Raw genomic sequence first — 110,311 nt, forward strand, 5'->3', positions numbered from 1 at the left:
CTGTCGCAAAGGTGGCGCGGGTGCCAGCGGATAGGGCCGCGAATTGGCCAGAACTCAGGCCAGAAATTAGGAGAGCCAGCCATGTTCAAGGAGTTCAAGAAATTCATCGCGCGCGGCAACGTGATCGATCTTGCCGTCGGCGTGGTGATCGGCGCGGCGTTTGGCGCTATCGTCACGCAATTGACGGACAGCGTGCTGATGCCGCTGATCGGATGGATTTTCGGAGAGATCGATTTCTCCAACTGGTTCCTGCTGCTGGGGCCGGTGCCCGAAGGCTACACTGGATCGCTCACCAATTACGCCCAGTTGAAAGAGGCCGGCGTTTCCATGATCGGCTATGGCGCATTGCTGACGGCGGTGATCAATTTCCTGATCGTGGCCTTTGCCTTGTTCATTCTCGTGCGCAGCGTAAACCGCGTGACAGAAGAGATGCAGAAAAAGCAGGCCGAAACGGAAGACAGCTCCCAAAGTGATGACGTGCCGACGAACCCGGAACTGGACGTGCTGAAGAAAATTCTGGCCGAATTGCGGGACAAGCCATCGGCAAAACCTGACTATGCACCGGAAAACGGCCCGATGGGTTAGGGTCTGGCACCCTCGGGACGCTGCTGTCCTTTCCCTGTCCCATGCTGTGCACTTCACATTCAGGATGGACGCGCTATATGGGCAGGGCCGGTTTCGACCGGATATGGCGATAAATTGCGCCGTGCAATAGGTACAGCGGACCCGGGGGCAGTACCCGGCGGCTCCACCAAAATTCGCAGTTTTCTGCGGATCCTGATGGGGCCGAACCAGGATCGACGTGTGCTGAAAGACGGTGTTTTTGCTCGGGCTGAGTAACCCGTAAAACTGTTCACAACACACAAGTGCCAACGATAACGAAGCACTCGCAATCGCTGCGTAATTTGATGTCCTAACGGACTGAATTTACAAAGCTAAAGCGCGGTTGGACCGACCGGGCAACAGAACGGATTCCGGGGCTCCGGGGGTAGCTAGCAACAGAAACCCCCACCTTCCTTAGTCGCTATGGTCATCAACGAATTTGAAGAACGCAATCGTGGTCGGAACCATGATTATGGCGGCGAAAATCCCGGCTGTCAGTTCGCCCGCGACGTTGCTGAATAAGGGCGAAGATCACGCCAAGCCAAAACGCGACAAATAGGAATATGATTGCGCAACCTGCAAGTGAGGAGGGCATGTAGCTCCATCCCCACACGCGATCGAACAGCTTGTGCCTAGGTTTGCTCAAAATTTCTCGGGGATCGCCTTGCGGGCTTCCTTCTCTGCCTTTTCATATTTCAGGCAGTCGAGGATCTTCGCGCCCGCCAGGAATACAGCGCCGCTGCATGCTGCCATCAGCAGATAGCCGCCCCAGCCGGGGTACTGTTCCAGATAGTGGGTGCCACGCTCCATTGCGCCCAGCGCAAGGGCATAGATGATAAGAAAGGCTTCCCACCGGGTCTTGATTACAAACAGTCGGGAGATTTTCTTAAGCATCAGTAACCTTTCTTAACGCCTACTACGCAAACACCGTGCCAATGGCTCAGTTCCGCGATTCTTGATGGTTAAGGCAGGTGAGAGTGTAAGGAAAACCGACAGCTTTGGCGACAATCACGCCAGTTCGGTGATGCCCAACGTTTCCAGCAACTTGCCGCGCGCGGTGGTTACCTGCTCCGCCAGGACGTCACTCCCCACTTGGATAGGAGCAATGCTTTCGGGCCAATATTGCGCCACCACGGCTTCCATCGCGGCGGACTTGGCATCGTCCAGCATGAAACGCGGGTCCACCGTGGCAGGGTCCGCCACCACGCGCAGGCGCAGGCAGGCAGGCCCGCCGCCATTGGCCATGGACTGGCGCACATCCACCACGTTGACGTGACGGATCGGGCCGTTGCCCGCCAGCATATCCTGCAGCCAGTTCCACACATTCGCATTGTCCCGGCATTCTTCGGGCACCACCAGCGTCATCTCGCCAGAGGGCGGGGTGAGCAATTGGGCGTTGAACAGGTAGCTGCCGATGGCATCGTCCAGGCCGACGCGATCTGCGGGCACTTCCACCACCTGCACGCCTTCGCAGCGCGAACGAATGGCGTCATAAGTGGCCGTGGGATCGGCAAAGGCAAGCTGGTGAGTGAACAGCACGCCCTCGTTTGCAACGGCCACCACATCATTGTGAAACGCGCCTGCTGCAATGGCTTCCGGCGCCTGCTCTACGAACAGGACGCGCTGCGGATCGAGCCCGTGCTTTCGTGCAACGATGGCGCTGGCTTCCTGATGCTGACGTGCCGGGAAGCGGCCGCCGGGCTTGCCATAGACGAACACCTCCAGCCCCGGCTCCCCATGGCTGCCCGCAAAGCGCATGTGATTGGCCGCGCCCTCATCCCCAAAGCAGGGCGGCACGGGTTCATGCACTACGAAATGATCGGTGTCGGCAAAGGCCAGCCGCAGCTGGGCTATCGTATCGGGCCATTCATGGCTGCGATGCGGCATGGTGACCAGATTGGCGACCGTCAGGTGGCATTTCCCATCCTCGGTATCGGGCGCGGGTGACACCGTGGCGGCATTGGCCGTCCACATGGAACTGGCAGACCATGCGCCGGCTTTCAGGGCGGGATCGGTGTGCTCGTCCACCGTCAGAGCATCCAGCCACCCGGTATTGGGGCGCGGCAGAGGCAGCAAAAAGCCTTGCGCCAGACCCATCGCCATATTCGCCTTCATCTTGGCAATACCCTGCAATGCAGCGGCGCGGGGATAGGCGGTGGCGCCTGCGTTTTTCGTTGCGGCAAGATTGCCCAGGCTAAGGCCAGCGTAATTGTGGCTGGGGCCGACGATACCGTCGAAATTGATTTCCTGCAGGCTCATCGCGCAATGCTCCAGACAGTGTCACCCTTGGCAACACGCAGCAATTCCGCCGCCTGCGCATCGATGGCGACATCATCTCCGCGCAGCTCTCGCGCGCCATAGCAGCAGCGAAAATCGGCGAACTGACCCGCGGCGATCAGGGCCTTTTCCCCCTTCTCCAAAGTCGCATCCACAACCGTGCCACGATGCGCATTGGCGATGGATTTTACCTTGTCGGTATCGGCCAGCATCGTGGGGCCGCCATCGAAAATATCGACATATCCCTGATAGGAATATCCCTCGTCCTGCAACATGCGCATCGCGGCGCGGCCGCTGGGATGGGGCAGGCCAATTACCTTGCGCGCTTCTTCATCCAGCATGGCGATATAGACGGGGTGTTTCGGCATCAGGTCGGCGATGAACTGGTTGCCGTGGACGGCGTTGAATTCGTCCGCTTCCTGAAAGCTCATGCCGAAGAACTTGCCGCCGATGGCATCCCAGAAGGGCGATCCGCCGCGCTCGTCTATGATGCCCCGCAATTCGGCCAGAATCCGTTCGCCAAAACGGTGGCGATGGGCGGCGATGAACAGGTATCGGCTGCGTGCCAACAGCAGGCCGAGCCCGCCCGCCCGCTCTCCTGGATGCAGGAACAATCCGCCCACTTCGCTGGTGCCGCCAAGATCGTTGGAAAGGCTCAGCAGTTCGGCCTCCACCGTCAGGTCCAGTTCCTTGGAATACTGCGTCAACTTGCCGATGCGATAGGAATAGAAGGGGTATTGATGGCCCACCGCCGTGAACAATTGGCAGGTGCCACGCACATCGCCGGTTTCCGTGTTTTCCAGCACCAGCACGAAGGTTTCGCCCACGATATCGTCGCCCTCACGGGTGAACGCGGCTTCGGACCCTTCCAGCTTGCTGATGAGCGAATTGCGATCGGGCGGCAGGTTTGTGAAGCCGCCACCGGTCAGTTTCGCCATCTCGTACAGATACTGCAGATCGTCGCTCGCGGCAGGACGGATTACAAAGCTCATAATGCGTCTCCGGTAGCGAGGCGATGCAGGACAATTGCGGAAAGCTGGGCACGCTCTGTCAAAGAGGGGGCGATCATGAATTCATCCGGCGAATGGATCTTGCCGCCGCGCACGCCCATCGTATCCACCACGGGCACGTGATTGGCCGCGATATTGTTGCCATCGCAAACGCCGCCCGTGCTCTGCCAGCCGATGGTCTGGCCCAGTGCCGCGCCCGTATCGCGCACAAGATCGAACAGTTTTTGCGCTGTATCGTCCACCGGCTTTGGCGGGCGCGAGATGCCGCCGTGCTTGGTGATTTCAAGATCGTGCTGCTTGGCAAGCTCTGCAATCAGGTGATCGAGGCTGGCAGCAAATTCCTCTGCTGCCTGCGTCGTCTTGGGGCGGGTATTGAAGCGCAGGATCGCATGATCGGGCACCACATTATTGGCCGCGCCGCCTTCTATCTTCGCCGGGTTTATTGGCAGATTGGCGTGCTGCATCGCCTTCAGGCGAACGGCGCAATCGGCTGCGGCGACAACGGCATTGCGGCCATCCTGCGGATTGCGGCCTGCATGTGCGCTTTGGCCAGTGAAGGTGAGCGTGTAATTCCCGCTACCCCCGCGTGCATGGGCCAACGTGCCATCGGGCAGGGCGCTGGGTTCATAGGTGAGGGCGGCAAACTTGCCCTGCGCCAGCCTGTCAATCAGCGGGGCGGAGGATAGCGAGCCTGTTTCCTCGTCCGAATTGATCATCACGTCATAGCCGATATTGGCCGCCGCATCGCTGCGTTCCAGCGCCATCAGCGCCTCTGCAATAACAGCGATGCCGCCCTTCATATCCGCCGTGCCGGGGCCGTTCAGAATGTCGTCGTCCAGCCAGGTGAGCGATTGAAACGGATGGCTGGCGGGGAACACGGTATCCATGTGGCCGGTCAGCAAGAAGCGGCGCTCAGCCTCTGACCGGATGGAGCAGACCAGGTGCCTGCCATGCGATTTTTCAACCTCGTTGCCATCTGCATCCACCACGCTGACAGGTGCGGGATCATGCAGGGTGACTTCGCCGGGCAGCGCCGAGAACGCTTGCGACAAGGCATCCGCCATGCGGGCAAGGCCACCCAGATTATCGGTGCCGGAATTGATCGCCGCCCATTCCTGAGTGCGGGAAAGCATGCGCTGCTGGTCGATATTGGCGACGAGGTCGCGCTCGATCTGGGAAAGTGGTTGCATATCAAACCGCATTACGCCTCAGGCCGCGCAATGCAACACAGTGGCCATTCTTGTCGCCCTGTCTTTCGTGCCTGCCAGGGCGCGCTGGCATGCTTAACGAAGTGCTAGGTCCTTTGCCGTAAACGCGCAGGCTGACGTCAAACCAGGACAAGCAATGCCGGCAGCGGATACGAAATCGAGGGCCAGTGTGCGCGAAACAGTGATGTTGCGCGCCAAGGTCGTCGATTCGCGCGGCACGCATGAAGCACAGATTTCCGACATCAGCTCGCATGGAATGCTCGGCACGATGGCCAACCCGCCAGAGCGCGGGGAATTCATCAGCGTGCATTTTCCGGGTCAGGAACTGGGCGGGCAGGTGCGCTGGGTCAACGGGCGGAAATTCGGCGTTTACCTGCGCGAACGCGTTGACGCCAAATCCCTCACCAGCGGCAGACGGCAGGCGCGGAAGGCCGTCACTCCGGCTGTGCCGCAACCTGCGGAGGAGATGTCGCTAAAGTCGATGATCATCACTTACAGCGTGCTATGCCTTACGGCGCTTTCCGCCGCCTATCTGATCGTGACCTACATTATTCTCTAGGGCGTCAGCACGCGGGCAAGAGCCACGAATTCCTCGATCGACAATGTTTCCGCACGGCGCGTAGGGTCAATCTCGCAGGCGTTCAGGGCGTCCAGCGCGCCGGGCAGGGCTTTCAGGCTCTGGCGCAGCATCTTACGGCGCTGACCGAAAGCGGCCTCCGTCAGCCGTTCCAGCACCTTGGCAGAAACGCCTTCCGGCGCCGCGCGAGGCTCCACATGCACGATGGCGCTCATCACCTTGGGTGGCGGGGTGAAGGCACTGCGATGCACCTTCATCGCCAGTTTTGGGGTGGCGCGCCATTGAGCCAGCACGGACAGACGGCCATAGGCACTGCTGCCGGGCTTTGCGACGATACGCTGGGCAACCTCTTGCTGGAACATCAGCGTCAGGCTGGTCCACGCAGGTGGCCATGTTTCGCCGCCCATCCAACGGGTGAACAGCAGGGTGCCGATATTATAAGGCAGGTTGGCGGCCACGGCGAAGGGTTCGCCCATCAGATCGGTGTGATCCAGTTTCAGGGCATCATCTTCCAGCACGCGCAGCTTGCCGGGAAAGGCTTCCTCCACCTGTGCAAGGGCAGGGATGCAGCGCGAATCGCGCTCTATCGCGGTGACGCGGGCACCCGCGCGCAGCAGGGCGCGGGTCAGGCCGCCGGGGCCGGGGCCGATTTCCAGCACGGCCTTGTCTGCCAGATCATCGGGGATAGCGGCGATGCGATTCAGCAATTGCTCGTCAAACAGGAAGTTCTGGCCCAGCGCCTTGCTGGCAGACAGGCCATGCGTCGCGATCACTTCGCGTAAGGGAGGAAGGCTCACGCCAGCGCCGCCCTTCGCGCGGCGATTTCGCCGGCCATGCGGATCGCGGCAATCATCGCATTCGGGCGAGCGATGCCCTTTCCGGCGATATCAAAAGCCGTGCCGTGATCGGGCGAGGTGCGCACCACCGGCAGGCCCAGCGTGACATTCACGCCTTCATCGAAATCCAGCGTTTTCAAGGGCACCAGCGCCTGATCGTGATACATCGCGATCGCCACGTCATAGCTGTCGCGCTTGTGCGGGGCAAACAGCGTATCGGCAGGATGGGGGCCGGTGGCGTCGATGCCTTCGCCGCGCAATTGCGCAATGGCTGGCGCGATGATGTCTATCTCCTCCCGGCCCATTCGCCCGTCCTCACCCGCATGGGGGTTCAGCCCGGCAATGGCGATGCGCGGCTGCGCGATGCCGAAATCTGTGTGCATGGCCCGCGCGACAATGCGCGTGCGCTCAACAATAAGATCGATGCTCAACCGGGTTGGCACTTCTGCCAGCGCGCAATGCACCGTCATGGGGACGGTGCGCAGCGATGGCCCGGCCAGCATCATCACGGCATCGTCTCGCGGCGCATCGCAGGCATCGGCGCAAAATTCGGTCTGGCCGACGAAGGTATCGTCCACTGCGAAAATCGCCGACTTGGCCACGGGGGCCGTCACCACGCCTGCCGCTTGCCCCTCGCGAACCATGTCGAGCGCCTGCACCAGCGCGGCACGGGCCTGCAGGGCACCTTCTCTGGTCGGTGTGCCGGGCGTGTAGGCGCCAGCGCCCTCGACGTTGACGACCAGATTATCGGGTATGGCGATGCCCAGCTTGCGCGCCGCCTGCGGCAGAACATCGCCGCCGCTGCACACCACGAACGGGGGAAGATCAAGCTCGTCCCGGCGAGACCATGCTTCCAGAACAAGTTCCGGACCGACCCCCGCCGGGTCGCCGATGGTGACGGCAAGCGGCAGGGGCTGCGTCATCCGGATCAGTCGTATTCGATCACCGCATCGCGGCGAAGGTCACGCAAGTAACGCTGTGCACGGCGGTTAACGCGCTCGTCCTCCAGCTGGGCCATGATCTGGTCAGAACTGGGGCCAGCGGTTTCCTGCGGATCGTCGCGTCCACACAGCATCAGCACGCGGATGCCTTCGCTCATGTCGCCAAAGGGCGGCGTGGTTTCACCGATGTTGAGGTTCAGCAGAATGCTTTGCAGGGCTTCAGGCAACTGTCGCACGCTGATTTCATCATTGTCGACCGTGGATGCACCGATGGCGGCTGCGCGCATGTTGGCATCGCCGCAACCGTTCATGGTGCTGACCGCCTGGATGAAGGAAGAGCCGCGCTCCTCCGCCTCTGCAGGTGAAATGCCTTCGGGGAAGGCGATGCTGATCTGTTTCAGGCTGAGGAGGGCATCGCGCGGGTCGGCCATGCCGATCTGGCGCTGATCAATCATCAGCAGGATGGAATAGCCGCCGGGAATCTCCAGCGGGCCAACCAGCTGGCCGGGCGTCATCTGCTTTGCCGCGGCTTCCAGCGTGGGCTGCTGCAACTGCTCCAGCCGGATCCAGCCCAGATCACCGCCAACGATGGCGCTGGATGCCTGCGAATACTGGCGCGCATAGGCCACGAAGCTGCCGCCAGCGCGCAATTGTTCGATGATCTGGCCGGCATTGGCCACCACCTGATCGCGGTTGGCGCTGTTGGCTGCCAGGAAGATTTCGCCCAGCCTGTATTCCGTGGTGCCGCGCGATGCCTGCAACCGTTCAAAAAGCTCGTTCACTTCGCCTTCGGAAACATTCACGAAAGGCTGCACGTTGCGGCGCAGCAGCCGATCCCAGGCAAGCTCTCCCTGGATCTGGCGCTTGATGGAGCGCGCGGAGGAGCCGATGGATGTAAGGTAGGCGTTCAACTGTTCCGCAGTCATGCCCCGGCCTTCTTGCGCAAACCGTTCGTAGGCGGCTTCCACCTCTTCGTTGGTGACGGCCATGTCCTGCGCGGCGGCTTCCTGCACCTGCAGTGTCTCATCGATCAGGTTGCGCAGTACCTGCAGGCGCAGACGCTGAATTTCCTCAGGCGGAAGCTGGCCTTCCTGCGCGGAAAGGATCAGGCCGACGCGGTGATCCACATCGGTGCCGGTGATGACGGCGCCGTTCACGCGCGCGGTGGCGCGGCGGATGTTGGGATCGGCAGGCTCCACGATGAAAGAAATGTCATCGGGCAGGTTGAAGGCATCAGAACCTGCGACCTGCACCCCTTGGGCCTGCGCAGTTCCGGCAAGCATGACAGCACCTATTGCGGTGGCGGAATATTTCAGCATTTTGGTCGCAAACACGATCACTTGGGTTACCTTGTGTTGTCTGTGGCGCACGGAAATGCACCCTTGAGCAGGGCCGGGTATTTGCAATGTGTGGCTTAACCCCACCTGAGCCGGCCCCCTCCTAGCCAAATGTCTCCCCGCTGCCAATCCGGCGAAGGAGAGACTGGTTGAAAGACTAGTTGAAGCCCAGATTGCGCAGGTTGAAATAGATGCGGAAGCTGCTGCCGGACTGCGCATCGGCCAGCTGGATATAGTCGCGCCGCCAGGTGAAACCGAATTCCAGGCAATCATCGGCATAGGCGATACCAAGGCGGGTACGCAGCGGCTCAAACCCGTCTGCCAGCAGTGTGGGGTCTTCGTTGCGATCGGTGAGGTTCACCACCGCCGATCCGAAAACGGACCAGTGGCGGGCAAAGGCCACGCGCCCCGCCAGGCGGATTTCCTCACGATCCTGCAAATCCTCCAGCCGGAAATCGATATCACGGTTCAGCTGCAGATAGCCGACTTCCACATAGGTGCGATCACTGCCCACGGTGGCGTCGATCTCGTTCCGGCGGACGGTGAAATTGTCCTTGTCGAGACGGTAGCGGTGGGTGAATTTCAGATAATCGCGATAGCGCACTTCGGTGCGGCCCACGAAATCGGAGAATTGCTCCGTCAGGCCGGTGCCATCGGGAAACAGATCGAAAGCATCGTTCAGGCGATAGGATTGGCCGATCGTGGTGTGCAACCGCCAGCCGGGGAAATTGGCCTGCCAGTCAATGCCATAGGTAACGCGCACCCCGTCTTCCACACGGTCATAACCGGGAAAACGGTTGAGCGCGAAAAGGTTGGAATCCTCCAGGTCGATGGCGCGGGCATCTTCGTTGGGGATATCCAGATTGCGGATGCTGGGCGTTGCCACCAGTTGCACGCGCGGGGTCAGGATCTGCGATCCGCCCAGGAATTCTCCAATAAAGGGCCATTTCACATCGATGGCTGCGGTGGCCACGCCGCGTGCCTGCCAGCCATCCTCACCGCGATAGGATGCGATCCGCGTCAGTGAATTGTCATCGGAGTGATAAACGTCGCCGCGCACGAGGCCGGTCAGCGTAACTTCCTGGCCCCAGGCGGTGATGCGCCGCATGTCCCAGCGGGCACGGGCGAAGGCGCGCTGCGTATCCTGCCCCTCCAGCCTTGTGATCGCCAGCGTATTGGCCTGCAGTTCCACATTGCCGCCGAACACCGGCTCTTCCAGCCGATAGCGCGCATCGATCAATGGCAGCGCGAGCGGCACCTGGCCCTGATCCGTGCTGACCAGCAGCGCTTGCGTTCCCCACCCGGCGATGGAGACGTAGGAATTCTCATCCTGCCGCGCCAGTTCTACGACAGAGCGCAGGCGATCCTCGCGGCTGATATCGTAACGGCGCAGAAAAGTGCGGTCGCTGGCCAACCGGATGGAGCCTTGCGCGGTCCAGTTTTCGTCCAGCTGGAAACGGCCATTGGTGAACAGGTAGCCGCGAAAGTCATTCTCGGACGTTCGCATCGTGGAGTTCAATGGAATGCGCGATCCATAGGTGGCGTAGCCGGTAACCTGAAAAGCGCCCTTTTCCGTCAGCTGGCGATATTGCGCGGACACCATCGGCGCAGCTTCGGTGTAGACATAGCCCGACAGCGTCAGGTCGCGGTTGTTGGCCAGCCGCCAGTAATAGCTGTCGGAAATCTCTATGCCGTTGGACGCGGTCAGCCCAATATCGGGAATGAAGAAGCCCGAACTCGCCCTGCCATCAGCGCTTATGGTCAGGCCGGGAAGGGGCAGAATGCGCGCGCCGAACAGTTCCAGATAGGCACCGCGAAAGCGGATTTCGGACGTGTCCTCGTCATAATAGACGCGCTCTGCCGTCACCCGCCAGCTGGGGCTCTTGTCGCAGCCATCGGCATCCACCACCGCGCAGGAGGAATAGGCGGCGCGGGTCAGCTCTATATCGCCGTTGGCGTCTCTCGTCGCCTGCTGCGCCGCCAGCCTGCCGCCCTGGCGGAATGCCAGCAGCAGGTTCTGCATCGCGCCTGCCTCCAGCTCATCTGTCAGCACAATGCGATCGGTAAATAGCTGGTTGCCGTTTTCATCCAACAGGCGGATGGTGCCGGTGGCGACGATTTCACCCGTCATGCGGTTCCATGTAACGGCATCGGCCCGCACCGACTGATCGCCGGAGCGAAGGAGGACATTGCCCGCCGCGGTTACCGTATCGGTAGCCTGATCATAGCGCAGCTCATTCGCCTCAAACGCGATCTCCCGCGGACCATCGCTTTGATCGACCGGCAGAATGTCCTCAGCCACGACGGGAAAGCCATCATCCTCGCCATCGCGAGGTTCGGGCGTTTCCACCGGGTCTATGGCCGTTCTTACGCCCGGCGCTGCGCCTTCCTGGGCGAAGACAGCGGCTGGATTGCCGAGGGCAAGCAGGACGGCTGCGCCTGCAACGGACACACGGAGCGGATTCGCTGGCAGTGCGGGGAGCAGGCCGGGGAGCATGGCTTGCCTATTGCACCACGCGCACGTAATCGCAACGCCAGCTTTGCTGCATAGCGAAAAGCTGTGTCGCCATTCCTACATTCTTGCTGGAGCCCCCCACTCATGGAAATCGAATTTCGCAACTCATCGGACGCCGATTCGCCGCGCATTGTTGCGCGCATCCTCGATCTGGACAGCCTTCCGGGCGATCTGCCCGCCGCCATCAGCCAAGGGGCCGAAGCTTCGCGCTTTACCGGCAAGCCGGGCCAGGTGTTCGATGGCTTTGCCGAGGTGGATGGTAAGGTGGTGCGACTCGCGCTGGCCGGTGCCGGGAAAAAGGACAAGGAAGGCCGCCACGCCGCGCTGGAACGCGCTGGCGCTGCGCTGACCGCGAAATATCTGACCAGCGGCGAGACGGAGATGGCCATCGATGCCGGTGCCAGCGACCTTGATGCGACCGAAACGGCCGCAGTGCTGCTCGGCGCGCGACTGCGGGCATGGCGGTGGGACGAATACCGCACGAAGATGCGCGACGAACAGAAGCGCACCTTGAAAAAGGTCGTCGTGATCGGCGCCCCCGATGGCGCTCAGGATGAATGGACCGACGCGCAGGCCGTGGCTACCGGCGTTGAATTCACCCGCGAACTGGTGGCTGAACCTGCCAACATCATTTACCCCGAGAGCTTCGTTGAACGCTGCAACAAGCGGTTTGCCGGCACCGGCGCCGAACTGGTGGTGCTGGACGATGCCGAGATGGAAAAGCTGGGCATGGGCGCGCTGCTGGGCGTGGGCCTTGGTTCGGAACGCGCCTCTCGCGTGCTGGCGATCAAGTGGATGGGCGGCACCAAGGGTGAAGCGCCCGTGGCATTCGTGGGCAAGGGCGTCACCTTCGATACAGGTGGCATCTCGCTGAAGCCCGGACCCGGCATGGAAGACATGAAGTTTGACATGGGCGGCGCTGGCGCCGTTGCAGGCGCGATGCTGGCGCTGACGCTGCGCAAGGCGAAGGCCAATATCGTCGGCGTTTGCGGGCTGGTGGAAAACATGCCCGATGGCCGCGCCATGCGCCCCGGCGACGTGGTGACATCCATGTCCGGCCAGACGGTCGAGGTTCTCAACACCGATGCCGAGGGACGGCTGGTGCTGTGCGACGTGCTGACCTGGGTGCAAAAGGAATTCAAACCGGCGCGGATCGTGGATCTCGCCACCCTGACCGGCGCGATCCTGGTGTCGCTGGGCAGCGAGCATGCTGGCATCTTCTCCAACGATGACGATCTGGCGGACGACCTGCTGCACGCGGGCAAGCAGGCGGGTGACAAGCTGTGGCGTTTCCCGCTGGCGCCGGAATATGACAAGCTGCTCGACAGCCCGATTGCCGATATGAAGAACATCGGCGGCCGCTATGCCGGATCGATCACCGCCGCGCAGTTCCTGCAGCGCTTTATCGAGGATGATACCCCCTGGGCGCATCTGGATATCGCGGGCATGGTGTGGGCAGACAAACCCGGCGCCACCTGGGACAAGGGCGCCACCGGATATGGCGTTCGCCTGCTCGATCGCTTCATCCGTAACACGGTGAAGGGTTAAGGGCAGCGGCCGATGCCAAAAATGCGGCGCAAATCCGATTTACCGTCAAAGATTTGCGCCGCATGCGGCCTGCCTTTCAACTGGCGCAAGAAATGGGAGCGGGACTGGGATCATGTCCGCTATTGCTCCGAACGGTGCAAAAGGTCGAAAGGAAAGCCGGATGGCCAGAAATAGCATGGCAACTGGCGGGAAGGGCTGATGCGCGTCGATTTCTATCTGCTGTCTTCCGATACCGCGCCTGCCGCAATCGCGCTGCTGGCCGGAAAGGTGCGCAAGGCGGGTGAGCGCTTGCTGGTGGTGGCCGATGATCTCGCGCTGCTGGAAGACACCAGCCAGACCCTGTGGGAAGCCGCGCCGGAGGCTTTCCTCGCAAACGGTATCGCTGGTGACGAGCATGATGCTGCGCAACCTATCCTGCTGTCCAACGAGGTGGATCCCACAAACGGCGCCACCTTCCTGCTGATAGCCGATGGCTTATGGAGAGAGCCGGGCGAGGGGATTGCGCGTGTGCTGTACCTGTTCGATCAAAGCACGATTGCAGGCGCGCGGCAGACCTGGAAGGCGCTGGAAGATCGGGAAGGGCTGGAGCGCAAGTTCTGGAAACAGCAGGACGGCCGCTGGGTAGAGGGGCCATGACGCATAGTGCCGAGGGGCGCAAACTTTTAACGATTGAACTGGAAAAACCGATGCGCAAGATCACCCTGTTATCCGCCTTTGCACTCAGCCTTTCCGCCTGTGGCGGAAGCGATGAAAGCAGCGTTCAAACAGACGATGGCGAAACCATAGATTACAAGGTCGATACCGCAGGCGATGACAGCGAAATCCGCATCACCGGTGACGATGGTGAGGAGATGGTCATCAATTCCAGCGTCGGCGCTGATGTCAGCCTGCCCGATGGCTTCACCGTCTATCCCGGCGCTACAATCGTCAATTCCACCGTCATGAACCAGTCCGACGGGCAGGGCACGCTGGTGATCATGCAGAGCGATGATTCGCCCGAAGAGATGGCGGATTTCTACCGATCCCAGGCGGAAAAATCCGGTATCGCTATCGGAATGGAAGCGAGCTCCAACGGCGCGAAAATGGTAGCGGGGGAAAGCGATGACGGCGCCACCTTCAGCTTCAACGCAACATCATCGGGCGAGGGCACTACGGGACAGCTGGTGGTCGGCAAGGGACTGAACTAGGCAGCGGCAGGCCCAGTCGGCGCCGGTTGCACGATACGCAAGCCCGCTTGCCCTGCGCCTGCGGGGGCGCTAGGGGCCGCGCGAACTCACACCATATCGAATTCTCGCAAAGGAACTTCTCATGGCGGCTACCCGCACTTTCTCGATCATCAAGCCCGATGCCACCCGCCGCAACCTGACCGGCGCTGTTACCAAGATGCTGGAAGACGCCGGCCTGCGCATCGTCGCATCCAAGCGCATCCAGATGACCAAGGAACAGGCCGAAGGTTTCTACGCCGTTCACAAGGAACGCCCGTTCTTTGGCGAACTGGTTGAATTCATGATCAGCGGCCCGGTTGTGGTGCAGGTGCTGGAAGGCGAAGATGCCGTGGCTCGCAACCGCAAGGTAATGGGCGCCACCAACCCTGCCGATGCCGATGAAGGCACGATCCGCAAGGCTTATGCCGAAAGCATCGAGGCAAACTCGGTCCACGGTTCGGACAGCGAAGAAAACGCCAAGATCGAAATCGACTATTTCTTCAAGGAAGACGAAATCGTCGGCTGATCCCCGACATCCGATTTTCGAAGGTTAAAGCCAAACGGCGGCGGTGATTCGGTCACCGCCGCCGTTTTGTTATGCGAAATCAATTCGCCAAATAGCTCGCGCAGAACTGTATAACCGCGAATTTTTTTTGGATAACTTTTGTTACGCGGATGGCGCATGATTTCGCACTTTTGCATTACGTGCCAAATTCCGTATTCTTGAACGGCGCGCCGTCTTCTAGCGTTCAAATCAAACCGTCATATAACTGATAAATGTTAGTTTTTCGCCGTCCATTGCGGGCCGGGTCTTTGGAGGGGTGCGATGTTCTGGTCCAAGAAAACTCCCAAAAATACCGTCAAGCGCTTCATCGATGCGCTGAACAAGCGGGACTTCGCGCGGGTGGAAGAATTGCTGGCAGATGACTTTCGCCTGATCGATAATACCGGCCGCAGCCTGCAGGGCCGGGATCAGTGTCTTGAGCTGTTGGTTCGGCTTGCCGAATTGATCCCGGATTACGAGCTAACTGCGACCTCGATCGTTCAACGGGGTGAAGACATCCTGATTTCGGGGAGCTCTCAAACCACGGATCGCTTGATGGGAAGTGCCAGCCAGTGGCGCGCGCGTGCCAGCAAGGAAAAGATGCTGGAATGGCAGTCTTACGCCCGCGGCAGTGGGGCTTCCCTGATCGCGCAAGTCGCAAAATCCCTGCAATAGCTGCGCGGCGTCACGCTTGCGCAAATGCCTCATACGTCTTGGCATGCGCCTGATGACTGCCATTGGCTGCGCGGGCCTGCTCTTCGCGCATGTTCTTCTCCGCCTCTGGAGAAAGCGGCAGGCCAAGATCGTTATACACGCGGGCGATTTCCGCTTCCCAGTCATCGTTCAGGGCTTCGAATTCCACCACTGATAGCGGCCCGGTAAAGCTTTCCAGCGCGGCGGCCATCCGATCTTCACGCAAGGCAATCTTGCGCTGCATCTCGGTCTGGATCCAGTCGAAGTCCACATCATCGGACTGGATCGCCATCTGGTTTGCCACAAGGGACGCTGCGCTGCGGGCAAGATCCTTCTCGCAGCGGCGCGTCAGTACCACGCGCGCATCGGGAAACTGGGAGAGTAGGGCGGGAAGGTCTTCAGCAAATTGCGGCACTTTCAACACGCGGGGCCGATCCGCATTCTCGTGCCAGTTGGCATCGGTGCGCAGCATCCGGGCAAATTCACGGTACACCGGAGCGGGATCGCGCGCTTCGCTGAATGCGGTGAAGGTGGGGATGCGCCACTGCGCCTCGTAAGCGCAATGATCCAGCGCTGCTGCCAGCCATCCCAGTTCCTCATCAGCGCGCGTCACGCCAAATGGGTGGATGGAATCGAGCCATGGATCCAGCGCGCGGGCAAACATCAGCGTCAATGCAGACCATGCCGGGCGCGTATCGGGGGATCGCGGCACAGGCTGCCAGCTATCGCAGAAACGCGTGGCGGCCAGCGCCGGGTCCGCCGCCAACAGGCGATGCACGCGTGTCGTCCCGCTACGCATGTGGCCCACCACGATAACGGGCGGGGCCAGCGGGGTTTGCAGTATTTCGGGTTCCACCTGCCACAATGCGCCAAGCTCCAGCCGTTGCCGGATTGCCCGCACCAGCTGCCCGTGGGCCATGGTCAGACCCAGTGAATTGAGCTTGGCCGTGTCTTCCAGCGCCGCGCACAGCGCTTCCAGCCGGAGGCGGAAATCTGCGACATCGGCATCGGAGCGCGGGCCCTGTTCACCCGATGCGGGCGCATCGCGGGTGGCCTTGGCCCATAGGTCTTCGGGATTAAGCGTAGGCTTGTCACACAATCCGCGCCGCCAGGCCGTTTCCAGCCATCCGTTCACCCGGTCCACCCGTGGTGATCGAACGCAGGGGTGTGGACGCGGGGGCACGCTCATGGGTTAAAAATCGTCAGCGGCATCGTGCAGCCGGGTAAGCCGTTTGGGCGCGCAGCTGCGCCAACTTCTTTCAAGCCAATCAGAGACATGGTCCCAATCAACGCTCGCCTGGTTCAATATGATCCCGACCCAGCCACTGGCCCCGTAATATGCGGGTTTGAAATAGGTGCCGGGCGCCGTTTCCACCAGGCCCGCCAGTTCATCCGCGCCGCCGGTTTTCACTAGCACAGCGATGTGATCGGTCCCGTGAAACTGATCCTGGAAATAGGCGAAGTACTTGCCGCTTTTGCCGCCGGTGCGCCAGCCGGGGCTGCCGTGGCTGTCGCGCTCCTCCGTCTCCGGCAAGGAAAGGGCGAGGCTCCGCACTTTTTCCAGCAGCCAGTCTGCACGTTGTGTGCGGCTGACATATTGCGCCACCATGCGGGGATACAGCTGGTATTCGGCCAGGATGACGCGGCTTGCCAGGCTATCCGCCGTATCATGCGGCAGGATGGCCACGGGCACTTGACCCAGCAATGGCCCGCCATCCAGTTCCGGCGTCACCACGTGAACCGAGCAGCCGCCGAATTCCTCGCCCGCGTCAATCGCGCGCTGGTGCGTATCCAGCCCCTTGTACTTCGGCAGCAGGGAAGGGTGGGTGTTGACCATCCGTTCCTCCCAACCGCTGACGAAATCGGCGGTGAGGATGCGCATGTATCCGCACAGGGCCAGGTACTCCGCGCCGCTATCGCGCAGGGCGGCGTCCATGATCTTTTCATGCTCGCGCCGATCCATGCCGTGGTGATCGTGGGCGAAGGTGGCAATGCCCTCCGCCGCAGCGATTTTCAGGCCCGGCGCATCGGGATTGTTGCTGGCGACCAGCACGATCTCATAGGGGCAATCGGGCAGGCGCGACTGGAACAGCAGGGCAGACATCGTGGTGCCATTGCCGGAAAGCAGGCACGCGATTCGCGCCTTCGCCGGTTTCTTGGCGGGCACGCCGTCAGGCCCGTTCTCAGGTCCGGTTTCAGGCCCCTCCTTAGGCATCGTGCTCGGCAACCCAGTCTTCACGCGCAGACCAGGTGCCGGCGGAACCCTTCACCGTGCAGCCGCGCTGGCCATCCACGATCTCGCCGATTCGGATGATTTCCTCACCTGCTTCGGTAAGGGCTTGGGTGACGGTTTCCACCTTGTCCGGCGTCACCGCCAGCACCATGCCCACGCCGCAGTTGAAGGTGCGAGCCATTTCGCCCGGCTCGATATTCCCCTGTGCCTGCAGGAAGGCCATCAGCCGCGACTGTTCCCAGCTATCGGCATCCACCACGGCGCGCGCGCCTTCGGGCAGAACGCGCGGCAGGTTTTCCAGCAAGCCGCCGCCGGTAATATGCGCAAGCGCGTCAATATGGCCCGCGCGCACGGTGGGCAGCAGGCTTTTGACATAAATGCGAGTCGGCGCGATCAGCGCGTCGATCAAAAGCTGGTCCGCATCGAAAAGGGCGGGACGCTCCAGCTTCCAGCCCTTGTCTGCAGCAAGGCGGCGCACCAGGGAAAAGCCGTTGGAATGCACGCCCGAACTGGCGAGACCCAGCAAAACATGGCCCGGCGCAACGCGTTCGCCGGTCAATTGCTCGCCGCGCTCCACCGCGCCGACGCAGAAGCCGGCCAGATCGTAATCACCCTGGGCATACATGCCGGGCATTTCCGCCGTTTCGCCGCCGATCAGCGCGCAGCCTGCATCCTTGCAGCCTTGCGCAATGCCCGCGATCACCCGCTCCGCAATGCCGTTCTCCAGCTTGCCGGTGGCGAAATAGTCCAGGAAGAACAGCGGCTCTGCGCCCTGAACGATCAGGTCATTCACGCACATGGCCACAAGATCGATGCCCACCGTATCGTGCCGGTCGGTATCGATGGCCAGTTTCAGCTTTGTGCCAACGCCATCGTTGCCGGCCACCAGCAACGGATCTTTATAACCCGCTGCCCGTGGATCGAAGAAGCCGCCAAAGCCGCCGATTTCACCGTCCGCGCCGGGGCGCATCGTGGCCTTCACAAGCGGGCCGATTGCCTTCACAAGACGGTTGCCCGCATCGATGGAGACGCCGGCCTGCTCATAGGTGTAGGATTGTTTGTCCGAATTCATACCACCGCCATAGTCATTCAGGCTTGGAATTCCACTCGCCTTTCGGCAAAAGGCCCTCGAATTCCCCGATGAACATAGTTTTCCCCCTTTTCCGGCACCATCACAGCCGCATGCCCGCCCTGATCGCGGCGGTGTGCCTGATTGCGCTTGCCGCTTTCGCAGCCGTGTCGCTCACCGCGCAGGTTTCCGGCAATCGCGGTATCGCGCCCGTCGCCAGCAGCAGCGATATCGACGTTGGCGGTATCGAGGTGAATGTGACCGGCGAAAGCGCGGAAGAAGCGCGCGCCAACGGCTGGCGAGAGGCGCAGCGCCTGGCCTGGGCCAAGATAGACGGGCCGGAAATTCCCGATTCGCGACTCGATTCGCTGGTGGCTGCCATCGTTGTGGAGGAAGAAAGCATCGGCCCGCGCCGTTATGTGGCGCGGCTTGGCGTGATTTTCGATCGGCAGAGAGCCGGCGCCCTGCTGGGCGCAGGTGGGGAGCGTGCGCGATCCGCCCCAATGCTGACGCTGCCGGTGCTGATGACCGGTGGAACGCAGACCATGTTCGAGGTGCGCAATCCGTGGCAGCGCGCCTGGGCGGAATATCAGTTCGGCTCCAGCACCATCGATTATGTTCGCCCGTCCGGTTCCGGCGGCGAATCGCTGCTGCTGACCTATGGGCAGAGCGGCAGGCGCAGCCGTGCGTGGTGGAACAACATTCTCGACCAATTCGGCGCGGCAGATGTGCTGGTGCCCATCGCCAGCCTGCGCTGGGAATGGCCCGGCGGCCCGGTGGAAGGGCATTTCACCGCGCGGCACGGTCCGGACAATCGCTATCTCGCTGATTTCACCATGAAGGCAGACAGTGCCGCGGAACTTCCCGCCATGCTGCGCCGCGCAGTCGCGCGCTTCAACGAGATTTTCGCTGCCGCGCTGGCGGAGGGGACGTTGCAGCCCGATCCCACGCTGACGCTGGATAATATCGAGATCAGCCCGGAGATTCGCGCTATCCTGGAACAGGCGCGCGATGCCGAATTGGCGGCCGCCAATGCCGCGGCGAACGCCCGCGATACAAACGCAGACGCCGCGCCCAGCACGCCAACGCCAACGGCAGAGCCCGCGGTCACCACGGCCAGCTACGGCATTCAGGCGGCAACGCCTGCAGCATCCGATTTCGACGGTACACTGTCGGCCCTGCGCGCGCTTCCCGGTGTTTCGCGGGTAACGGTGCGGTCCACCGCCATCGGCGGCGCGTCGGTGTTCGATGTGACCTATGCGGGTGAACTGCCTGCGCTTGCCGCCTTGCTGCGCCAGCGGGGCTGGGCGGTTAACGAAGGGCAGAACGCTCTCGGCATCTCTCGCTAGGGCCCTTGGCTGATGAGCCAGTTTGCCCTGCCACTTGCCGCCAGCGGCCGGGGACCGGCGCGGATCGTGATCGGTAATGCCAACCGCGATGTTGCAGAGGCGCTGGTGGCGACGGAAAACTGGCCATTTCGCACCGCCGTCCTCACCGGGCCGCCCCGCTCGGGTAAATCGCTGCTGGCGCGCTGGTTCGTCAATAATGCGCCTGCGGGCACCCGGCGCGATGCCATCGACGATGCGCAGCACATGCCGGAGGACGAGGTTTTCCATCGCTGGAACCGGGCGCAGGAAAGCGGCACCGATCTGCTGATCGTGGGCGTAGAGCCGCCGTGGAATATCACGCTGCCCGATCTGCGGTCCCGCCTTGGCGGATCGCTGCAACTGGATATCGGCCAGCCTGACGATGACATGGCGCGCGACCTGCTGCTTTCGCTGGCGCAGGAGCGGGGCCTGCCCCTGCGGGATGATGCGGCCGATTACCTGGTTCCGCGCGCGTCCCGTTCGCAGGTGGAGCTGGAAAAACTGGTGGCCACGATCGACCGCTTGTCTCTTGAACGAAAGGCCCCACCTAACATGGGAATCTGGCGCGCCGCGCTGGAAGCCGTGCACGGGCCAGAGGAACCCCGCTTGATCTGATCGGATTTTGGTGGGACATTGGAGCAACGATGTTCGAGAGACTTATCGCCTATCTGGACTCGATCCACGCACGCGATCCGGCGCCACGATCGCGCTGGGAAATCCTGCTTTATCCGGGGGTTCTGGCCGTCGGCATGCACAAGATCGCGCATTGGCTGTTCGAGGCGAATATGTTTTTCGTGGCGCGTCTGGTGAACCATCTCTCCCGCTGGATGACCGCCATCGATATTCATCCCGGCGCCAAGATCGGGAAGAATTTCTTTATCGATCATGGTTTTACTGTGATCGGTGAAACCGCCGAAATTGGCGACAACGTGACGATCTACCAATGCGTGACGCTGGGCGGCACGAACCCCACCAATGGCGAGGGCGGCAAACGCCATCCCACCTTGGCCGACAATGTGATCATCGGGTCCGGCGCGCAGGTGATCGGCCCGATCACCGTGGGAGAGCGCGCCCGCGTGGGTGCCAATGCCGTGGTAACGGACGATGTGCCAGAAGGGGCAACGATGATCGGCTTGAAGGCGCGGTCCACCCTGGTGCCTGCCGAAACATGGCTGCGCGAATTTATCCCCTATGGCACGCCCTGTGATGAACCGTGCGAGCCTGCGCCAACCGAAAGAGTGCAGGCGCTGGAAGCGGAAATCGCGCAATTGCGACTGGAAATGTCGGAAATGCGCAAGCATCTGCCTGCCACGGGCGATGAGAGCCAGAACCGCCAGAGCGGGGCACAGCACTGATGGCGGCCCATGGCGGTGCCAACAATATCGTTGCCTTTCCGGGTCAGCGCCCGCCCGAACAGGTTGGGTTTGACCGGCGCGAGCTGAACCATATCCTCAACCTCTACGGTCGCATGGTCGCCGCCGGCGAGTGGCGCGATTACGCGATGGAATTCACGAAGGATTGCGCCACTTTCGCAGCCTTCCGCCGCACAGCCGAAGTGCCGCAGATGCGGCTGGAGAAGCGCCCGGCCTTGCACACGAAGCAGGGCATGTGGGCGCTGTTCGGTGAACACGGCCAGATCCTGAAGCGCGGGCATGAACTAGCTAACGTGCTCGCCCCGATAGAGCGCCGCCTGCTGAAACTGGTGGACTAGGACGCGCTCCGTAGAGAGCGTCCGTCCGGAACGTCAGGCGGGGCTCAGGCCTTCCAGCGTGCCCACCAGTTCATCGAAATGGTCGATCATGGCATCGCCGCCAAGTTCGCCAACCGGCACATCATTATAGCCATATCGATAGGTGACCACCGGACAGCCGGCATTGCGGGCCGCACGCACGTCAAAGGTGGAATCGCCTACCATCGCCGCTGCTCCACCGCCGCAATCCTTTATGGCGGCCAGCAGCATATCCGGCGCGGGCTTGGCCTTCTCTCGCCCGAAGGTATCGCCGCCGTGGATGGCGCAGAACCTGTCTGTCATGCCCAGCGCCTCGATCAACTGGCGGGCGGGTTTTTCTGCCTTGTTGGTGCACACGGCCAGCTTGCAGCCCCTGTCTGCCAGCACGTCCAGCGCATTCAGCACGCCGGGGAAGGGCACGGTATTGTCAGCAATATGGGCCCAGTAATGTTCCAGCAGGGCATTGCTCAGTTCTTCAAAGCGTTCTTTGGAAACGGCCCCACCGGTCTGCTCTAGCCCGCGTTCCAGCATGGGCACGGCGCCGCCGCCGATCAGCTGGCGCACTTGGGACAGGGGCAATTGCTCTCTACCCTCCAGCGCCAGTGCGTGATTGATCGCGGGGCCAAGGTCGAGATTGGAATCGACCAGCGTGCCGTCGAGGTCGAAAAGGACGATATCGAAAGGAAATTTTGCCATCGTGCCGCCATGTGGTGCTCACATATGGAAACTGCAATGAAATGGTGGCATGGGCCGCGATATGAGTGAAAGACCGATAGCCGCCATCATCCTTGCCGCCGGCAAGGGAACCCGCATGAACAGCAGCCGCCACAAGGTGCTGCACGAAGTTGCGGGCCGCCCCATGATCGAACACCTGCTTGCCAGTGTAGACCGGCTGGAGCCTCATACGCTGGTCACCATCGTGGGCGAATATCGGGAGCAGCTGGAAGAACGCCTTGCGCAGCGATGCGTTTTTGGCGTGCAGGATCCGCAACTGGGCACCGGCCACGCCGTGCAGCAGGCAGAGGATGCGCTGGCCGATTTTGATGGCGATGTGCTGGTGCTGTATGGCGATGTGCCCTTCGTGAAAACGCAGACGATGCGCGCCATGATCGATCGCCTGCGCGCCGATGATGCGCCCGCTGCCGTGGTGCTGGGCTTTGAACCCGATGATCCGCTGCGCTATGGCCGCGTGGTTTCCCAGCAGGGCCAGATCATCAAGATGGTGGAATATAAGGACGCGTCCGAGGACGAGCGAGCCTGCACCATGTGCAATTCCGGCCTGCTGGCGGCGCGTTCAGAAGACCTTTTCGCCCTGCTGTCACGCGTGAAGAATGAAAATGCGCAGGCCGAATATTACCTGCCCGATATCGTGAACATTGCCATTGCCGATGGCCGCAATTGCGCCGTTGTCTCTTGTGACAGCGCGGAAGAGGTGGCCGGCATCAACAGCCGCGCCGAACTCGCCGCGGCAGAGGCGCAGTGGCAGGAAACCGCTCGGGAGGACGCCATGGCCAACGGCGTTACCCTGCGCGCGCCCGAAACCGTGTTCTTCAGCTATGATACGCAGCTTGCGCCCGATGTGGTGGTGGAACCCAATGTGGTGTTCGGCCCCGGTGTCACGGTGGCCAGCGGCGCATTGATTCGCGCGTTCAGCCATCTTGAGGGCGCGCGTGTTGATGAAGGGGTGGAAGTCGGGCCCTACGCACGGTTGCGGCCCGGTGCCGTGCTGGAAGCCAACAGCAAGGTCGGCAATTTTGTCGAGATCAAGAAAACCACGCTTGGCGAAGGGGCGAAGGCCAATCACCTCTCCTATCTGGGCGATGCCACGGTGGGCGCGGGCGCCAATATCGGCGCAGGCACCATCACCTGCAATTACGATGGCTATTTCAAGCATCAGACCAAGATCGGGCCGCGCGCCTTTATCGGCTCCAACTCTGCCCTGATCGCGCCGGTGAACATCGGTGCCGATGCCATCGTTGCGGCAGGCAGCGCAGTCAGCCGCGATGTGAATGATGGCGATCTGCGCATGGTGCGGGCGGATCAGCTGGTGAAGCCGGGCTGGGCGGATCGCTTCCACGACGCGATGAAGAAGAAAAAGGCCGCGGCAAAGAAGAATGGCTGAGCGCACATTCACCGATGAACAGCTTGCGCTGGTGTTGCAGGCCTCTCGTGATTTCGCCTTTGAGCAGATCGCGCAAGGCATGCCGGTATTGCCCTTCGCCTGCGTGGTGAAGCCGGATGGCGAAATGGGCTTTACCCGCTTTGCCGAACCCGGAACGGACAAGACCCCGGACGAGGTGCTGGCACTGACGCACAGCGAAGTGGCGAAGGAGGCTGCCAGCGGCGGACTGATCGCCGCGGCCATCATCTCTGCGGTAAAGCTGGATCAGCCGGATGACGGGATGGACGATGCCATCCGTATCCAGGTGGAAGCACCGGGTTTCGCCCGGCATTTCCTCGCCTATTATTCCGTGGGCGATGCAGAGGGCGGCTCTATCCCGCTGCAAGCGGGCAGACTGGTGCCTTTCGATGCCGATCCTGCCATTTTCGATGGCTGACGCGGCCATTTTCCATTCAGCATCGCGCAGGCAGGGCGCCTATCGCAATATTTTCACGTTTTATATGAACCTCGTCGTCTAAAAGGCGACAAAGGCAAATTTAGGGGACCATCGCCAGATGTGCGGAATTATCGGAATTGTGGGCCAGCGCGATGTTGCTGCGCGATTGGTGGATGGCCTGCGCCGGATGGAATATCGCGGTTATGACAGTGCGGGCATCTGCACCGCGCATGATGGCCAGCTGCTGCGCCGCCGTGCGGAGGGCAAGCTGGTAGGCCTGGTGAACGAACTGGCGCAAAATCCCGCTTCTGGCAGCACCGGCATCGCCCACACGCGCTGGGCCACCCACGGCGCCCCGGTTGAAAAAAACGCGCATCCCCATGCGACCGAGCACGTGGCGCTGGTGCACAATGGCATTATCGAGAACTTCAAGGAATTGCGGGACGAATTGCGCGCCGATGGCCGCACTTTCGAAAGCGAGACCGATACCGAAGTCGTCGTCCACTTGATCTCCCGCCGGATCGAGCAGGGCCTGGCCCCTGAAGATGCCGTTGCCGAAGTGCTGCCGCGCCTGCGCGGTGCCTTTGCGCTGGCCATCGTCTTTCGCGATCATCCCGATATGCTGATAGGTGCGCGGCTCGGCTCTCCGCTGGTGGTGGGTTATGGCGAGGGAGAGATGTATCTCGGCTCCGACGCGCTGGCTCTTGCCCCGCTGACGCAGCAGATCGCCTATCTGGAAGAAGGTGACTGGGTCACCATCACCAGGGACAGCGCCACGATCCGCGATCTGGACGGCAACACCGTTGAACGCGCCGTGCAGGAATCCGGCGCAACCGCCGCGATGATCGAGAAGGGCAATTACAACCACTTCATGCAGAAGGAAATTTTTGAGCAGCCTACCGTGGTTGCCCAGACGCTGCGTTCCTATCTGCGCCCCGGCGAACAGCGCGTCGCCCTGCCGCAGATCGATTTCGACATTTCCAGCATTGATCGCGTGACGATCGTGGCTTGCGGCACATCCTATTACGCCGCGATGGTGGCGAAATACTGGTTCGAGCAATTTGCCCGCGTGCCGGTGGATATCGATTTCGCCAGCGAGTTTCGATATCGCGAACCCGTGCTGACCAAGGGCGGTCTGGCGCTGTTCATTTCCCAAAGCGGTGAGACGGCGGATACGCTGGCAGCCCTGCGCCATTGCCGGGAGCAGGGCCAGGTCATCGCTGCCGTGGTGAACGTGCCCACCAGTTCCATGGCGCGGGAGGCGGATCTGCTGCTGCCAACCCATGCAGGCCCAGAAATCGGCGTGGCGTCCACCAAGGCATTCACCTGTCAGCTGGCCGTGCTTGCCGCCCTTTCCGCGCATTTCGCGGTGAAGAAGGGCCTGATGGATCGCGAGGAAGAGGCAGAGGTGGTGAAGCACCTGCTGGAAGCACCGGCTTGCCTCAACGCCGCGCTGGACCATGATGAAGATATCGCCGCGATGGCGCACCTGATCGCCCCGGCACGCGATGTGCTGTATCTGGGGCGCGGGGCGGATTTCCCGCTGGCGCTGGAAGGTGCGCTGAAGCTGAAGGAAATCAGCTACATCCATGCAGAGGGCTATGCCAGCGGAGAGATGAAGCACGGCCCCATCGCGCTGATCGACGATTCGGTTCCGGTCATCGTGCTGGCACCGTCCGGCCCGCTGTTCGACAAGACCGTTTCCAACATGCAGGAGGTGCAGGCGCGCGGCGGCAAGGTCGTGTTGATTTCCGATGCCAAGGGCATTGCCCAGGCAGGCGAGGATTGCATGGCCGTGATCGAGATGCCGAAGGTGCATCCGCTGATCGCACCGCTGGTTTATGCCGTTCCCGTGCAGTTGCTGGCCTATCACGTGGCCGTGGCCAAGGGCACCGATGTAGATCAGCCGCGCAATCTGGCGAAATCCGTAACCGTGGAATAATATTCGCTTTTTCAGAGATTCAGACCCGGCGCTTTACCACCCACTAACCTTTGAGCAGGTAGTGCGAGTGGGTGAGCGATAAACACTCTGGATTACCGACACTTCCGCTGCAGATGAGTTTTCTGCAGGTGATCGGCTTGCGTGACCCGGGTGAGGGCGATTGGACCCGGCTGCGCACGCTCCAGTATTCAGAGCTGCACAAGGTTTCCATGATCCGCTTTACCGCCCATGGGCTGGCGGCGATGCTGACCGTGGCGCTGTACATGAACAGTATCGCGCACTGGGTGCTGGGCATCTGGCTGCTGAGTGTGGTTGCCGCCGTGTGGAACGTGGGCCGCATCGATCGCAAGTTCATCGATATCGAGGCGCGCGGCGTCCAGTGGAACGAGTTCACCCGGCAGGCGCTGGGCGTGGCGGGGTGTACCGTGCCATGGGCCGCAGCGCTGATGTTCTTCGTGCCGGAGGGGACTTCGGCAGACCATTTCGCGCTGTGGGCGGTGGTGGCCATGCTGGTTGCGGGAAGCGCGGCGACGATGGCCAGCGCGCCTGTCGCCATCGTGGTTTTCGATCTGGTCGTGGGCGCGACCGGCGTTGCTTCCTTTATCCTGGCGGGCGACATCATGTTCGCAATCGCCGCTGCTGTTTACACCGTGACCATCGTGGCGGGCGCCTTGCGATCCGCCCGTACATATCTCAGCGCCAAGATTGCCGAGGCCGGCGTTGCGGAAAAGGACGAGGTGGTTTCCCTGCTGTTGCGCGAGTTCGAGGAAAAGGAATCGGACTGGCTGTGGCAGGTCGATACCAATCGCCGCATCCGCTCTGCATCGCCTCGCTTCGCCTTTGCCTTTGGCGCAGCGCCAGAGAACCTGGAGGGCGAGAGCTTTATCAAGCTGATTGCCGGATCGTCGTGGGAAAGCGGTGAATTTCCGCGCAGTCTGCACGAACTGGCCGAGAAGCTGAAGCGGCGCGAACATTTCTCCAACCTCCTGGTGCAGGTCTATCTTGAGACCGGCCGCCGCTGGTGGGAGCTTTCCGGCACGCCGATGTATGACGATAACGGCAGCTATGTCGGCTTTCGAGGTGTTGGCTCCGACGTGACGGAGCAGCGGGACCGGGATGAGAAGATTGCCTATCTCGCCCGCTACGACACGCTCACCGGCCTGCCAAACCGCCTGATGCTGACAGAGGCGCTGGGCGATGCCATGCGCTATGCCGATCAGTGGAAATCGCGCTGCGCCTTCCTCATGATCGATCTCGACCGCTTCAAGGCAGTGAACGATTCGCTGGGGCACCAGTTGGGTGACAGGCTGCTGGCCAGCGTGTCCAAACGCCTCGCCGGTGTGATCACCGATAACGAGCAGTGCGGCAGACTGGGCGGAGACGAATTTGCCGTGGTCATCCGCGATGCCAGTGACAAGGGCCGCGTGGACAAGCTGGCCAATGCCATCATCAGCGCCCTTTCGCAGCCCTATACGATCGACAATCACACCCTGTTTATCGGGGCCAGCGTTGGCTCTGCCATCGGGCCGCGCGATGGATCCTCTGTGGAAACCCTGATGCGCAACGCCGATCTTGCCCTCTATCGGGCGAAGGATGAAGGCGGGAACACGCATTATCAATACGTGCCGTCGCTGCACGCCAATGCGGAAGAGCGCCGCAAGCTGGAGCTTTCGCTGCGCCGGGCAATCAGCCACAACGAGCTGGAGCTAAATTTCCAGCCGGTGGTCAACGCCCGCAGCGAAACCGTGGTGAGTTTCGAGGCGCTGCTGCGCTGGAACAGCGCGGAGCACGGTTTCGTAAGCCCTGTTAAATTCATCCCGCTGGCAGAAGATACCCGCCTGATTGTGCCCATCGGCGAATGGGTGCTGCACGAGGCATGCCGCGAAGCCGCACGCTGGCCGGACGATATCAAGGTGGCGGTGAACGTATCGGGAGAGCAATTGCTCGAACCCAATTTCGCCGGCACCGTGGTGCGCGCGCTGGCCGAGACTGGCCTACCTGCTCACCGGCTGGAGGTAGAGGTTACCGAGAGCGTTTTCCTGCGTGACGGACGCATCGCGCGCCAGGCGCTGGAAGAGATCATGGCGCTGGGCTGTTCCATCGCACTGGATGATTTCGGCACCGGTTATTCCTCGCTCGGCTATTTGCGGACCCTGCGGTTCTCCACCATCAAGGTGGACAAGAGCTTCGTTCAGGGCGCAACGCATGACAGCCAGGAAAGCCTGGCAATCATCCGCGCCGTTGTGGCCATGGCCCGCAGCCTTGAAATGACCACCACCGCAGAAGGTGTGGAGGATGCAGAGCAGGCTGCGCTGATCCGCGAACTGGGCTGCACCAAGATCCAGGGTTATTATTTTGGCCGCCCGATGAAGGCGGTGGAAGCCCGATCTCTGGTGGTAAAAAGCAACAACACAATTCGCGCGGCGTAGATTGTTTTCCGCTAGATGCGCAACAAGCTGCGCCCGCTGCGGGAGGCCGGTCGGCCTTTGCGGTCCGCTAGGTGCGGACCGTTCTTGTAGGCAAGTTTAGGAACGCGCGCGGCGAACAGTCGCGAGATCAGGCCCCTACCAGGCTCCCGATCACGCTTTCGAACAGGCGCCTGCCATCGCTGCCGCCATGGTCGGCCTCGATAGCGCGTTCGGGGTGCGGCATCATGCCCAGCACGTTGCCACGCTCGTTCAGGATACCGGCGATATCGCGGCGCGATCCGTTGCAGTTCTCGGCATAGCGGAAGGCCACGCGGCCTTCGCCTTCAATGCGGTCCAGCACGTCATCCGCAGCGAAGTAGTTGCCATCGTGGTGGGCAACCGGGATCTGGATCGTCTCACCCTTGGCATATGCGCTGGTGAAGATGCTGCCCGCGTTTTCCACCACCAGCGGCACGGTGCGGCAGATGAAGTGCTGCGCTGCGTTGCGCATCAGCGCGCCGGGCAGCAATCGCGCCTCCGTCAGCACCTGGAAGCCGTTGCACACGCCCAGCACGGGCACGCCGCGCTCTGCCGCCGCCACGACGGAGCGCATGATCGGGCTGTTGGCCGCCATCGCGCCGCTGCGCAGGTAATCGCCATAGGAAAAACCGCCGGGCAGGGCGATGAAATCAAGGCCGTCGGGCAGTTCGGCATCACCATGCCAAACCTTTACCGGCTCCCTGCCCGATACGTCTCGCAGCGCGACCCACATGTCGCGGTCGCAATTCGATCCGGGGAATGTGACGACTGCGGTCTTCATGCAGCAACCTTCTCGATGCGGTAATTCTCGATCACCATGTTGGCGAGCAGCTTCTGGCACATCTCGTCCAGCGCCTCGTCGCTGGTGTCATCGGCCACTTCCATCTCCACCAGGCGACCGATGCGAACATCGTCGACGCCCTTGAACCCCAGCCCATCCAGCGCGTGGTGGACGGCACGGCCCTGCGGATCGAGCACGCCGGGCTTCAGGCTTACATGGATGCGGACTTTCATGGGGCGGGCCTTTCGCGGCGGGTTGGATAAAGGAGCGTGAATTTGCCGCTGCCTATGGCGATTGGGGGCGATTCCCGCAAGAGGCGCGCCATGATTGCGCCGGGGAAGCATGCCCGTTTTCCAGCTAATGTGGAACACATGGAACACTGTCCTGATGACAAAAATGTCGATGGCCCCGCGAGGCTGATCGAAGGCGGGCTGGCAGGAAGAAGGAAACGGTTGCATCGCATGGCGCGTTAGTGTGCGACTGGCGCGTAGGACAGGCGCGCGGCAAAGGGGCCAGACGAACATGATTTCGACCGAGAAGTTCACCTTCACCGGCAAGCAGGGCCAATCGCTGGACGGGCGGCTGGAACTGCCGCTGTATATCAAGCCGCGTGCCGCCGCGCTGTTCGCCCATTGCTTCACCTGTACCAAGCAGAGCCATGCCGCCACGCGCGTTGCCTCCGCCCTGGCGGCGAGGGGTATTGCCGTGCTGCGCTTTGATTTCACCGGTCTGGGCGGCAGCGACGGCGATTTTGCCAATGCGGGCTTTGCCACCAATGTGGAGGACCTGGCCTGCGCGGCGCGGGCTCTGGCAGATCGGGGCCTGCCGCCTGTCCTCCTGATCGGGCATTCGCTGGGCGGCGCGGCTGCGCTGGCGGCAGCGGCGCATATCCCGCAATTGCGCGCCGTGGCCACGCTGAACGCGCCCTATGATGCGGCCCATGTGTTCGAACATTTCGGCGATGCCATCGACGATATCGAGCAAAGCGGCGAAGGCGAAGTGACCTTGGCAGGCCGCAAGTTCCGCATCGCGCGCGAATTCCTGGAGCAGGGGCGGGACCAGCCGCAGGCCCAGCGGATCGCCGATCTTGGCCTGCCCCTGATGGTGCTGCATTGCCCGCAGGACGAGGTGGTGAGCATCGACAATGCACGCCTGATCTTCGAGGCGGCGATGCACCCCAAGAGCTTCGTCGCGCTGGATGATGCCGATCACCTGCTGACGAAACCGGGCGCTGCGGAATATGCGGCCAACATGATTGCCTCTTGGGCCACTCCCTATCTGGCAGACCTGCCGATGGAGCCGCGCGAGGATTTTGCCGGCACGGTGGAAGTTTCAACCGCTGGCGGCAAATTCGCCCAGTGGGTGCGCACGCCCCGCCACGAATTCATCGCGGACGAGCCGGAAAGCTATGGCGGCAGCGACCATGGGCCCACGCCTTACGACCTGCTGCTGGCAGCCCTTGGCACATGCACCAGCATGACGATCAAGATGTATGCCGATCGCACGAAGATTCCGCTGGAAAAGGTGCGGATCGAGATGGAGCACAGCCGCGATCACGTGGCTGATTGCACCGATTGCGAGGACAAGGGCCTGCCAATCCAGGTGATCGACCGGGCGATAGAGCTTTCAGGCGATCTTACCGAGGAACAGCGCAAGCGGCTGATGGAAATTGCCGACAAATGCCCGGTTCACAAGACGCTGGAGGGTGAACTCCATATCCACTCGACCCTGATCGACGACGGATAGGGTTAGGCGTGAATAGCACCGGGGGAGGGGGCACGCGGCCCATCCTCCCCCGCCTATTGGCTTACTTGCTATCTGCCGCTTCAGGAGCGACGAGGATACGCGTGTCGGCGCGGCGATCTGGCGTGATGTATTTGCGTGCCAGTTCCTGCAGCTGGGCTGGCGTGAAGCTTTCGATCACCTCTGCCTGCTGGCGGACCCTGTCCAGCCGCTTCGCCTCGCTCTGCGCGTCCGATGCTATGCTGATCCAGAAGCCGTTGTTCTCGCGCGCCTGGCGGATGCGTTCCAGAATGGGCTGACGCGCGCGGAGCAGGAAATCGTCCGTTACCGCTTCATCCCGTAGCTCGCTGGCCAGGCGCACGATGATATCGCGCACCTCGTCCGCCTGCGCGGGATCGACCACGGCTGCCACGCTGAACGTGCCGTAATCGGTAAAATCCTCACTGGTGGAATTGGAAACGGATGGGCTGTAGGTCGCCGCCAGCTCTTCCCGCAGGGTTTCAAGGGCTTTCAGGTTCATCAGGCCGGAAAGCAGGGCCAGGCCCATATCCTCTTGAAAGTCCGTATCGTCGCGCGTGCGCCAGATGCTGCCGACCAGCGCCTGATCCGCCTGGCCCGTGTGGGTGTAATCGGTGATCTCATCGCCCGACAGGTCCAGGAAATCCAGCTGGCGCTTGTCTGCATAATCGGCAAATTCGGCGTTGCGTTCCGGCAGCGCGCCAAAGCTGTTGGCAACGGCATCGATTGCAGCGGCAGGATCGATATCGCCGACGATGGCGATCTCGATCGCGCCGTTCGCGGCAGCGGAAAGCACCGCGTCGCGCAGGGCTTCTCTGTCGACGGAGCCTAGCTCTTCTCGCGTGGGGAAGGCGGTGTAGGGGCTGTCGGCAATCTGCTCTCCCGTGCGCAGGTTGAACACCTGCGACGGCTGCGATTGCAGCTGACCCCATATGGCATCGATAACCGCGGCAAAGCGGGCATCCGCCTCTGGCCGGAGTCCCAGATCGGTGAGGTAGGCGGCGCTGACCTTCATCTGCATGGCCAGATCTTCCGGCGTGGTTACGCCGCCGGAATTGAAGACATCGGTATCTGCACCGATACCGGCGGAAACCTGCTGTCCGGCAAGGATCTCCGTAATCTCGTCAAAGCTGTGCTTGCCAAGGCCGCCCACTTGCGAGGCGATTTGCAGGTAGATGCCGGCAGAGGTGGAGTTCATCCCGTCCAGCGCGAAATTGCCGCCATCCATGTTCACGTTGAAGCGAACGCGGCCCGGCTCAAAATCGGTCTGCTTGATATTCAGGCGCACATTATTGGCAAAGGTGACGGTGCGAATGCCCAGATCATCGATCATGCTATCGGAAATCACCGTGCCGGGCTCACCCCAATCGGCATAGGCGAAATCGGTGGCGACGACGTCCTCCGGCTCTGCCACGGCGACCTGCGCGCTTTCATTGTAAATCGCGGCAACCGTTTCTTCGCCGCCGGTCATTTCCTTTGCCGCCACGCGCACCAGCGGTTCGCCCTCGCTCCACAGATCGCGGAACAGCTCGTTCACCGCCTCCAGCGTCAGCTGCGGGCGCATCTGGTTGAACAGGTCATAACGCCACTGCGGATCGGTGACGAAGTCGTTCTCCGCCGCCGCATTCACCAATGCGCTGGCCAGCTGGGAATTGGTGCGCGCGCCTGCCTGTGCGGCGCTGCGGCGAAGGCCGCTTTCGGTGTTGGTCAGCGCATAGTCCAGCTCTGCCTGGGTGAAGCCATATTCCAGCGCACGGCGCAGTTCCTGCTCTGCAATGCGCAGGCCTTCGTCCCATGCGCCATCGCGGGTGCTGATGCTGACGACGGAATAATCGGCCACGTCCTCATCATCGCTGACGCCGAAGCCGCCGCCCAGGATCGGGCTGTCTTCCCGATTGGCGATGCGGGTGATGCGGCGATCGAACATGGCCTCCGCCAGTCCGCGAAGCTGAGAACGGGTGCGTTCTTCCACGGTATCGACAGGATCGGTGTAAGGCCGATGCTGATAGATGGCCACGCTTTCGCTGATGGTGGGATCGACGAAGGTATCGAAGGCGATTTCACGGTTGAAATCCACCGTGCCCGCTGCCGGGATTGCGCCGGGTTCGCCAACGCCCTGCCAATCGGCAAAGCGTTCACGTATGGCGGCTTCCATCTCTGCCACATCGAAATCGCCCACGGCCACGAAGGTGGCATTTTCCGGGCGGTAGAAGCGATTGTACAGCGCCTTCAAACGCTCTGCCGGGGCTTCACGCAGCACCGAATCGAGCCCGATGGGAAAGCGCGTGGTGTAGCGCGTGCCGGGGATGCGGAAATCGAACAGATCGCGGAAATTGCGTAATGGTGCCGTGTCGCGCAGGCGGCGCTCGCTCACCAGGATTTCCCGCTCCCGATCGACAGCCTCCGGATCGAAGGTCAGCTCGCTGGCGGTTTCGCGCATCAGGAACAGGGCTGTGTCCAGACCTTCCTCATTCGCATTGGGCACATCCAGCATATACACCGTTTCATCGAAGCTGGTGTAGGCGTTGGTGTCGGGGCCGAAGGCCAGGCCCAGCCGCTCCAGCAGAGGGATCATCTCGCCTTCGGGCACATTGGTGGAGCCGTTGAAGGCCATGTGCTCGATAAAATGGGCAAGGCCGCGTTCGTCGTCCGCTTCACCCAGCGATCCGAAATCGAAATGCATGCGAAACGATGCCGCGCCATCGGGCGTGTCGTTCTGGCGGATGGCATAGCGCATGCCATTCTCCAGCACGCCATAGGTGACAGCAGGATCCTGCACCACGTCGGTTGCCTGCGTTCCCCATTCTTGCTGCGCGGCGGCGGGAGCCGATAGTGCCAGGGTGATGGCCAGGGCGGCGCAGGAAATACCGGTGTTGAACGCGCGGCGGATCGTCATGAAGATTGTCCCCTAAGCAAATGAATATCTTGATGTTGCGGGGCAGAAACGCCCGTTACAAGTGAAACATCATATGCACACGGGATTAACAGGGCGCAACAGGCCCAGAGGGCACAAAGCCCTAAGCTGCACAGCTTCGTTGGAACGCTTTCAAAAAATCGTGGGGAGGGGGGGGATGCCAGCGCCCCCATGCCCATTTATTTCTTCGGCTTGGAAGGTGGCGGCGTGCGCAGGCGAGAGCGATGCGCATCCATATCCAGCACTTCGCCGGGACCGTTGTCTTCGCCGGAAAGCACGCCAAGCCGGCGCGCGACTTCCTGATAAGCCTCTTCTTCCCCGCCAAGATCGCGGCGGAAGCGGTCCTTGTCCAGCTTCTCTCCGCTGGTCATGTCCCACAGGCGGCAATTGTCCGGGCTGAATTCATCGGCCAGGATCACGCGGCTGAAATCGCCATCGAAGATGCGACCGAATTCCAGCTTGAAATCCACCAGGCGGATGTCGACGGCGGCGAACATGCCGCTCAGGAAATCATTCACGCGGATAGCCATCGCGGCGATATCCTGCATCTCTTCATGGCTGGCCCAGTTGAAGCAGGCAATGTGCTCTTCCGCCACCAGCGGATCGCCCAGCGCATCGTCCTTCAGATAATATTCCAGCAGCGTGTGGGGCAGCATTTCGCCCTCTTCGATGCCGAGACGCTTTGAAATGGAGCCTGCGGCCACATTGCGCACCACCACTTCCAGCGGGATGATTTCCACCTGCCGCACCAATTGTTCGCGCATGTTCAGGCGGCGGATGAAGTGGGTGGGGATGCCGATGTGCGCCAGCCGGGTGAACACATATTCGCTGATGCGATTGTTGATCACGCCCTTGCCGTTGATCGTACCCTTTTTCTCGGCGTTGAAGGCGGTGGCATCATCCTTGAAATACTGGATGATCGTGCCCGGCTCAGGACCTTCGTAAAGGATCTTGGCCTTGCCTTCGTAGATCTGGCGGCGGCGGGACATTGGCGGCACCTTTCAGCAGCGAAAAAACGAGCGCCCCGGCGTCGCGAACTGGGTTCGCGGAGTACCGGGGCGCGTAGAAAGCAGGCCTATACACCGAAGTTGGCAGCGGGGCAATCGGGCGCAGGCAACAGGTGATTCGCATTGTAGCGCTGGCCCGGCAGTACAGATTTGCCCGGCATTATCCGGCGAAACCAATCATCTGCGAATTGTTGCAATCCATCCCCGAATTTCATGATAGCTTTTGTAAACCATTAATGGGGGGACTACCGAAATGAAGAAGTTTGCATTCCTTGCCGTGTTTGCCTTGGCCGCCTGCGGTGAAGCCGAAACCGAGGAGCCGATGATGGAAGAAGAAGTGGTTGTCGCAGAGCCTGCGGCAGAAGTCGCCATGGCTGCCGATGGCATGCCGATGGCCGGCACTTTCGAAGTGACCAATGCCGAAGGCGAAACCTATACGCAGGTCGTATCCGACGACGGCACCTACACCAGCACGCGGGCCGACGGTACGGTAACGAATGGCACATGGACTTCCGAACGTCCGGACCAGTGGTGCGGCGCCGATGAAGGCGAGGAAGTTGAATGCGCGACCGAGACAATCGATGCCGATGGTGTCTGGACGTCTGTTTCCGACAATGATCCGGAAGATGTTTCGACAGTCGTCCGCGTCGATTCCTGACATTTATCAAGACGAGAAAGGGCGCGTCACGAAGGTGGCGCGCCCTTTTCTGTACCGGCGAACGGGAATGCGTAGTGGCTAACCCAGCCCCTTTGGCACGCCGCCTTCTGTTTCGGGCTTATCTTCGCATGGCACTTTCGTGCGTTCGATCACGCGGCCCAGCGTGGCACGCTGCACCAGCACGCTGAACAATACCGCGCCGAAGGTTGCAGCCAGCAACAGATCGCGCACCGGGCCTGCGGGCAGGGATAGCGCCAGCGCGATGGAAATGCCGCCGCGAAGGCCGCCCCACCACAAGACGCCCCACGCGCCTTCCGCCTTTGGCTTGGCCGCGGGCACCACCCTGGTGGACACTGTAACCGCCACGGCGCGGGCAAGCAGGGTGATGGGAATCGCGGTCAGCATCAGCAGGCTTTCATTCAGCCCGGGAACCAGCACGATCATCTCCAGCCCGATCAGCAGGAAGAGGACGGAATTCAGCAATTCGTCCACCACTTCCCAGAAGCGGATCACGTAATCGCGGGTAATATCGCTCATGGCGTAGGTGACGCCGTGATTGCCGATTAACAGGCCTGCCACGGCCATCGCCAGCGGGCCGGAAATGTGCAGCGCGGTGCACAGGGCATAGCCGCCCATCACCACCGCCAGCGTGATCGTCACCTCCAGCGCATATTCATCCATCGAACGCATGGCGCGAAAGCCGAGATAGCCGAAGATCGCGCCCACCAGCAGGCCGCCGCCAGCTTCTATCAGGAACAGCCGTGCACCTTCGGCGATGCTGAATTCGGTGCCCGTTACCGCCGCGCCCAGCAGGATGGCGAACACCACGATGCCCACGCCATCGTTGAACAGGCTTTCGCCCGCAACGCTGGCCTGCAGGCTTTCGTCCACCTTCTCCTCCTTCAGCACGCCCAGCACGGCCACGGGATCGGTGGGCGCAATCAGCGCGCCGAATACGAAATACCAGATGGGCGCCAGTTCCAAGCCCAGCAGCAGGCCCAGCCCCCAAGTGAGCAGGCCCACAATCACCGTGGAAAGGATAACGCCCACGGTAGAAAGCAGCAGCACCGGCAGCCAGTCCGCCTTCAGCCTGTCCAGATCCACATGCAGCGCGCCTGCAAACAGCAGGAAGCTCAGCATTCCCTGCAGCAGCGTGTCTGTAAAGTTCATCTGCTGCAGCAGCTGCGCTACGGTGTTATCCAGCGTGATGCCGGGAAAAACCGCATTGGCCACCAGCAGGCCAATGGCGGCAAGCGCGCCCATCGCCGTTAACCCGACGACATGCGGCAGTTTTATGAAGTGGTGGTTGAACCAGCCCAGAAAGGCACTGGCCACCACCAGCATGGCAGCAAGATCGAAGGGTGAGAGGCCGGCGCTAGCATGTTCCATCGCGGGGGTTTAGCCGCGCCCGCCGGTAAATCCTACCCCGCCATCTTCGCCGCGGTGTTGGCCACGCGCCGGCCAAGATATTTCGCGCCGTCGATCTCCACCTGGCTTGGCTGGCGGCTGCCATCCGGCCCGGCGATGGTGGTGGCGCCATAGGGTGCGCCGCCCTTCACCTCGTCAATACCGTTCTGGCCTTCAAAGCCGTAGTCGAGGCCAATGATGCTCATGCCGAAATGCATGAGGTTGGTGATCATGGAAAACAGCGTTGTTTCCTGCCCGCCATGCTGTGAATTGCTGCTGGTGAAGACAGCGCCCGGCTTTCCGATCAGCGCGCCCGATGCCCACACACCGCCGCAGGTATCGAGGAAGGCGGCCATCTGGCTGGGCAGGCGGCCAAAGCGCGTGGGCGCGCCCAGCACCAGGCCATCATATTCACCCAGCACATCCGGTCCTTCGATCAGATCGTGGCTTTCATCATGCTGGAAGCCGAAATTCTTCACCACATCTTCCGGCGCGGTTTCGGCAACGCGGCGAATATCCGCCTCATGCCCGGCATCGCGAATGCCCGCGGCCACGGCCTCTGCCATGGTGGAGACGTGTCCGTAGGAAGAGTAATAAAGCACGAGAATGCGAGCCATGGTGATCCTTTCGCTTGCCGGGGAGGCTGTTGCCGCAAAAATCGCGGCGAGAGGGGAGGGCAGATTGATCCTGTCCGTATTGCAATGTTGGATGCGCATGCCGGTTCCGCAACCATGCAGAAGCGATGATGCGATGCTTTCCGCTTCAATCTGGCTGACAATGGTGCCATTCGCCGCAAGGAGGGCCAAATGTCGTGGCGCGCTGCATGGCACGGGTGCGTAAGGCGGTTTGCAACCTCATCGGGTTTGATTCGTTATCCAGCCTTCGGGCCATCGGGAAGAAAAGTGCATGGAAGCGATTGGCGATGATCTGGACACGATGAAGCGGGTGCCGCTGGCAGACGATCACGTGGAGATGATCTGCGAGATCGGGACGGAACGCTGCTACTCCGCCGGGGACAGCGTGGCCGAAGTCGGCGATGCGATGACAGAATTTCTCTATGTGCTGGAGGGGGAGATCGAGATCGTCGATCCCTATACCGGCGGCCGCCTGATGAAGAGCGCGATCGGCCCCACGCAGTTCATGGGCGAGATCGGTTTCCTGAATGCCGGAAGCTGGACCCTGCCGATGCGCGCGGCGAAGGACACCCGCGTAATTGCCGCACCGCGGGACGAAATGATGGACCTGATGCGGCGCGTGCCCGAACTTTCAGATCACATCATCACCGTGTTCGCCGCCCGGCGAAGGCGCACGTTCGAGGAGAACCGCAGTTCCATCAAGCTGATCGGGGCGGACCGTGATCCGGCCGTGCAAAAGGTGGAAAGCTTCCTGCGGCGCAACCGGGTGCCGTACCACACCTATGATCTGGACGCCTCTGACGAGGAGAGCGTGACGCTATGCCGGCTGGCCGATCATACGCCTGCCGTCATCTTCAACCGGGACGAGGTGATAGAAGACCCGACCCCGCGCAAGATCGCGCATCGCCTGGGGCTGGATCTGAATATCTGCGAAGAGAACAGCTATGACGTGATCATCGTGGGCGGCGGGCCGGGCGGTGTGGCAGCGGCGGTGTATGCAGGGGCAGAGGGGCTGTGCGCCATGCTGATAGAGGACACGGCCATCGGCGGGCAGGCCGGCATGTCCAGCCGTATCGAGAACTACATGGGTTTCCCCACCGGCATCTCCGGCTCCGACCTTGTCTATCGCGGAGAGATACAGGCGCTGAAATTCGGCACGCGTTTCGTGATGCCGCGCCGCGTGGTGGATTTGTCAAAGCGGGAGGACGGCCAGTTCTGCGTGACGCTCGACGATGATGTACAGGTCTGCGCACGCGCCGTGGTGGTGGCCACGGGCGTGCAATACCGCCGCCTGCCGCTTCCACGGCTGGCCGAGTTCGAAGGCGCGGGCGTCTATTATGCTGCCACCGACATGGAGGCCCGCTTCTGCCGCAATTGCGATGCCGTGGTGGTGGGCGGCGGCAATTCATCGGGGCAGGCCGCCATGTTCCTCAGCCGCCATGCGTCACACGTTCACCTGATCGTGCGCGGGGACAGCCTAGCATCGACGATGAGCGAGTATCTGAGTCACCGGCTGGAGAACGATTCGGCGGTGACGATCCATTACGAGACCGAGGTGAGCGCGCTGCATGGGGAAAGCCGTCTATCCGGCGTCACCCTTTCCGGCCCCGATGGCGAGACAGAGGTGCGCACCAACGGATTGTTCATCATGATCGGCGCGGAGCCGAACAGCGGCTGGCTGAACGATATGGCAGAGTTGGATGATCGCGGCTTCGTGAAGACGGGCGACGAAGTGGGCGCGGCCAGCCAGTACGAAACCTCCACGCCCGGCATTTATGCCATCGGCGATGTACGCTCCGGCTCAGTCAAACGCGTGGCCAGCGCCGTGGGGGAAGGGTCCGTGGTGATATCCGCCGCGTGGAATCACATCGCCGCGCAATTGGATGCCGAAGAAAAGGGCTGACGCGTGAGGGTCTAACTCCGAACCCGCGAGGGTTCGCAAGGCCGACCGGCCGCCCGAGCCAATGCGAGGCCAATGCGAGGGGGAGCCAAGCGGGCGGATTCCCGCGCCCGGCGCTTGTGGGTCTAACCAAAGGGAGTGGTGCCCGGGGGCGGATTCGAACCACCGACACGACGATTTTCAGTCGTCTGCTCTACCCCTGAGCTACCCAGGCATTCTTCAGGCTGCGAGCGGCAGATGCATGCTCGCGGTCAAGGGAAGCGCGCCTATGGCGAACCCTCGTGCGCTTGGCAAGACCCCAATTCAGTCTTCTGTCGCAATATCTTCAGGCGCGGCTGGTGGACCGGGCACGGCATAGCCATCGTTGAACCACTGTGCGAGGTCGCGATCGCGGCAACGGCTGGAGCAAAAGGGCGTGAATTCCTCTGTGCGAGGTTTCTTGCAAATGGGGCAGGGGCGCTTCGTCATCGCGCCACAATCTGGGCATGGGGTGCATCCATCGCAAGGGCCGGATCGGGCCTTGTCGACACGTCCGTTCCCGTCCGGCGGCGCAATTCATCCAGCCAGCTGGCCGACAATTGATCGATCACGGCAGGATGGGCCGAAAGCTCCACCACGCCGGCGCCCTGCAATCGCTCTGCCCGGCGCAGCAATTGCCGCGCGGCAAAGGCGGCCCGGTGATAGGTCGCGCGTTGCAGAAGAGATGGCCGTTCCAGCCGCGCGATGATTTGCACAAAGCCAAAGCCGTTCATCGCGGTGCGTTCATGCGGCCAGCGTGACAGTGCATCGGCCAATGCTGAATCGATAGCGCGGCGATCTTCCTTCGCAGGCAGGGTGGGGAAATCGATCCCCAGATTGCCGCGCAGGTCCAGCCGCTTCACCGCGTCTCCCATCGCATCGGCAGCGGCGAGTGCCAGTTCGCGTGGCGGCAAATTGCCGTCCACATCGCACACGGTCATCGCCGGCGTGCAGGCGAAATGCAGCGAACCGCCGGAAAAATCGGCGCGGCCATCCATGGCTTCGCCCACCAGTTCATCCCAATCGCATTCGGGAAAGCTGCGCACATTGCGCACGGCATGCCCGGCGGAGGACAATCCCTCGGCAAGAGATGGCGCAGGGCGGGGCGGGGCATTCGTGGGGCGGGCCTGCGCATGTTTGGCGCGGCCTGCCTCTGCCAGAGCGGGGCGCACGACCTGCAAGCGGATGCGCGCGCCTTCTGCGGCGTCTTTCGGCAGGCGGTCCACCAGCGCAATCTGCCCATTGTCGAATGTGGCGGTGCCGCGGCTTGCACCCTTGCGCCGCGATGTAAGGGTGGCTTCTTCCACCAGGCCGGTGGACAATCCGCCGGGCCAGACAACCATCGCTTTGGCAATGCGGCTTCCTTCCAGCCGGATCGCGCGATCTTCGCCGATCCCTTCCTCCAGAAACCACTCAGCCAATGGCGAACCCGGCGGATTTCAGCAGGATGCGCGTTTCATACAGCGGCAGGCCGACGACGCCGGAATGGCTGCCCTGTATCCACGAGATCAGCGCCTCTGCCATGCCCTGTATCGCATAGCCGCCTGCCTTGCCCTCCCATTCGCCGCTGGCAATGTAGGCGTCGATCTCTTCGGGGGAGAGGCGTTTGAACTTAAGCTGCGTCTCGCTCAATTTCTCGCGGATAGAGCCATCGGGCGCGGCCAGAGTTACGGCGGAAAACACGCGGTGGCGACGACCGGAGAGCAGTACAAGGCATTCGCGTGCCGTTGCTTCATCCTCGGCCTTGGGCAGAATGCGCCGACCGGCCGCGACAACTGTATCGCCAGAAAGCACGTGCGCGCCCGCGCCGTCCACGGCCTGCGCCTTTTCACGCGCCATGCGCACGGCATAGTCACGCGGCAATTCGCGCGCATGGGGTGTTTCGTCGATATCTGCGGGGGTTACCGCGTCAGGTTCTATACCCAGCCGCGACAGCCATTCGCGGCGACGCGGGCTGGCGGAAGCGAGGACGAGTTTCAGCGGATCGGAAGCCACTCGATAGTCTTAGGGCGCTGGCTTGCGCCTTAGCCGGTGTATCCCGGCGGTCCGCCGCGACCCGGCATGAAGCGGTAGGTGATGCGTGCCTTGGTCAGATCGTACGGCGTCAGTTCGCACAGCACCTCGTCACCCACCAGCACGCGGATGCGGTTCTTGCGCATGCGGCCTGCGGTGTGACCCAAAACCTCGTGGCCGTTCTCGAGCTCGACGCGGAACATTGCGTTGGGCAGCAGTTCAACCACCTTGCCGCGCATTTCGAGAAGTTCTTCCTTAGCCATTCAGTCTATTGGTCCTTGTGCTTGGTCATATGCTTTTCCGGTAAGATTTACCCAGTGCAGGCCGCGCCCTTAGACGCCTCTTGCACAAAATGGAAGATAGGCCGTGTATCGCGCCTTTAAAGGGCCGACAGCTGCGATACATCTGCGACAAAATACGACAAGGGTCTGTATTGCCTGCGCAAGCGATGCGGAACATAGGCCTCCTGGGTGGGGATTCAAACCTTGTGCGGAGAGTTCCGATTCTGAAAATTTCGATGTCCTGCAGTGCCTTGGCGATCACCGCCGCGCTGTGCACGGCCCCGTTCCACACCGCATTGGCGCAGGATCAGGGCAGCGCGCCTGCCTCTGCGCAGGAAGGGCCTGATGCACCGGAAGATCAGCCGGTGGATGACGAAGTTAACACCATTATCGTGCTGGGCGCACGGCTGATTGACCGGATCGACGCGCCCGAACCGCCGCTGCTGACGCTGAATGCAGAGGATATTGCCGCCTACGGGGCTGGCTCGATCGAGGAATTGTTGCAGGCGCTTGGTCCGCAGGTCAGCTCCTCTCGCGGGCGCGGCGGCAGCGGAGGGCCCGTGATCCTCGTCAACGGCGTGCGCATCTCCTCCTTCCGTGAATTGCGCAGCTATCCGCCCGAAGCGATCGAGCGGACCGAGGTGTTCAGCGAGGAAGTGGCGCAGAGATATGGTTATTCGCCGGACCAGCGGGTGGTGAACTTCATCCTGAAGGACAATTTCTCCAGCCGTGAGATAGAGCTGGAATATGGCCAGCCCTTCGCAGGCGGTTTCTCCACGCAGGAAGTGGAAGGCACATATCTGCGGATCGACGGGCCAAGCCGGTTGAACCTCAATGTCGAATGGGAAAACTCCAGCCCGCTGACGGAAGCGGATCGCGATATCGTGCAGACCGCAGGCAGCATTCCCGATCTTGCGACGGACCCCGATCCTGCCCAATTCCGCAGCCTTGTGGCGGATACCGCCGGGGTGGAAGCCACCGCGAACTGGACAAGCCAGCTAAGCGAAGGCGGCCCGAACCTGTCTCTCAACGCCACGTATGAACGGGCCGACACGCTGCGCTTCCAGGGGCTGGATACTGTGCTGCTGAACGATCCTGCCGGCAACTCCGCCTTGCGATCATTTAACGAGGCGAACCCGCTGACGGTGGACAGCCGCTCCGAAAGTTACTCGCTCGGCAGCACGCTGAACCTGCGGGCGGGCGATTGGGAGGTGACGGGCACGCTGGATGGCACCTATTCCGACAATGTCAGCCGCACCCAGCAGAGCATCGATACCAGCGGACTGGTTTTGGATGCAGCGGCAGGATTGCTGCCGATCACCGCCGATCTTGGCGCGTTTGCGGATGCGGCTTTCGACGAGAGCCTGAGCGACACCTACACCTTCAACGCGCTGGCCACGGCGCGCGGCAATCCGATCTACCTGCCATCGGGCGATGTATCCGTTACCCTGCGCAGCGGATACAAATGGAACCGCATCGAAAGCAGCGACACTCGCGCGCTAGCCAGCAATACGCAGCTTACCCGTGGCCGCGTGTTCGGCGGGGCGAATATCTCCATTCCGCTCACCAGCCGGGAGGAGGATTTCCTCGATGCAATTGGCGATCTTTCGCTGAACCTGAATGCCGGGGTGGATTACCTTTCGGACTTTGGCACGCTGCAGGATTGGACGGTGGGACTAACCTGGGGCGTGACCGAAAACCTCACCCTGACAGCCACGCATATCAATCGCGAAGTCGCGCCGAGTTTGAGCCAGCTGGGCAATCCGGCGATTGCCACGCCCAATGTGCCGGTTTTCGATATCGCGAATAACCAGACGGTGCTGGCCACGGTTATCTCCGGCGGCAATCCGAACCTGCCTGCGCAATCGCAGAGCGACTGGAAATTGGGGCTGATCTGGGAACTGCCGTTTATCGACAACGCCACCTTCTCTTTTGATTACTACGACAACCATTCCGACGATGTCACCAACGGCCTGCCCACGCTGACCCCTGCGATAGAGGCCGCATTTCCGCGCCGCGTTACGCGCGATGCAACGGGGCGGCTGGTGCAGCTGGACGATCGCTTCGTCACCTTTGCAGAACGGGACGAGAAGCGCCTGCAATTCGGCCTGAACCTTTCGGGCCGTATCGGCGGCGGCGATGCTGCGCGCGGCGAACAGCGCGGACGCGGCGGTGAGCGCGGCGGTCAACGTGAAGGCGAACGCAGCGGTCAACGTGGCGGCGAAAGGCGCGGGCCGCCAAATCCGGAACGCATGCAGGCGATGCGCGCCATGTTCTGTGAGCAGGAGCCAGATGCCTTGCTTGACCGGTTCAACCGCGCACTGGCAGCGCAGGCTGCGGGGGAAGCACCGCCGACGGATGCTGACGGGCAGCCCATTTCCATCCCGCCGCGCATGTTGCAGCGGCTGGCCGGGGAAAACGGCCAGGTCGATCCGGAACGCTTTGCCGCCATCCGCGCCCGCATATGTGATGCCGAGGGTGCGCAGGCAAATGGCAGTGCCCCGCAGGCTGGTGGTGGTGAACGCGCCGGCAATCGCGGGCAATCGGGCCGTGGACGGGGGATGGGGCGGATGGGCCGCTTCATGAACAGAGGCAATGACGGCCCGCCAACTGGGCGCTGGTTCTTCAACCTGGATTACACGCTGGAGCTGGACAACACCGTGCTGATCGCGGACGGCATCCCCAGGCTGGACCTTCTGGATGGCGATGCCCTGTCCGGCGGAGGAGAACCACGCCACGCGGTGAGCGCACGCGGCGGGGCGTTCTACGATGGCTACGGCATGATCGTGTCGGCCCGATACACCGGGTCATCCCGCCTCGGTGGATCGGCCCTGCCGGGCAGTACGGACCTGTTTTTCGGCGACTTCATGACTGTCAGCCTGCGCAGTTTCATCGATCTGGGGCGGCGCGATTCGCTGGTGGAGGCGGTGCCTTTCCTCAAGGGATCGCGCATCGGTTTTGATATCGACAATCTGTTCGACGCCCGGCAGCGGGTGGTGGACAGCAACGGCATTACCCCGCAGCGATATCAGCCCTTCCTGGTGGACCCGGTGGGCCGCAGTTTCGAGATTGAATTTCGCAAGATGTTCTGACGGGCAGCATCCGGCGCAGGCCATCTACAGGTTCTGCGCCGCTGCATGGGCCGATGCCCAGGCCCACTGGAAATTGTACCCGCCCAGCCAGCCGGTAACGTCCACGGCTTCCCCGATGGCATGGAGGCCAGGCATCTTGCGCGCCTCCATGGTCTTTGACGAAAGCTCGCCTGTGTCGATGCCGCCGACGGTGACTTCGGCCTTGGCAAATCCCTCGGTGCCGTTGGGGCGGAAAGTCCAGGCCGAGAGTTGCTGCTGCGCGTGGCGCAGGGCCTTGTTCGGCACATTGCCAAGATCGCCCTCTATGGCGAGGCGTTCCGCCAGCGTGTCGGCCAGTCTGGCGGGCAGCAAATCGCGCAGGACGGCACGCAAAGTGGCAGAGGGGCGGGTGCGTTTCTCGTCCAGCAGCCAGTCTGCCGCGGCATCGGGTAGAAAGTTCATCGTTACAGGATCGCCGGGCCGCCAATAACTGCTGACTTGCAATATGGCAGGGCCAGATAGCCCGCGGTGCGTCATCAGCGCAGCTTCGCGGAAGGTGGTCTTGTTGGCGGTCGCCTCCACCTCCGTCGCAACGCCGGAAAGCTCGCGGAACAGCACGTCCTCTCCGCCCAGCGTCAGCGGGACGAGGGCAGGGCGCGGCTCCACCACTTTCAGCCCGAATTGCCGCGCCAGCCCGTAGGCGAAATCGCTCGCGCCCATTTTCGGAATGGATGGCCCGCCCGTGGCTATCACCAGTGCGGGCGCGCTGTGGCTGCCATCCTGCGTGGTGACGGTGAAACGCGCGCCGTCATGGGCTACGTCGTCCACGTTCTGATTACAGCGAATATCCACCGTTCCGGGGCCAGCGGCGCATTCATCCAGCAACATCTGCACGATCTGCTTTGCGCTGCCATCGCAGAACAGCTGGCCCAGCGTCTTTTCATGCCAGGCGATGCCGTGCTTTTCCACCAGATCGAGGAAATCGCGCGCGGTGTAGCGGCTGAGCGCCGATTTGGCGAAGTGGCGGTTGGACGAGATGTAGTGCGCAGGGCCAGCGCCAATATTGGTGAAATTGCAGCGACCGCCGCCGGAAATCAGTATCTTTTTGCCGACAGTTCCGGCCTTTTCCAGCACCAGCACATTGCGCCCGCGCTGCGCAGCGATCGCCGCGCAGAACAGGCCCGCCGCGCCGCCGCCCAGCACGATTGCATCGAATGTGGTATCCATGTGGCCCGCGTTAGGCAGGAAATACCTGCGCGTCCAAGATTACTCGCCTGCCTTCTGCCGCGCCGCGATGAAGTACAGGCCCGTGCCCACGGCGAATATCAGGCCCAACATCTGGAACGCCTCTGCGCTGGCATGGCTGGCCACCCACAGCGTGGAGATCGCGGCGATAATGGCCAGCGGCAGGTGCCACCAGGACGCCTTTGCCTCATCACGGTTCTGGAGCACGGGCAGGGCGAGGGAGCAGAGCAGGTACATCACCAGCCGGGACAGCGTGCTGGCCACCGCCAGCGCGGCGAACCCCGCCCACAGGCTGAACACGATGGCCGCGCCGCCATAGAACAACACGGAGACATCGGGCGTCTGAAACCGGGACGAGACATGGGCGAAGATGCGCGGCAGGGTGCCTTGCTCTGCCATGCCAAAGGTCATGCGAGGCACCACAATGCCGCCGTTCAGGATATTGGCACCGATGGAAAAAGCCGCCGCGATCGAGATCACGATGACGCCTGCCTGGCCTGCCACCACATTGGCCGCAGCCGCCAGCGCGCTCTCGCCTTCGCCAGCTTGCGGGGCAATGGCGAGATAAGCCCAGATCACCAGCATGTAGAACAGGGCAACGGCCGCAATCGTGGTGAGCAAAGCCAAAGGGATGGTGCGGCGGGGATTGCGGAGTTCTCCCGCGGGGAAATTCGCATTCTCGAACGCCATATAGGCATAGAAGGTCAGCAGCACGACGCTTTCAAACTGGCCGAATTGCGGCAGGCTGAATCCGACCGAGGGATCACGCGTGAACAGCCCGAAAATCACCAGCGCCACCAGCGGCAGCAGCTTCACCGCCGTCATCGCGCCCAGTACGTTGACGGAGGCGCGCATGCCCACAAGGTTGATCAGCGTCATGAAAGCGATGAAACCAATCACCGCCAGGGAACGCAGGGTCGGGTCCTCCAGCACCGGAAACAGCACGGCCAGATAGGCAATGGCGACATGCGTATTGGCCGCCACCGCCACCACCGCGCTGGCATAGCGCATCCAGCCCGACTGAAATCCGAAGAATGACCCGAAGGCCGCATGGGCATACAGCACCGGCCCGCCATGTGTATCAAACCGCGTGGCCAGCATCGCAAAAACGAATGCCAGCGGCGCAATCAGGATCGCGCCCAGCAGCATCATCCATGGGGCAAAATTGCCAACTGCGGCCACCAGAATGGCGGGCATGGCGAAAATGCCTGCGCCGATCATCCCGTTCACCGGGAACAGCGCCGTGCCCCAAAAGCCCACCGTGCGCGGCAGGGCGGCGGGTGTTTTGTCCATGCGTCGTCCCCGTTCAAGTCCCCAAAGCCACACGCTGCCCTGTGGGGAGGTTGCGCGCAAGCTTTGCCAAGTGCGCGGTCACCACCTATCTGATCTGGCATGTCACGAACCGAAGCCGGATCCCCTTCAGACCCCCGCGGGGCGGAGCGTTTCAACGAGGAGCGCGCCGCATATACGGTGAAGGGCAATTCCCAACCCGATCTGGAAGCCGGCGTCACCGCCATTCGCGAGGTGGTGAAGACGCTCAAGCCCAAGCCCGGCGTCTATCGCATGCTGGATGCGCGGGGCGACGTTCTCTACGTGGGCAAGGCGCGCAGCCTGAAGGCGCGCGTGGCGAATTACACACAGGTGAAGAACCTCACCAACCGCCTGCAGCGCATGGTGAGCCAGTGCCGCGCGATGGAAATCGTCACCACCAATTCAGAGGCGGAGGCGCTGCTGCTGGAAGCGCAATTCATCAAGCGTTTCCGCCCGCCATACAACGTGCTGCTGCGCGACGACAAAAGCTTCCCCTTCATCCTGCTTCGCGAGGGGCATAATTTCCCGCGCATCCAGAAACACCGTGGCGCGCGCCGGGCGAAGGGCAATTACTATGGCCCCTTCGCCAGCGCCGGATCGGTGAACACGACGATTAACGCGCTTCAGAAGCTGTTCCTGCTAAGGTCTTGCACGGACAGCTTTTTCTCCCGCCGTGACCGACCTTGCCTGCTTTACCAGATCAAGCGATGCAGTGCGCCCTGCGTCGGCCGTATCGACAAGGAGGGCTATGACCGGCTGTTGCAGGAGGCGAAAGATTTTCTCGGCGGTAAATCCGGCGCGGTGCAGGCGCGGATAGAGGAGCAGATGAAAAAGGCGGCGGAGGATCTCGATTTCGAGACTGCCGCACTGCTGCGCGATCGGCTGCGCGCGGCGACGTTCATTCAGGGCAGTCAGGCGATCAACGCGGACGGCGTGGGCGATGCCGATGTCTTCGCGCTGGCGGCCAAGGGCGGGCAGATCGGCGTGCAGGGCTTCTTCGTGCGAGGCGGGCAAAACTGGGGGCACAAGGCTTTCTTCCCCACCCACACGCAGGACCTTGAAAAGGACGAGGTGCTGGCCCGCGTGCTGGCGCAATTCTACGAAGAGGTGCCGCCGCCGCGCACCATTCTGGTGGACCGTGATTTGCCGGAGCAGGAATTGCTGGAGGAAGCATTCGGAGAGCTGGCGGGACGCAAGGTGCAGATCAGCACGCCCCAGCGCGGGGAACGACGCAGGCTGATGGAACAGGCCAGCCGCAACGCGACGGAGGCGCTGGACAGGCGGCTGGCGGAAACCGGCACGCAGGCCAAGATCATGCGCGAAATGGCGGAATTCCTTGAATTGCCGGACATTCCTGCGCGCATCGAGATCTACGACAACAGCCATATCCAGGGCAGCAAGGCCGTGGGCGCGATGGTGGTGGCGGGGCCGGAAGGCTTCATGAAAAACCAGTATCGCAAGTTCAACATCAAGAGCGCGCAGAGCAACGATGATTTCGCCATGATGCGCGAGGTGATGGACCGCCGTTTCAGCCGCGCGATGAAGGAAGACCCGGATCGCGAGGGCGGGCTATGGCCCGATCTGGTGCTGCTGGATGGCGGCAAGGGGCAGATGTCATCCGTGAAGGATACGCTGGAGGAGTTGGGGATCGAAGACGTGCCGCTGATCGGCATCGCCAAGGGTCCGCATCATGGGCGAGAGGGGCGGGAGGTGTTTCATTTCCCCGATGGGCGCGAGAAGATGCTGCCCACCAATTCGCCGGTGCTGTTCTATCTGCAACGCCTGCGGGACGAAGTGCACCGCTTCGCCATCGGCGCGCACCGGGCAAAGCGCAGCCGTGCCATCAGCGCATCACCGCTGGATGAGATTCCCGGTATCGGCCCGGCAAGGAAGCGCGCGCTGCTGCTGCATTTCGGAACGGCCAGCAAGGTGCGCGCGGCATCGCTGGAGGATTTGCAGCGCATACCCGGCGTCAGCGAAAGCGTGGCGCGGACGATATACGATTTCTACCACGCGGGCGGTTAGGCCAGCAGGTCAGGCGGGAGAGTTGGCGTCCGCTTTCAATCGTCGTTCCTGAAAGGCAAAGCGCGCGGCCTTGCCAACGTCGCTTTGGAACGATGAATTCACGATGCCGCCCACGGCAGAGCCGACGATGGGCACGATCATGCCCGCGCGGCTGCGGAAGGATGTGAGGGCGATGGCGCGGGATACGCGCTCTACCGCCTGATCGATGACGGGGGTAATTTCCTTGTGATCGGCATCGACTAGCTCTCCGTCCGGGCCGATTGCAGCCTCCAGCGCGGCGATGCGCTTTCCGCGTTCGTCAGGATCGTCCAGCGCGGAAAGCTCCAGCACCTGCAGGCGAAACAGCTTTTCCTGCGGGCCGTCGCCGGCATAGCCATAGGCCTTGCCGGTATCGCGGATCACTCGCAGGGCGATGGCGATTGTGGCGGGAATATCCAAACCCGCCGTCACCACGCCGCCAAATCCAGCCGCGGCACCGCTGGCTCCGCTGATGCCACTGGCAGCGCGGGACACGCTTTTGGCCGCTGTGCGCGCGGCCTGAATATCTGCCGGATCATGGGTGAAGTTAACCAGCCGGGGCGCGGCGACTGCCGTATCCAGCCCTTTCAGCACCGCCTCTACCAGCGATTTCGGCACCAGCTGGGCGATCGCCTGGCCGAATGGATTGGTGAGGCGTTCTATCCCGCGGCCCAGCCATGATGGCTTGCTGCGACGATAGCGGGCCTGTTCTTTCGAGATGTCCATGGCCTGATAACGCCGGGCGGCACGGCGCGTTCCGTGTGCGCCGTTTCGCTGGCGGGCGATCAGACGTGGCGCAGCATGCCTTCCTGGCTTACGCTTGCCACCAGCCTGCCATCACGCGTGAAGATCTGCCCGCGCCCAAATCCGCGCGCATGGCCGGACCACGGGCTTTCCGTGCGGTACAAAAGCCAATCGTCGGTGCGAAAGCTTTCGTGAAACCACAGCGCGTGATCGAGGCTGGCGCCTTTCAGCGATTTATCCAGCATACCCATGCCATGCGGCTGCAAGGCCGTGCCCAACAGCTGATAATCGGAAATATAGGCCAGCACCGCGCGGTGCACGGAGGATTCCGATGGCAGGGAAGACACGGTGCGGAACCACAGATGGCTGATGGGTTCGCGCCGCTGCGGGTTCAGCCAGTCGCGCGGTTCGACAGATCGGAAATCGATGGGGTTGGGGCGCAGCGCCAGCCGCTTCAGCGGGCCATCGGGCAGCTTGTCCGCCACCTCCCTTTGCAATTGCGCATCGGGCACCAGATCATCGGGACCGGGCACATCGGGCATTTGCGGGGCCTGATGATCGGGGCCATCCACGGGGATCTGGAACGATGCCGTCAGATTCAGGATCGGCTTGCCATCCTGGCTGGCCACCACCCGGCGATTGGAGAAGTTGCGACCGTCCAGATCGCGCTTCACCCGGTATTCGATCGGCAGATCATCGCTGCCGGGGCGCAGGAAATAGGCGTGCAGGGAATGCGCCTCTCTCGCGTCATCCACCGTGCGGCGCGCCGCGCCCAGCGCCTGCGCAATGGCCTGTCCGCCAAACACGCGGCCGGTGCCATCGGGCCGTCGCCTGCCGATGAAGCGGTCTCCGCCCTTGGGTTCAAGATCCAGCAGCAAGACAAGATCTGCGACCAGTTGTTCAGGCGTATGTGACGATTGCGGAGCCATTCCCTGCGCCATTACGCGTCAGCCACATTTCGTCAAGCAAGACGCCCTAGAGAAGCCCCGGAATACGGCGCGCCACGCGGCAGGCCAGCGCCTTTAAACGGTTGTGGCGGGGCCAGCGATGCGGGGCAGATGGGTTGGCGCCAAACCGGCGCAGCAGGTGATTGAAAGCGCGTGCGTCCGCCTCGTCATAACTCCATTGCGATCGCCAGGTGATCGACAGCGAAATCGCAGGTTCTGGCCCGTTGCGCACGTAATGCGGCGCCATGACGGGGACATACAGCGCATCGCCCGGCTGCAGTTTGAAGGCCATGCCGAAATCGTAAAGGCTATCGTGCCATCGCAGTTCACGCGCGCCGCCGGTGTGATAAGCCTCGTGCACGGTATCTGGAACACACCGCGTGTCGCCTGCGGGCAGAACCGTCATCACCTTTGACCCGCGCAGTTGCAGCAGGATGTTGTGCTCCGGATCGAAGTGATAGGGCGTCACCGCATTGGGGCTGGATACGAAGATGAAGCCTTGAGGGGTCAGCATCTCTCCGGTGCACGGTTCGATCACGTCCCTGATTTCATCCAGCAATTCATGCAACATGCCCGCATAGGACGGGTTCTGTTCGATATTCTTCAGCACGGCCCAGCTGTTGGTGCTGTCGATATTCCTGATGGTTTCACCGATGGAAAGACCGGTGCCCTCAGGTTTGCCCGTCACGCCCACCGGCAGATCGCCGCGATTGTATTCAACGCTTTTGCCCGGAAGGCTTTCGCCCAGAATGGCCAGCGCCTCCAGCTCCAGCAGCGGATGCTGCACGAGGTCATGTGCCAGCCTGATTGCGCCTTCGGGATAGGATGCGCCCAGGAAGGCGCGGCTGCGGGCGGGGAACACCTGCTTTGCGCCGACAGATCGACCGCGCAGGTTTCCAACATAATGGCTCATGAAATGCCCCCTGCGGCACGTCCGGTTTCCAGCCGGATCAGTGTTGAAAATGCCGCGCGGCGCAATGCGCCACCAATGCCGATGGAGAGGCGTTCGATCACCCGGCGTTCCCGCCAGATATGGTCTATCATCGGGTGATCTGGCGAGGCGCAGCTATCCGCCCATTCGAACCCGTCCTGTTCCAGCATGGCAAGGTTTTCCCTTTGCAGCAAAACGCCGGGAGAGAAGCGGGCGTAGTCCTCGTCATAAGCGGTCTTGAAGGAGAAGGCGTGGCGGCCCGTGGTGAAGGTGGCCAGCATGGCGATGGGCCTGCCGTCCAGCCTGATGGCAAGGCGTTCCAGCCTGCCGCGCGCAGCAGCCCCGGCAATGGCGTGCTGAAATATGGCCCTCGTATCGTGATCAGAATTGAGGGCCGATCCGGCATCGCCTTTCCAGCCGCGCGATTCCAGCTCAAGAAAATCTCTCGTCCATTCGGCAACCTGCGAATAATCGGTCAGCCGCTCCACGCTCAGATCACCTTCTTCGGCCAGGCGGCGATGCTGGCGGCGCAATTCCTTGCGCTTCTTGGCAGAGACGGACTGGGCGAAATAATCCTCTGCCGGTTGCGCGGTATGCAGCATGGCCCGTTCTTCGCGCATCACCTCTGCCGCCGGGCGCGCTTCGCCCGCCAGCACCGATTTCAGCGCGCTGCGCAGCGGGCCGTGGGCGGGCGCGTGGGAAAGGTGCAGGAACAGGGACAATCCGGCGTGACCGTCACACCATGCCAGCAGCGCCTGCCAGAACTCCTGCTCCAGCCCCTTTGCCACCAATGGCTGTCCGCAAAAGCAGTTGGGATGCAGCCAGTTGCGCAGGTGGGGGATGGGGTGGCCGTAATAATCGCGGGTGCGCAATACGGGCATCAAGCCGGCCAGCTGGCCATTGGCCTGCAGGGTCAGCAGGGTGACATCGCCGCGCCTATCCAGCGCGCGCAGCGATGGCAGCAGATACCAGCTTTCGTAGAAAGGGTTCGGCTCCGCCGCGCATTGGGCCAGCGCATCCCACGCGGCAATCCGATCCCGCCCCTCGAACTCGCTCCAGTCATGCTCCTCCACCACGATGCGCGGCGCGGCGGCGCTGCCTGCCGATCTGGCAGAGCCTTCGCCTGTCGCGACAAGCCCTTGAAGGGGCAGGGAAAAGGGCAGGTCATGCGCCAAGGAAAAAGGTTAACCTCCGGGCCGGTGATACCATGGGGAACATGGCACTCTCCTAAGGCACGGGGCGAGAAGGAAGGCTTAAACACAAGGGTAAAGAAAACCCTGCCCGGCACATGCCGAGCAGGGTAATTCTTCATTATCAAATGTTATCTGTTGCTAGACCGCCAGGGCAGCCAGCAACAGCAAGGCCACAATATTCGTGATCTTGATCATGGGGTTAACGGCGGGACCTGCGGTATCCTTGTAAGGATCACCCACGGTATCGCCGGTAACCGCGGCGTGGTGGGCATCGCTGCCCTTGCCGCCATGATTGCCGTCCTCGATATATTTCTTGGCATTATCCCATGCGCCGCCACCGGCCGTCATGGAAAGCGCCACGAACAGGCCGCCCACGATCACGCCCAGCAGCAATGCGCCCAGCGCCGCGAAGGCATTTTCCTGTCCCGCCACCAGGAAGATGACGAAATACACCACGATGGGGGCCAGCACCGGCAACAGCGAGGGAATGATCATTTCCTTGATCGCTGCCTTGGTAACAAGGTCCACCGTGCGGGCGTAATCGGGCTTTTCGGAGTAATCCATGATGCCCGGCTTTTCCTTGAACTGGGCACGCACGTCTTTCACCACATCGCCCGCAGCGCGGCCAACGGCAGTCATGCCCATGGCGGCGAACAGGTATGGCAGCAAGGCGCCCAGCAACAGGCCGACGATGACGTAGGGGTTCTCAAGCGAGAAATCGACGTCAGCCGCCGGGAACAGCTCCGCCAGATCGGTGGTGTAGGCAGCGAACAGCACGAGTGCCGCCAGCGCCGCCGAACCGATGGCATAGCCCTTCGTCACGGCCTTGGTGGTGTTGCCCACGGCATCCAGCGCATCGGTTTTCTCCCGAACGCTTTCATCCAGGCCCGCCATTTCGGCAATGCCGCCGGCATTGTCCGTTACCGGGCCATAGGCATCCAGCGCCACGACCATGCCCGCCAGCGCCAGCATCGCGGTGGCCGCATAGGCAATGCCCATCAGGCCCGCCAGCTGATAGCTGCCGATGATGCCCGCGATGATCGCAAGCGTTGGCAGGGCGGTGGATTCAAGGCTGATGGCCAGACCCTGGATCACGTTGGTGCCGTGGCCCGTTTCAGAAGCCTTGGCGATGGAGCGGACCGGGCGGAAATTGGTGCCCGTGTAATACTCCGTGATCCAGATGATGACGCCGGTCAGCACCAGGCCGATGACGGAGCACCAGAAAAGGTCCATCCCCGTAAACGGTGCCAGCGCCGAAGTGCCTTCCTCCGCCAGCGGAGCGCCCGGATCGACATTGCCCAGGTTCTCTCCACCGATCATGGCGTTCATATCGCCCAGCGCATATTGCGTGACGAGGTAGATCAGCGGCACGGCCAGCACGGCGGTGACGATGAAGCCCTTGTACATGGCACCCATCACATTCGTGCCGCTGCCCAGCCGCACGAAATAGGTGCCGATGATGCTGGTGACGATGCAGGCACCGCCGATCAGCAGGGGCAAGGCAACAAGGCCGGAGAACACAACCGCCGTCGTGCTGCCCGAAAGCAGCAGCAGCGTCAGCACCATGGTGGCGCCCACTGTCACGACGTAAGTCTCGAACAGATCGGCGGCCATGCCGGCGCAGTCGCCCACATTGTCACCCACATTGTCCGCGATCACGGCGGGGTTGCGGGGGTCATCCTCTGGAATGCCCGCTTCCACCTTGCCGACAAGGTCTGCACCCACGTCTGCTGCCTTGGTGAAGATACCGCCGCCCAGACGCGCAAAGATGGAGATGAGCGAGGCACCGAAGGCCAGCGCCACCAGTGCATCCACGATCTCGCGCCGCTCTGCAGCTTCTGCCAGCGACAGGCCGACCACATTGGTCAGCACCCAATAGAACACCGCGATGGCCAGCAGGGCGAGGCCCGCCACCAGCATGCCGGTGATGGCACCGGCGCGGAAGGCCAGCGTCAGGCCTTCCTGCAGGCCCTTCATCGCAGCAGCAGCAGTGCGCAAGTTGGATTTCACCGAGATATTCATGCCGATGAAGCCCGCGACGCCTGAAAGGATCGCACCGATGGCAAATCCGACCGCGCTGAGCGGCCCGAGGAACAGGAGAACAAGGGCAGCCACCACGACGCCGACAATGGCGATGGTGGTGTATTGCCGCTTCAGATAGGCTTGCGCGCCCTCCTGAATGGCTCCTGCGATTTCCTGCATTTTTTCGTTGCCGGGATCGGCGCCGAGAACCTGGCGACTGGTGATAAAGCCATAAACGATGGCCAGCAGTCCCAGGACAATAGCGATAAGTATAAGGTCCATGACCAGCTATTCCCCTCTTCCCAATTTGAACGGCCCGGTCATCCGGGTCCGCATAGGGCATAGGGCTAACACAAAGAGGGCCATTCACAAGCGTGAAAGCAGTTTTACCCCCGCACATGGCTGGAGCCCACTAATGGCGCGGATCAGCGGCTATTGATGGGTGTAGCCAAGGCCCTGAGCATTGGTGACGGCCTCTCCATCAACAAAGAGCGGAGCAAAGCCTCGCGGCTCCACCGTGCCGATTGGCACCGCCTTCACCGGGCATGCCGCCCCTGCGGGGAGGGTGAACAGCAGTTCGTAATCATCGCCCCAGCCAAGGCATTCCATGCGCCGCGCCGGATCGGCCACCGGGCAGGTGGCGGTATCGATGGCGATGCTCACTTCGCTTGTCTCTGCCATGCGGTAGGCATCCAACAACAAACCGTCCGACACATCCATCATCGCGGTAACATGCGGGGCCAGCGCCTCTCCCTCTGCCACGCGGGCCAGTGGGCGGGCGTAGGCGGCATGGTCTGCCCCGGTGCCATCGCGCAATGCCTCAAAACCCAGCATGGCCGCGCCAATCGTGCCGGTGACGAACAGCGCATCACCGATTTGCGCGCCGGATCGTGACGGCACGGGCGTGTGCGAAGCGCGGCCAATCGCGGTTAGGCCAAGCGTGCGCCTTGCTCCATCGCCCTTACCGCTGCCGACAGTATCACCGCCCAGCAGGCCGGTGCCGTAATGGCGCAAAACCTCGTGCAGCCCGTGAAGGAAGCTTTCATCGCCATCGCCCAGCGTGTGGCCCAGCAGCACGCCGATTGGCGCTGCGCCCTTCGCGGCCAGGTCTGATAGATTGGTGGCGACCAGCTTCCACGCCACGTCGGCCATGTCCTGATCGGGCAGGTAGTGCACGCCTTCGATCATCGCATCATGCGTGATGACCAGCGTCTCACCGCCGATTTCCAGCACGGCTGCATCATCGTTCAGTCCGCGCGCGCCGGGGTGGAGGGGGAGGGCGCGCAGTGCGGCGATGAAATCGGCTTCGTTCATGTGCCCCCCGTCCCGAATGACTGCCCTAGGGGCGCACCTGCCGGGCCACCGCATCCAGAATGCCGTTGACGAATTTCGCTTCCCTCGCATCGAAAAAGGCGTGGGCAACGTCCACATATTCGGAAATGGCGCTGGCCTTTGGCACGTCCACACGCGCCATCAACTCATAGGTGCCGCAGCGCAGGATTTGCAGCATGGTCTTGTCCAGCCGGGCCAGCGTCCAGCCATCGGCCAGCTTTTCCGTCAGCACGGCGTCCACTTCATCAAGCCGCGCAATCACGCCCGCCACGATATCGTCGAAGAAAGGCACTTCGGCCTCTTCATACTGATCGTCCTCGATCTCTGCGCCAAGGCGGTGCTGGTGAAATTCATTCAGCAGCTTTGCCGTCGGCGTTTTTTCCATGTGACGCTGGTACAGCGCCTGCACGGCGGCCAGCCGCGCGGCGGAACGGGCGCGGGACCGCGCCGAGGGTTGGTTGGGGGTGTTCATTACAGTCGTACCTTTACGCTGCGCGCGTGGGCGGGCAGTCCTTCGATCTCGGCCAGCGCCACGGCAGCGGGGCCGATTTCGCCCAGTGCCTTCTCATCCAGCGAAATGAAGCTGGTGCGTTTCATGAAATCCAGCACGGACAGGCCGCTGGAAAAGCGTGCGCGGCGCCCGGTGGGCAGCACGTGGTTGGGCCCGGCAACATAGTCGCCAATGGCTTCTGGGGTATGGCGGCCCAGGAACACGCTGCCTGCGTGGCGGATCTTGGCGAACATGGCCTCCGGCTCGTCAATGGCCAGCAGCACGTGCTCTGCGGCAAGGCGATCGGCAAGGGCAGGAGCTTCTGCCATCAGATCCTCCACCACGATCACCACGCCGTTGTTCTCCCAGCTTTCGCGGGCAACCATCTTGGTGCTGAGCTGTGCCAGCAGCACGTCCACGGCATCTTCTACCGCGGCGGCATAATTGGCATCGTCTGTGATGAGGATGGACTGGCTGGAGGGATCGTGCTCCGACTGGCTCAGCAGGTCTGCCGCGATCCAGTCCGGATCGTTCTTCTCATCCGCGATCACCAGAATTTCGCTGGGTCCGGCCACCATGTCTATGCCCACCACGCCGTAAAGCTGGCGCTTGGCCTCTGCCACCCAGGCATTGCCGGGGCCGGTGATTACGTCCACCGGTTGAATGCGCCGCGTGCCATAGGCCAGCGCGGCGATCGCCTGCGCGCCGCCGATGCGCCACATCTCGTCCACCCCGCAAACATGCGCGGCGGCCAGCACCAGATCATTCATCTGGCCGTGGGGTGTGGGCGTCGTCACCACCAGGCGATCCACGCCTGCAACCTTGGCAGGGATGGCGTTCATCAGCAGGCTGGATGGGTATGCCGCACGGCCACCGGGCACATAGAGGCCTGCCGCCTCAACCGCATTCCACCGCGCACCAAGGCGCACGTTCGTCTCGTCGCGGTAATCGCGATCCTGCGGCAGCTGCCCTTCGTGATAGGTGCGGATACGCTGGGCCGCCATGTCCAGCGCCTCCCGCACGTCGGGCATCAGCATGTCATAGGCGATCTTGCACTGATCCCTGCCGATCCGCCAGCTGGAGACATCGGCCGTCAGCGCGTGCTTGTCATACCGCATGGAGAAATCGATCAGGGCATCGTCGCCCTTCTGCCGGACCTGCGCGATGATGCCGCGCACATCGCTGGCCACATCGGCATCGCTTTCGCGCCGATCGTTCACGATGCGGGTGAACTGCGTTTCGAACGTGTCGCTATTGGCTGTAAGGCGGCGCATCAGGCGGCCTTGCTTTCGGTGCACTTGCGGAACCGTTCAACCAGGGCAGACACGCGCGGATCGGTTTTCCACGCGGCGCGGTTCACGATCAGGCGCGCGCTGACCTGCATAATCACGTCTTTCTCCACCAGTCCATTGGATTTCAACGTGCCACCGGTGGACACCAGATCCACGATCCGGCCCGCCAGCCCGCTGGAAGGGGCAAGTTCCATCGCGCCGTTCAGCTTGATGCATTCCGCCTGGATGCCCTGCGCCTCGAAATAACGGCTGGTGATGTTGGGGTACTTGGTCGCCACGCGCAGGTGGCTGGCGTTGCCGTATTTATATTCCACCGGTTCCTTCGGCTCTGCGGTGGAAAGGCGGCAGGCACCGATGCCAAGATCGACGGGCGCGTAAAGCTGCGAATAATCGAATTCCTCGATCACGTCGGACCCCACGATGCCCACCTGCGCCGCGCCAAATGCCACGAAGGTGGCCACATCGAAGGCGCGCACGCGCAGGATGCGCATGGTGCCCGTCTCGTCCGCGAAGCTGAGAGAGCGATCGAGCTTGTCGTGAAAGGCGCTTTCCGGCACCACGCCAGCCTCCGCCATTACGGGCAGCGCCTCATCCAGGATGCGCCCCTTGGGCAGGGCGAAAATCAGCGGTCCAAACCGCGTATCGTCGGAACTGGTGGTCATGGCGCGCGATGTAGGGGCACAAGGCAAAAAGGGCAATGCGAATGGCAGGCGAAAACGAAACCGGCAATGTGATGGAAATCGCCAGTGTTGCAGAAGCCATCGAATGGCAGGCGCAGCACATGGAACGGGCAGGCTCTCCCAACAACGCCCGCATCCTGCGCGCCCTGCTGGCGGTGATGGAAACGCAGACCGCCACCGGGCGCCGCATCGCCAATTGGCAGGGGCTGACGCTGGAAGACGCGATGCCGTTGCGTGTGGCGGGCGGGTTTCACTACCTGCTGCTGACGGGCGAGGAAGAACGGCTGGGCGATATCTACCGCGGTTTCATCACCGATCAGGCGCAGATCGATGCGCTGGTGGTGGAGATTGCGGAGCGACACGATCACACGCTGCTGCCGTGGCTGGACGGTCCGCCGCAAACGAATGAGGCCGGGCGCAGCGCCAGCGTGATGGCCGCGCTCCTCTGGCTGTCGGGCAAACTCGGCCCGCAATTCGAACTGACCGAAATCGGCGCAAGCGCCGGCGTGAACACGATGATGGGGCGGTTCTTCTATGATCTTGGCGGCACGAAGGCGGGGCCGAGCCTGTCCTCCATCACGATCAAGCCCGATTGGCGCGGCGATGCGCCGCCGCAGAACGCGGTGGAGATCGTGGGCATCAAGGGCTGCGATATTTCACCCATAGACCTGGCGGACGAAGCCCAGGCGATCCGTCTGAAAAGCTACATCTGGCCCGACGCCACGGATCGGCTGGCGCGCATGGACGCGGCCATCGCCATGGTAGAGCGCGCTGCGCCGGACCTTGTGAAGATGGATGCGGGCGATTTCGTGGAAGAACGGCTTGCCGCCCCGCAGGATGATGGCGTGACCCGCGCCCTGTTCCACACCGTAATGTGGCAATACATGCCGCAAATCACGCGGGACCGGATTACAGAAGCGATGGAAGCGGCGGCCGCGAAAGCCACGGCGGACAAGCCGCTGGCGTGGATTCGCCTGGAAACCAACCGCAAGACTTTCAAGCACGAGCTGAGCGTGAAATACTGGCCCGGCGGCGGCGAGGAATGGCAATTGCTGGCAGAGGCGCACCCGCACGGAGCGTGGGTGGAATGGCTGGGTGAGGGTTAGGCCGTCCGTTCCAGGAATCGGTCCAGCGCTTCATTCACCGCCGCCGGTGCTTCCCACGGCACGAAATGGCCGCTGTCCGCAATCCGCTCGATCGTCAGGTCGCTCACGACGTCGTCCAGCCCCTCGACATTGCCGGGCCGCAGCGCCTCGTCATTCATGCCCCACACCACCAGCGTGGGGATCTCGATCTTGGGCACGGGAGGCGGGCTGTATTCCGGCGGCAGGCCGTAGGGATCGTCCACGGACGGCACGGAGACGGCGCTGGCGCGATACCAGTTCAGCATGGCAAAGGAGTTTTCCGGATTGCGCCACTGCTGCATCAGCAGGCCAAGCTCCGCCGGATCGTAGGGCGGGCGGTTTTCCCAGGTTAGCGCGGTCTGCATCAGGCCTGCCAGCCCGTGTTCGCGCACGGTATCGTCATGCGCGGGATCGCGGAACACGCGCATATACTGGCTGGCGGCGCGCTGATCCGGGTCCGTCAGCAGCAGGCGCTGATAGATCACGGGATGCGGCGCATTGGCGATCACCGCGCGGGTGACGTGGCCGCTGGCCTGACCGAAGGCCGCTACCAGCCACGCGATCGCGCCGCCCCAGTCGTGGCCCAGGATCGTGTAGCTGGACACACCCAACGCCTCCGCCAATCCGGCGATGTCCTGCACCAGCGCAATCGTCTCGTAGTGCTCCGCGCCTTGGGGCCGCGAGGAATTGCCATAGCCGCGCTGATCGGGCGCGATGCAGCGGTATCGATCCGACAGGTGCTCTATCTGGTGCCGCCACGTGCGGTGGTTTTCGGGGAAGCCGTGGAGGAATATCAGCGCCGGTGCATCGCGCGGGCCGGTGTCCCACACGTCCAGCTCTATACCATTGGCCAGCTTCACACGGGTCAGATCGCTCATATCAAACGCCCTTGCTGGGGATGCCGACCAGTTCGATGGTGAAGAACAGGGTCGCGCCACCGGGGATGGGGCCACGGCCTTGCAGACCGTAGGCCAGCTCTGCCGGGATGGCGATTTCGGCGGTGTCGCCCACGCCCATATATGGGATGGCGATCTGCCAGCCGCGCACCAGATTGCCGAGCGGGAATTCTATCGGTGCAGCATCCTCATTGCTGTCGAACACGTCGCCATCGGTGAAGCTGCCGATGTAGTTCACCTGCACCACGTCGCGCACAGTGGGCGCGGGGCCGGTGCCATCGCCCGCCGTGCGGCGAAACTTCACGCCGCCATCCAGCGTCGCCCAGCCATCGGCAGGGGTGAGCGAGTGCAGCGCGGATTGCTGCATATTGTGCCAGGCGAGGCTGCCGGGAGCACCGGGTGCAGGCTCAGCAGGAATATCCTGCGCGGCCGCGGGCACGGCGAGGGAAAGGGCGAGGGCGGGGAGAAGAATCTTGATCATGGCAATGCGATAGCGTGGGCAATGCCATTCGTCATCATCCTAAGCGCTAGGGATAGCTGACCGTCTTGGGTGCACCATCTGGCAGGGGGATAAATTCCGCGTCATCGCCCGGCACGGTGCCGAAGCGCCCCTCGCGCCAGTCTTCCTTGGCCTGTTCGATCCGCTCCCTGTCGGAGCTTACGAAATTCCACCAGACGTGCCGCTTGGTTGAGAAGGCTTCCCCGCCCAGCAGCATGACGCGCGCGCCATAGCGACTGGCCAGCGTCATGGCGTCACCCGGTTTCAGCACCACGAGATCATAAAGCTGGAGCGGCGTGCCATCGATTGTCGCATCGCCGCCCACCAGCATCACCGCGCGCTCGTCCGCCTCTGCATCGATGGGGATGGAGCCGCCTTCCTGCAGCAGGATTTCGGCATAGATCGTTTCGGCGTGGCAGGTGGTGGCGGCGCGCTCGCCCCACAGCTCACCCATGATGACCTGCGCGCGTGCGCCGTCTCCGTCGATCCACGGCAGATCGGCTACCGCCTCGAACGCAGGGTCAATCTCTTCCTGGCCGTCGGGCAGCGCCAGCCATGTCTGCATACCATAAAGGGACGGGCCTTTCGCCCGCTCGCCCTGCGGGCTGCGCTCGGAATGGGCGATGCCGCTGCCGGCGGTCATCAGATTGACCGTGCCGGGATGGATGGTGGAAAAGGTGCCGAGCGTGTCGCGGTGCTCTATCGCGCCGTCGAACAGCCAGGTGACGGTGGAGAGGTTGATATGCGGATGCGGGCGCACATCCATGCCGCCGCCCAGATCAAGCTGCGCGGGGCCGAACTGGTCCACGAACACGAAGGGGCCGACCATGCGGCACTCCTTCGATGGCACCGCGCGGCGCACGGTAAAATCGCCGAGATCGTGGCTGACGGGCGTGACGGTCTTGAGAATGCTCATACCGTCAAAATGCGCCTATTGCTCGTCCAGTTCCTCGTAATGACGGAAGATGCCGTCTTCGTTGAATTCCATGCGGTTTTCGCTGGCGAGGTAATCGGCAAGACTCTCTATATCGGGCACGGCGCCCTGCAGGCCTTCCAGGTTCACCCAGGTGCCCTGCATCTGCTTCATGTAATTGGGGAAGGCGTAATCCAGCCCTTCCATGATGTGAAACAGGCTGGTGTCGACATGGGTTGGCTGCTGCCCCAGCATGAACGGCCCGCCACGCGCGGCCAGTGCATTGTCGAAGTGGATGAGGTATTTGGGAATGCGATCGGCGCGGAAATGCTGCGCCTTGTCGAAGGCGGCATCCATCTGGTCTGCATAATAGAGCCCGCTCGACACGGGATGGTGGACTGAGTGCACCTCCTCCACGAAATCGGCAATGTCGAGTTGCAGCTGGAACAATTGCAGGTCCACTTCCATCTCGCCCGATCCAAGGCCTTCCTTGTCGGAAAGATATTGCAGGATCAGCGCGGTCTGGCCAATCACCACCTCGTCATCCACGATGTATGGGGGAGCGAAGGGACGGATGCCTTCCAGCCCATGCATGTGCTCCACCAGCGCATCGGCATTCTGCTCTCGCGCCATGTCGGTGTATTCGACGCCGAAGGCCTCGCAGAACAGGCGGACGAATTCACCGCGACCGGGGATTTGCGGCCAGTACCAAAGTTCGATGCTCATGCCTCTTCCCCGGGGGCGATGCACTTCATGGCAAAGGCATGCACCCGGTCACCGGGGATATCGCCCAGCGCGCCCAGTACCATGCGCTGGCGCTGCAGGCGGTTCTTCCCTTCGAAATGCGGACTTTCCACGATCACGGTGAAGTGCGATTCGCCGCTACCGTCGTCTCCCGCATGGCCAGAGTGCTGCGCGCTGTCATTGATGACGTCCAGCCGCGTTGGCGCAAGGGCGCCGCGCAGCAGGGTTTCGATCTCTTGTGCAAGTGGTCCGCTCATTCGTCCCAATTGGGGGTTCACTTCGCGCGGTGCAATCCCCATCAAGGGGTGTTCATGCGAGGTGCGCGATTTCATGGACGCTATGAGAGCGATGGACGGGTGTGCGAACACCCCACCTGCCGAGAGGCCGGAGAGTTCCGCGCACCCGGCACGCGCGGCAATTCCTTCGACGGGCCGGGCGAATGGCGCTGGTTCTGCCTCGATCACGTGCGTGAATTCAACGCAGGCTACGACTGGTTCGAAGGCATGAATGCCGACGAGATCTATGCAGCACAGGCCCCCGGCTCCGGCTGGCAGACCGAAACGCCTGCGTTCAAGCCCACTGCCGGGATAGACGGCATGCCGCGCTGGGCCGACTTTCACGATCCGCTGGACGCCATCGGCGCGCGTGCGGGCGAGATAAAGCGCGCCGCCAGAGGGCGCAGCCACGCCGTGCACAGCCGCTTTACGCCAAGGGAGCGGGAGGCGCTGACGGTGATGGGGCTGGGGCCGAAGGCGGACAGGCCGCAATTGCGCCGCCGCTATTCGGAACTGGTGCGGCGCTATCATCCCGATCGCAACGGCGGGGATCGCAGCCACGAGGCGCGGTTGCAGCGCGTGGTGGAAGCCTACCAGCTCCTGCGGCGTGCGGAGCCCTTCGGCTAGGGCTTCTGCCGGAACGCCCAGCGCAATGTTCCGCCCATGGCGTTGGTCACCAGCTTTGCAGGCGTGGCTTTCCAGCCGGGGCGATCCAGCGAAAGCATGGTACGCGCAAAGGGCGGGATAAGGTCCACCGCCGCGCTGGCCAGAAATGGCTGCACCGCGCCCGGTGCGCCCTCGGCACGCTTGTTGATGATGAGGTCTGCAACTTCGCGCGCTTCCGGCCCGGACTGTAACTCGCTGCGCATGGTGCGGAAGATCGCCTGCGCTTCTGCCTTGGTTTCTGGCACCGGATCGGCACCAAGGCGGCGCGCAATCAGGGCGAACTGGCGGAAATATTCGTCCTGCTCTGCCAGCGGCATAGTTGGGCAGACATGGGCCAGCCACGCCTCCAGAAACATCAGCGCCTCTGTCACATGCACCCATGCCAGCGTGCGCGGGTTGGTGGCGGAATAGGGCGTGCCGTCGGGCAGGGTGCCGTGCACCTTGGCGTGGGTGGCGTTCACCCGCGCTATCGCCGCATCGGCATCGTCACGATGGCCATATGTGGTGACGGCAATGAAGCGCGCCGTGCGGCGCAGGCGGCCATGCATGTCTGCACGAAAATTGGAGAAATCAAGAATGCCGCGCAGGGCATGGGGATGCAGCATTTGCAGCAGCAGTGCCGCCATGCCGCCCACCATCATGCTCACCACATCGGCATGGACCATGCGGATGGGCGTATCCCTGGCAAACAGCGCCTCGTCCGAAGGCGGCACCGGGGTCTCACCCCTTGCCTTATCGTTGAATGCTGCGCGCACACTCTCGACCAGCTTTTGCCGGGCAAACTCTATGGGATCGGGCCGCGCCATCAAGGATATGTGGGGCGCGGCGCGCTGAAATGCGAGGGGTCAGTCGCCAAGCTGGCCAAGCGTGGCCGCATAGGCTTCACGCGCCTGTATTTGCGACTGGTAGGAGCGGAACGTTGGCCTGTCTGTCAGCGTGCCGAAACCAAGGCCCCAGTCCACCTGGCTGCCGAGATAGACATCGGCCATGGTGAACCTGTCGCCGCAGGCAAAATCATTGCCTTGCAGCCAGATATCCAGCGTATCGACCACGCGGTCAAAACTGCCGAAGCCGGATGTCATCTCCTGCTTGGCGTCCTTCGGCTCCCACCCCATCGCCCGGTTGGTGATGGCGCTTTCCATCGGCCCGGCGGCGAAGAACAGCCAGCGGAAATAGGCCGCCTTCTCCTCATCGCGCGGCAGAAGGTCCGGGGCCTCCATTTCGGCGAGGTAGTGGCAGATGGCGGCCGCCTCGCTCACCACCCTGTCACCGAAATAGGCATGGTGGATGATGGTGGGGATCTTGCCCATGGGATTGGCCTCCAGCAGCGCGGCGGGCTTGTCCTCCCACTCCACCATGGCGAGCTTCGGCTCCACGCCAGCCTCGGCAAAGGCCCATTGCACGATCAGAGCGCGGCTCATCGGGTTGAAGAACAGGGTGTAATCGCTCAATGTTGCTCTCCTGCTGAATTGAAGATGGGGGCGGCCAACGCGTCACTCACTCTCGCAAAGTGATTTAAGCAAGGTCGCGCAAGCCTGCCATCCTTCAATGAAGCCCATTTCCTCGTGCTGCTTGCGGTCTTCATCACGCCAGTGGCGGGCGAGGGCGGTGTAGCGCGTTCCGTTTCCTTCAGGCTCGATTTCCCAGATGCCGATCATGAACGGTCCTGCCGGCTGAAGGTCATCGACAACGGCATCGGTGGAAGCGAGCCTGCGGCCTTCATCCCATGCCAGATAGATGCCTTCCTGCGGCATCTCCTCCCCGTCAGGGCCCAGGAAAACCATGCGGTTTACCCCGCCGGCGCGCCGATCCTGCTCGATCACCTTGCAGCGCCAGGGGGCAGGGCAAAACCATTCTTCCTGGCGGTTGACCATGGTGTCCCAAACCGTTTCGGGCGCTGCCTCGATGAAAGCGGTTACGCTCAGTTCTTTCATATCATGTTCCTGCAATCGAAGGCCAGATCGCCTAACTTGCCCATCGTGAAAATGGGCGAGAACCCGCCCCAGATCATGCGCTTGCCATCGAAAGGCATATCGATTTCGCTGGTCCAGAAATCGTCTTCCTCCATCTTCCCATGGGCGGCATCGCAGGTTTCCTTGTCGGGCCAGATCATCCATGAAAACACGATCTTTTCGCCCGCTTCGGCCTTTGTCGCTTTGCGGAAATCGGTGGCCTTCCCATCCGGCACGTCTTCCTCCCATGCCTCCATGATCTCGGTGACGCCGTATTCGGCGAACTTCGCGGCGGCCTTTTCGGCCACGGCGCGATATGCCTCCTTGTTGCCTTCCGGCACGGCAATGAGAAATCCCTGCACATACATAGCGCGTCTCCTTCGCCAGGACCCCGCCTTCCCAGCGCGGTCCGAATCGCCCCACTTGCATGTGATGCGCCTGTGAGTTACTAAAAGCAACTATGAAGTTACAAAAAGAAACCAAAGACGCGGTCGCGCATGGCAAATGGTACTCCGACGCATGTGGAACGGCCTTCGCGCTGGAGGTGCTGGGAGAGCGGTGGTCGATGCTGATAGTGCGCGAGCTTATGCTGGGGCCGCGCCGCTTCTCTGCCATCCGCGCAAGCCTGCCGGGTATCAGCGCCAAGGTGCTGACCGAACGGCTGGAAACACTGGCACAGTGGGGCGTGGTGGAAAAATCGCAATTGCCGCCCCCCGCATCCGCGCAGGTCTATGGTTTGACCGAGTGGGGATATGCGGCGGATCACGCTCTGAATGAACTGGGCCGCTGGGCGGCGCGGTCCTGTCGCCATAATCCCGATCTGCCCTTGTCGGCTGCATCGCTGATGGCATCGATGCGCACGATGCAATTGCCCGCGCTGTCACAGGCGCGTGATATGACCATCGGGTTCGAGCTTGGCGGGGAGGCATTTGGCGCGACGATTCGCAGCGGGGTGCTTGCCATCGAACGCAGCGACCGGGCCGAGGGCGATGCCGTGCTACGCGCCCCAAATGCGCGGCCTGTGGCGGGCGCGCTGTATTCGGGAATGCCGCTGGCCATGCTGGAGGAAGAGGCGGGCCTTGTTATCGAGGGTGACCGGGCGCTGGCTCAGCAATATCTTGCCCTGTTTGCCCTGCCTGCAAAGATCGACGCAGTTTGACCAAGCGCGCGCTATCGGGGAACCGGCAGATCGTACGCATGTTATCTATCCTCCCGCTCCTTTGGTCCGTATAGCGCGAACATCTGTGTTGCAGCAGGGGGGCCACCCGTCTAGGCAGCCGCAGAGATGAATGACATGACCAACGCAGAAGCTGGCGGCACCGCCATGACCGCCCCCGACATTGAGCTGGACGTCCGCGAGACATTCGGCATTGACGTGGACATGAAAGTCCCGGCCTTTTCCAAGGCGGACGAACGTGTGCCAGATACCGACGAAACCTATGTTTTCGATCCGGACACCACGCTGGCGATCCTGGCGGGCTTTGCCCACAATCGCCGCGTGATGATCCAGGGCTATCACGGCACTGGCAAATCCACCCATATCGAACAGGTGGCAGCGCGGCTGAACTGGCCCACGATCCGAATCAACCTGGATGCGCATATCAGCCGTATCGACCTGGTGGGCCGCGATGCCATCGTGCTGCGCGACGGATTGCAGGTGACGGAATTTCGCGAAGGGCTGCTGCCGTGGGCATTGCAGCATCCTGTCGCGCTGGTGTTCGACGAATATGACGCTGGCCGCCCCGATGTGATGTTCGTGATCCAGCGCGTGCTGGAACAGGCGGGCAAGCTGACGCTGCTGGACCAGAACCGCGTTATCCGCCCCGATCCGCATTTCCGCCTGTTCGCCACCGCCAACACGGTGGGCCTTGGCGATACCAGCGGCATGTATCACGGCACGCAGGCGATCAACCAGGGCCAGATGGACCGCTGGAACATCGTGGTGGGTCTGAACTATCTGCCGGCGGAGACAGAGCGCAAGATCATCGGCGCGAAGACGACGCTGGACGACAAGATGGTGGCCGACATGATCCGCGTGGCGGACCTTACGCGGCAAGGCTTCATGAACGGGGATATCTCCACCGTGATGAGCCCGCGCACCGTCATCACCTGGGCGCAGAACACAGAGATTTTCGGCAATCCCGGATATGCCTTCCGCCTCAGCTTCCTGAACAAGTGTGACGAGGCGGAACGGATGCTGGTGGCCGAATATTATCAGCGCGTGATGGGTGAAGACCTGCCCGAAAGTGTCGTGAGGGCCTGATCGTCACGCGGCTTTCCCGCTGCGCTTTCGATCAGGCTGTTTCATTTCCGGCTGAGCCTGCGTCAGCGCGCTTTCGCCAACACAGGCGATGGGCGTGGGCGGGCCGCCGTCCATATCGGCGCGCGGATGGCCCAGTTCGCTGGCGGGAACTGCCCGGCTGAACAGGAAGCCCTGCACCTGCGTGCAGCCCGTCTGGCGCAGCCGTTCCAGCTGTTCGGCATTTTCGACGCCTTCCGCCGTGGTGCGCATGTTCAGCTTGCCCGCAAGGCCCACCACCGCATCGACGATGGCATCGCTGTCATCGCGATTGGCGATATCGTTCACGAAACAGCGGTCGATCTTGATCTTGTCGAACGGGAAACTGCGCAGATAGTTGAGTGAGGAATAGCCCGTTCCGAAATCATCCAGCGCGATCTGCACGCCCAGCTCGCGCAGCTTGTGCAGCAGGGCGATGTTTTCCTTGCTGTCCATCATCAGCAGGTTTTCCGTGATCTCCAGTTCCAGCCGGTGCGGGGCAACGCCGCTGGCGGCCAGCGCGTTGACGATGGTGCCGGTCAGCTCTCCACTGCGCATCTGTGCGGGCGAGAGATTGACCGAGACGGAGAGATGTTCTGGCCAGTTGGCGCATTCCTGCAAGGCCTGGCGGATGACCCAGGCGCCGATCTCCACGATCTGGCCGGTCGCCTCTGCGATGGCGATGAAATCCGTCGGGCTGACCTGTCCGCGCGTGGGGTGATACCAGCGCAGCAAGGCCTCGTACCCGGCGACTTCGCCCGATTGCAGATCTAACAGCGGCTGATAGTGGAGCTCCAACTCGCGGCGGGACAGGGCAACCCTGAGGTCCAGCTCCATGGCGCGGCGTTCCTGCACCTCTGTCTGCATGGCAGGATCGAAGACGCTGGCCCCGCGGCGGCCACGCGCCTTGGCATCGTACAGCGCCAGGTCGGCGGCGCGCAGCACGTCCTCTCCATCCGTTCCATTATCGGGCGCGAAGGCGATGCCAACGCTGGCGCCGATGGGCATTTCCTGCCCGTCGATCACGATTGGCTTATCCATCGCGGTGACGATGGCTTCGGCGGTTTTCAGCGCCGCGCCGCGATCCGCGATCTGATCCAGCAGCACAGCGAATTCGTCCCCGCCCAGGCGCGCCACGATCGCGCGCGGATCTACTGCCGATTCGATCCTGCGGCTTGCCTCCGCCAGAACCCTGTCGCCGGTTTCGTGGCCATAATTGTCGTTCACCGCCTTGAAGTGATCCAGATCGATATACAGTACAGCCGAGATCTCCTCCCCCTCGCGCCGGGCAAAGCTGCGCTTCAGCGTGGTTGCAAACAGGTTGCGGTTGGGCAGGTTGGTCAGCACATCGTAATGCGCCATGTAGGTGACCTTCTCCTCCGCCTGCCGTGTGCGGGTGACATCGGCGATGAAGCCGCGCCAGCACTCCATCTCTCCATCGCTGTGATAGATCGGGCGGGCAGAGATTGACCACCAAAGCTGCTCTCCCTCGATCTCCAGTGGCAGAACGTGGTTGCGAAAGGCTGCCTTGCGCTTGCTGATCTCTCGCAGTTCATCACGCTGCGTGCTGTCGCTAAACAGCTGCGAAAGCTTCATGCCCTCAAGCTCTTCCGGCAAGCAGCGGGCCGCTGCGCAAAAGCGATGATTGGGGCGAAGGATGCGGCCGTCATTGTCGCATTCAAACAGCCAGTCGCTGCCATCCTCGTCATAGTGGTTCAGCAGCAATTGGATCGTGTCATTCGCCTGCCGCAGAGTTCGCGTGCGCAGGCGGCGCGTGGCAAACATGTAGTGCAGGTTGAACAGCGCCCAGTGCAGGAAAAACAACCCCGCAACGATAGGGATTGCTGCCAGAATATGCGGCCAGCCGCCGCGCGAGATCAGCGCCAACGCCATCGCGGCAGCCTGAATGGTGGCCGCGATCAGGGCGCGCTTGGGCATGGCGATCATGCACAGGGCATCGATGAAGGTGATGACGATGCCCGCCGAAACCAGCAGCAGCACCAGTTCCTCCGGCGCGTAGGTGAGGGCAAGGCCGATGGGCACGGACCAGGTGATTGCCCGCACGAGTACCAGGGTCTGAAGCGCGCGATAATTCTGCGTGCTCGAATGGGTCTTTGCCGCAATGCGCCGTTCGATAAAGGCCTGGCGCATGGTAATCGCGCCGCCCATCACGGCAACGGCTATCAAATACAGAAGTGGCAGAAACTGGCTGAGCACCGCAACGCCCAGCACGGTTCGCACGATATCATACTGCAGATAGGGAAAAGCCTTGGTGTGGTTCAGCTTGCACTGCGCCCACCACTGCGTATCCCGTTCCGGGATGTCGTGCCTGATCAGGTCAAGCATCAGGGAGTCGCGTACGCGTGGGCGATTTGCCCAGCCAGACAATGACATTATTATTGATCCTCCACTTCTCCCGGCTGCGGATTTATTGGGCAGTTGTAAAAAAACGTTTTACAAACGGGTGCTTGGACCATGTTTTATAATTAAAATGTTTCTACAGCTGCGCATCGGCGGAGAATGGCATGAACCCCTCGCGCGCCGTGTATTGTTCTGCTAATACAGCGTTGTGAATCGCATGTGGCGCAATCCATTCAAGCGGCGAGAGGCCGATTATCATCGCTGGACAGAGCGTGATCTGGCGCTGGAGAATGCGCCGTGGACGCCGCTGTCCGATCTGGATGACGATGATTTCGGCCGCGATGCCGTGCCTCCGCGCGGATATGATCGGTCGCGCTATCGCAGCGGCTGGCGCAGCTTCCTGCCAGAGCGTGCGCGTGGGCGTGGCAAGCTGTGGTGGGGCAGCCGGATATTCGCCGCCATCCTGATGGTGTTCATCGTGCTGGTTGCCTGGCTGGCGATCACCGCGCCGCTTTCCAAAAGCCTGGAGCCGATTGCACCGCCGCAGATCACCCTGCTGGCCGCAGATGGCACGCCGATTGCCCGCAACGGCGCGGTGGTGGAGGAACCGGTGGAGATCGCCAAGCTGCCGGCCCATGTGACGCAGCCGTTCCTGGCGATAGAGGACCGGCGGTTCTACAGCCACTGGGGCGTGGACCCGCGGGGCGTGGCGCGCGCGGCGTTTACCGGGGTTGGCGGCGGCTCCACCATTACGCAGCAATTGGCGAAGTTCACATTCCTCACACCGGAGCAGACGCTGACGCGAAAGGCGCGAGAAGCGCTGATCGCCCTGTGGCTGGAAAGCTGGCTGACGAAGGACGAGATTCTCGAACGCTATCTGTCCAATGCCTATTTCGGCGACAATATGTACGGCCTGCGCGCGGCATCGCTGCATTATTTCTATCGCCATCCGGAGAACCTGCGCCCTGAACAGGCGGCGATGCTGGCGGGTCTGTTGCAGGCACCCAGCCGCCTTGCCCCCACGCGCAATCCCGACCTGGCGGCAAAGCGCTTTGCCCTGGTGAAAGGCGCAATGGTTGCGGCGGGTTATATTACTCAGGACGAGGCCAAGCGCATGCCGGTGCCCAAGCTGGACGTGCGCACCCGCAATGATCTGCCCACCGGCACCTATTTCGCCGACTGGGCATTGCCCACTGCGCGCGATCAGAGCGAGATGACCTATTCGCGCCAGACCATCACCACCACGCTGGACAGCGAATTGCAGGCCGCAGCCAACCGTGTGATCCAGCGCGCGCCGCTGGGCAGCGCACAGGTGGCGCTGGTGGCCATGCGCACCAATGGCGAAGTGGTGGCAATGGTGGGGGGCAAGGATTACAAGACCAGCCCGTTCAACCGCGTGACGCAGGCCCGTCGCCAGCCAGGCTCCACCTTCAAGCTGTTCGTCTATCTTGCCGCGCTTCGTAACGGATGGAGCCCGGATGACACCATTTCTAATCGCCCCTTCACCGAGGGTTCCTATCGCCCCAGCAATGCGAGCGGCAAGTATTCCGACACGATCACCTTGCGCGATGCCTTTGCCCAATCCTCGAATGTGGCCGCCGTGCGCTTGCTCAATGAGGTTGGCAGCAAGGCCGTGATCGAGACCGCGCGCGAGCTGGGCGTTACATCGAAATTGCCGGAGGGCGATCCCAGCATGGCGCTTGGCACCTCTACCATGAGCCTGCTGGAGCTTACCGCGGCCTATGCCGGCGTTGCCGCCAACAGCTTCCCGATAGAGCCGCACGCTTATGCCGAGGGGCAGCAGGGCTGGTTTGACTGGCTGCTGGACGGGCGCGGCAATCTGGGCAGCGCCGATCAGCGCGAGATAGAGGATATGCTGCGCAGTGCCATCAATTCCGGCACGGGCCGCGCGGCCACGCTTTCCATTGCCAATTACGGCAAGACCGGCACCACGCAGGACAATCGCGATGCGCTGTTCGTGGGCTATGCGGGCGAGGGCGAGAACCGCCTTGTGGTGGGCGTGTGGGTCGGGAATGACGACAACTCGCCGCTCGGCAATATTTCCGGTGGCGGACTGCCTGCGCGCATCTGGCGCGATTTCATGCGCGCCGCACTTGGCGCATCGGCCGCCCCGCCCCGGCCCACGCCGTCGCCCGATCCCAGCGGCCCCGTGCAACCGCAGGACGTGCCGGAATTGCAGGACATCCCGCTGGGCGATGGCCGCCGCCTCATCATAAATGAGGACGAGGCCATTCTATCGACCGAGATCGAAGGCGTGCCGCTGGAACTGCGCGTGCGCGACGGCGAGTTCATGATGGATCTGGACGAGGCAGCGGCGGAGCGAGAGCTTCAGCGCCGGATCGACGAGGAGATGGGGCGCTAGCCGTGCGGCGTGACGAGGTATTTCTCACCCGTCGACATCTGCGCATAATCCATCATCGCGTCCTTCGTCAGCATTTCATCCAGACTTACCCGAGTCTTGTACGAACTGGCGAAGGTGGTTTTCAGCCCATCCTGCACGCGCTGGCGCAGCGCGATCATCGTCTGCATGTCGCAGCTTGCCAGGAAAGGCATCAGCAGCCAGCCAGAAACCGTCCATCCAAATCCATAGCTGGGCGTCAGGATCGTTGGCCCCATTTCCAACCGCCCGTAGATGTACATCTTCTTCTGCTGGTTGGAGCCATAGCGGCTGAACTCCGTCATTTTCGCCGCAGCCACCTGCTCCATCGCGCGCAAGACAGTGTCGCTCGTCTTGCCGCCGCCGATGGGATCGAAACCTAGATATGCGCCGGTCGCGTCGATCGCCGCTGTCAGCTGCTTCATATAATCATCGTCAGAACTGTTCACCACATGCGCCGCGCCCTGATCCTTCAGCAGTTCTACCTGCGCTTCCTTGCGCACGATATTGACCAGGCTCATGCCATCTTCCTGGCAAATGCGATTGAGCATCTGGCCCAGATTGGATGCGGCAGCGGCATGGACGATGGCGTCTTGCCCCTCTCGCTTGGCAGTTTCGACAAAACCCAACGCCGTCATCGGGTTGACGAAGGAGCTTGCGCCTTCCTCTGCTGAATGATCGCCCAAGGGCAGGCACATCATCGCATCGGCTATCGCATATTCGCTGAAGGCATTGCCCGGCACGCAGGACACGCGCTGGCCCAGCAGCGCCTGCGCCTGTTCGCCTTCGCCCGCTGCAATCACCTCGCCTGCGCCCTCATTGCCGACCGTCTGCGGCTTGCCGTGGCGGCCTGATTGGCCGGCGGCCAGCTGCGGCATGATCTGCATCGTCACCTTGCCGGCTTCATAGGTTGCGTTTTCAAGGTCGGCGCCCGCCGTGATCAGGAACAGGTCGGACGGGTTGATCGGTGCGGCTTCCATCTTAACCAGCACCTGATTGCCGGTGGGCTGGGGGAAGGTTTTCTCCTCCAGTTCCAGCACCATCGTGCCGTCTGCGGAAAGGGTGGAGATCAGCTGGCGTCCGGTGGTGGTCATGTGGTTTAATCCTCTTGCGGGTAGGTGGCCTTCACGAAGTAGAGACCTTCGGGCGGCGCATTCAGGCCAAGGGCCGCCCGGTCTTTCGCTTCCAACGCATGGGCAAGCTGATCTATCCCCCAGGTGCCCTGGCCCACCAGTGACAGGCACCCCACCATGGATCGCACCTGATGATGCAGGAAACTGCGCGCGGCGGCGCGAATGATGATTGCGTCGCCCTCCCGGCTGACGTCCAGCCGGTCCAGCGTCTTAACCGGGCTGGCGGATTGGCAATGCGCGCTGCGGAAGGTGGTGAAATCATGGTTTCCCACCAGCGCCTGCGCCGCTTCATGCATGGCATCTGCATCCAGCGGGCGCGCGATATGCCAGGCGCGGCCCTTTTCCAGCGTCAGCGGAGCGCGGCGGTTGCGGATGCGATATTCGTAGGATCGGCCAATGCAGGAGAAGCGCGCATGCCAATCGTCGGGCTTTATCTCGCAGCCGATGATGGCCACGGGATCGGGCCGCAATTTGGCGTTCAGCGCCTGCAACAGGCGAAACGGCTCGAACGGTTTTTCGATATCCAGATGGCAGCGCATGGCAAGGGCGTGCACGCCGCTGTCAGTGCGCCCGGCGCTGTGCAGCGTTACGGTTTCGCCGGTCACGGCGTGAGCCGCTTCCTCAATGCATTGCTGCACGCTGGGTCCGTCCGCCTGGCGTTGCAGGCCGAAGAACGGCGCGCCGTCGAATTCCACGGTGAGGGCGAAGCGGGTCACGTGATCTGCGCGCCCGGTGTCACGGCATTGCCGCGCAGGAAATCGTCCAGTGACATGGCGGGCTTGCCTGCGCGTTGCAATTTTAAAGGCCGCAGCGCGCCGCTTCCGCAGGCGATGGTCAGCCGGTCATCAAGTATCGTGCCTGCCGCACCATCGGCGTCTGCAAGTTCGGCACGCAGCAATTTGATCCGCTCTCCATCCAGTTCGAACCAGCTGCCGGGGAAGGGTGCAAAGGCGCGCACTTCGCGCTCCAGCATCGCGGCAGGCTTCGTGAAATCCAGCTTCGCCTCCGCCTTGCTGATCTTGGGCGCATAAGTGGCAAGCGCCTCGTCCTGCGGCTCGGCCTGCAGCGTGTCGATCTGCGACAGGGCCTCCACAATCAGGCTTGCCCCAAGCGCGGCCAGTTCATCGTGCAGTTCGCCCGTGGTCTTGTGATCGACGGGCGTCGCGCCTTTCAGCAGCATCGGCCCAGTATCAAGGCCGCGTTCCATGCGCATGATGGTGATGCCGGTCTCGGCGTCGCCTGCCTGTATCGCGCGGTGGATGGGCGCCGCACCGCGCCAGCGCGGCAGCAGGGAACCGTGCACGTTCAGGCAGCCGTGCTTCGGCGCATCCAGCACCGCTTGCGGCAGCAGCAGACCATAGGCGGCAACCACGGCGGCGTCCGCCTCCAGCGCTGCGAAGGCTTGCTGCTCGTCCGCGCCCTTCAGGCTGACGGGATGGCGAACCGCGATACCCAGGGCCTCGGCGCGGACGTGGACGGGGGAGGGGCGCTCCTTCTTACCCCGGCCAGACCGGCTGGGTGGCTGGCTGTATACCGCCACCACATCGTGGCCCGCATCCACCAGCGCATCCAGCGTCGGCACGGCGAAATCGGGCGTTCCCATGAAAATCAGCCGCATTGTCAGCCTTCCTATTCCTTGCGTGCGGCCCTATCTGGCACAGCATGGCATCGCAAGAGATCGAAAACCTCGCTTCTGCATTGGCCCGCCTGCCGGGCCTTGGCCCGCGTTCGGCGCGCAGGGCGGTGCTGTGGCTGGTAAAACACCGCGAAACCGCGCTGGACCAGGTGCTGGATGCACTGGGCACGGTGAAGGAAAAGCTGGTGGAGTGCGACACCTGCGGCAATGTGGACACGCAAAATCCGTGCACGATCTGCGCCGATCCCAAGCGGGACACAAAGTCCATCTGCGTGGTGGAGGATGTGGCGGACCTGTGGGCGCTGGACCGTGCGCGCCTGTTCACCGGCACATTCCACGTGCTGGGCGGGCGACTGTCCGCGCTGGACGGCATCCGGCCCGAAGACCTTGCGATAGACAGCCTGCTGGGCCGCGTGGAAGCGGGCGCGGTGGACGAGGTGGTGCTGGCCATGAACGCCACGCTGGAGGGGCAGACCACCGCCCATTACATTGCAGAGCGGCTGGACGATCACCCCGTCCGCATCACGCAGCTGGCGCATGGCCTGCCCGTGGGCGGAGAGCTGGATTATCTGGACGAAGGTACGCTGGCGCAGGCACTGCGGGCGCGGCGGCCGCTGGGTTGATCAGGAGCTGATTGCAGCTGCGACGTCGGCAATTGAAGGTTCAGACCCTTCGCCCTATATGGCCAGTTATGGCTATTCGCGAAATCCTTGAAGCGCCGGATCCCCGGCTGAAAACCGTGTCGTCTCCTGTCGAGAAATTCGATGACGATCTGAAAACCCTCGTCGATGACATGTTCGAGACGATGTACGATGCCCATGGCATTGGCCTTGCCGCCATCCAGGTGGGCGAACCCCTGCGCCTGCTGGTGATCGATCTGCAGGAAGAGGACCCGGATGCCGATCCCGTTCCTTGCGATCATGATGGCCACAGCCACACGCACCAGCCGATCATCAACGATCCGCGTGTTTACGTGAATCCCGAAATCCTTGATCCTTCCGATGATACGAAGAGCTATCAGGAAGGCTGCCTCTCGGTCCCCGATATCTACGCCGATGTGGAGCGCCCGTCGCGCTGCCGTCTGCGTTGGCAGGATCTGGAGGGGAATACGCATGAGGAAGAGCTGGACGGCATGATGGCCGTGTGCATCCAGCACGAGATGGATCACCTGAACGGCATCCTGTTCATCGATCACCTCTCCCGTTTGAAGCGCAACATGGCGCTGAAGAAGCTGCAAAAGGCGCGCGCCGCCTGATGCGGACGATCAGCTGGAGCCAGGCGAGCGTTGCTGGCCTGCTTTATGCGATGGTGATGTGTGCGTGGGTTTATTACGACCGCGGGCTGGGCTTCGATGCGCTTTCCATCCGGTTCGCCATATATTTCGTGGCCTTCACGGTTGGCTTTCGTTTCCTGATGAACGCGCTGGCGAAGCGGCAATCGGGCCGCGACTAATCCGCATATGAAAAGGGCCGCTCCATTGAAGCGGCCCTTTTGCATTATGTGATCGCTGATCAGGCGGTTGCGGCTTCCACCATGCCCTGCAGCGCCTTGGTACAATCTTCCACCACTTCGCGGCACATGCGCTCGCAACGGTTGCAATGCGGGTTGTCATGCTTGGCGCATTCTTCCGCGCACACCTTGCAGGCGATGATGCAGGCTTCCAGCAGTGACTTGATCACCACCGTATTGCCATGCGTGCGGCGCGCGGCAACGGTGCTGACGGCCTGACAGATGTCGGACGCGTCCGAGCACTTGCGAATGCATTCCGACATGTCGCCGCTTTCGCCATTGCAGGCATCCACGCAGCTGCTGGTGATGGCAGCGCAGTACATCGCGTGCTTCACAGCCTCTGCCAGCGGTTCGTTATAGTCAGCACCCACGGCGGGGTGATCCTGGATCATTTCCTTGATCGACATTGTTATTCTCCAAATCTTCTTTTGTTTATTTCTGGCCCGAAATGCTCTTGGCAGAGGCCATGCCGGGAGCCTTGGACTTGCCGCCGATCTTGTCGCGCACGCCCTTTTCGATCTTCTCTCCGATCGCATCATCGACATTGCGCCAGTATTCGAATGCGCGAACCAGCACCTTTTCCGAAACGCCATCGCTGAGATGGCCAACGACATTCGAGACAAAGCGCTTGCGCTGTTCTTCGTCCATCACGTCATTGATCAGGGCACGTGCCTGGCTCCAGTCGTCGTCATCCTTACGCAAGGTGTAGGCTTCGCGCACCATGTCGCCATCGGCGTAGAAATGGCCGGCATCGCCCACCAGCGATGGGTCTGCCGCCGGTCCGCCGTAGGAATTTGGCGCATATACCGGATCCACCGCATTGGTAACGCGCATGGCACCTGCGCGGGAGTAGGACGAAACTTCCGCATTACGGGCCGAGTTCACCGGGATTTGCTTGTAGTTCACGCCAAGACGATGGCGATGCGCATCGGCATAGGAGAAGCCGCGAGCCAGCAGCATCTTGTCTGGCGATAGGCCAATTCCCGGCACCATGTTGTTCGGCTCGAACGCGAGCTGCTCGATCTGCGTATCCCAATCGACAGGGTTTTCATTCAGCGTCAGCTTGCCGACCTCGATCAACGGGTAATCGGCATGCGGCCATGTCTTGGTGAGATCGAACGGGTTGATGCGATAGGTCTTGGCATCCTCATAGGGCATGATCTGGAACTTCAGCGTCCAGCTGGGGAAATTGCCGTCGGCAATCGCATCAAACAGGTCGCGACGGTGATAATCGCTGTCTTCGCCCGCCTTCTTCACCGCTTCATCCTGCGTCAGATGAGCATTGCCGCTCATCGAGCCGACATCGGTGTGGAAGTGGAACTTCACCCAGAACTTCTCACCCTCGGCATTTTGCAGCATGTAGGTGTGACTGGAATAACCGTTCATCTCACGCCAGTTCTTCGGCACGCCGCGGTCACCCATCAGATATGTCACCTGGTGCGCGCTTTCGGGGCTAAGCGTCCAGAAATCCCACATCATATCATGATCGCGCAGGCCATTGTCGGCGCGGCGCTTCTGGCTGCGGATGAAGTGCTGGAACTTGATGGGATCTCGGATGAAGAAGATCGGCGTGTTGTTGCCGACCATGTCGAAATTGCCATCCTCGGTGTAGAATTTCACCGAGAAACCACGCGGATCGCGCCAGGTATCGGGGCTGCCGCGCTCACCTGCCACGGTGGAAAAGCGCATGGCGACATCGGTCTTTACGCCGGGCTGAAACAGCTTGGCGCTGGTGTATTTGCTGATATCGGCGGTGGTTTCGAAATGGCCGAACGCGCCGGAGCCCTTGGCGTGGGGCTGACGCTCCGGAATACGTTCCCGGTTGAAGTTGGCCATCTGCTCCAGCAGGTAGTGATCGTTCAGGACGATAGGGCCGTCGGGGCCAACCGTCAGCGAATGTTCTTCGCTGGCGATGGGGATGCCTGCGTCGGTGGTGGTGGGGGGAACGGATTGTCCGCTCTTGTTCTTGGCCATGAAAATTGCCTCTCTTTGGGGGTTTGTAGTCATTACGGATGCCTTGGATATCCGGTTCCCCAAATTGCGCCTTGCCGCCGAATTTCCGCGGCCAAACAAAAAGGGCCGCCCCAACGGAGCAGCCCTTTCGGTGTTCGGATAAAGCCAGAGGGTCTTAGAACAATCCCTCGATCTGGCCGTTTTCGTCGAGGTAGATATTCTCCGCGCTCGGCACCTTGGGCAGGCCCGGCATTGTCATGATGCCGCCCGCAATCGCCACGATGAAGCCGGCACCTGCGGACAGGCGAACCTCGTTAATCTCTACCGTGTGATCATCCGGCGCACCAAGCGCCGTCGGGTCGGTAGAGAAGCTGTACTGCGTCTTCGCCATGCATACGGGGTAGTCGGCGTAGCCCATATCTTCCCACTGCTTCAGCTGCTTGCGGATGGCAGGCGAAATGCTCACCTCGCCAGCGCGATAGATTTCCGTGGCAACGGTGGTGATCTTGTCCGCCAGCGGCATGTCGCTGGGGTAGAGCTGATCGAATTCGGGGGCACCGGCATCGGCCTTGGCCGAAACGATCCGCGCCAGCTCTTCCGCGCCTGCGCCGCCTTCGGCCCAGTGCTTGCACACCACGGCGTCGGCGCCGTATTCCTTGGCCATCTCCTCGATCACGGCGATCTCTGCATCGGTGTCGAGATAGAAGTGATTAATGGCGATGGTGGGGGTGATGCCGAACTTTTTCAGGTTCTCGATATGGCGCTTGAGGTTTACCGAACCTGCGCGAACCGCATCGACGTTTTCGCCTTCGGTCAGCTCGTTCTTGGGCACGCCGCCATTCATTTTCAGCGAGCGCACGGTGGCCACCAGCACGATGGCATCGGGCCTCAGGCCAGCCAGGCGGCACTTGATGTCGAGGAATTTCTCCGCGCCAAGGTCAGCACCGAAACCGGCTTCGGTCACCGTGTAGTCGGCCATCTTCAGTGCCGTCTTGGTGGCGATCACCGAGTTACAGCCGTGGGCGATATTGGCGAAGGGGCCGCCATGCAGGAAGGCAGGGCGGTTTTCCAGCGTCTGCACCAGGTTTGGCAGGATGGCGTCCTTCAGCAGCACCGTCATCGCGCTGTCGGCCTTGATGTCGCGGCAGTACACCGGCTCACGCTTGCGGGTGTAGCCGATGATGATGTCGCCCAGCCGCTTCTGCAGATCCTTCAGATCGCTGGCGAGGCACAGAATGGCCATGATTTCGGACGCCACGGTAATGTCGAAACCGCTTTCGCGCGGGAAGCCGTTGGACACGCCGCCTAGCGGGCCGACGATCTGGCGCAGCGCACGATCGTTCATGTCCAGCACGCGCTTCCACGTAATGCGGCGCACGTCGATATCGTTGGGATTGCCCCAATAAACCGAGTTGTCGATCATCGCGGAAAGCAAATTGTGCGCGCTGGTGATAGCGTGGAAATCGCCCGTGAAGTGCAGGTTGATCTCGTCCATCGGCATCACCTGGCTCTTGCCGCCACCAGCGCCGCCGCCCTTCATGCCGAAGCACGGGCCGAGCGATGGCTCGCGCAGGCACAGCATGGTCTTCTTGCCGATGCGATGCAGCGCGTCGGACAGGCCGACGGAAGTCGTGGTTTTGCCTTCGCCCGCAGGCGTGGGGTTGATTGCGGTGACGAGGATCAGCTTGCCGTTGGGATTGTCTGGCAGGGCGGAGGTATCCACCTTGGCCTTGTACTTGCCATAGGGGATCAGAGCATCGTCAGGGATGCCTGCGGCGGAGGCGACTTCGGTGATGGGCTTCAAAGTTGCCTGGCGGGCGATTTCAATATCTGTCGGCATGACGGCGTCCTCTCTAGTCGATGTCGTTTGACGATAATTTCGCAACAGCGAAAATTTCGCAAATCTGAATTAGTAAGCACCGCATACGATTTTTCAGGCCGAGTCCACAAGGTTTTTTCGTAACCGTCAGGGGATGGCCGGGGCTGGGCGCTTGCGGGGAAGGGTGGCGATGGGTAAGTTCGCCTTTCGTTCCGATTTGCTTTGCTGAAGGCTGTTTATGGATCCGATTGTTCTGGTGTTAGTCGTTCTTGCCCTGGTGTTGGGGGGGCTTGGCTATTGGCTGGGCCAGCGCCCTGTTGCCGAGTGGCGGGATCGCCATACGCAGCGCGATATAGAGGCAAAGGAACTGGATGAGAAGTTTCGCCGCGCCGTGATCGATCTGGAAAATGCCACGGTTCGCGCGGATCGCGTGGATGGCCTTGCCGCCCAGATAGAGGTTATTCGGGAGGAGCGCGATACGGCGCGCAACCGTCTCGCCACGCTGGAAGCCGATGCCGCCAATCACGAACGGCAGATCGTGATGATGAAGGAAGCGCGCGAGGAATTGCTGACCCAGTTCCGCGCCGCGGGCAGCGAGGTGTTGAGCAAGGCGCAGGAGAAATTCATCGCCGATGCCGCCGAACGCTTCGGCAATTCGGAAAGGGCGAACAAGGAAGCCGTCGCCAATCTGCTGAAGCCTGTGAATGACAGGCTGGAAAAATACGAACAGCATGTGGGCGCGCTGGAAGCGCAGCGTTCGGATGCGTTTTCCAAGCTTCACCAGCAGATCGAGGGCATGCGGCTGGGCCAGGAAGAGGTGCGCCGCGAAGCGCAGCGGCTGGGAAATTCGCTCACCAATGCGCCCAAGGCGCGCGGCCGCTGGGGCGAACGCGCCTTGCAGAACCTGCTGGAACAATGCGGGCTGGCGCAGCACACCGATTTCCACCTCGAACAATCGATGGATACCGACGAAGGCCGCCTGCGCCCCGATGCCATCGTGAACGTGCCGGGGCAGAAGAAACTGGTGATCGATTCCAAGGTGTCCCTCAACGCATATCAGGCCGCGTTCGAGGCGGATGATGAGGATGAGCGGCAGCGCCATCTGCTGCTGCACGCCAAATCCATGCGCAACCACGTGCAGACGCTGGGCGCGAAAAGCTATCAAAGCCAGTTTGAGGACGCGCCCGATTACGTGGTGATGTTCGTGCCTGGAGAGCACTTCGTCGCCGCCGCGCTGGAGGCTGATCCGGAGCTGTGGGACTTCGCCTTTGAAAAGCGCGTTCTGCTGGCGACACCCACCAACCTTGTCGCCATCGCGCGCACCGTGGCGCAGGTTTGGCGACAGGATGCTCTGGCACAGGAAGCGCAGGAAATCGGGCGCATGGGTGCCGAGCTTTATGACCGTCTGCGCGTTGCGTCCGAACATCTGAAGCGCATGGGCGGCGGGCTGGATACCGCGGTGAACAATTACAACAAGTTCGTCGGCAGTTTTGAACGCAATGTCCTTTCATCCGGCAGGCGTCTGGCGGAAAAGGGTATCGAGATCGGCAAGAAGGAGATCGAGGAGGTCGATCCGGTCGAAAAAATTCCGGCTTATGGATTATCCGATCTTGCGGAACCGAGCGAAGCGTTGCTTATTGATAGGGACGAGAGCGAGGAGGCTTCGTAACACCCCATGAATATTACGCGCGCCCTTGGTGCAACCCTTCCGCTATTGGCTCTGCTATCCGCCTGCGATCGCAGCGATCCGCCGTCTGAGCGGCTTGAGCGCGCGGCGGAGGAACTGGTCTCCGACGTGGATAGCGAGCAATTGCCTGCGCAACAGGCCGACGGGCCGTGGGCACCGCGCAATGAGTGCAACGCGCTGCCGGGCGCGATAGATTTTCAGGCCAGCCTGCAGGCGGCCATCGACACCCGCGATGCCGATGCGCTGGTGGCGCTGGCGGCGGAAGATGTGAAGCTGGATTTTGGCGGCGGTTCGGGCCGGGCGCAATTGCGTGAAAAGCTTGCCGCAGATGATGGCGCGTTCTGGAAGACGCTGGAACAATTGCTCAACCTCGGCTGCGCGGCGGGTGACGAAACCTCCATCACCCTGCCGTGGTATTTCGCGCAGACGATCCCGGTCGATCCCTATATGGGCGCCATTGTTACAGGCGAGGACGTGCCGCTTTACAGCGCACCCGCCGCCGACGCATCCGAACTCGCCACGATTTCGTGGGATGCGGTGGAACGATTGCCCGACGATACGCAGCGCGAAGGCTTCGAACGCGTCGCCTGGACACGGCCCGAAAGCGAAGAGCGCGTGGAAGGCTACATCGCGAAGGACAAGCTGCGTTCCATGATCGACTACCGCCTGATCGCCAATCGCCGCAATGATCGTTGGCGGATTACGGCGCTGGTTGCGGGGGATTGATTTGAGACGGGTCTTGGGTCTGCTTACGACCCGGTTTGGGACATTAGGCCCAACCTTTATTCCATCCCAATGAAGTGGCTCGTTTTCGTCCTACCGCTTGCGCTCCCCGCCTGTTCGAGAGTGGAGAACACATTTGTGGTCGAAGATGAGCAGCGGGCCGTGGTTGCGGCCAACCTACTGCTCTGCAGTGAAGAAACTCCGCTCCGACGCAGCGGCGGGCGGTTCTCGGTTAGCAAGGCTATCGACTGCGAGGGCAGCGGGCGTATCGCGCTTCGCTACGCATCCGGAAGCGAGCATGACTGCGCCATAGACTACGTAACTCCCGGCGCAGTGCAGAGCATCACCTTTCGCGCGACCGAGAAGGGTTGCACGGTGTTTAATCACTTCGTCAGCTTCCCACCCTAAAAGCCGACCTCAGCTTCTCATCGCCTCCAGCACCTCATACCCCAGCACCGCCGCTGCCACGGCCGCGTTTAAACTATCGGCGCGGCCTTTCATCGGCATGGTGACGCGCAGGTCGCACGCCATTTCGTAAGCTTCAGGCAGGCCTTGCGATTCGTTGCCCACCATCACGAAGCTTGGCGCGGCGTATGGCGCACCGCGATAGGGCACGGCATCGCGGAGCGAGGCTGCGACCAGTTGCCCGTCACCGCCGCGCAGCCACGGCAGGAATTCGTCGAACGTAGCGCGCGCCAATTTCTGCGTGAACACCGCGCCCATGCTGGCGCGCACCGCTTCCACGCTGAAAGGGTCAGCGCAGTCGTCGATCAGGATCAGCCCGCCAGCGCCGATCGCATCGCCTGTGCGCAGCATGGTGCCAAGATTGCCCGGATCGCGCAGGGCCTGCGCCACCAGCCAGATTTTCGCCGCCGAACGGTTCAGCGATGCCAGCGACGTATCGAACTCAGCAAAAACGCCCGCCACGCTTTGCGGATTGTCCTTGCCGGTGATCTTGGAAAGAATGTCAGGAGAGGTGACGATCACCTCGCCGCCCGCCGCCGCCACGGTATCCTCCAGCGCGTCGATCAACGGGTGGGGATCACGCCCGGCGGCCATCACCAGCATTTGCGGAACATGGCCGCATTCGCGTGCGTCCGTCAGCAGGCGCAGGCCTTCTGCCAGGAATACGCCTTCGCGCTTGCGGTGTTTCTTCTCGCGCAGGGATCGCAGATATTTGACGGTGGGATTGGAAAAGCCGGTGATCTCGCGCCGGGCGTTGCGCACGGTGGAAGAGGGCATCAGTCCTCCCCGAACTTGCCTTCGACCAGGGCAATCAGCTCTGCCAGCTTGGCGGGCGCATCATCGCCGGCAACGCGGATTTTCACCGTGTCCCCCATCGCCGCGCCCAGCATCATCAGGCCGAGGATCGATCCGCCGGCAGCTTCCTGACCGTCCTTCTCCACGAAAACATGATGGCCATCCATCGCGCTGGCAGCGGTGACGAACTTGGCACTGGCACGGGCGTGAAGGCCGCGTTTGTTGGGGATGACGATGTCCTGACTTACTTCACTCATCGCCGTCTCCTCTTCAGGCGTCCTGACCAAGGAATTCTGACGCAAGGGTGATATAATTGCGTCCCGCCTCCCTTGCGGCGGCGGCGGCTTGGCCCAACGGCAATTCCTTGCGCGCGCCTGCCAGCCTGATCAGCATGGGCAGGTTAATCCCGGCCAGCACTTCCGTGCGGCCCGATTGTAGCAGTGAAATAGCCAGATTTGATGGGGTGCCGCCAAACAGATCCGTCAGCAGGATCGCGCCGGAGCCTGTGTCCACCTTCTCGATCGCGTCGGCAATTTCCTGCCGGCGATCTTCCATGTCGTCATTGGGGCCGATGCAGATCGTGGCGATTGCATCCTGCTGCCCAACGACGTGTTCCATGGCGGAAACGAATTCCTCGGCCAGGCGGCCGTGGGTGACGAGAATCAGTCCGATCATGAAACTAAGATGCTCTTTGCGCTGTTAACGGTTGCTGTGGAAGTTGCGGCAATCGTCACGGCTGCTGGCTTCCCTCCACCAGATCTTCCGCGCGCGATTGCAGGTTGCGATGCAGCACGGTGGGCGAAAAGCCGCCCTGGCGCAACTCCTGCGCCATCTTCTCCGCCGTGTAAACAGAACGGTGCCTTCCGCCTGTGCATCCGAACGCGATATTCACGTAGGCCTTGCCCTGTTCGGCATAATGGGGAAGCAGTTCCAGCAGAAGGCTGCGGATCTTGTCGAAGCTGGAGGCGAACACGGCGCTGCGTTCGATGAATTCGCCAACGCCTGTGTCCAGCCCGGTCTGTTCGCGCAGCCCTGCCTCCCAATGCGGATTGTCCAGATAGCGCATGTCGAACACCAGATCGGCGGTGGGCGGCTTGCCACGTGCAAAACCGAAGCTGGAGACAGTAACAGTCATCTGCTGCGGCGCGGTTTGCTGGAACTGGTCGCGAATCGTTTGCTTCAGGTCATTCGTGGAAAAATCGCTGGTATCGATCAGCACATCTGCCCAGCGGCGCAGCGGGGCCAGCAATTCACGCTCTGCCGAAATGCCGGATGCCGCCGGAAGATCGCCAGCGAGGAAATGGCGGCGGCGCGTTTCGTTAAATCGCCGCTCCAGCTCGCCCCCGGCGCAATCCAGAAACAGCGTGGTGATGGAGAGATTATCGTTATCTACCCAGTCCTTAACCCGCTCTATGATCTCGGCCGGCACAAAGCCGCGGGTGCGGCAATCGAAGCCGATGGCCAGCGAGTGATTGGCATGGTCGGTGCCCACCAGCCGATCCAGCAGGCGGATGGGGAAGTTGTCGATCGACTCCCAGCCCAGATCCTCCAGCTCGCGCAGGGCCGTGGTCTTGCCCGCGCCCAGCATGCCGGTGACAAGCAGGATGTGTTGCGGCGGGGATGCCGCTGTCGTTTGCAAACTCTCTTGTGCCATTTGGGCCTGATGTGCGTTTTAGTTACAGTTGTGAAGACTGGACTTCAGTCCAGCCCGTGCATTTCCAGCGCGGCCTCTGCCCTGATCGCAAGATAGGGCGTATCAGGATAAAGCTCAACAAGTGGAACCTCGCGCCCCAAAAGCAGCGATGTCTTATGGCCCAGCGGCAGGCGTTCGGCATCCTTCGTCAGCTTCAGCACGATGGCGACGGGCGCCCGTGCGGTGGGCACTTCCAGCAGGCCGACATTGCGAATTTCTATCAGGCCTCGCGTATTGGGCGGGGGCGTTGCCACCACCAGTTCGCCAACCTGATCAAGCGTTACGCCATCATCTCCGATCAGTTCTGCCCCGCGATCCATCAGGGCCAGCGCCAGGCTGGATTTGCCGATGCCGGACGGCCCGCTGATCATCATCGCGCGCCCGCGCATCGCCACGCAGGTGACATTTGCAATGACCGCGCTCATGCCAGCGCGCTCATGCTCCGGGCAGTTCCAGTGCGAGGCATGCCCCGCAAAGATCGCCGGTCGTCTCCACCACGCTCAGCGTGCCGTCATGCGCCTCTGCAATGGTGCGGCCGATGGCCAGGCCAAGGCCGGAGTGATTGCCATATTCCTCTCCCTCTGGCCGGTGGGAATGGAAGCGGCGGAACACCTTCTCCCGCTCCGCTTCCGGAATGCCGGGCCCTTCGTCGCATACGGTTGCGCTGACGCGATCATTTTCGCGCGCAATCGTCACGTTGATCCGGCCACCTTCGGGGGAGAATGACACGGCATTGTCGATCAGGTTCTCGGCAATCCGTTCCAGCCGGATGGGAACGCCCATCACCACGTCGCTGGTGGTGGTGATGTCTATCGTGATGGTGCAGCTGCGGTTTTCGCTCCGCTCCAGCTTGCGCGCCACCACGTTGGAAAAAAGCTGCCCCAGTTCCACAGCCTCGAACACGGCGCGGCTGAGTTCTGCATCGATGCGGCTGGCTTCCGATATTTCCGACACCAGTCGATCGATGCGCCGCACATCATGCGCGGCAATGTCCACCAGCTGGCTGCGCAATTTGGGATCGTCCACCTTGGGCAGCGATTCGGTGGCGCTGCGCAGCGATGCCAGCGGGTTCTTGATCTCATGCGCGACATCGGCGGCAAAGGCTTCGACGGCATCAATCCGGTGGCGCAGGGTTGCCGTCATGTCAGATACCGCACGCGCCAGCAGGCCGATTTCATCGGCGCGTGCATCCATGCGGGGCACCTCCACCTCGCGCTCTCGCCCCAGCCGCACCAGCGATGTGGCGCGCACAAGGCGGCGCAGCGGCTCTATGATGGTGTTGGCCAGATAGAGGGACAGGATGGTGGACACTACCAGAGCCAGAAGGATGATCGTCATCAGGCTGCTGCGCGCGTTGCGAACGGCCTGCGTGATATCCGTGGCGTTGCGCGTGGTCAGCAGGCTGGCGCCGTTAATGCCCACAGGCGCGGCTGCATTGATGACAGGCGTGTTATCCGGCGCGCGGCGCAGTTCGATCTGCGTCAGCCCCTGCTGGCGAACACGCGCCAGTTCCGGCCAGTTGTCGGCCTGCGTTTCCTCAGGCTCTATATAAGGCGGGGGGGAGGGTGCGCGCACGGCGAAGTTCAGCGCATTATCTGTCCACCGCGCCATGTCCTCCAGAAACGGTTCTGCCACCGGATCATCGAAGGTGAAGGAAGGTTCGTCCAGATCGAAGCTGTCCGCAATCAGCGTGCCGGCGCTGTCATACATGCGCAGCCGCATGCGCTGTTCACGGCCGATCTGGCTTAGCAGCGCTTCCTGCCTTGCGGAAGTTGCACCGGCCAGCGCCTCCGCCGTGATCTGCGCTTCGATGCGGGCCAGCTTGAAACGCTCGTCCAGCAATTGGCGGCGATAGGAATCGAGGAAGAACAGGCTGCCTGCCAGCACCAGCAGGGGGATCAGGTTTACCGCAAGGATGCGCGCCGTAAGGGAGCTGCCGATGGGGAAGGCGAGCCGTTCCAAGCGGCTGGCCTGCAGCGCATCGCGTGCGCTTTCATCAGCCATCGGTGAAACTATAACCGGCGCCGTACAGCGTTTCGATCGCGCCGAACTGCCCGTCCACCGCACGGAATTTGCGGCGCAGGCGCTTTATGTGCGAATCGACCGTGCGATCATCGACGAAAATATCGTCAGGATAGGCGGCATCCATCAGCTGGTTGCGGCTCTTGATCACGCCGGGGCGAATGGCCAGCGCTTCCAGGATCAGGAATTCGGTCACCGTCAGGCTGACCGGTTTGCCGTCCCAGGTAACCTGGTGGCGCGCCGGGTCCATCGCCAGCCGCCCGCGCGCGATCACCTCATTATTGCCGGTGGGCATGGGGGTGGCCCCTTCCGCCGTTTCAGGCAGAGGCGCGGCGCGGCGCAGGATCGTGCGGATGCGCGCCAGCAGCAGGCGCTGGCTGAAGGGTTTGGCGATGTAATCGTCCGCGCCCATGGCAAGGCCGGCCTCTTCATCCTCTTCCTGATCCTTGCTGGTCAGAAAGATCACCGGCAGGTCTGACGATTCGCGCAGTTTCTGCAACAATTCCATGCCATCCATGCGCGGCATCTTGATATCGAACACGGCCAGATCAGGCGGATTTTGTTCCAGCGCTGCAAGCGCAGCTTCACCATCGGAATACACGCGCGTGGCGTATCCTTCCGCCTGCAGGGCGATGGACAGGGTGGTAAGAATGTTGCGATCGTCATCCACCAGGGCGATGGTGCGCTGGCTGTCTGCCGCAGAATTCAAAGGCTCGGCGGTGTTATCGTGGCTGGCTTGGGTCATGCGTTTCCTTGATCACGATTGAAGTAATCGTTCGAAAGCAAAGTGACAACACAGGCGCGTTACCGTTGCGAAAAATCCCCGCATCTGACTTGTCTCAACAAAGGACAAAATCAAACCGGGCCTGCCAAATTGACGCAGCAAAGTTACACCCCTATGCGGTAAATCATTCGCAGGGCATACGAATGCGCTGCGCTTCATCTTGACCCGTGTTGAGGAGCTAACGTGTCATATACGCTTTCCAAGTCGCTGTCTGATCAAGGCATTGCGACCGCCGCCACTATTCATCCAAACCTTGGCAGTGCCGAACTGGTGGAACATGCCATCAGCAAGGGTGAGGGCAAGCTGACCAAACACGGGGCGCTTCTGGTCGATACCGGCAAGTTCACTGGCCGCAGTGTGAAGGACAAGTTCGTTGTCCGCGATGCGACTACCGAAGATACGATCGACTGGGGCAAGGTCAACCAGCCGATGGCGGAAGATCACTGGGCCAATCTGAAGGCCGATTTCCTCGCCGCGACGAAGGACCAGGAAGAGCTTTACGTTGCTGACCTGTTCGGCGGCAGTCAGCCGGAATACCGCGTGAACGTGCGCGTCATCACGCAGATGGCCTGGCACAACCTGTTCGCTCGCACGCTGCTGGTGCGCCCGTCGGCGGAAGAACTGGCAGGCTTCGATCCTGAATATACGATCATCAACCTGCCCAGCTTCAAGGCCGATCCGGAACGCCACGGCTGCCGCAGCGACACGGTGATTGCGGTGAACCTGACGGAAAAGCTGATCCTGATCGGCAATACCGAATACTCTGGCGAGATGAAGAAGGGCGTGTTCGGCCTGCTGAACTACCTGCTGCCCGAACAGGGCGTGATGCCGATGCACTGCTCTGCCAACATCGGCCCGGACGGCAAGACGGCGATCTTCTTCGGCCTTTCCGGCACCGGCAAGACCACGCTCTCCGCCGACGCCAGCCGCACGCTGATCGGCGATGACGAGCACGGCTGGTCGGACGATGCCGTCTTCAACTTCGAAGGTGGCTGCTATGCCAAGATGATCAACCTGTCCGCCGAAGGTGAGCCGGAAATCTACGCCACCACCAAGATGTTCGGCACGATCATCGAGAACGTGACGATGGACGAGGACACCCGCGAACTCGACTTCGACGATGGCAGCAAGACCGAAAACACCCGCGGCGCCTATCCGATCGAATATATTCCCAACACCAGCGAGAAGAACCTCGGCCCGGCACCGGCCAACGTGATCATGCTGACCGCCGATGCCTTCGGCGTGCTGCCTCCGATCGCGCGGCTTACTGCCGATCAGGCGATGTACTACTTCCTTTCGGGTTATACCGCGAAGGTGGCCGGCACAGAGATCGGCGTGACCGAGCCTGAAGCGACGTTCAGCACCTGCTTTGGCGCTGCCTTCATGCCGCGTCACCCCAGCGTCTATGGCAATTTGCTGAAAGAACGCATCGCCAAGGGCGGCGTGCAGTGCTGGCTGTTCAACACCGGCTGGACCGGCGGCAAATACGGCGTCGGCAGCCGCATGCCGATCAAGGCAACGCGCGGCCTGCTGAATGCCGTGCTGGACGGCAAGATGGACGACGTTGAATTCCGCAAGGATGAAAACTTTGGCTTTGATGTGCCGGTACACGTGCCCGCTCTGGACGAGGCGGGCATCGACCAGTCCGTGCTCGATCCGCGCAGCACCTGGGCCGACAAGGAAGAATACGACGCTACCGCGCAGAAGCTCGTCGAACTGTTCGTGGAAAACTTCCACCAGTTCGCAGAGCACGTGGACGAGGGCGTTCGCCAGGCTGCTCCGCAAGCCGCCTGACACCTGACACACAGTTGGAGAGGAGGACCCCGCGCGGCGAAAGCCGTAGCGGGGTCTTTAATATGTCGGATCGGAAGCTTAGGTTCGATGCCTCAGCAATTGACCGGAGAGCACGACATGAGCCTTTTTGACCAGATCCTTGGCGCGGCCCACAATCACCCCACGGTGAAGAACATGGCCGAGAAGATGGGGATCGACCAGGAGACCGCAGAGCGCGCCATTGCCGCGCTGACCGAAGGGCACCAGGCCGATACCGATACGGTCACCACCGCGGCAGAGCGCAGCGGCATCGATGCAGGCGTGTTGACGCAGGTGATGGAGCATGTGGGCGGCGAAGGTTCGCTCGGCTCCTTCATGCAGATGCTGGACAAGGATCACGACGGCAATCCGTTGAACGATATTACGGACATGGCCGGAAAGTTCTTCGGCAAGAAATAAGCGACCCGGCAGGGGGCGCGGCGTTCTGCGCGTCGCATCCAAATGTAATGTGCAACAATGGCAGCGCCCCACTTTTTACGGATGGCGCTGCCATTTTAAATCTAGCCATACAGGGCGTTGGCCACCGCCTGCTCAACCAGCCGAGAGCCGTTGAGCAGGGGCGCAGCTGGCATCACCGGAGCGGGGTCGCCAACCGCCTTCGGCAGCGTGTCGGAATAGGTCGCCGTGTCGACGCCCTTCATGCTGGCGACTTTTTCGCAGACCTTTTCAAAGCGGCGGGACACCACCTTGTTGATCCGCGTGCGCTTGCGGCACAGCAGTTCGAAACTGTGCGATACGATCGTGAAGCTTGCGTCACCCTGTTCCCGCGCATGGCGCAGGGCGGCGAAGATTTCGCGATAGGATAGCGCGGTCAATTGCGCATGGCGCAGCCCGCCGAACGCATCGGCGATACAGCCGATGGGCACCTCCACCACGCCATGACGCACGAGTGGCGCACGGTGCCCTTCGTCCAGCGCGATGTCGCAGTCGCCGTGCATCAGTCCGGGCGGATGGCTGGAATCATGCGTCAGCCCGATATGCGCCAGCGCGCGCAAGGTATCGTCATTTGCGCCGTAATTCCCGGCGCGAAAGGCCACGGGGCGCGGGGCGCCTGCGTCCATCAGGATCTCCGCCCCAAGATCCAGCAGGCGGCATTGTTCATCGAAGGTAAAGTCCTTCAGATTGGGGCCCCTGTCGGCGCCAAGTGGATTGGCATCGCCTGCGATGGCCAGCCATTCTGTGTGCAGGTGCAATTGCACATCGTGGCCGCGTGTGACGATGGGTTCCACCACGTCCGCAATGGCGCCTGTTCCCCAGATCAGCGCGGGCATCGGGTCCACGAAGAAAACGGCTTTCAGGCCATGCCGCTCCAGCACGTCCATTTGGTGAAAGATGCCTACATCGCCAGCAGGGGTTGCCCCGCGAATGGCGCGGTCGAAATTTGCGGCGCGCGTGTTCAGCCCGCGCTTTGCGGTGAAGCCGGGTTCGTATTCCGTATCGATGGTGACATAGAGTGCGACCATCCGCCGTGCCTTCTGCCTGTCCGATCCGCTATCGCCATGCTGCGTGGGTGCAGCGGGCTTGATCGAACAGGCCTAGCAGGGCGGAGGTTAAGCTTGCGTATCCGTCACATAGCGGCCCACATTGGCTGCCAGCACATCCAGCGGCGCGTTGCCGCCGTTGACAACGGCCTGGTTGAAATCGCGCAAGTCGTACGATCCGCCAAGCGCAGCTTTCGCGGCCGCGCGCTGGCGCAGGATTTCCAGCTTACCGACCATATAGCCGGTGGCCTGGCCAGGCCAGCTGCAATAACGATCCACTTCGCTGGCAACCTCGTCTCGCTTGTTGCCATTCTGGTCCATGAAGAAGCGGACCGATTGCTCCCGGCCCCATCGCTTGTGATGCAGGCCGGTGTCGACCACCAGGCGGCAGGCGCGGAATGCGGCGGCCTGTAAGTATCCCAGCCGCCAGGTCGGGTTTTCATCATATGCACCCAGCTCATCCGCCAGCTGCTCTGCATATAAGGCCCAACCTTCGGAGAAGGAATTGAAGGCGAGGATGGAGCGGATCAGCGGCAGCTGGTTGGAATATTCGCCTTCCCACACATGGCCGGGAATAGTCTCGTGATGGACCAGCGTGGGCAGATCATATTTGCGGTGCAGATCGGTTGTCAGCAGGTTGATCCACATTTTGCCGGGCGCCGTGCCATCCACGCTGCCCGCGCCGCCATAGGCGGTGGGCGCACCGGGCTCTTCAGCCGGGGGCAGGCGGCGCACTTCAAGATTGCCTGCCGCCACTTCGCGGAAAGCGCGGGGCATTTGTGCGCGGATCCATGCGATGCGATCCTCGATAAAGGACATGATCTGGGCACGCCCCGGATCACCCGCTGCAAATTTGAAACGCGGGTCTTCCGAAAGCGCCGTCATCCTGTCGCCCACGGATCCGTCGGTATAGCCGATGTCGCGCAGGATGGGGTCCATCTGCGCATGAATATCGTTAAGCGTCGAAAGACCCAGCTCGTGAATTTCATCGGGAGAAAGGCTGGTGGTGGTGCTGGATCGCAAGGACCAGTCATACCATTCGTCTCCGCGAGGTTGCGACCAGATGCCAGGATCGCTGTCTGCCACCGCGCGCTCCCGCTGCAACTCTGCCAGCTGCGCTTCCAGAGCAGGGGCGATATCACCGGTGACGATTCGCGTCGCGCGCGCTTCCCAATTGCCAGCAATGCCAGCCTCGCGCGTGCGGCGAACCAGCGATTCCACCATCGCGCCGCCCGAACGCGCATCGGCAATCTGCGCGGTCATCTGGGCAATCGCCTTGTCCAGCAGGAAGTCAGGAGGCACCACGCCCATTTCGCGCGCGTTGATGATCCGCTCCAGCTCTCCATACAGAACGCCGGGCATTTCCTGCAGGCGAGAGATGTAGGCTTCGGCATCTCCCTCGTCCGCGATGGGGTGATCGGAATCCATGAAGCGCGGCAGATCGATATAGGCGCCCACGTTCTGGATCACGGCATAAGGCGCGGTGCGCCAGCTGCCCACGGGAATGCTACCATAGGGCAGGGCCATGCCATCGATCGCGGTGGCATAGGCGCTTTCCACCACTTCGAAACTGGTGCGCGTGGCAGGATCGAGGCCGGTCTTGTCAAAGGCGCGGGCGCGGGCCAGATCGGCGCGCAGCGTGGCGGCATAGGCATCCTGCCCCTGCGGAGAGGCATCGCCCAGCTGTCCGCGCAGCGCGGCATGCGCGCCTGTATCCACGCCAAGGCTGGTGGCGCGGGTCGGCTCATGCCGCAGCAGGTTCCACGCAATATCATCCAGCAAAGCCTCCGCCGCAGGCTGCCCGCCGGGCATGGCCGTGGTGGCGCAGCCGGGCAGAACGGTAAGCGCGGTGGAAGCCCCCAGCGCCCCGATGAAGGTGCGGCGGGAGAACGGTATGTCGATGATCTTGTGCATGGCAGAGTGGTTGCCGATGCAACCGATCCAGTCAAGAAAGATTGCGCGGGCCTGTCTGGCGCGTGGGCAAAGGGGCTTGGCGAGGGTGCCCGTGGCGGGCTAGGGCAGGGCCATGTTCGATCTTGTCATCTCGATCATCGTGCTGGCCGCGATTGCCCTTGCGGCTGGGGCCTTCGTCCTGTGGCGCAAGGGCGTCACGAAACAGGCCATGCTGATGGCGATCCTGTCTGTCGTGATGTTCGTCAACGTGGCGATCTGGCTGGTGCCAATGAAAGACGGCGACACTCCGATGGAGGCCGCCGTCGATGCCGTTGATGAGGGCGCAGTCCTGAGGGACTGACTGCGGCCTATCTCTCCGGGATCTGCCAGGTGACAGAGCCGGTGTAGGTGCCCACCGTCGTTTCTCCGCGATCGTTTTTCGCCGGGTCGAAGCGGGCGCGCCTTTCCAGCAGGCGGCAGGTGTTGCGATCTAGTGTGGAATGGCCGCTGCTGCGTGTGATTTCGCAGGCATCCACCTTGCCATCGCTGCCGATTACCAGCCTATATCCTGCGGTGCCTTCGCGATCCCGCACAAGATCGCTGCGCGCATAATCATTGGTGGTGATCCAGCCCGCCGGGCCGTTACGCGGTGATGCGGCAATGGCGGAGAATGAGGGTGACGGCGTGGGCATGATCACTTCGGGGCCGGGAATTTCCAGCGTGCGGGGCGGGTTCAGCACCACCACATCGCTGATGTTGGGATTGACCGGCGCTGCCTCCACAGGAGCCGGACGCAAGAATTCGATCGGAGGCTTTGGCGCGGTTATAGGCGCCAATGCCTGCTCCGCTTGTTCAGGAACGATTTCCGGCGGGGGCGGAGGCGGCGCAGGCGGATCGGGATTGAAATAGGCGACAAGGCCGCCGTCATCCTCCGTAATCACGCCTGTCACCGCAAGGCCGGCGATGATCCCTGCACCTACCACGGCATGGATCGCGATAACGCCGGCTGCCGCGCGAAGGCGGGCCGTGGGACTGACTGTAGCATTTGCATAGGCCATGATTTTTATCCTCTTCCTGTAGCTCACCCGTTAGAGGGCGAGTCATGATATACTGTTACACTACGCGAGGAGATAAGCAAATGCAAGCGCGCGCCGAAACCACTGGTTCCGACGCGCGCGAATTGCTTTAATTTTCAGGCTGTTATCAGGTAATCGGGCAGCTGGGATCCAGGCGGAAATCCAGATAATTGTCGACCGACTTCATCAGTTCTTCCTGCTCGTTTTCGAAGAAGTGGTTGGCGCGCGGGATTTCATCATGATGAATGGTGATGTGCTTTTGCGTGCGCAGCTTGTCGACAAGCTTCTGCACGGCAACGGGCTGCACCACGGTATCCGCGGTGCCCTGGATGAAGATGCCCGATGCGGGGCAGGGCGCCAGGAAGCTGAAATCATACATGTTCGCAGGCGGCGCGATGGAGATGAAGCCGCGAATCTCCGGGCGGCGCATCAGCAATTGCATGCCGATCAGCGCGCCAAAGGAAACGCCGCCAACCCATGTGGTCTGCGCTTCGGGGTGGATCTGCTGCACCCAGTCCAGCGCGCTGGCGGCATCGGAAAGCTCGCCAATGCCATTGTCGAAGCTGCCCTGGCTCTTGCCCACGCCGCGAAAATTGAAGCGCAATGTGGCGAAGCCGCGGTTGACGAAGGTCTTGTACAATTGCTGCACGATCCGGTCATTCATCGTGCCGCCACCCTGGCTGTGGGGGTGCAGAATCATCGCCACGGGCGCGCGCGGGCGCGGGGCGGGGGAGAAACGGCCTTCGAGACGACCCTCTGGGCCGGGAAAAATAACGTGGGGCATGGGCGGTTGGTGCTCTGCTTGAAAATGGGCTGAACCGCGCGGGTGGCGCGGTGCAAGTGGGCGGCTATATAGGGATTATGTCACTTTTCGCAATTGTTCTCGCATGATCCGTGTTTATCTGGATCACGCCGCCACCACGCCGCTTCGCCCGCAGGCGCGCGCCGCGATGGAGGAAGGTTTCACCAAATGGGCCAATCCGTCCAGCCCGCACGCGGAAGGGCGCAAGGCCCGCGCCGCGCTGGAAGACGCGCGAGAGCGGTGCAAGGCAGCGCTGGGCTGGGACGGCGAACTCATCTTCACCAGCGGCGCGAGCGAGGCGCTGTCGATCGCGCTGAACCAGAGCAAGGGCGATCGGCGTATCGTCAGCGCGGTGGAGCACGAAGCCCTGCTGCGCGCAGCGCCCGGTGCCGAAACCATGCCGGTGCAGAACGGCATGGCCCAATTGCCAGAAGGCCTTTCGGGCGCAATCATCGCCTTGCAGCAGGTGAATTCAGAAACCGGTGCGATGATGCTGGAACTGGGCGACATTCATCGCCGAGTATCGGACGCTGGTGGGTTGCTGCTGGCAGATTGCTCCCAAGGGGCGGGTAAACATGGATTGCCCGATTGCGACATGGGGGTGGTCAGCGCGCACAAGCTGGGCGGGCCGATCGGGATAGGCGCTCTGCTGGTAAGCGACTATGCGCTGCTCAATCCTGTTGGCGGGCATGAGCGCGGCTATCGTCAGGGAACGGAGAACCTGCCGGGCGCAATGGGCTTTGCCGCCGCGCTGGAGCAGGGCGGGCAGGATAGCTGGGCCACCTCGAAGGAAGAAAGAGCGGCTTTTGCTAACGCGATTGCGGGCAATCGCCTTGTTACAGGGCAGGTGCATTGCGACTATATTTTCGGCCTTACCCATGAAACGATCAGCGCTCAGGCCTTGCTGGTCCGCCTCGATGCGATGGGCTTTGCGGTTTCTGCGGGCAGCGCCTGTTCTTCCGGCACATTGAAGAAAAGCAAGGTGCTTGATGCCTTTGGCGTGGCAGATGATATCGCCAGCCGCACGATCCGCGTATCGCTGGGCTGGAACACGACCGCGCAGGAACTCGACGCATTTACCCAAGCCTGGAAGGGCATGACATGATCTACCTCGATTACCAGGCCACCACGCCGCTGGCGCCCGAAGCGCGCGATGCGATGCTGCAATGGCTGGATGGGCCGGATGGCACGGGCTTCGGCAATCCGCACAGCCCGCACCGCATGGGGCGCATGGCCGCGGCGGCTGTCGATCTGGCGCGCGACAGGGTGGCGGCGCTGTTTCCGCCCAATGGCAAGGTGATCTTTACCAGCGGCGCGACGGAGGCGATCAATCTTGCCATGCGCGGCTGCCCCGGCAATGGCGCGATCAGCGTCTCCGCCATCGAACACGCCGCAGTGCTGGATACAGCGCACGCCATCGGCAAATGTCACGAGCTGAACGTGGCGGCGGACGGGCAATGCAACGCGAAGCAGGACATTCCCGCCAACACCAGGCTGGTGGCCGTAATGCAGGTGAATAACGAGATCGGCGTGATCCAGCCAACGGTGGAATTTCACCGGAAGGCGAAGGAAGCTGGCGCGCTGTACCTGTGCGATGCCGTGCAGGCCTTTGGCAAGATGCCGCTGGCGGGCGCGGACATGATCGCCGTTTCTGCGCACAAGCTGCACGGGCCAAAGGGCATCGGCGCGCTGTGGGTGCGCAATGGCATCGAGCTCGATCCGCAGCAGACAGGCGGCGGGCAGGAAGCGAACCTGCGGTCCGGCACGCTGAGCCCGGCGCTGTGCGCAGGCTTTGGCGCGGCGGCAAAGGTGGCTGCAGAGCGGATGGACGAGGATGCCGCCCATGTCGAAGCGCTGTGGAACAGGGCGCGTGAACTGTTCGCCGATTGGGAACTGAACGGTAGCGCAGAGGCGCGCTGGCACGGCAACCTCAACATTCGCAAGGCCGGGCTGGATGTCGCCCGCTTGATGTCGGACTGCCGCGACGTGATGTTCTCTGCCGGGTCCGCCTGCGCCAGCGGATCGGGACGGCCCAGCCACGTGTTGCAGGCTATCGGACTGGATGCTGCACAAGCGAAAAGCTCCATCCGATTGGGTTTCGGACGCTATACCGCCATTAGTGACCTTGAAACCGCCGCTGAAAAGGTTAAGATTGCTGCATCGCAACAAGGATAGACCTCATCAAAGTCACCTTCATTACGCGCAAGAACGAGAAGGTGGAGGTGCAGGCCGCCGCCGGTGATCGGCTTCTGGAAGTTGGCCAGGCGGCGGGAATGCCGCTGGAAGGCACGTGCGAGGGCCAGATGGCCTGCTCCACCTGCCATGTGATCATCGCGCGCGAATGGTTCGACAAGCTTGAACCTGCAGTGGAGGATGAGGAAGACATGCTGGACCTGGCCGCCGATGTGCAGGCCACCAGCCGCCTGTCCTGCCAGATAATCCTGTCAGAAGAGCTGGACGGCATGGAAGTGCGCATGCCCAGCGACAGCAACGACGCGCAGGGGTTTTAAAAGAAAACACCGCTGGACTTCGGGGGATTTTGTCAGCGCGCCTTTTCTTCTATGCTTTTGGTCGAATCGGGGGGTTACACTGGCATGAACTCGCAGAGCGAGCAGGATCTCTTTGGTCGGTCGAAGAAATTCGCCGGCCGCGTAGTCGTCGAATGGACGATCGATCACCTCAAACTTGCACTTACAACGATCTGTGCATTCGCCCTCTACAGTTTTGGCATCACCGAAGACTGGTGGCCGTCTCCCGTGGAAATCATTCGCGGCGATCGAGGCGGTCCGGGCGAGGAAAACCGCATACGCCGCCCGCTGGATGTCTCAGCCATTACTTATCAGAATGACGGCGGTGCAGCGGGCCAGCTTGGCGAATCGATGCACCTATCTATTCTTCCAAGGCTGGATTCGGTGAGCGATACGCTCTCGGGCCTGGAGCTTCGCTACGGCTTGACCGGGCTTTCCTCCACCAGTGGAACCAAGAACTCGGTGACGCTGGCGTGGGCCATGCGGCTGCCGCAATCGGAATGGCTCACCTGCCGACAGGGAGGGTTGCGCTTCGATACGCGGCGTGGGCTGGAAATCGAGGTTGCCAGGACGCTGAACAACGCGCTGGCATCCAGTGAAGCAGCAGGGGATTTGCAATGCACATGATACGAATGACCGCCATGCTTTCAGCCGCAGGTTTGGTGCTGACAGCCTGTGACGCGGGCGAGGCTGACAACATCGATGCAGACGCACCGGCGGAGCAAATCTCAATCGCCGACGAACCCGACCTCTTCAATACGGGAAGTGCCGAGACTCCCGCCGAAACGGCAATGCCGCTGCCCAATTGTCCGGAAAACGCCTTTTGCGAAGGGCCGCTGGTGGTTCGCGCCGATACGCTTAACCTTGTACCCACCGGATCGACGAATGCCTCGCTCAATGGCACCTTTTCAGTCGAGAACCGATCGAACGAAGATCTGCGGGTTGTCCTGATGGATGAATATGCCGTCGCCTCGCTGGAGAATGGCGTTAACGCCACCTCGAACCCCTACCGTCCCAGCGGCCTGGAGGAATGCCGGCAAAGCGGCCCCGATTGCTTTGCCGCGAATCCTGGCTCGTTCAGAACGCTTGCGCCCGGTGACAGTCCGGCAAAAGTCACAGCCTCCATGCGGGCCAATTTCGATGCCCAGATGATGCCGTCGATGAGGGACATATCTTCGGCAACGGTCAATTTTCAATTGTTCAGCGTATCAGCCGCCGGCGATCAGCGCCTTCATCAGGTGTCGCTGGCTGGCATCCCGTTCCAGAACCAGATGGCTGAATAAGAAAAACCCCGCCGCGCCTGTTTCGGCGCGGCGGGGTTAACCAAAGCCCCGATCCTGGTTCTCGGGAGGGGGGATGATCGCGAGGATCAGGTGGCTTCGATCAGGCTACTTCAAGTTGATCTTCCAATGCGGAGATCAGTGCCTTGGAAAATGCAGGAATGTCGTCCGGGTTCCGGCTGGTGATGAGATTTCCATCAACGGCCACTTCCTGGTCCACGACATTGCCGCCGGCATTCGATAGATCGGTGCGGACGCTGGGCCAGCTTGTTACGGTCTTACCCTTCACGACATCGGCTTCCACCAGCAACCACGGTGCATGGCAGATTGCGGCGACAGGTTTTCCGGCGGATACGAAATCGCGCACCAGCTTGATCGCCTTGTCATTCAGGCGAAGAATATCCGGGTTGATCTGGCCGCCCGGCAGAAGAAGGGCGTCAAATTCGCTGGCTTCGGCTTCGTCCACGGTCAGGTCGACATCCACCGTGTTGCCCCAGTCGTCTTCGTCCCAGCCCTTGATCTGGCCATCTTCCAGACTGACGACCACGGTTTCATACCCGGCGTCGTCAAGGTTGGCCTTGGGCTTTTCCAGTTCCGATTGTTCAAAGCCGTTGGTGGCGAGAATCATGATGCGTTGTGCCATGTTTGTGTTCCTTTCGGGGAATTGGTGTTTGGCCCCTTAACGGGTGGGGAAAGCACCTCGTTCCCTGCTGTCCGCCGAGGCGAGACGGTGATAGGGCAAGCCGCATGGCAACCGTTGAAGAACCAGATGATTCCGGCGCGGGCATCACCCGCGAACCTTTCGAAAGCGCGCTGGAAAGCCGCTATCTCGTCTATGCCCTGTCCACCATCACGGCGCGTTCGCTGCCCGATCTGCGCGATGGGCTGAAGCCGGTTCACCGCCGTCTGCTGTGGACGATGCGGCAATTGCGCCTTTCGCCGGACAACACCTTCAAGAAATCCGCGCGCGTCGTGGGTGATGTGATCGGCAAGTATCACCCGCATGGCGACGTTGCGGTTTACGATGCGATGGTGCGGCTCGCTCAGCCGTTCACGCTGCGCTATCCGCTGGTGGAGGGGCAGGGCAACTTCGGCAATATCGATGGCGATAACGCGGCCGCCTATCGCTACACCGAATGCCGCCTGACGCGCACCGCCATGCACCTGATGGATGGGCTGGACGAAGGCACGGTCGAGTTCATTCCCACCTATAATAACGAGGAAGAAGAACCGGTCATCATGCCGGGCCTCTTCCCCAATCTGCTGGCCAACGGCGCCAGCGGCATCGCCGTGGGCATGGCCACCAGCATTCCCAGCCACAATGTGGCAGAGGTGCTGGATGCGGCCGAAATGGTGCTCTTCAACAAGGACGTGACCCACGCCGAATTGATGAGCGTATTCAAGGGGCCGGACTTTGCCACCGGCGGCCTTGTCGTGGACAGTGAAGAGGCGATCAGCCACGCCTATGAAACCGGGCGCGGCAGTTTCCGCGTGCGGGGCCGTTTCCACGCTGCAGAGGCGGAAAACGAGGAGGATCGCGAGGCCGGGATCGAGCGTTTGAAGGGCGGCGGATATCAGCTGGTGATTTCCGAAATCCCATACCAGGTGCCCAAGGGCAAGCTGATCGAGCAGATCGCCGCCACTATCGCCGACAAGAAGCTGCCGATCCTTGAGGATGTGCGAGACGAGAGCGACGAGCAGGTGCGCATCGTGCTGGTGCCGCGCAGCCGCAACATCGATCCCGAACTGCTGAAGGAAAGCGTCTACAAGCTCACCGATCTGGAAACGCGCTTCGGCCTCAACCTCAATGTGCTGGATGCCAACCGCACGCCGATGGTGATGGGGCTGAAGGAACTGCTGGGCAATTGGGTGGCCCACCAGATCGAGATCCTGCAGCGCCGCACCACGCACCGCCTTGCCAAGATCGCGGACCGGCTGGAGCTGCTGGAAGGCTACATCATCGCCTTCCTCAACCTTGACCGGGTGATCGAGATCATCCGTACGGAGGATGAGCCAAAGCCGGTGATGATGGCCGAATTTGGCCTGACCGACCGTCAGACCGAGGCGATCCTCAACATGCGGTTGCGCAGTTTGCGCAAGCTGGAGGAGATGCAGCTTCGCACCGAGAAGGACGAATTGCTGAAGGAGCAGGACGAGCTTCAGAAGCTGCTGGATTCGCCTTCCCGCCAGCGCACACGCCTGAAGCGGGACATGGCAAAGCTGCGCAAAGAATATGGGCCGGATACCGAAATCGGCGCGCGGCGCACCACGATTGCCGAGGCTGCGCCGACCGTGGAATTCAATCCCGATGCCATGATCGAGAAGGAGCCGGTGACGGTCATCCTCTCGGCCAAGGGCTGGGTGCGCGCGGCCAAGGGGCACGTTGACCTGGGCAAGGATGGCTGCGGCGATTTCAAATACAAGGAGGGCGATGGCCCCGCCTTTGCCGTGCATTGCCAGACGACAGACAAGCTGCTGCTGTGCGGCGCGGACGGGCGTTTCTTCACGCTGGGTGCGGACAAGCTGCCCAGCGCCCGCGGCTTTGGTGAGCCGGTGCGCAACACGCTGGATATCGATGCTGCCACGCAGATCATCGCAATGGTGGTGCACGAGAAGGACAAGCAGGTGCTGCTGGCCTCCACCATCGGCAAGGGCTTTGTCGCCATTACCGATGAACTGCTGGCCGAAACGCGCAAGGGCCGTCAGGTGGTGAACCTGAAGGGCGATGCAAAGCTGCTGGTAGCCCGCGCCATTCCCGCCGAACACGATCACGTTGCCGTGGTGGGAGAGAACCGCAAGCTGGTGGTCTTCGCGCTGGAGGAGATGCCGGTGATGACGCGCGGGCAGGGCGTAACCTTGCAGCGTTATCGCGATGGCGGCCTGTCAGATGTCACCACCTTCAAGCTGGAAGACGGGCTCAGCTGGACGATGGGCGGCGATACTGGCCGCACGCGGACGGAGAACGAGATCGGCATGTGGAAGGTGGCGCGCGGCGCCGCCGGACGCCTGCCGCCGCAGGGCTTCCCGAAAGACAACAGGTTCTAGACACAAAAAACCCGGCAGGATCGCTCCTGCCGGGTTCCTTGGTGATTTGGGTAAACCCGTCTGTATTAGCCAGCCTGTGCGGCCAGCGCAGCTTCCAGATCGGCCATCATGATGCGGGCCATCAGTGCGCCGTTGGGATCCACTGCGAACATTTCGCGCGGCAGGGTAACCTTGGTTTCGTCTTCACGAGTGATGACGATGTTGGTGCCGTCGATCGTTTCGATCGTGCCCAGCGGCTGCGGATCGGCGGTGACGACTGCGGCGCCTTCCACCAGTGCGGCGGCCAGTGCTGCCTCGGCAGCGGCAAGCTGCTGTTCGTGCATCTGCACAAGCTGATCACGCGTGATGTTCAGCGTGGGGCCGGTGTCGCTGGTGCCGAAAGCGTTCTTGGGAAGGGCAATCTGATATTCGCCAACCGTCAGCATCACGGCCTGTTCATTGGCGTCTGCAACGGTGCCGATGGCATTGCCGTCATTGCCCATCACGGTGTCGCCGGCTTCCTGGGCCAGTGCTGGATTGGCAGCGATTGCAGCAAGTGCTGCGGCGGCGGTGAGTGCGATCTTCTTCATGCAAATTTCCCTTCGTTCCGGTCCCTCGCATGATGAGGGTCCGGGAGTTGAATTCCTCCGACAAGGCCATGAGTGGCGCCGGAAATGGCACGCGGGCGGCAAACACCCGGCCTTGGCCGGGGCAGACACAAATGGCGCAAAACCGCGCCAATCCCGCTAAGAAACCGTCTAGCAGACGACATCTGAACGCTACCTGCACCAGACGTGCAGGGTAATTCAACCGTCAAATGTGAAGTTTCACATATGTGTATCGGATTGCAGCGCCTCATCCAGAAAACGCAGCACGCTTTCCCGTTCGGGGAAGCCTTCTTCCAGCCAGCGGCTTTCCACCGATTGCAGAATGCGGGCAACCTCCGGCCCGGCATCCACGCCGCGCGCGACGATCTCTCCGCCACGCAGCGGGAATTGCGGGGCCTGCCAATTGTCCAGCGGTGCCGTGGGCTGATCTGACAGCAGCAACAGGTCCGTCGCCACTTCCATACCTTCCCGATAGGCCAGCACGCGGGCATCGCCGGGCCTGCGCGCGCGCCCGGCGAGGCGGGTAAGGCGTTTCTTGTGCGCGTTGGATAGGCGCAGCCGCGAAGCGACCTGCGCCGCGATGCGAGGGTCCGCAGGCAGCATGGCGGCCAGGTGGCGGATCGCGTCCGGCGCGGCAGCCTGTTGCTGCTCGGATCGGACCAGCGCGGCCAGACGATCCAGCCCCTCTGCCGAGACTTCTGGCAGGATCACCTCCATCACGCCGCGCTCCAGCATGCGGGTGAGCGTATCCAGCGCATCGGGCAGCGCCAGCAGGCCCAGCAATTCCATGGCCACCCGTTCCCGGCTCAGCCCCTTCAGCATGGGGGCAAGCTCGGCGCAGGCTTCCTCCCCCTCTGTATCCAGCGTGGAGCCGAAGCGCGCCTGAAAGCGGTAATACCGCAGGATGCGCAGGTGATCCTCCCGAATACGCTGGCGGGCATCGCCGATAAAGCGCACGCGCCGCGCCTCCAGATCGTGCAGTCCGCCGAAAAAGTCAGAAATTTCCAGCGTTTCGGGATGCGCGAACAGCGCGTTGATGGTGAAATCGCGGCGGGCGGCGTCATCCTGCCAGTCTTCGGCAAATTCGATGGTGGCACGGCGGCCGTCGGTGGCAACATCCTTACGCAAGGTGGTGACTTCCACCGGGCCGCCTTCTGTGACGGCGGTGATGGTGCCGTGATCAAGGCCGGTGGGCACGCTCTTGATCTTCGCTTCCTTCAGCCGCGCCATCACCTCCTCAGGGTGCAGCGTGGTGGCAGCATCGATATCCTTTACCGGCAGGCCCAGCAGCGTATCGCGCACCGCGCCGCCAACCCAGCGCAGATTATCCGCGCCCAGCGCGCTGACCAGTGCCGCAAGATCCTTGCGAGAGGTCCAGTCGGTTTCGGGAAGTTTTGCCACTTTGCGTTCGTCTCACCTTCGATATTGCGGCGAGAGGTAGAGGAAATGTCGCCGTTTCCACAAGCGCAGCCTGCGCGGCGTGGGGGATAGCCTAGTCCACAAGCCTGTCGATCGAGAGGCGGTGGGAGAGGTGCGCGATGATCCCGGCGGTAATTCCCCAGATCCTGTGGCCTTCCCAGTCAATCTCGACGTAGGGCCGCTTGTTTCCGTTGAACATCCCGATCTTGGGCTTGTGATTGTCCTGATCCAGCAGGTGCCGCAAAGGCGCCTCGAACCAGTCCGCCACTTCGCGCGGATCGGGACGGATTTCCACATCGCCGGGCACCAGGCCAAGCACGGGCGTAAGGCGAAATCCGCTGCCGGTGACGAAAGTGGTCGCTTCGCCGATGATGCGCACCTGCGCCGGGTCTATCGCCAGTTCTTCCTGCGCCTCTCTCAAGGCGGCCTCGATCACGTTTTCTCCCGGCTCCAGCTTGCCGCCGGGGAAGGAGACCTGGCCGGGGTGGCTGGCCATGGTTTCGGGGCGATGGGTCAGCAAGACGCCGGGCTCCGCCCGTTCCGTAACGGCGATAAGGACGGCGGCATCGCGCAAGGTCTTGCCCACCACGAATTCGCTGTCGTCGCGAATACCCGCCATGCCCATGTGCTGCGTATCGTCGAAATAGCGCTGCAACCTGTCGAACAGGGTCGTCATTCGGCGGGCACCAGCGAAAAGGTTGCGCCCTGGCTTTCGACTGTCAGGTTTTCGCCCTGGCTCAACGCAAATTCGGCCAGTTGCAACCATGTCGAACGGTCGACCCGCGCCTCGCAGCCGTGACGTACCCCAAGGTATATTGCCGGTGCATCGGGATCACCTTCGGCCCGCAGGGGATTGTCAGCACCGGCGATGATCAGCTCATCCGTGTTGAGCCGAAAGGCCAGCGCATCGCCGTCCACGCGCATATCGGTGGCCATGAAGGCGGCATCCTCCACCTCTATCGTCTGGCGGTATTGCGGGGTGACGAGGTAATGTTGCCCATCCGCCGGATCGCGCCACAGCAGGGACGCGAAAGCGCGCACCATGGCGGGGCGGGTGATCGGGCTGCCATCGTGATACCAGGTACCGTCCGCCGCGATACGCATGCGGCTGTCGCTGGTGGCATCGGGCTTCCACTTATCGACGGGCGGCAGTTTGCGCGCGGACACGGCCTCTGCAATTTCCAGCAGGCTCATTCCGGCAAGATCAGGTGGGATATCGTAGGCCATCGTGTTTCAACAGATGGCCCCTTATGTCAGCCAATCCAAGGGCCGAGTGTGCCTTGATCGGGCAAAATCGCGGGATTGTCTGCGCGAACAAGCAGGCGGTGCCGCTCAAACGGGCCGGGAAGCTGCCATGCTTGCGTGGGGGCGCCGTGAAAACCGAAGCGGCCATAATAGTCGGGATCGCCGATCAACACCTGCGGCAGCGGCGCTTTCGGATCGAGCGCGCTGGCCATTGCGGCCATCAGTGCCTGGCCAAACCCTTTGTTATGCTGTTCGGGCACCACGGCCACCGGCCCCACCATCAGCATGGGATGGCGGCGACCCTGTTCATCGGTGAGAGCGACGGGCCACACCTGGATGGAGCCGACCAGCATCTGATCCTCGTCCACCACGGCAAAGCTGAGCGCAGGAAGCCAGTCCGTTCCCTCGCGCACCTTGTACGCGGTGCGCATATGGCGGTCCTCGCCAAAGGCGCGGTCCAGCAGGGCCTCCACCATGGCGGTGTCGACCTCTGCAAGAGGAATGAGAGTGGCAGTTGCATCAGTCATGGGCGCGCGCCGATAGGCCCGCGTTGCGACAGGTGCAACTGTTTCACGCGATACCGGTGGCCTTATTCTTTCGGCGTCAAGCGCAGCAGGCGGCCTTCGTCGCCATCCTCGATCACCCAGATCGCCCCGTCAGGAGCGATTGCGATGTCGCGCAGGCGGCCCGGCATTTCATAGCGTGAAGCCTCGTCAGCGGAGTTGGCGGAGGCATCCACCGTGACGCGGCTGATCGATTGGGTGCGCAAATTGGCGATCAGCAGCTGGCCCTGCCAGTCAGCGAACATGTCGCCTTGGTAAAAGGCCATGCCGCCCGGCGCGATCACCGGGCTCCAGCTGATGGCAGGCTTGGTAAAGCCATCGTCGGGTGTGTGATCGGGGATATCGCTGCCATCGTAATTGTCGCCGTTGGAGCGGGTGGGCCAGCCGTAGTTGTTGCCGGGTTTCACCAGGTTCAGTTCGTCCCCACCGGCAGGGCCGTGCTCCAGCGCCCACAGATTGCCGGAGGAATCGAATTCCAGGCCCAGCATATTGCGCTGTCCGTAAGACCAGATCTGGTCCGTCGGGCTGCCACGATCGGCAAAGGGATTGCCCGCCGCAGTCGTACCATCCAGGTTCAGGCGGACGACCGTGCCGAGATTGTTCTTCAGATCCTGAGCCGGGGTCTGTGCCTGCCTGTCTCCGCTGGAAACGAACAGGTGCTGCCCATCGGGCGAGAATGCGAGGCGGTGCGAATAATGGCCGGGGCGCGGCATCGGCTGGCTCTGTTCCCAGATCTGGGTGAAGCCGTCGATGCGGCAGGCATCGGCAGCATCGCAAACCAGCATGCCGCGGCCGACAGCGGCCTTCGTGCCTTCGCCGTCCTGCTTGGCCCAGGTGAGATAGATCATGTCGCTTTGTGCATAATCGGGCGCAAAGGCCAGCGCGCCAAGCCCGCCCTGACCCTCGTAAGCGACAGACGGCAAACCGCTGACCGTGCCAAGCTGGCCGGTCGCGGGATTGTAGAACTTCATGGTGCCGGGTTTTTCGGTGATGAAGATCACGCCCGTTCCCGGCTCGAACGCCAGCGCCCATGGCTCGTTGAAGGCTTCGTAGGCAACCGCCTTGAATGGAGACTGCGATTGCAATTTCACCATTTCGCCATCAGTCGCGCTGCCCATCGCGCTGCCCGGCACAGCGGACGGGGTGGGCGAGGGCGCGCTATCCCCCATTGCCGCGCTGTTGCAGCTTGCGAGAGCGAATGTGGAGAATATGGTGGCGGTGAGGAATTTGTTACGCATGCTTTCAGGAACTCCTTCGCACGAATTTTGTGCCTCGCTTGGCCCCGGCCCGCTGATTGCGGGTGTGGATGAGGCCGGTCGTGGGCCGCTTGCCGGTCCGGTTGTGGCGGCAGCCGTGCTGCTCTGCAAGCCCCGACCAAAAGGGGTAGGCGACTCCAAGAAGCTGTCCCCCAACGCTCGGGCAGATGCGGAAGAAGCCATCCGCCGCCGCTGCGCCTATGGCATCGGCGTGGTGGATGTGGACGCGATAGACCGGCTCAACATCTTCGGCGCCACGATGCTGGCCATGAGCCTGGCGGTGCGCGGATTGTGCGAGGCGATCGGCGACACCCGGGTGGAAACGCTGATCGACGGCAATCTCACCCCGCAGGGCCGCTGCGCCGAATGGCGCTGGCCCGCGCGCGCCATCGTGGGTGGTGATGGGAAGGAACCCGCCATCGGTGCAGCCAGCATCCTCGCCAAGGAATATCGTGACCGGCTGATGGTGGAAGCCGCCGCCCGCCATCCGCAGTATGGGTGGGAGCGGAACAAGGGATACGGAACGCAAGATCATCTTCAGGCATTGCGAGAGCACGGGCCAACACCGCTGCATCGCCGCAGCTTTGCGCCTGTCGCGCAATTGGAGATGTTTGCATGAGCTTTACCCCCGCCGAAATCCCGCTTCAGAGTGGGAAGACCGCCATCGTCACTGGATCCAACACCGGCATCGGCTTTGCCATTGCCGAAACGCTGGCCGCCAAGGGCGCGCGCGTGCTGCTGGCCTGCCGTGACGGGGACAAGGCGGCAGAGGCGATCCGCAAGATCGAGGGCGGGAAGGAGCAGGGCGGCGAGGTTGAATATTTGCATTTGGACCTCGCCAATATCGCCAGCGTGCGCGAGGCGGCTGAAGCGGCCATGAAGGAAAAGCGCATCGATCTGCTGATTAACAATGCAGGCGTGATGATGCCGCCGTTCTCCACAGCCACTGCCGGGTGCGAGCTGCAATTCGCAGTCAACCACCTTGGCCATTTTGCCTTCACGTCGCTGCTGCTGGACAAGCTGGAGGAGCACAATGGCGCGCGCGTCGTGATGCAATCCAGCCTGGCGCACAGGCGGGCGGACATCGATTTTGACAATCTCGACGGCAGCAAGGGCTATGACAAGAGCGAGTTCTATTCCCAGAGCAAGCTTGCCAATCTGCTGTTCGCCAATGAACTCAACCGCCGCCTGCGCGCCAAGGGATCGGAAACGATCGCGCTTGCCTGCCACCCCGGCATCGCTGCGACGGAACTGATGCGCCATATCAAGGGGGAGAAGATCTTCTCCAGCATCGTGGGCACCGTGCTGAACGATTCCGACCAAGGCGCCTTGCCCGCATTACAGGCAGCCACCGATCCCGCTGCGCAGGGCGGCGATTATTACGGCCCCTACGGCCTGATGGAAGTGCGCGGCAGCGCATCCGGTCGCGGCGTGCAGACCAAGCGCGCGCGGGACAAGGAACTGGCGAAAAGGCTGTGGGACAAGTCGATCGAACTGACCGGCGTCGATCCCGGCCTTCCTCCCGCGTAAATTGGCACCTGCCCGGGCGAGGGCTCTGACAGTCCGCTCGGACCTGCTCCGATCGGCGTCAACGCCATCGTGAAACACTCTGTTTGCTTGCAAATCGGCAAGGCGAGTCTTTGCGGTCACACCCCATGATGTC

The 110,311-nt window shown here is 62.1% G+C and carries 110 protein-coding genes, 1 tRNA gene and 1 other RNA gene; 43 read left to right on the forward strand and 69 right to left on the reverse strand.

Annotated features, from left to right (window positions below; genetic code table 11):
• Nucleotides 1–81: 81 nt before the first annotated feature.
• Both mscL and ssrA read left to right on the forward strand, forming a co-directional pair.
• A complete protein-coding gene (gene mscL, locus GRF63_RS06930) occupies nt 82–585 on the forward strand; it encodes a large conductance mechanosensitive channel protein MscL (protein ID WP_160485189.1) in 504 nt (167 codons plus the stop codon).
• 48 nt (nt 586–633) lie between these two features.
• Nucleotides 634–977, forward strand: a transfer-messenger RNA (tmRNA) gene (gene ssrA / locus GRF63_RS06935).
• A gap of 268 nt (nt 978–1,245) precedes the next feature.
• On the opposite strand, the gene GRF63_RS06940 is transcribed toward ssrA, so the two are convergent.
• The 4 genes from GRF63_RS06940 to GRF63_RS06955 form a co-directional block, all read right to left on the reverse strand.
• The gene (locus GRF63_RS06940) at nt 1,246–1,497 is read right to left on the reverse strand and encodes a hypothetical protein (protein ID WP_160485190.1); all 252 of its coding nucleotides are present in this window, start codon (nt 1,495–1,497) and stop codon (nt 1,246–1,248) included.
• A gap of 114 nt (nt 1,498–1,611) precedes the next feature.
• A complete protein-coding gene (locus GRF63_RS06945; RefSeq protein WP_160485191.1) occupies nt 1,612–2,862 on the reverse strand; it encodes an N-succinylarginine dihydrolase in 1,251 nt (416 codons plus the stop codon).
• On the reverse strand, nt 2,859–3,872 hold the full coding sequence (locus GRF63_RS06950) for an arginine N-succinyltransferase (protein ID WP_160485192.1): 1,014 nt from the start codon (nt 3,870–3,872) through the stop codon (nt 2,859–2,861). Before GRF63_RS06950 ends, GRF63_RS06945 begins: the two co-directional genes overlap by 4 nt.
• Nucleotides 3,869–5,080, reverse strand: a complete 1,212-nt coding sequence (locus GRF63_RS06955) for a hydrolase (RefSeq protein ID WP_160485193.1) — start codon at nt 5,078–5,080, stop codon at nt 3,869–3,871. The genes GRF63_RS06950 and GRF63_RS06955 overlap by 4 nt, the downstream gene beginning before the upstream one ends.
• Nucleotides 5,081–5,234: 154 nt before the next feature.
• Here GRF63_RS06955 and GRF63_RS06960 point away from each other — a divergent pair, with 154 nt between their 5' ends.
• The gene (locus tag GRF63_RS06960; protein ID WP_160485194.1) at nt 5,235–5,657 is read left to right on the forward strand and encodes a PilZ domain-containing protein; all 423 of its coding nucleotides are present in this window, start codon (nt 5,235–5,237) and stop codon (nt 5,655–5,657) included.
• Here GRF63_RS06960 and rsmA read toward each other — a convergent pair.
• The 4 genes from rsmA to GRF63_RS06980 form a co-directional block, all read right to left on the reverse strand.
• The gene (rsmA, locus tag GRF63_RS06965) at nt 5,654–6,472 is read right to left on the reverse strand and encodes a 16S rRNA (adenine(1518)-N(6)/adenine(1519)-N(6))-dimethyltransferase RsmA (protein WP_160485195.1); all 819 of its coding nucleotides are present in this window, start codon (nt 6,470–6,472) and stop codon (nt 5,654–5,656) included. The two genes, GRF63_RS06960 and rsmA, sit on opposite strands and share 4 nt — an antisense overlap.
• Nucleotides 6,469–7,434: a 4-hydroxythreonine-4-phosphate dehydrogenase PdxA gene (pdxA, locus tag GRF63_RS06970; protein ID WP_160485196.1), complete on the reverse strand. Its 966-nt coding sequence runs from the start codon at nt 7,432–7,434 to the stop codon at nt 6,469–6,471. Before pdxA ends, rsmA begins: the two co-directional genes overlap by 4 nt.
• A gap of 5 nt (nt 7,435–7,439) precedes the next feature.
• Entirely contained in the window at nt 7,440–8,771 is a 1,332-nt protein-coding gene (locus GRF63_RS06975; protein WP_160485197.1) for a peptidylprolyl isomerase, read from the reverse strand.
• A gap of 175 nt (nt 8,772–8,946) precedes the next feature.
• Complete coding sequence (locus GRF63_RS06980; protein WP_337189624.1) at nt 8,947–11,241, reverse strand: LPS-assembly protein LptD; 2,295 nt, start codon at nt 11,239–11,241, stop codon at nt 8,947–8,949.
• A 147-nt stretch (nt 11,242–11,388) separates the two neighbouring features.
• Here GRF63_RS06980 and GRF63_RS06985 point away from each other — a divergent pair, with 147 nt between their 5' ends.
• From GRF63_RS06985 to ndk, 5 genes are all read left to right on the forward strand, one after another.
• Nucleotides 11,389–12,852, forward strand: coding sequence for a leucyl aminopeptidase (locus GRF63_RS06985; RefSeq protein ID WP_160485199.1), 1,464 nt, complete (start codon nt 11,389–11,391; stop codon nt 12,850–12,852).
• A gap of 12 nt (nt 12,853–12,864) precedes the next feature.
• The gene (locus GRF63_RS06990) at nt 12,865–13,026 is read left to right on the forward strand and encodes a DUF2256 domain-containing protein (protein ID WP_160485200.1); all 162 of its coding nucleotides are present in this window, start codon (nt 12,865–12,867) and stop codon (nt 13,024–13,026) included.
• Nucleotides 13,027–13,050: 24 nt separating this feature from the next.
• Nucleotides 13,051–13,488 (forward strand): DNA polymerase III subunit chi, encoded by a 438-nt coding sequence (locus GRF63_RS06995; RefSeq protein WP_160485201.1) that lies wholly within the window; start codon nt 13,051–13,053, stop codon nt 13,486–13,488.
• Nucleotides 13,485–14,039 carry a hypothetical protein gene (locus tag GRF63_RS07000; protein WP_160485202.1) on the forward strand — a complete coding sequence of 185 codons (555 nt, stop codon included), beginning with the start codon at nt 13,485–13,487 and terminating at the stop codon, nt 14,037–14,039. Before GRF63_RS06995 ends, GRF63_RS07000 begins: the two co-directional genes overlap by 4 nt.
• 121 nt (nt 14,040–14,160) lie before the next feature.
• Entirely contained in the window at nt 14,161–14,583 is a 423-nt protein-coding gene (gene ndk / locus GRF63_RS07005; RefSeq protein ID WP_160485203.1) for a nucleoside-diphosphate kinase, read from the forward strand.
• Here ndk and GRF63_RS07010 read toward each other — a convergent pair.
• Nucleotides 14,550–14,741: a hypothetical protein gene (locus GRF63_RS07010; protein WP_160485204.1), complete on the reverse strand. Its 192-nt coding sequence runs from the start codon at nt 14,739–14,741 to the stop codon at nt 14,550–14,552. The two genes, ndk and GRF63_RS07010, sit on opposite strands and share 34 nt — an antisense overlap.
• Nucleotides 14,742–14,883: 142 nt before the next feature.
• On the opposite strand from GRF63_RS07010, the gene GRF63_RS07015 reads away from it, so the two are divergent.
• The gene (locus GRF63_RS07015) at nt 14,884–15,276 is read left to right on the forward strand and encodes a nuclear transport factor 2 family protein (protein ID WP_160485205.1); all 393 of its coding nucleotides are present in this window, start codon (nt 14,884–14,886) and stop codon (nt 15,274–15,276) included.
• A gap of 10 nt (nt 15,277–15,286) precedes the next feature.
• On the opposite strand, the gene GRF63_RS07020 is transcribed toward GRF63_RS07015, so the two are convergent.
• The 3 genes from GRF63_RS07020 to purM are packed head-to-tail and all read right to left on the reverse strand — an operon-like array spanning nt 15,287 to nt 18,599.
• Complete coding sequence (locus GRF63_RS07020; RefSeq protein WP_160485206.1) at nt 15,287–16,483, reverse strand: sulfotransferase; 1,197 nt, start codon at nt 16,481–16,483, stop codon at nt 15,287–15,289.
• Between the two features lie 3 nt (nt 16,484–16,486).
• On the reverse strand, nt 16,487–17,509 hold the full coding sequence (purN, locus tag GRF63_RS07025; protein ID WP_160485207.1) for a phosphoribosylglycinamide formyltransferase: 1,023 nt from the start codon (nt 17,507–17,509) through the stop codon (nt 16,487–16,489).
• A complete protein-coding gene (purM, locus tag GRF63_RS07030) occupies nt 17,502–18,599 on the reverse strand; it encodes a phosphoribosylformylglycinamidine cyclo-ligase (protein ID WP_160485208.1) in 1,098 nt (365 codons plus the stop codon). The genes purN and purM overlap by 8 nt, the downstream gene beginning before the upstream one ends.
• A gap of 68 nt (nt 18,600–18,667) precedes the next feature.
• On the opposite strand from purM, the gene GRF63_RS07035 reads away from it, so the two are divergent.
• Genes GRF63_RS07035 through GRF63_RS07050 form a run of 4 tightly spaced genes read left to right on the forward strand, consistent with a single transcriptional unit; the run spans nt 18,668 to nt 21,674 of the window.
• The gene (locus GRF63_RS07035) at nt 18,668–19,945 is read left to right on the forward strand and encodes a heavy-metal-associated domain-containing protein (protein WP_160485209.1); all 1,278 of its coding nucleotides are present in this window, start codon (nt 18,668–18,670) and stop codon (nt 19,943–19,945) included.
• Nucleotides 19,946–19,957: 12 nt separating this feature from the next.
• Nucleotides 19,958–20,578 carry an HdaA/DnaA family protein gene (locus GRF63_RS07040; protein ID WP_160485210.1) on the forward strand — a complete coding sequence of 207 codons (621 nt, stop codon included), beginning with the start codon at nt 19,958–19,960 and terminating at the stop codon, nt 20,576–20,578.
• A 29-nt stretch (nt 20,579–20,607) separates the two neighbouring features.
• Entirely contained in the window at nt 20,608–21,318 is a 711-nt protein-coding gene (gene epsC / locus GRF63_RS07045) for a serine O-acetyltransferase EpsC (protein WP_160485211.1), read from the forward strand.
• Complete coding sequence (locus GRF63_RS07050) at nt 21,318–21,674, forward strand: DUF2794 domain-containing protein (RefSeq protein ID WP_160485212.1); 357 nt, start codon at nt 21,318–21,320, stop codon at nt 21,672–21,674. The genes epsC and GRF63_RS07050 overlap by 1 nt, the downstream gene beginning before the upstream one ends.
• Nucleotides 21,675–21,707: 33 nt before the next feature.
• On the opposite strand, the gene GRF63_RS07055 is transcribed toward GRF63_RS07050, so the two are convergent.
• Nucleotides 21,708–22,388, reverse strand: a complete 681-nt coding sequence (locus GRF63_RS07055) for an HAD-IA family hydrolase (protein ID WP_160485213.1) — start codon at nt 22,386–22,388, stop codon at nt 21,708–21,710.
• Between the two features lie 61 nt (nt 22,389–22,449).
• On the opposite strand from GRF63_RS07055, the gene glmU reads away from it, so the two are divergent.
• The 4 genes from glmU (at nt 22,450) to GRF63_RS07075 (ending at nt 28,621) form a co-directional block, all read left to right on the forward strand.
• A complete protein-coding gene (gene glmU, locus GRF63_RS07060; RefSeq protein ID WP_237392315.1) occupies nt 22,450–23,814 on the forward strand; it encodes a bifunctional UDP-N-acetylglucosamine diphosphorylase/glucosamine-1-phosphate N-acetyltransferase GlmU in 1,365 nt (454 codons plus the stop codon).
• Nucleotides 23,807–24,250: a hypothetical protein gene (locus GRF63_RS07065; protein WP_160485215.1), complete on the forward strand. Its 444-nt coding sequence runs from the start codon at nt 23,807–23,809 to the stop codon at nt 24,248–24,250. The genes glmU and GRF63_RS07065 overlap by 8 nt, the downstream gene beginning before the upstream one ends.
• Before the next feature lie 118 nt (nt 24,251–24,368).
• Nucleotides 24,369–26,192 carry a glutamine--fructose-6-phosphate transaminase (isomerizing) gene (glmS, locus tag GRF63_RS07070; RefSeq protein WP_160485216.1) on the forward strand — a complete coding sequence of 608 codons (1,824 nt, stop codon included), beginning with the start codon at nt 24,369–24,371 and terminating at the stop codon, nt 26,190–26,192.
• A 113-nt stretch (nt 26,193–26,305) separates the two neighbouring features.
• Nucleotides 26,306–28,621, forward strand: a complete 2,316-nt coding sequence (locus tag GRF63_RS07075; protein WP_160485217.1) for a putative bifunctional diguanylate cyclase/phosphodiesterase — start codon at nt 26,306–26,308, stop codon at nt 28,619–28,621.
• Between the two features lie 127 nt (nt 28,622–28,748).
• Here the strand turns inward: GRF63_RS07075 and purQ are convergent, their stop codons facing one another.
• Together purQ and purS are read right to left on the reverse strand one after the other, a co-directional pair.
• Nucleotides 28,749–29,420 carry a phosphoribosylformylglycinamidine synthase subunit PurQ gene (purQ, locus tag GRF63_RS07080; RefSeq protein WP_160485218.1) on the reverse strand — a complete coding sequence of 224 codons (672 nt, stop codon included), beginning with the start codon at nt 29,418–29,420 and terminating at the stop codon, nt 28,749–28,751.
• Nucleotides 29,417–29,653, reverse strand: a complete 237-nt coding sequence (purS, locus tag GRF63_RS07085) for a phosphoribosylformylglycinamidine synthase subunit PurS (protein ID WP_160485219.1) — start codon at nt 29,651–29,653, stop codon at nt 29,417–29,419. Before purS ends, purQ begins: the two co-directional genes overlap by 4 nt.
• 289 nt (nt 29,654–29,942) lie before the next feature.
• Here purS and GRF63_RS07090 point away from each other — a divergent pair, with 289 nt between their 5' ends.
• Nucleotides 29,943–31,166 (forward strand): bifunctional alpha/beta hydrolase/OsmC family protein, encoded by a 1,224-nt coding sequence (locus GRF63_RS07090; RefSeq protein ID WP_202131581.1) that lies wholly within the window; start codon nt 29,943–29,945, stop codon nt 31,164–31,166.
• A gap of 61 nt (nt 31,167–31,227) precedes the next feature.
• Here the strand turns inward: GRF63_RS07090 and GRF63_RS07095 are convergent, their stop codons facing one another.
• Both GRF63_RS07095 and purC read right to left on the reverse strand, forming a co-directional pair.
• A complete protein-coding gene (locus tag GRF63_RS07095; RefSeq protein ID WP_160485220.1) occupies nt 31,228–34,077 on the reverse strand; it encodes a M16 family metallopeptidase in 2,850 nt (949 codons plus the stop codon).
• A gap of 197 nt (nt 34,078–34,274) precedes the next feature.
• Nucleotides 34,275–35,084, reverse strand: a complete 810-nt coding sequence (gene purC, locus GRF63_RS07100; RefSeq protein ID WP_160485221.1) for a phosphoribosylaminoimidazolesuccinocarboxamide synthase — start codon at nt 35,082–35,084, stop codon at nt 34,275–34,277.
• 271 nt (nt 35,085–35,355) lie between these two features.
• Here purC and GRF63_RS07105 point away from each other — a divergent pair, with 271 nt between their 5' ends.
• Entirely contained in the window at nt 35,356–35,760 is a 405-nt protein-coding gene (locus tag GRF63_RS07105) for a hypothetical protein (protein ID WP_160485222.1), read from the forward strand.
• Between the two features lie 78 nt (nt 35,761–35,838).
• On the opposite strand, the gene GRF63_RS07110 is transcribed toward GRF63_RS07105, so the two are convergent.
• Nucleotides 35,839–37,149 (reverse strand): cation:proton antiporter, encoded by a 1,311-nt coding sequence (locus GRF63_RS07110; protein WP_160485223.1) that lies wholly within the window; start codon nt 37,147–37,149, stop codon nt 35,839–35,841.
• A gap of 32 nt (nt 37,150–37,181) precedes the next feature.
• Nucleotides 37,182–37,784 (reverse strand): NAD(P)H:quinone oxidoreductase, encoded by a 603-nt coding sequence (gene wrbA, locus GRF63_RS07115; protein WP_160485224.1) that lies wholly within the window; start codon nt 37,782–37,784, stop codon nt 37,182–37,184.
• Nucleotides 37,785–38,073: 289 nt separating this feature from the next.
• Here wrbA and GRF63_RS07120 point away from each other — a divergent pair, with 289 nt between their 5' ends.
• Nucleotides 38,074–39,705: an FAD-dependent oxidoreductase gene (locus GRF63_RS07120; RefSeq protein ID WP_160485225.1), complete on the forward strand. Its 1,632-nt coding sequence runs from the start codon at nt 38,074–38,076 to the stop codon at nt 39,703–39,705.
• Nucleotides 39,706–39,841: 136 nt separating this feature from the next.
• On the opposite strand, the gene GRF63_RS07125 is transcribed toward GRF63_RS07120, so the two are convergent.
• From GRF63_RS07125 to infA, 5 genes are all read right to left on the reverse strand, one after another.
• Nucleotides 39,842–39,916 (reverse strand) — tRNA-Phe (locus GRF63_RS07125).
• An 89-nt stretch (nt 39,917–40,005) separates the two neighbouring features.
• The gene (locus GRF63_RS07130) at nt 40,006–40,170 is read right to left on the reverse strand and encodes a DNA gyrase inhibitor YacG (protein ID WP_160485226.1); all 165 of its coding nucleotides are present in this window, start codon (nt 40,168–40,170) and stop codon (nt 40,006–40,008) included.
• A complete protein-coding gene (locus GRF63_RS07135; RefSeq protein WP_160485227.1) occupies nt 40,167–41,141 on the reverse strand; it encodes an Rne/Rng family ribonuclease in 975 nt (324 codons plus the stop codon). Before GRF63_RS07135 ends, GRF63_RS07130 begins: the two co-directional genes overlap by 4 nt.
• Nucleotides 41,134–41,715, reverse strand: a complete 582-nt coding sequence (locus GRF63_RS07140; protein ID WP_160485228.1) for a Maf family nucleotide pyrophosphatase — start codon at nt 41,713–41,715, stop codon at nt 41,134–41,136. Before GRF63_RS07140 ends, GRF63_RS07135 begins: the two co-directional genes overlap by 8 nt.
• Nucleotides 41,716–41,744: 29 nt before the next feature.
• Nucleotides 41,745–41,996 carry a translation initiation factor IF-1 gene (gene infA, locus GRF63_RS07145; protein WP_119592050.1) on the reverse strand — a complete coding sequence of 84 codons (252 nt, stop codon included), beginning with the start codon at nt 41,994–41,996 and terminating at the stop codon, nt 41,745–41,747.
• A 254-nt stretch (nt 41,997–42,250) separates the two neighbouring features.
• Here infA and GRF63_RS07150 point away from each other — a divergent pair, with 254 nt between their 5' ends.
• Nucleotides 42,251–45,106, forward strand: a complete 2,856-nt coding sequence (locus tag GRF63_RS07150) for a TonB-dependent receptor (RefSeq protein ID WP_160485229.1) — start codon at nt 42,251–42,253, stop codon at nt 45,104–45,106.
• 24 nt (nt 45,107–45,130) lie between these two features.
• On the opposite strand, the gene GRF63_RS07155 is transcribed toward GRF63_RS07150, so the two are convergent.
• Nucleotides 45,131–46,312 (reverse strand): BaiN/RdsA family NAD(P)/FAD-dependent oxidoreductase, encoded by a 1,182-nt coding sequence (locus GRF63_RS07155; protein WP_160485230.1) that lies wholly within the window; start codon nt 46,310–46,312, stop codon nt 45,131–45,133.
• A gap of 39 nt (nt 46,313–46,351) precedes the next feature.
• Nucleotides 46,352–47,623 (reverse strand): APC family permease, encoded by a 1,272-nt coding sequence (locus GRF63_RS07160; protein ID WP_160485231.1) that lies wholly within the window; start codon nt 47,621–47,623, stop codon nt 46,352–46,354.
• Nucleotides 47,624–47,722: 99 nt separating this feature from the next.
• Here GRF63_RS07160 and uvrC point away from each other — a divergent pair, with 99 nt between their 5' ends.
• Nucleotides 47,723–49,666, forward strand: a complete 1,944-nt coding sequence (gene uvrC, locus GRF63_RS07165; protein WP_160485232.1) for an excinuclease ABC subunit UvrC — start codon at nt 47,723–47,725, stop codon at nt 49,664–49,666.
• A gap of 9 nt (nt 49,667–49,675) precedes the next feature.
• On the opposite strand, the gene GRF63_RS07170 is transcribed toward uvrC, so the two are convergent.
• The 9 genes from GRF63_RS07170 to hisG form a co-directional block, all read right to left on the reverse strand.
• Nucleotides 49,676–50,410 carry an EcsC family protein gene (locus GRF63_RS07170; protein ID WP_160485233.1) on the reverse strand — a complete coding sequence of 245 codons (735 nt, stop codon included), beginning with the start codon at nt 50,408–50,410 and terminating at the stop codon, nt 49,676–49,678.
• A 59-nt stretch (nt 50,411–50,469) separates the two neighbouring features.
• The gene (locus GRF63_RS07175; protein ID WP_160485234.1) at nt 50,470–51,357 is read right to left on the reverse strand and encodes an acyl-CoA thioesterase; all 888 of its coding nucleotides are present in this window, start codon (nt 51,355–51,357) and stop codon (nt 50,470–50,472) included.
• Nucleotides 51,358–51,403: 46 nt separating this feature from the next.
• Complete coding sequence (locus tag GRF63_RS07180; RefSeq protein ID WP_160485235.1) at nt 51,404–52,288, reverse strand: cupin-like domain-containing protein; 885 nt, start codon at nt 52,286–52,288, stop codon at nt 51,404–51,406.
• Entirely contained in the window at nt 52,285–53,481 is a 1,197-nt protein-coding gene (locus GRF63_RS07185; RefSeq protein ID WP_237392316.1) for a GNAT family N-acetyltransferase, read from the reverse strand. Before GRF63_RS07185 ends, GRF63_RS07180 begins: the two co-directional genes overlap by 4 nt.
• A gap of 156 nt (nt 53,482–53,637) precedes the next feature.
• Nucleotides 53,638–55,803: a sodium-translocating pyrophosphatase gene (locus GRF63_RS07190; RefSeq protein ID WP_160485236.1), complete on the reverse strand. Its 2,166-nt coding sequence runs from the start codon at nt 55,801–55,803 to the stop codon at nt 53,638–53,640.
• 150 nt (nt 55,804–55,953) lie between these two features.
• A complete protein-coding gene (thiL, locus tag GRF63_RS07195; RefSeq protein ID WP_160485237.1) occupies nt 55,954–56,835 on the reverse strand; it encodes a thiamine-phosphate kinase in 882 nt (293 codons plus the stop codon).
• Between the two features lie 25 nt (nt 56,836–56,860).
• Entirely contained in the window at nt 56,861–57,325 is a 465-nt protein-coding gene (gene nusB / locus GRF63_RS07200) for a transcription antitermination factor NusB (protein ID WP_160485238.1), read from the reverse strand.
• A complete protein-coding gene (gene hisD / locus GRF63_RS07205; protein WP_160485239.1) occupies nt 57,325–58,617 on the reverse strand; it encodes a histidinol dehydrogenase in 1,293 nt (430 codons plus the stop codon). Before hisD ends, nusB begins: the two co-directional genes overlap by 1 nt.
• Nucleotides 58,617–59,297, reverse strand: a complete 681-nt coding sequence (gene hisG / locus GRF63_RS07210; protein WP_160485240.1) for an ATP phosphoribosyltransferase — start codon at nt 59,295–59,297, stop codon at nt 58,617–58,619. The genes hisD and hisG overlap by 1 nt, the downstream gene beginning before the upstream one ends.
• A 41-nt stretch (nt 59,298–59,338) precedes the next feature.
• On the opposite strand from hisG, the gene GRF63_RS07215 reads away from it, so the two are divergent.
• Entirely contained in the window at nt 59,339–60,421 is a 1,083-nt protein-coding gene (locus tag GRF63_RS07215) for a DUF2332 domain-containing protein (RefSeq protein WP_337189625.1), read from the forward strand.
• Here GRF63_RS07215 and GRF63_RS07220 read toward each other — a convergent pair.
• The 5 genes from GRF63_RS07220 to GRF63_RS07240 are packed head-to-tail and all read right to left on the reverse strand — an operon-like array spanning nt 60,418 to nt 63,748.
• On the reverse strand, nt 60,418–61,317 hold the full coding sequence (locus GRF63_RS07220; protein ID WP_160485241.1) for an alpha/beta fold hydrolase: 900 nt from the start codon (nt 61,315–61,317) through the stop codon (nt 60,418–60,420). The two genes, GRF63_RS07215 and GRF63_RS07220, sit on opposite strands and share 4 nt — an antisense overlap.
• A gap of 1 nt (nt 61,318) precedes the next feature.
• Nucleotides 61,319–61,816, reverse strand: a complete 498-nt coding sequence (locus tag GRF63_RS07225) for an FKBP-type peptidyl-prolyl cis-trans isomerase (protein ID WP_160485242.1) — start codon at nt 61,814–61,816, stop codon at nt 61,319–61,321.
• A gap of 46 nt (nt 61,817–61,862) precedes the next feature.
• Nucleotides 61,863–62,750 (reverse strand): pirin family protein, encoded by an 888-nt coding sequence (locus GRF63_RS07230; protein ID WP_160485243.1) that lies wholly within the window; start codon nt 62,748–62,750, stop codon nt 61,863–61,865.
• 15 nt (nt 62,751–62,765) lie between these two features.
• Nucleotides 62,766–63,473: a glutathione S-transferase gene (locus tag GRF63_RS07235; protein ID WP_160485244.1), complete on the reverse strand. Its 708-nt coding sequence runs from the start codon at nt 63,471–63,473 to the stop codon at nt 62,766–62,768.
• Nucleotides 63,470–63,748 (reverse strand): BolA family protein, encoded by a 279-nt coding sequence (locus tag GRF63_RS07240; RefSeq protein ID WP_160485245.1) that lies wholly within the window; start codon nt 63,746–63,748, stop codon nt 63,470–63,472. The genes GRF63_RS07235 and GRF63_RS07240 overlap by 4 nt, the downstream gene beginning before the upstream one ends.
• Nucleotides 63,749–63,802: 54 nt before the next feature.
• Between GRF63_RS07240 and GRF63_RS07245 the strand changes: the two genes are divergently transcribed.
• Nucleotides 63,803–64,393 carry a J domain-containing protein gene (locus tag GRF63_RS07245; RefSeq protein ID WP_160485246.1) on the forward strand — a complete coding sequence of 197 codons (591 nt, stop codon included), beginning with the start codon at nt 63,803–63,805 and terminating at the stop codon, nt 64,391–64,393.
• Here the strand turns inward: GRF63_RS07245 and GRF63_RS07250 are convergent.
• The 4 genes from GRF63_RS07250 to GRF63_RS07265 are packed head-to-tail and all read right to left on the reverse strand — an operon-like array spanning nt 64,390 to nt 66,752.
• Nucleotides 64,390–65,238, reverse strand: a complete 849-nt coding sequence (locus tag GRF63_RS07250; protein ID WP_160485247.1) for an oxygenase MpaB family protein — start codon at nt 65,236–65,238, stop codon at nt 64,390–64,392. The genes GRF63_RS07245 and GRF63_RS07250 overlap by 4 nt on opposite strands.
• Before the next feature lie 39 nt (nt 65,239–65,277).
• Complete coding sequence (locus tag GRF63_RS07255; RefSeq protein ID WP_160485248.1) at nt 65,278–65,883, reverse strand: glutathione S-transferase family protein; 606 nt, start codon at nt 65,881–65,883, stop codon at nt 65,278–65,280.
• Nucleotides 65,884–65,925: 42 nt separating this feature from the next.
• Nucleotides 65,926–66,366, reverse strand: a complete 441-nt coding sequence (locus GRF63_RS07260; protein ID WP_160485249.1) for an SRPBCC domain-containing protein — start codon at nt 66,364–66,366, stop codon at nt 65,926–65,928.
• The gene (locus GRF63_RS07265) at nt 66,363–66,752 is read right to left on the reverse strand and encodes a DUF1428 domain-containing protein (protein WP_160485250.1); all 390 of its coding nucleotides are present in this window, start codon (nt 66,750–66,752) and stop codon (nt 66,363–66,365) included. Before GRF63_RS07265 ends, GRF63_RS07260 begins: the two co-directional genes overlap by 4 nt.
• Before the next feature lie 92 nt (nt 66,753–66,844).
• On the opposite strand from GRF63_RS07265, the gene GRF63_RS07270 reads away from it, so the two are divergent.
• Complete coding sequence (locus GRF63_RS07270) at nt 66,845–67,543, forward strand: winged helix-turn-helix transcriptional regulator (RefSeq protein ID WP_160485251.1); 699 nt, start codon at nt 66,845–66,847, stop codon at nt 67,541–67,543.
• A gap of 126 nt (nt 67,544–67,669) precedes the next feature.
• Nucleotides 67,670–68,647, forward strand: coding sequence for an AAA family ATPase (locus GRF63_RS07275; protein WP_160485252.1), 978 nt, complete (start codon nt 67,670–67,672; stop codon nt 68,645–68,647).
• A 3-nt stretch (nt 68,648–68,650) separates the two neighbouring features.
• On the opposite strand, the gene GRF63_RS07280 is transcribed toward GRF63_RS07275, so the two are convergent.
• Complete coding sequence (locus tag GRF63_RS07280) at nt 68,651–71,008, reverse strand: putative bifunctional diguanylate cyclase/phosphodiesterase (RefSeq protein ID WP_160485253.1); 2,358 nt, start codon at nt 71,006–71,008, stop codon at nt 68,651–68,653.
• A gap of 232 nt (nt 71,009–71,240) precedes the next feature.
• Between GRF63_RS07280 and GRF63_RS07285 the strand changes: the two genes are divergently transcribed.
• Nucleotides 71,241–73,406: a transglycosylase domain-containing protein gene (locus GRF63_RS07285; protein ID WP_160485254.1), complete on the forward strand. Its 2,166-nt coding sequence runs from the start codon at nt 71,241–71,243 to the stop codon at nt 73,404–73,406.
• Here GRF63_RS07285 and GRF63_RS07290 read toward each other — a convergent pair.
• The 3 genes from GRF63_RS07290 to fmt are packed head-to-tail and all read right to left on the reverse strand — an operon-like array spanning nt 73,403 to nt 76,172.
• Nucleotides 73,403–74,515 carry a zinc-binding dehydrogenase gene (locus GRF63_RS07290; RefSeq protein WP_160485255.1) on the reverse strand — a complete coding sequence of 371 codons (1,113 nt, stop codon included), beginning with the start codon at nt 74,513–74,515 and terminating at the stop codon, nt 73,403–73,405. The genes GRF63_RS07285 and GRF63_RS07290 overlap by 4 nt on opposite strands.
• A gap of 5 nt (nt 74,516–74,520) precedes the next feature.
• Nucleotides 74,521–75,270 (reverse strand): tRNA pseudouridine(38-40) synthase TruA, encoded by a 750-nt coding sequence (gene truA, locus GRF63_RS07295; protein ID WP_160485256.1) that lies wholly within the window; start codon nt 75,268–75,270, stop codon nt 74,521–74,523.
• Complete coding sequence (gene fmt, locus GRF63_RS07300) at nt 75,267–76,172, reverse strand: methionyl-tRNA formyltransferase (protein WP_160485257.1); 906 nt, start codon at nt 76,170–76,172, stop codon at nt 75,267–75,269. Before fmt ends, truA begins: the two co-directional genes overlap by 4 nt.
• A 44-nt stretch (nt 76,173–76,216) precedes the next feature.
• Here fmt and recR point away from each other — a divergent pair, with 44 nt between their 5' ends.
• The 3 genes from recR to GRF63_RS07315 all read left to right on the forward strand — a co-directional run bounded on the left by recR (nt 76,217) and on the right by GRF63_RS07315 (nt 77,642).
• Nucleotides 76,217–76,813, forward strand: a complete 597-nt coding sequence (gene recR / locus GRF63_RS07305; RefSeq protein ID WP_160485258.1) for a recombination mediator RecR — start codon at nt 76,217–76,219, stop codon at nt 76,811–76,813.
• Nucleotides 76,814–76,881: 68 nt separating this feature from the next.
• Complete coding sequence (locus GRF63_RS07310) at nt 76,882–77,445, forward strand: peptide deformylase (RefSeq protein WP_160485259.1); 564 nt, start codon at nt 76,882–76,884, stop codon at nt 77,443–77,445.
• Entirely contained in the window at nt 77,445–77,642 is a 198-nt protein-coding gene (locus GRF63_RS07315) for a hypothetical protein (protein WP_160485260.1), read from the forward strand. Before GRF63_RS07310 ends, GRF63_RS07315 begins: the two co-directional genes overlap by 1 nt.
• Nucleotides 77,643–77,701: 59 nt before the next feature.
• On the opposite strand, the gene GRF63_RS07320 is transcribed toward GRF63_RS07315, so the two are convergent.
• The 3 genes from GRF63_RS07320 to GRF63_RS07330 all read right to left on the reverse strand — a co-directional run bounded on the left by GRF63_RS07320 (nt 77,702) and on the right by GRF63_RS07330 (nt 81,492).
• Nucleotides 77,702–78,106, reverse strand: a complete 405-nt coding sequence (locus GRF63_RS07320) for a four-helix bundle copper-binding protein (protein WP_160485261.1) — start codon at nt 78,104–78,106, stop codon at nt 77,702–77,704.
• Between the two features lie 25 nt (nt 78,107–78,131).
• Nucleotides 78,132–79,673, reverse strand: coding sequence for a catalase (locus tag GRF63_RS07325; RefSeq protein ID WP_160485262.1), 1,542 nt, complete (start codon nt 79,671–79,673; stop codon nt 78,132–78,134).
• 154 nt (nt 79,674–79,827) lie between these two features.
• Nucleotides 79,828–81,492 carry a formate--tetrahydrofolate ligase gene (locus tag GRF63_RS07330; RefSeq protein WP_160485263.1) on the reverse strand — a complete coding sequence of 555 codons (1,665 nt, stop codon included), beginning with the start codon at nt 81,490–81,492 and terminating at the stop codon, nt 79,828–79,830.
• Nucleotides 81,493–81,709: 217 nt separating this feature from the next.
• On the opposite strand from GRF63_RS07330, the gene GRF63_RS07335 reads away from it, so the two are divergent.
• Together GRF63_RS07335 and GRF63_RS07340 are read left to right on the forward strand one after the other, a co-directional pair.
• Nucleotides 81,710–83,140 (forward strand): DNA recombination protein RmuC, encoded by a 1,431-nt coding sequence (locus GRF63_RS07335; protein WP_160485264.1) that lies wholly within the window; start codon nt 81,710–81,712, stop codon nt 83,138–83,140.
• A 6-nt stretch (nt 83,141–83,146) separates the two neighbouring features.
• On the forward strand, nt 83,147–83,884 hold the full coding sequence (locus GRF63_RS07340; protein WP_160485265.1) for a hypothetical protein: 738 nt from the start codon (nt 83,147–83,149) through the stop codon (nt 83,882–83,884).
• A gap of 414 nt (nt 83,885–84,298) precedes the next feature.
• Here the strand turns inward: GRF63_RS07340 and GRF63_RS07345 are convergent, their stop codons facing one another.
• From GRF63_RS07345 to GRF63_RS07375, 7 genes are read right to left on the reverse strand one after another with little or no spacing between them, the layout of a single operon-like run.
• Nucleotides 84,299–85,123, reverse strand: coding sequence for a TrmH family RNA methyltransferase (locus GRF63_RS07345; RefSeq protein ID WP_160485266.1), 825 nt, complete (start codon nt 85,121–85,123; stop codon nt 84,299–84,301).
• Complete coding sequence (locus GRF63_RS07350) at nt 85,123–85,398, reverse strand: HPr family phosphocarrier protein (protein WP_160485267.1); 276 nt, start codon at nt 85,396–85,398, stop codon at nt 85,123–85,125. The genes GRF63_RS07345 and GRF63_RS07350 overlap by 1 nt, the downstream gene beginning before the upstream one ends.
• A gap of 13 nt (nt 85,399–85,411) precedes the next feature.
• Nucleotides 85,412–85,816, reverse strand: coding sequence for a PTS sugar transporter subunit IIA (locus GRF63_RS07355; RefSeq protein ID WP_160485268.1), 405 nt, complete (start codon nt 85,814–85,816; stop codon nt 85,412–85,414).
• Nucleotides 85,817–85,871: 55 nt separating this feature from the next.
• Entirely contained in the window at nt 85,872–86,795 is a 924-nt protein-coding gene (gene rapZ / locus GRF63_RS07360; RefSeq protein WP_160485269.1) for an RNase adapter RapZ, read from the reverse strand.
• Nucleotides 86,796–86,839: 44 nt separating this feature from the next.
• Complete coding sequence (locus GRF63_RS07365) at nt 86,840–87,259, reverse strand: HPr kinase/phosphorylase (protein WP_160485270.1); 420 nt, start codon at nt 87,257–87,259, stop codon at nt 86,840–86,842.
• A gap of 10 nt (nt 87,260–87,269) precedes the next feature.
• Nucleotides 87,270–88,838 (reverse strand): stimulus-sensing domain-containing protein, encoded by a 1,569-nt coding sequence (locus GRF63_RS07370; RefSeq protein ID WP_160485271.1) that lies wholly within the window; start codon nt 88,836–88,838, stop codon nt 87,270–87,272.
• Complete coding sequence (locus GRF63_RS07375; RefSeq protein ID WP_160485272.1) at nt 88,831–89,601, reverse strand: response regulator transcription factor; 771 nt, start codon at nt 89,599–89,601, stop codon at nt 88,831–88,833. The genes GRF63_RS07370 and GRF63_RS07375 overlap by 8 nt, the downstream gene beginning before the upstream one ends.
• A 222-nt stretch (nt 89,602–89,823) precedes the next feature.
• On the opposite strand from GRF63_RS07375, the gene GRF63_RS07380 reads away from it, so the two are divergent.
• Together GRF63_RS07380 and GRF63_RS07385 are read left to right on the forward strand one after the other, a co-directional pair.
• Nucleotides 89,824–91,434 carry a phosphoenolpyruvate carboxykinase gene (locus GRF63_RS07380; protein WP_160485273.1) on the forward strand — a complete coding sequence of 537 codons (1,611 nt, stop codon included), beginning with the start codon at nt 89,824–89,826 and terminating at the stop codon, nt 91,432–91,434.
• 117 nt (nt 91,435–91,551) lie between these two features.
• Complete coding sequence (locus GRF63_RS07385; protein WP_160485274.1) at nt 91,552–91,872, forward strand: hypothetical protein; 321 nt, start codon at nt 91,552–91,554, stop codon at nt 91,870–91,872.
• A gap of 101 nt (nt 91,873–91,973) precedes the next feature.
• On the opposite strand, the gene GRF63_RS07390 is transcribed toward GRF63_RS07385, so the two are convergent.
• A complete protein-coding gene (locus tag GRF63_RS07390; protein WP_160485275.1) occupies nt 91,974–92,936 on the reverse strand; it encodes a polysaccharide deacetylase family protein in 963 nt (320 codons plus the stop codon).
• Nucleotides 92,937–93,023: 87 nt separating this feature from the next.
• Nucleotides 93,024–94,868, reverse strand: a complete 1,845-nt coding sequence (locus GRF63_RS07395) for a DUF885 domain-containing protein (protein ID WP_160485276.1) — start codon at nt 94,866–94,868, stop codon at nt 93,024–93,026.
• A gap of 112 nt (nt 94,869–94,980) precedes the next feature.
• Between GRF63_RS07395 and GRF63_RS07400 the strand changes: the two genes are divergently transcribed.
• On the forward strand, nt 94,981–95,208 hold the full coding sequence (locus GRF63_RS07400) for a hypothetical protein (RefSeq protein ID WP_160485277.1): 228 nt from the start codon (nt 94,981–94,983) through the stop codon (nt 95,206–95,208).
• Nucleotides 95,209–95,215: 7 nt separating this feature from the next.
• On the opposite strand, the gene GRF63_RS07405 is transcribed toward GRF63_RS07400, so the two are convergent.
• Together GRF63_RS07405 and GRF63_RS07410 are read right to left on the reverse strand one after the other, a co-directional pair.
• Nucleotides 95,216–95,905, reverse strand: a complete 690-nt coding sequence (locus tag GRF63_RS07405; protein ID WP_160485278.1) for a TonB family protein — start codon at nt 95,903–95,905, stop codon at nt 95,216–95,218.
• Nucleotides 95,906–96,050: 145 nt separating this feature from the next.
• Nucleotides 96,051–96,707: an alpha/beta hydrolase gene (locus GRF63_RS07410; protein WP_160485279.1), complete on the reverse strand. Its 657-nt coding sequence runs from the start codon at nt 96,705–96,707 to the stop codon at nt 96,051–96,053.
• 103 nt (nt 96,708–96,810) lie between these two features.
• Here GRF63_RS07410 and GRF63_RS07415 point away from each other — a divergent pair, with 103 nt between their 5' ends.
• The 5 genes from GRF63_RS07415 to GRF63_RS07435 all read left to right on the forward strand — a co-directional run bounded on the left by GRF63_RS07415 (nt 96,811) and on the right by GRF63_RS07435 (nt 100,536).
• Nucleotides 96,811–97,830 carry a cysteine desulfurase family protein gene (locus GRF63_RS07415; RefSeq protein ID WP_160485280.1) on the forward strand — a complete coding sequence of 340 codons (1,020 nt, stop codon included), beginning with the start codon at nt 96,811–96,813 and terminating at the stop codon, nt 97,828–97,830.
• On the forward strand, nt 97,827–98,900 hold the full coding sequence (locus GRF63_RS07420) for a cysteine desulfurase family protein (RefSeq protein WP_160485281.1): 1,074 nt from the start codon (nt 97,827–97,829) through the stop codon (nt 98,898–98,900). Before GRF63_RS07415 ends, GRF63_RS07420 begins: the two co-directional genes overlap by 4 nt.
• A 5-nt stretch (nt 98,901–98,905) precedes the next feature.
• Nucleotides 98,906–99,235 (forward strand): 2Fe-2S iron-sulfur cluster-binding protein, encoded by a 330-nt coding sequence (locus tag GRF63_RS07425; protein WP_160485434.1) that lies wholly within the window; start codon nt 98,906–98,908, stop codon nt 99,233–99,235.
• An 84-nt stretch (nt 99,236–99,319) separates the two neighbouring features.
• Entirely contained in the window at nt 99,320–99,880 is a 561-nt protein-coding gene (locus tag GRF63_RS07430) for a hypothetical protein (protein WP_160485282.1), read from the forward strand.
• 5 nt (nt 99,881–99,885) lie between these two features.
• Nucleotides 99,886–100,536 carry a hypothetical protein gene (locus tag GRF63_RS07435; protein ID WP_160485283.1) on the forward strand — a complete coding sequence of 217 codons (651 nt, stop codon included), beginning with the start codon at nt 99,886–99,888 and terminating at the stop codon, nt 100,534–100,536.
• A 100-nt stretch (nt 100,537–100,636) separates the two neighbouring features.
• Here the strand turns inward: GRF63_RS07435 and GRF63_RS07440 are convergent, their stop codons facing one another.
• On the reverse strand, nt 100,637–101,176 hold the full coding sequence (locus GRF63_RS07440; RefSeq protein ID WP_160485284.1) for a type 1 glutamine amidotransferase domain-containing protein: 540 nt from the start codon (nt 101,174–101,176) through the stop codon (nt 100,637–100,639).
• Between the two features lie 104 nt (nt 101,177–101,280).
• Here GRF63_RS07440 and parC point away from each other — a divergent pair, with 104 nt between their 5' ends.
• Nucleotides 101,281–103,578 carry a DNA topoisomerase IV subunit A gene (parC, locus tag GRF63_RS07445; protein ID WP_160485285.1) on the forward strand — a complete coding sequence of 766 codons (2,298 nt, stop codon included), beginning with the start codon at nt 101,281–101,283 and terminating at the stop codon, nt 103,576–103,578.
• 65 nt (nt 103,579–103,643) lie between these two features.
• Here parC and GRF63_RS07450 read toward each other — a convergent pair whose 3' ends face one another.
• The 6 genes from GRF63_RS07450 to GRF63_RS07475 all read right to left on the reverse strand — a co-directional run bounded on the left by GRF63_RS07450 (nt 103,644) and on the right by GRF63_RS07475 (nt 108,630).
• The gene (locus GRF63_RS07450; protein ID WP_160485286.1) at nt 103,644–104,147 is read right to left on the reverse strand and encodes a hypothetical protein; all 504 of its coding nucleotides are present in this window, start codon (nt 104,145–104,147) and stop codon (nt 103,644–103,646) included.
• Nucleotides 104,148–104,384: 237 nt separating this feature from the next.
• On the reverse strand, nt 104,385–105,566 hold the full coding sequence (locus GRF63_RS07455) for a tRNA nucleotidyltransferase/poly(A) polymerase-related protein (protein WP_160485287.1): 1,182 nt from the start codon (nt 105,564–105,566) through the stop codon (nt 104,385–104,387).
• Between the two features lie 91 nt (nt 105,567–105,657).
• Nucleotides 105,658–106,260 carry a CoA pyrophosphatase gene (locus GRF63_RS07460; protein WP_160485288.1) on the reverse strand — a complete coding sequence of 201 codons (603 nt, stop codon included), beginning with the start codon at nt 106,258–106,260 and terminating at the stop codon, nt 105,658–105,660.
• A complete protein-coding gene (locus GRF63_RS07465; protein WP_160485289.1) occupies nt 106,257–106,811 on the reverse strand; it encodes a DUF1285 domain-containing protein in 555 nt (184 codons plus the stop codon). Before GRF63_RS07465 ends, GRF63_RS07460 begins: the two co-directional genes overlap by 4 nt.
• A 26-nt stretch (nt 106,812–106,837) precedes the next feature.
• Nucleotides 106,838–107,356 (reverse strand): GNAT family N-acetyltransferase, encoded by a 519-nt coding sequence (locus GRF63_RS07470; RefSeq protein WP_160485290.1) that lies wholly within the window; start codon nt 107,354–107,356, stop codon nt 106,838–106,840.
• Between the two features lie 62 nt (nt 107,357–107,418).
• Nucleotides 107,419–108,630: a PQQ-dependent sugar dehydrogenase gene (locus GRF63_RS07475; protein WP_160485291.1), complete on the reverse strand. Its 1,212-nt coding sequence runs from the start codon at nt 108,628–108,630 to the stop codon at nt 107,419–107,421.
• On the opposite strand from GRF63_RS07475, the gene GRF63_RS07480 reads away from it, so the two are divergent.
• Both GRF63_RS07480 and GRF63_RS07485 read left to right on the forward strand, forming a co-directional pair.
• Nucleotides 108,629–109,267 carry a ribonuclease HII gene (locus GRF63_RS07480; protein ID WP_160485292.1) on the forward strand — a complete coding sequence of 213 codons (639 nt, stop codon included), beginning with the start codon at nt 108,629–108,631 and terminating at the stop codon, nt 109,265–109,267. The genes GRF63_RS07475 and GRF63_RS07480 overlap by 2 nt on opposite strands.
• The gene (locus GRF63_RS07485; RefSeq protein ID WP_160485293.1) at nt 109,264–110,178 is read left to right on the forward strand and encodes an oxidoreductase; all 915 of its coding nucleotides are present in this window, start codon (nt 109,264–109,266) and stop codon (nt 110,176–110,178) included. Before GRF63_RS07480 ends, GRF63_RS07485 begins: the two co-directional genes overlap by 4 nt.
• Nucleotides 110,179–110,311 lie beyond the last annotated feature (133 nt).

The sequence above is a fragment of the Aurantiacibacter rhizosphaerae genome (assembly GCF_009807005.1).
In the GTDB taxonomy this organism is placed as follows: Bacteria; Pseudomonadota; Alphaproteobacteria; order Sphingomonadales; family Sphingomonadaceae; genus Alteraurantiacibacter; species Alteraurantiacibacter rhizosphaerae.

What these genes read in the sequence shown, in the direction of transcription:
- mscL (WP_160485189.1), top strand. Translation starts at nt 82, where the DNA reads ATGTTCAAGGAGTTCAAGAAATTCATCGCGCGCGGCAACGTGATCGAT.
- GRF63_RS06940 (WP_160485190.1), bottom strand. Translation starts at nt 1,497, where the DNA reads ATGCTTAAGAAAATCTCCCGACTGTTTGTAATCAAGACCCGGTGGGAA.
- GRF63_RS06945 (WP_160485191.1), bottom strand. Translation starts at nt 2,862, where the DNA reads ATGAGCCTGCAGGAAATCAATTTCGACGGTATCGTCGGCCCCAGCCAC.
- GRF63_RS06950 (WP_160485192.1), bottom strand. Translation starts at nt 3,872, where the DNA reads ATGAGCTTTGTAATCCGTCCTGCCGCGAGCGACGATCTGCAGTATCTG.
- GRF63_RS06955 (WP_160485193.1), bottom strand. Translation starts at nt 5,080, where the DNA reads ATGCAACCACTTTCCCAGATCGAGCGCGACCTCGTCGCCAATATCGAC.
- GRF63_RS06960 (WP_160485194.1), top strand. Translation starts at nt 5,235, where the DNA reads ATGCCGGCAGCGGATACGAAATCGAGGGCCAGTGTGCGCGAAACAGTG.
- pdxA (WP_160485196.1), bottom strand. Translation starts at nt 7,434, where the DNA reads ATGACGCAGCCCCTGCCGCTTGCCGTCACCATCGGCGACCCGGCGGGG.
- GRF63_RS06975 (WP_160485197.1), bottom strand. Translation starts at nt 8,771, where the DNA reads ATGCTGAAATATTCCGCCACCGCAATAGGTGCTGTCATGCTTGCCGGA.
- GRF63_RS06985 (WP_160485199.1), top strand. Translation starts at nt 11,389, where the DNA reads ATGGAAATCGAATTTCGCAACTCATCGGACGCCGATTCGCCGCGCATT.
- GRF63_RS06990 (WP_160485200.1), top strand. Translation starts at nt 12,865, where the DNA reads ATGCCAAAAATGCGGCGCAAATCCGATTTACCGTCAAAGATTTGCGCC.
- GRF63_RS06995 (WP_160485201.1), top strand. Translation starts at nt 13,051, where the DNA reads ATGCGCGTCGATTTCTATCTGCTGTCTTCCGATACCGCGCCTGCCGCA.
- GRF63_RS07000 (WP_160485202.1), top strand. Translation starts at nt 13,485, where the DNA reads ATGACGCATAGTGCCGAGGGGCGCAAACTTTTAACGATTGAACTGGAA.
- ndk (WP_160485203.1), top strand. Translation starts at nt 14,161, where the DNA reads ATGGCGGCTACCCGCACTTTCTCGATCATCAAGCCCGATGCCACCCGC.
- GRF63_RS07010 (WP_160485204.1), bottom strand. Translation starts at nt 14,741, where the DNA reads ATGCGCCATCCGCGTAACAAAAGTTATCCAAAAAAAATTCGCGGTTAT.
- GRF63_RS07015 (WP_160485205.1), top strand. Translation starts at nt 14,884, where the DNA reads ATGTTCTGGTCCAAGAAAACTCCCAAAAATACCGTCAAGCGCTTCATC.
- GRF63_RS07020 (WP_160485206.1), bottom strand. Translation starts at nt 16,483, where the DNA reads ATGAGCGTGCCCCCGCGTCCACACCCCTGCGTTCGATCACCACGGGTG.
- purN (WP_160485207.1), bottom strand. Translation starts at nt 17,509, where the DNA reads ATGCCTAAGGAGGGGCCTGAAACCGGACCTGAGAACGGGCCTGACGGC.
- purM (WP_160485208.1), bottom strand. Translation starts at nt 18,599, where the DNA reads ATGAATTCGGACAAACAATCCTACACCTATGAGCAGGCCGGCGTCTCC.
- GRF63_RS07035 (WP_160485209.1), top strand. Translation starts at nt 18,668, where the DNA reads ATGAACATAGTTTTCCCCCTTTTCCGGCACCATCACAGCCGCATGCCC.
- GRF63_RS07040 (WP_160485210.1), top strand. Translation starts at nt 19,958, where the DNA reads ATGAGCCAGTTTGCCCTGCCACTTGCCGCCAGCGGCCGGGGACCGGCG.
- epsC (WP_160485211.1), top strand. Translation starts at nt 20,608, where the DNA reads ATGTTCGAGAGACTTATCGCCTATCTGGACTCGATCCACGCACGCGAT.
- GRF63_RS07050 (WP_160485212.1), top strand. Translation starts at nt 21,318, where the DNA reads ATGGCGGCCCATGGCGGTGCCAACAATATCGTTGCCTTTCCGGGTCAG.
- GRF63_RS07055 (WP_160485213.1), bottom strand. Translation starts at nt 22,388, where the DNA reads ATGGCAAAATTTCCTTTCGATATCGTCCTTTTCGACCTCGACGGCACG.
- glmU (WP_237392315.1), top strand. Translation starts at nt 22,450, where the DNA reads ATGAGTGAAAGACCGATAGCCGCCATCATCCTTGCCGCCGGCAAGGGA.
- GRF63_RS07065 (WP_160485215.1), top strand. Translation starts at nt 23,807, where the DNA reads ATGGCTGAGCGCACATTCACCGATGAACAGCTTGCGCTGGTGTTGCAG.
- glmS (WP_160485216.1), top strand. Translation starts at nt 24,369, where the DNA reads ATGTGCGGAATTATCGGAATTGTGGGCCAGCGCGATGTTGCTGCGCGA.
- GRF63_RS07075 (WP_160485217.1), top strand. Translation starts at nt 26,306, where the DNA reads ATGAGTTTTCTGCAGGTGATCGGCTTGCGTGACCCGGGTGAGGGCGAT.
- purQ (WP_160485218.1), bottom strand. Translation starts at nt 29,420, where the DNA reads ATGAAGACCGCAGTCGTCACATTCCCCGGATCGAATTGCGACCGCGAC.
- purS (WP_160485219.1), bottom strand. Translation starts at nt 29,653, where the DNA reads ATGAAAGTCCGCATCCATGTAAGCCTGAAGCCCGGCGTGCTCGATCCG.
- GRF63_RS07090 (WP_202131581.1), top strand. Translation starts at nt 29,943, where the DNA reads ATGATTTCGACCGAGAAGTTCACCTTCACCGGCAAGCAGGGCCAATCG.
- GRF63_RS07095 (WP_160485220.1), bottom strand. Translation starts at nt 34,077, where the DNA reads ATGACGATCCGCCGCGCGTTCAACACCGGTATTTCCTGCGCCGCCCTG.
- purC (WP_160485221.1), bottom strand. Translation starts at nt 35,084, where the DNA reads ATGTCCCGCCGCCGCCAGATCTACGAAGGCAAGGCCAAGATCCTTTAC.
- GRF63_RS07105 (WP_160485222.1), top strand. Translation starts at nt 35,356, where the DNA reads ATGAAGAAGTTTGCATTCCTTGCCGTGTTTGCCTTGGCCGCCTGCGGT.
- GRF63_RS07110 (WP_160485223.1), bottom strand. Translation starts at nt 37,149, where the DNA reads ATGGAACATGCTAGCGCCGGCCTCTCACCCTTCGATCTTGCTGCCATG.
- wrbA (WP_160485224.1), bottom strand. Translation starts at nt 37,784, where the DNA reads ATGGCTCGCATTCTCGTGCTTTATTACTCTTCCTACGGACACGTCTCC.
- GRF63_RS07120 (WP_160485225.1), top strand. Translation starts at nt 38,074, where the DNA reads ATGGAAGCGATTGGCGATGATCTGGACACGATGAAGCGGGTGCCGCTG.
- GRF63_RS07130 (WP_160485226.1), bottom strand. Translation starts at nt 40,170, where the DNA reads ATGACGAAGCGCCCCTGCCCCATTTGCAAGAAACCTCGCACAGAGGAA.
- infA (WP_119592050.1), bottom strand. Translation starts at nt 41,996, where the DNA reads ATGGCTAAGGAAGAACTTCTCGAAATGCGCGGCAAGGTGGTTGAACTG.
- GRF63_RS07150 (WP_160485229.1), top strand. Translation starts at nt 42,251, where the DNA reads ATGTCCTGCAGTGCCTTGGCGATCACCGCCGCGCTGTGCACGGCCCCG.
- GRF63_RS07155 (WP_160485230.1), bottom strand. Translation starts at nt 46,312, where the DNA reads ATGGATACCACATTCGATGCAATCGTGCTGGGCGGCGGCGCGGCGGGC.
- GRF63_RS07160 (WP_160485231.1), bottom strand. Translation starts at nt 47,623, where the DNA reads ATGGACAAAACACCCGCCGCCCTGCCGCGCACGGTGGGCTTTTGGGGC.
- uvrC (WP_160485232.1), top strand. Translation starts at nt 47,723, where the DNA reads ATGTCACGAACCGAAGCCGGATCCCCTTCAGACCCCCGCGGGGCGGAG.
- GRF63_RS07170 (WP_160485233.1), bottom strand. Translation starts at nt 50,410, where the DNA reads ATGGACATCTCGAAAGAACAGGCCCGCTATCGTCGCAGCAAGCCATCA.
- GRF63_RS07175 (WP_160485234.1), bottom strand. Translation starts at nt 51,357, where the DNA reads ATGGCTCCGCAATCGTCACATACGCCTGAACAACTGGTCGCAGATCTT.
- GRF63_RS07180 (WP_160485235.1), bottom strand. Translation starts at nt 52,288, where the DNA reads ATGAGCCATTATGTTGGAAACCTGCGCGGTCGATCTGTCGGCGCAAAG.
- GRF63_RS07190 (WP_160485236.1), bottom strand. Translation starts at nt 55,803, where the DNA reads ATGGACCTTATACTTATCGCTATTGTCCTGGGACTGCTGGCCATCGTT.
- thiL (WP_160485237.1), bottom strand. Translation starts at nt 56,835, where the DNA reads ATGAACGAAGCCGATTTCATCGCCGCACTGCGCGCCCTCCCCCTCCAC.
- nusB (WP_160485238.1), bottom strand. Translation starts at nt 57,325, where the DNA reads ATGAACACCCCCAACCAACCCTCGGCGCGGTCCCGCGCCCGTTCCGCC.
- hisD (WP_160485239.1), bottom strand. Translation starts at nt 58,617, where the DNA reads ATGCGCCGCCTTACAGCCAATAGCGACACGTTCGAAACGCAGTTCACC.
- hisG (WP_160485240.1), bottom strand. Translation starts at nt 59,297, where the DNA reads ATGACCACCAGTTCCGACGATACGCGGTTTGGACCGCTGATTTTCGCC.
- GRF63_RS07215 (WP_337189625.1), top strand. Translation starts at nt 59,339, where the DNA reads ATGGCAGGCGAAAACGAAACCGGCAATGTGATGGAAATCGCCAGTGTT.
- GRF63_RS07220 (WP_160485241.1), bottom strand. Translation starts at nt 61,317, where the DNA reads ATGAGCGATCTGACCCGTGTGAAGCTGGCCAATGGTATAGAGCTGGAC.
- GRF63_RS07225 (WP_160485242.1), bottom strand. Translation starts at nt 61,816, where the DNA reads ATGATCAAGATTCTTCTCCCCGCCCTCGCCCTTTCCCTCGCCGTGCCC.
- GRF63_RS07230 (WP_160485243.1), bottom strand. Translation starts at nt 62,750, where the DNA reads ATGAGCATTCTCAAGACCGTCACGCCCGTCAGCCACGATCTCGGCGAT.
- GRF63_RS07235 (WP_160485244.1), bottom strand. Translation starts at nt 63,473, where the DNA reads ATGAGCATCGAACTTTGGTACTGGCCGCAAATCCCCGGTCGCGGTGAA.
- GRF63_RS07240 (WP_160485245.1), bottom strand. Translation starts at nt 63,748, where the DNA reads ATGAGCGGACCACTTGCACAAGAGATCGAAACCCTGCTGCGCGGCGCC.
- GRF63_RS07245 (WP_160485246.1), top strand. Translation starts at nt 63,803, where the DNA reads ATGCGAGGTGCGCGATTTCATGGACGCTATGAGAGCGATGGACGGGTG.
- GRF63_RS07250 (WP_160485247.1), bottom strand. Translation starts at nt 65,238, where the DNA reads ATGGCGCGGCCCGATCCCATAGAGTTTGCCCGGCAAAAGCTGGTCGAG.
- GRF63_RS07260 (WP_160485249.1), bottom strand. Translation starts at nt 66,366, where the DNA reads ATGAAAGAACTGAGCGTAACCGCTTTCATCGAGGCAGCGCCCGAAACG.
- GRF63_RS07265 (WP_160485250.1), bottom strand. Translation starts at nt 66,752, where the DNA reads ATGTATGTGCAGGGATTTCTCATTGCCGTGCCGGAAGGCAACAAGGAG.
- GRF63_RS07270 (WP_160485251.1), top strand. Translation starts at nt 66,845, where the DNA reads ATGAAGTTACAAAAAGAAACCAAAGACGCGGTCGCGCATGGCAAATGG.
- GRF63_RS07275 (WP_160485252.1), top strand. Translation starts at nt 67,670, where the DNA reads ATGAATGACATGACCAACGCAGAAGCTGGCGGCACCGCCATGACCGCC.
- GRF63_RS07280 (WP_160485253.1), bottom strand. Translation starts at nt 71,008, where the DNA reads ATGCTTGACCTGATCAGGCACGACATCCCGGAACGGGATACGCAGTGG.
- GRF63_RS07285 (WP_160485254.1), top strand. Translation starts at nt 71,241, where the DNA reads ATGTGGCGCAATCCATTCAAGCGGCGAGAGGCCGATTATCATCGCTGG.
- GRF63_RS07290 (WP_160485255.1), bottom strand. Translation starts at nt 74,515, where the DNA reads ATGACCACCACCGGACGCCAGCTGATCTCCACCCTTTCCGCAGACGGC.
- fmt (WP_160485257.1), bottom strand. Translation starts at nt 76,172, where the DNA reads ATGCGGCTGATTTTCATGGGAACGCCCGATTTCGCCGTGCCGACGCTG.
- recR (WP_160485258.1), top strand. Translation starts at nt 76,217, where the DNA reads ATGGCATCGCAAGAGATCGAAAACCTCGCTTCTGCATTGGCCCGCCTG.
- GRF63_RS07310 (WP_160485259.1), top strand. Translation starts at nt 76,882, where the DNA reads ATGGCTATTCGCGAAATCCTTGAAGCGCCGGATCCCCGGCTGAAAACC.
- GRF63_RS07315 (WP_160485260.1), top strand. Translation starts at nt 77,445, where the DNA reads ATGCGGACGATCAGCTGGAGCCAGGCGAGCGTTGCTGGCCTGCTTTAT.
- GRF63_RS07320 (WP_160485261.1), bottom strand. Translation starts at nt 78,106, where the DNA reads ATGTCGATCAAGGAAATGATCCAGGATCACCCCGCCGTGGGTGCTGAC.
- GRF63_RS07325 (WP_160485262.1), bottom strand. Translation starts at nt 79,673, where the DNA reads ATGGCCAAGAACAAGAGCGGACAATCCGTTCCCCCCACCACCACCGAC.
- GRF63_RS07330 (WP_160485263.1), bottom strand. Translation starts at nt 81,492, where the DNA reads ATGCCGACAGATATTGAAATCGCCCGCCAGGCAACTTTGAAGCCCATC.
- GRF63_RS07335 (WP_160485264.1), top strand. Translation starts at nt 81,710, where the DNA reads ATGGATCCGATTGTTCTGGTGTTAGTCGTTCTTGCCCTGGTGTTGGGG.
- GRF63_RS07340 (WP_160485265.1), top strand. Translation starts at nt 83,147, where the DNA reads ATGAATATTACGCGCGCCCTTGGTGCAACCCTTCCGCTATTGGCTCTG.
- GRF63_RS07345 (WP_160485266.1), bottom strand. Translation starts at nt 85,123, where the DNA reads ATGCCCTCTTCCACCGTGCGCAACGCCCGGCGCGAGATCACCGGCTTT.
- GRF63_RS07350 (WP_160485267.1), bottom strand. Translation starts at nt 85,398, where the DNA reads ATGAGTGAAGTAAGTCAGGACATCGTCATCCCCAACAAACGCGGCCTT.
- GRF63_RS07355 (WP_160485268.1), bottom strand. Translation starts at nt 85,816, where the DNA reads ATGATCGGACTGATTCTCGTCACCCACGGCCGCCTGGCCGAGGAATTC.
- rapZ (WP_160485269.1), bottom strand. Translation starts at nt 86,795, where the DNA reads ATGGCACAAGAGAGTTTGCAAACGACAGCGGCATCCCCGCCGCAACAC.
- GRF63_RS07365 (WP_160485270.1), bottom strand. Translation starts at nt 87,259, where the DNA reads ATGAGCGCGGTCATTGCAAATGTCACCTGCGTGGCGATGCGCGGGCGC.
- GRF63_RS07370 (WP_160485271.1), bottom strand. Translation starts at nt 88,838, where the DNA reads ATGGCTGATGAAAGCGCACGCGATGCGCTGCAGGCCAGCCGCTTGGAA.
- GRF63_RS07375 (WP_160485272.1), bottom strand. Translation starts at nt 89,601, where the DNA reads ATGACCCAAGCCAGCCACGATAACACCGCCGAGCCTTTGAATTCTGCG.
- GRF63_RS07385 (WP_160485274.1), top strand. Translation starts at nt 91,552, where the DNA reads ATGAGCCTTTTTGACCAGATCCTTGGCGCGGCCCACAATCACCCCACG.
- GRF63_RS07390 (WP_160485275.1), bottom strand. Translation starts at nt 92,936, where the DNA reads ATGGTCGCACTCTATGTCACCATCGATACGGAATACGAACCCGGCTTC.
- GRF63_RS07395 (WP_160485276.1), bottom strand. Translation starts at nt 94,868, where the DNA reads ATGCACAAGATCATCGACATACCGTTCTCCCGCCGCACCTTCATCGGG.
- GRF63_RS07400 (WP_160485277.1), top strand. Translation starts at nt 94,981, where the DNA reads ATGTTCGATCTTGTCATCTCGATCATCGTGCTGGCCGCGATTGCCCTT.
- GRF63_RS07405 (WP_160485278.1), bottom strand. Translation starts at nt 95,905, where the DNA reads ATGGCCTATGCAAATGCTACAGTCAGTCCCACGGCCCGCCTTCGCGCG.
- GRF63_RS07410 (WP_160485279.1), bottom strand. Translation starts at nt 96,707, where the DNA reads ATGCCCCACGTTATTTTTCCCGGCCCAGAGGGTCGTCTCGAAGGCCGT.
- GRF63_RS07415 (WP_160485280.1), top strand. Translation starts at nt 96,811, where the DNA reads ATGATCCGTGTTTATCTGGATCACGCCGCCACCACGCCGCTTCGCCCG.
- GRF63_RS07420 (WP_160485281.1), top strand. Translation starts at nt 97,827, where the DNA reads ATGATCTACCTCGATTACCAGGCCACCACGCCGCTGGCGCCCGAAGCG.
- GRF63_RS07430 (WP_160485282.1), top strand. Translation starts at nt 99,320, where the DNA reads ATGAACTCGCAGAGCGAGCAGGATCTCTTTGGTCGGTCGAAGAAATTC.
- GRF63_RS07435 (WP_160485283.1), top strand. Translation starts at nt 99,886, where the DNA reads ATGACCGCCATGCTTTCAGCCGCAGGTTTGGTGCTGACAGCCTGTGAC.
- GRF63_RS07440 (WP_160485284.1), bottom strand. Translation starts at nt 101,176, where the DNA reads ATGGCACAACGCATCATGATTCTCGCCACCAACGGCTTTGAACAATCG.
- parC (WP_160485285.1), top strand. Translation starts at nt 101,281, where the DNA reads ATGGCAACCGTTGAAGAACCAGATGATTCCGGCGCGGGCATCACCCGC.
- GRF63_RS07450 (WP_160485286.1), bottom strand. Translation starts at nt 104,147, where the DNA reads ATGAAGAAGATCGCACTCACCGCCGCCGCAGCACTTGCTGCAATCGCT.
- GRF63_RS07460 (WP_160485288.1), bottom strand. Translation starts at nt 106,260, where the DNA reads ATGACGACCCTGTTCGACAGGTTGCAGCGCTATTTCGACGATACGCAG.
- GRF63_RS07465 (WP_160485289.1), bottom strand. Translation starts at nt 106,811, where the DNA reads ATGGCCTACGATATCCCACCTGATCTTGCCGGAATGAGCCTGCTGGAA.
- GRF63_RS07470 (WP_160485290.1), bottom strand. Translation starts at nt 107,356, where the DNA reads ATGACTGATGCAACTGCCACTCTCATTCCTCTTGCAGAGGTCGACACC.
- GRF63_RS07480 (WP_160485292.1), top strand. Translation starts at nt 108,629, where the DNA reads ATGCTTTCAGGAACTCCTTCGCACGAATTTTGTGCCTCGCTTGGCCCC.
- GRF63_RS07475 (WP_160485291.1), bottom strand. Translation starts at nt 108,630, where the DNA reads ATGCGTAACAAATTCCTCACCGCCACCATATTCTCCACATTCGCTCTC.
- GRF63_RS07485 (WP_160485293.1), top strand. Translation starts at nt 109,264, where the DNA reads ATGAGCTTTACCCCCGCCGAAATCCCGCTTCAGAGTGGGAAGACCGCC.